This window comes from Pseudomonas sp. JZ134 (assembly GCF_051027695.1).
Classification (GTDB): Bacteria; Pseudomonadota; Gammaproteobacteria; order Pseudomonadales; family Pseudomonadaceae; genus Chryseomonas; species Chryseomonas luteola.
Window position 1 is genome coordinate 2585526 of record NZ_CP069250.1, and the last position, 114215, is coordinate 2699740.

Genomic DNA, 114215 nt, shown 5'->3' on the forward strand with positions numbered 1-114215 from the left:
CTGTAAGGGGCGCAAGCCCAACCTCGAATGAGACAGTTGCAGTACGTGGGGTGGCAAACAGCGGACCGACTGATAAATAGCAGACCGCTGCCAACAGGCCACCGGCTACCCGTCCGATTGGTGAGCTCAGCGCATTCATGGCGCCGCCTACACGAGCTAAGGCAACCACTGTTAGTACAGGCAAGCCTACCGCTGTAATAAGGAAGCCAATAGCCGCAGCCCAAACGTGGGGACCGGCTTGCAAGCCTACAATCGGAGGGAAAATGATGTTACCCGCGCCTACAAAGAGAGCGAAGGTCATAAAGCCAAGCGCCAGGATATCCTGGCCTTTCAGAGATTTCATTTAAGGGAATACCGGATTCAGACAGATTGATCGCGAAGGGTTCCCGTTGCTTATTAGGAACGACGCCCGCTTGGCTAAAGCGGACCACTAATGGCTACCCTACTCTTTTGGAGACGGTGGCTGTGAAGGGTGCACATCCTAACGAAATCTGCAGACAAAGGCAGCAAAAACGTCTTACACCCCGACTAAACGAGCCGAAATCAGGCCCTCTGTAGCAGTATTGTCGATCGATCAGCGATTTACAGAACTAAAAATTTATCAGCCCTATAAAAACAAAGGCCACCTTAAAGGTGGCCTTTGCATCAAGGTAAGGCTTACGCCTTCTTGACTTCCCAACCAGTCAGCTCGGCCAGGGCCTTGCCGATATCAGCCAGGGAACGTACGGTCTTGACGCCTGCGTCTTGCAGCGCAGCGAACTTCTCGTCAGCAGTACCTTTGCCGCCAGAGATGATTGCGCCCGCATGACCCATACGCTTGCCAGGAGGTGCAGTAACACCGGCAATGTAGGACACAACAGGCTTGGTCACATTGGCCTTGATGAAGGCTGCAGCCTCTTCTTCGGCAGAACCACCGATCTCACCGATCATGACGATCGCTTCGGTCTGGGGATCTTCCTGGAACAGCTTCAGAATATCGATGAAGTTGGAACCCGGAATCGGGTCACCGCCGATACCCACACATGTGGATTGGCCGAAACCTGCGTCAGTGGTTTGCTTGACCGCTTCGTACGTCAGCGTACCGGAACGGGAAACAATGCCGACCTTACCTGGCAAATGAATGTGGCCAGGCATGATGCCGATCTTGCATTCGCCGGGTGTGATTACGCCTGGGCAGTTTGGACCAATCAGGCGTACGCCCAACTCATCGCACTTGACCTTGGCATCCAGCATATCCAGCGTAGGAATGCCTTCGGTGATGCAAACGATCAGCTTGATACCACCAAACGCGGCTTCAAGAATGGAGTCCTTACAGAAAGGAGCCGGAACATAGATGACCGAAGCCTCGGCGCCGGTCGCTTCTACTGCTTCCTTAACCGTATTGAATACGGGCAGCCCCAGGTGGGTAGTACCACCTTTGCCTGGCGTTACACCGCCAACCATCTTGGTGCCGTAGGCGATAGCTTGCTCGGAGTGGAAAGTACCTTGGCTACCGGTAAAGCCCTGGCAGATAACTTTGGTGTCTTTATTAATCAGGACGCTCATTACTTACCCTCCGCGGCCTTGACGACCTGCTGGGCAGCGTCGGTCAGGCTAGTTGCCGCGATGATGTTCAGACCGCTTTCGGCCAGGACCTTGGCACCCAACTCAGCGTTGTTGCCTTCCAGGCGCACAACGACGGGAACCTTCACGCCGACTTCTTTCACTGCGCCGATGATGCCTTCAGCAATCATGTCGCAACGAACGATACCGCCGAAGATATTAACCAGTACGGCTTTAACATTGCTGTCGGACAGAATGATCTTGAACGCTTCGGTTACGCGCTCTTTGGTCGCGCCACCGCCTACGTCCAGGAAGTTGGCCGGCTTGCCGCCATGCAGGTTAACGATGTCCATGGTACCCATGGCCAGACCTGCACCATTGACCATGCAGCCAATGTTACCTTCAAGTGCAACGTAGTTCAGTTCCCACTTCTGCGCATGGGCTTCACGAGCATCATCCTGGGATGGATCATGCATTGCACGCAGCTTGGGCTGACGATACATGGCGTTGCTATCGATATTGATCTTGGCATCCAGACAGTGAAGGTCGCCATCTTTCTTGATGACCAGCGGGTTCACTTCCAGCAGCGCCAGGTCATAGTCCTGGAACAGCTTGGCCAGACCAACAAAAATTTGGGTGAACTGCTTGATCTGGTTACCGGTCAGGCCTAGCTGAAAAGCCAGCTCACGGCCTTGATAAGGCTGAGCACCTACCAGAGGATCAACGGTTGCCTTCAGAATTTTCTCAGGCGTGTCGTGCGCAACTTTTTCGATGTCCACGCCACCTTCGGTGGAGGCCATGAAAACGATACGGCGGCTGGAACGGTCAACGACCGCACCGAGGTACAGTTCCTTGTCGATGTCCGTGCAGGACTCAACCAGGATCTTGCTAACCGGCTGACCATTAGCATCAGTCTGGTAGGTCACCAGATTTTTGCCTAGCCAGTTTTGAGCAAACGCCTTGGCGTCTTCACGGCTCTTGACCAGCTTCACACCGCCGGCTTTACCACGGCCACCCGCATGAACTTGTGCTTTAACGACCCACTCGCTGCCGCCGATTTTGTCGCAGGCTTCCGCCGCTTCTTCCGGGGTGTCTACAGCGAAGCCCTTGGATACAGGCAGGCCGTACTCAGCGAACAGCTGCTTACCCTGATACTCGTGGAGATTCATGCTTATCTACCGTCTTCGTTAGGTATTGCGCATTTTCGGCGCTGCGCTCACTGGCGCCGCGCCACCTGTAACTGCCCTCTGGCAGTCCGGTGAGCGTTCCTGCGGCCCTCCCCTGGAGTAGCGGCGGGCTGCTCACCGTTGGTCTACCGTCTTAACGCTTCTTGCGGTTGGCAATATGAATGGCATGGCCATTCACCGCCAGGGCCGCTTCATGCAGCGCTTCAGACAGTGTTGGGTGCGAGAACACCATCATGCCCAGGTCTTCGGCACTGGTGCCGAATTCCATGGCGATGGCGCCTTGCTGAACCAGATCCGCTGCACTTGGGCCAATAATATGAACACCTAGAACGCGATCGGTCTTGGCGTCGGCAATTACCTTGACCAAGCCAGCCGTATCGTTGGCCGCCATGGCTCGGCCACTTGCAGCAAACGGGAAGGTGCCGACATTCACTTCAACGCCTTCAGCCTTCAAAGCCTGCTCGGTTTTGCCGACCCATGCCATTTCCGGATGGGTATAGATAACCGAAGGAATCAGATCATAGTTCATCTGAGCCTTGTGACCTGCGATACGCTCGGCCACCATGACACCTTCTTCGGAAGCTTTGTGAGCCAGCATCAGGCCGCGTACACAGTCACCGATTGCGTAAACGCCGGGTACGCTGGTAGCGCAATAGTCATCAACATAGATGTATCCGCGCTCATCGCTCTCCACGCCGCAATCAGAAGCCAGCAGATCGGTCGTCACGGGACGACGGCCTACGGCTACGATCAGCTTGTCGAACGTCTGCTTCTGCTCACCGGTAGAGTCGGTAAAGGTCACGGTCACTTCGTTTCCGTTGACTTCCGAACCGGTTACACGTGTACCCAGACGAACGTTCAGACCTTGCTTGGTTAGAATCTTCAGGCCTTCCTTCGCAATCTGCTCATCGGCAGCCGGCAGGAATTTGTCCAGCGCTTCCAGAACAGTTACTTCGGCACCCAGACGAGCCCATACCGAGCCCAGTTCCAAACCAATAACGCCTGCACCAATAACGCCCAGACGCTTCGGAACTTCAGTGAAGTCAAGAGCACCCGTGGAGTCAACAACAATGCCTTCAACAAGCGGAGCCGGCGGAATTTCGATCGGACGCGAGCCCGAAGCCAGGATGACATTTGTCGCTTCGACAACTTGAGTCTGACCGTCCAGACCTGTCACTTCAACCTGCTTGTTAGCTAGCAGCTTGCCATGTCCTTCCAACAGCGTTACACCGTTGGCCTTGAATAGCGTGCCGATACCACCTGTCAGGTTCTTAACGATCTGATCCTTACGACCGATCATGGCAGGTACATCGATAGTCACGTTGGGTGCATCGATGCCGTGAACCTTGAAGCCTTCATGCGCTTCATGAAACTTGTAAGAGCTATCCAGCAGCGCCTTGGAAGGAATGCAACCTACGTTCAAGCAGGTACCACCCAGGGAGACCTTGCCTTCCTTACCCTTGTATCGCTCGATACAGGCAGTTTTCAGGCCGAGCTGCGCAGCACGGATGGCAGCCACATAGCCGCCAGGGCCGGCACCGATCACGACTACGTCGAATTTTTCGCTCATAAGTTTCATCCTATTTCGATAAACCGGACGGCTTCTTACGAAGCCGTCTCTATATATGGACCAGATTAGATATCCAGCAGCAGACGGGCCGGGTCTTCCAGCAGATCCTTCATGGTGACCAGGAAGGTTACGGCTTCCTTACCGTCGATCAGACGGTGATCATAGGACAGAGCAAGGTACATCATCGGCAGAATGACAACCTGACCATTCACTGCCATAGGCCGTTCCTGGATCTTGTGCATGCCAAGGATGGCAGTCTGCGGCGGGTTAACGATCGGAGTGGATAGCAACGAGCCAAAAACACCACCGTTGGAGATGGTAAAAGTACCGCCCTGCATGTCTTCCATGGTCAACTTGCCGGCTTTCGCCTTCTTGCCGAAATCAGCAATGGTACCCTCGACTTCAGCCAGGCTCATGAGCTCGGCATTGCGCAGCACCGGAACAACAAGGCCACGATCACTGGAAACCGCAACACCAATGTCCTGATAACCGTGGTAAACGATGTCGCTACCATCGATAGAGGCATTGACGCCTGGCTGACGCTTGAGAGCCTCGGTCGCCGCCTTAACAAAGAAAGACATGAAGCCAAGGCGTACGCCATTGTGCTTCTTCTCAAACATGTCCTTGTACTTGGCGCGTAGCTCCATGATCGGCTTCATGTTGACTTCATTGAATGTAGTCAACATGGCCATGCTTGACTGAGCCTCGACCAGACGCTCGGCGACCTTGGCACGCAGACGTGTCATCGGTACACGCTTCTCGACGCGATCGCCTGCAGCAAAGGTCTGTGCCGGCGCAGCCGCTGCAGCCGGCTTGGCTGCCGGAGCGGAAGGCGCAGCTTTCTTGGCTTCGATAGCGGCTACAACGTCTTCCTTGGTTACGCGACCGCCTTTTCCGGTGCCCTTGATGCTGGCTGGATCCAGACCATTTTCTTCTGCCAGCTTACGAGCGGCTGGCGCCAGAATCGGATCCTCTTCATCCTGAGCTGCAGCAGCAGGCGCAGCAGACGACGCTACGGCCGGAGCACTAGCGGCTGGCGCAGCAGCTGCAGCACCCTCCTCCACGCGTGCAATGACTTCTTCGCTCAGCACGGTGTCGCCTTCGTTTTTCAAGACTTCGGCCAACACACCGTCAGCGGGAGCCACAACTTCCAGGACAACCTTGTCAGTTTCGATATCAACCAGCAGTTCGTCCCGCTTTACGGCTTCACCAGGCTTCTTGTGCCAAGTAGCGACGGTGCCATCTGCAACCGACTCTGGAAATGTTGGGGCTTTGATCTCGATAGCCATTCTATTGGATTCCTTAATTCGTTTTATGCGCGCGCGTTAACCATTAAAAGCATCGTTCAGCAGTTTTTCCTGCTGCTCGGCATGCATCGAAGCGTAACCAACTGCCGGCGCAGCGGAGGCATCACGTCCTGCGTACTTAAGGCCAATCTCAGGCTTGAGCGCTGAAATGACGCGACGCATATGATGCTGACTGCAATACCAGGCACCCTGGTTCATAGGCTCTTCCTGACACCAAACAATATCCGTCAGATTGCTGTAGGCAGACATGACTTCTGTCAGGTCATCCTCAGGGAACGGATAAAGCTGTTCGATGCGTACGATCGCTGTATCTTCACGACCTTCGGTACGGCGCTTCTCAAGAAGGTCGTAATAGACCTTGCCGCTACACATGACCAGACGGGTTACCTTTTGCGGATCGATCGCATCGATTTCCGGTATAACAGTCTGGAACGAGCCTTCAGCCAAATCTTCCAGTGTGGAAATGGCAAGCTTGTGACGCAGAAGCGACTTGGGTGTTAGAACCACAAGTGGCTTACGCAGCGGACGAATAACCTGGCGACGCAACAGATGGTAGATCTGAGCGGGCGTGGTCGGTACGCATACCTGGATGTTCTGCTCGGCACACAGTTGCAGGTAGCGCTCCAGACGAGCAGAGGAATGCTCGGGGCCCTGTCCTTCATAACCATGAGGCAGCAGCATGGTCAGGCCACACAAGCGGCCCCACTTGATTTCGCCACTGGTAATAAACTGATCGATGACAACCTGCGCGCCGTTGGCGAAATCACCAAACTGCGCTTCCCAGATCACCAGAGCATTTGGTGTCGTCGTGGCATAGCCGTACTCAAACGCCAGTACAGCTTCCTCGGACAGCAAGGAATCGTAGATCTCGAAACTTGGCTGATCTTCGCTCAGATGTTGCAGCGGAACATAAGGCACACCATCCTTCTGGTTATGAAGCACAGCATGGCGATGCGAGAACGTACCACGGCCAACATCCTGACCAGTAATACGAACCGGATGGCCCTCATGCAGCAACGTGGCATAGGCCATGGTTTCCGCGTAGCCCCAGTTGATCGGGAGTCCACCAGCACTCATCTTCTGGCGATCTTCGAGGATTTTGCCAACCTGACGCTGTACAACCAGGCCTTCCGGCAGCTGCAGCAACTTGTTGGATAGTTCCTGCAAAGTCTTCAGGTCAAATCGAGTGTCGTGACGTGCGGTCCAGGCATGTCCCAGGTAGGGGCGCCAGTCAACGAACAGGCCTTTGTTCGGCTCCTTGACCAGGCTCGCCACCACATGGCGACCTTCATCCAAGGCACTACGATAGTTTTCGAACTGAGCCTGTACCTGCTCGGCGCTCATCACACCGGCCTGTACCAATGCATCCGCATAAAGGTCACGTGTGGTGCGCTGCTTGGTGATTTGCTGATACATCAGCGGCTGAGTACCACTGGGTTCGTCAGCTTCGTTATGGCCACGACGACGATAGCAAACGAGGTCAATGACTACGTCACGCTTGAAATGCATGCGGTAGTCGACCGCCAGCTGTGTCACGAAGAGAACCGCTTCCGGATCATCACCATTCACGTGGAAGATAGGCGCCTGCACCATTTTGGCAACATCAGTTGCATACTCGGTGGAACGGGCATCTTCCTGGCGGTTTGTGGTAAAGCCGACCTGGTTGTTGATTATGATATGCAGCGTGCCACCGGTTTTGTAAGCCCGGGTCTGGGACATCTGCAGGGTTTCCATCACTACACCCTGCCCTGCAAAGGCCGCATCACCATGAATGGAAATCGGAACGACCTTGTCGCCGGATTTGTCGCTACGACGATCCTGACGTGCGCGTACCGATCCTTCCACCACTGGAGAAACGATTTCCAGGTGTGACGGGTTAAAGGCGAGCGCCAGGTGAACTTCTCCACCTTCAGTCATTACGTTGGAAGAGAAACCCTGGTGGTACTTCACATCACCGGAGCCCAGCTCAACGATTTTCTTGCCTTCGAACTCATCGAAAAGATCGCGAGGATTCTTGCCTAGCGTGTTAACCAGTACGTTCAAGCGGCCACGGTGGGCCATACCGATTACGATCTCTTGGGCGCCATAGGAGCCGGAGCGCTGGATGATTTCGTCGATCAGCGGAATGAGGCTTTCTCCACCCTCCAGGCCAAAGCGCTTGGTGCCTGGATACTTGGTACCCAGATACTTTTCCAAACCCTCTGCGGCCGTTAGGCGTTCGAGCAGATGTGTCTTGGCTTCGGCGGAATACTGAGGACGCCCACGGACACTTTCCAGACGCTGCAGGAACCAGCGGCGCTCCTCGGAATCGACAATATGCATGAACTCCGCACCGACAGTGCGGCAATATGTCTCTTGCAGAGCATCCCGTATTTCCCGCAGAGTTGCCTCTTCTTTGCCGAAGTACAACTCGCCGGTGCGGAAGGTCGTATCGAGATCTGCGTCAGTCAATCCATAGTGATTGAGTGACAGGTCGGCAGGCGCTTGACGCTGCCACAACCCCAGCGGATCCAGACTCGCAGCCTGATGGCCGCGCATACGATAAGCCTGAATAAGGCGCAGAACTTCGACCTGCTTCTTCTCATGCTCACTGCTAACTGTACCTGCTGAGACAGGCTGGGCACGGCGTTGATTTTTTGCCAGGAGAACGAAGTGATCACGGATCGCTGAGTGCGATACGTCAGGGGAGAAATTTCCATCTGCAGGAAGCTTCTGGAAATAAGAGCGCCATTCCTCAGGAACGGCATTGGGATCGTGCAGATAGAGCTCATAGAGCTCTTCGACATAGGAGGCATTCCCACCTGATAGGTGAGCGCTTTCCCACATCCGCTGCATAACGCTTTCGTGCATTTAAGTCACCCCTCGGTCAGGGACAACACCATCGAGTCATACTGCGCGCCAGAAAGCTATACAGCATTCATTGATGTCCGGGCACCAGCCCGGTTGCCCCTAATATGTATTCAATCAACCGGCAGAGCCTACGCCTTGCAGGTCGCTTTAGAGCACCGACAAAGGATTCTGTTCCTTTGTCGGTGCAAATCGCTAATTAAGTACCGCTCTGAAGCAGCATGCTACGCACATGACCAATTGCTTTCGTTGGGTTCAACCCCTTCGGACATACCGTCACGCAGTTCATGATCGAACGGCAACGGAAGACACTGAAGGGATCGTCCATGGCAGCAAGACGCTCCTGAGTATGCGTATCACGGCTGTCAGCCAGGAAACGATAGGCTTGCAGCAGCGCAGCAGGGCCCAGGAACTTGTCAGGGTTCCACCAGAACGACGGGCAAGACGTAGAGCAGCAGGCGCACAGGATGCACTCGTACAAGCCATCAAGCTTTTCGCGCTCTTCAGGTGTTTGCAGCCGCTCGATAGCTGGCGCAGGCGTCTCGTTTTGCAGATAGGGCTGCACCTTCTCGTACTGCTTATAGAAGATGCTCATATCGACCACGAGGTCACGGATGACAGGCAGACCCGGTAAAGGACGAACAACCAGCTTGTTACCTTTTACAACGCTTGAAAGCGGTGTAATACATGCCAAGCCATTCTGGCCATTGATGTTCATACCATCGGAGCCGCAAACACCCTCGCGGCAAGAGCGACGGTAAGAGAACGTAACATCCTGTTCTTTGATCAAGGCCAGGATGTCAAGAACCATCAGATCCTTACCACCGGTCTCGATCTGAAATTCCTGCATGAAAGGAAGTTCATCCTTTTCAGGGTTGTAGCGGTAAACACTGACTTGCAACATAACGGCAAACCTCAGTATGTACGAACTTTAGGTTCGAACGTAGGAACTGTCTTCGGAGAGAAATTGACAGCGCGCTTGGTAACACGCTTGTCTTCTGGGAAGTACAAGGTATGGCAGAGCCAGTTCTCGTCGTCCCGCTCTTCAAAATCTTCGCGAGCATGCGCTCCACGACTTTCCTTGCGGGTTTCCGCTGCAATAGCAGTGGCTTCAGCAACTTCCAAAAGGTTCTGTAGCTCGAGTGCCTCGATACGGGCCGTGTTGAATGCCTGGCTCTTGTCTGCAATCTTCACGTTGGCGATTCGCTCGCGCAGCTCGGAAAGCTGTGCGATACCCTTCTGCATGTACTCGCCCGTACGGAATACACCGAAGTAGTTCTGCATGCAGCTCTGAAGCTCTTTGCGCAGAGGCGCTACGTCTTCTCCAGTGCTGCGTTCGTTGACACCAGAAATGCGAGCCAGGGAGTGCTCGATATCACTGGCGCTGGCGTCGCGATGCTCAACACCTTCCTTCAATGCTTTTTCCAAATGCAGACCCGCTGCGCGACCAAAGACAACAAGGTCAAGCAGAGAGTTGCCACCCAGACGGTTTGCACCATGAACCGACACACAGGCCACCTCGCCCACGGCGAAAAGCCCTTCAATGATCTTATCATTGCCGTCGGTATCCTGAGTGATCGCTTGCCCATGAATATTGGTAGCGATACCACCCATCATGTAATGGCAGGTCGGAATAACAGGAATAGGTGCCTTGACCGGATCAACATGCGCGAATGTTTTGGACAACTCGCAAATGCCTGGCAAACGGCCGTGAAGCACTTCTTCACCCAGGTGATCCAGCTTCAACAATACATGATCGGCGTCTGGGCCACAGCCATTGCCTGCAATGATCTCCTTGATCATGGACCGAGCAACAACGTCTCGTCCAGCCAGGTCTTTGGCATTAGGCGCATAACGCTCCATGAAGCGCTCGCCATGCTTGTTGATGAGGTAACCACCCTCACCACGGCAACCTTCGGTTACCAGCACGCCCGCACCGGCAATACCGGTTGGGTGGAACTGCCACATTTCAATGTCTTGAACAGGCACACCTGCACGCAATGCCATACCGATACCATCGCCGGTATTGATCAGCGCGTTGGTAGTAGAAGCGTAAATACGTCCAGCACCGCCGGTGGCCAGAACAGTGGCTTTCGAACGAATGTAAACGGTCTCACCCGTTTCGATGCAAACTGCAATGATCCCAACGATGGATCCATCCTGGTTTTTTACCAGATCGACTGCATACCACTCATTCAAGAAGACGGTATTGTTCTTCAGGTTGTTTTGATAAAGGGTATGCAACAGCGCATGACCGGTACGGTCAGCCGCAGCACACGTACGCGCCGCCTGGCCGCCCTTACCATAGTCCTTGGACTGCCCACCGAATGGGCGCTGATAGATACGGCCTGTTTCAGTACGGGAGAACGGGAGGCCCATGTGTTCCAGTTCGAAAACCGCTTCGGGACCCACAGAGCACATGTACTCGATGGCATCTTGGTCGCCAATGTAGTCCGACCCCTTTACAGTGTCGTACATGTGCCAGCGCCAATCGTCATTCGGGTCAGCCGATGCGATGGCACAGGTAATACCGCCCTGAGCGGATACGGTATGGGAACGAGTAGGGAAAACCTTAGTAACAACAGCTGTCTTGTGACCTGACTGGGCCAACTGCAGCGCTGCACGCATGCCTGCGCCGCCGCCACCTACGATGATGGCGTCAAAAGAAAGAGTACGAATACTGGACATGACTCACACACCCCAAAGAATCTGTACGCCCCACACAAAGAAGGCGAACATGGCAACACCACATACAGCCTGGAACAGGAAACGCACTGTCGTGGCGCCCTTACCCAAGGCCATAGGGGTCAGATAATCGGTAGAGATGGTCCACATGCCTACCCAAGCATGAACCCCAACCGAAACCAAGGCGAGCAAGCTGAAGATTCGCATCCAGCCGTTGCTATACAGCCCATGCCATTGCTCAAACGACATATCGGGGTGAAGCACGACATATCCAAGTAAGAAAAGCGTATAAATCGCAAGAATTACTGCGGATACGCGCTGAGCCATCCAGTCATAGAGACCTGAGCGCGAGAAGTTAGTGACGCTAGTTACCATATCCAGACCCCCACCAGAACGATCAGCACCGCAGATACAATCAATACGATCTGAGAGCCCAATTTGCCGCCTTGCAATGTTTCACCGGCACCCATGTCCATAATCAAATGGCGCACGCCTGCTACTAGGTGGTACAGCAATGCGGACAACACGGCCCAGATCACGAGCTTGACCAACGGATACGCCAGGAACGCTTTCACACGAGCAAATCCATCCTCAGAACTCAGCGACAGGTCGAGCCCATAAAGCAGCGCAGCAAGGCCGATGAAGAGGATAACGCCGGAAATTCGGTGAAGGATCGAGGTGTAAGCTGTGATAGGGAGTTTTATGGTCCTGAGGTCTAGATTTACAGGTCGTTTACTATTCACGGCTTCTTTCACACTGAGAGCCCAAAGTTGCCGGGCTAGTTATTGGGAATTGCTTTAATAGACATCCATTACTGGATTGACAACCGCGCTGGAGAGGCACACAGCCTGAGGCGGTCGGCCATGAAGTATAGACAGTTAGGCTGCTCATGACAACGCACCAATTCCATACAAATAGACTAATGTCGCTGCCCTAAACGGCGCTCAATAGTGTAAGTTATGAGCACGTTTGAAACCTAAGTAATAATTGGCGCAATATGTTCGTAAATTGACTTTCAAATGATTGCCTCTATAGTGGCCCTGGCCCTGCGTGGGGGTTGTATAAATGATTTCAAGCATAAATAAGGAGGCCTTAATGGCTGACAAGAAAGCGCAGCTAATCATTGAGGGCGCAGACCCGGTACAGCTGCCCGTAATGTCTGGAACCCTCGGACCTGATGTGGTCGATGTTCGTAATCTTACGAATGCTGGCGTTTTCACGTTCGATCCAGGCTTTATGTCGACGGCCTCCTGTGAATCGAAAATCACCTACATCGATGGTGATAATGGGATCCTCTTGCACCGCGGCTATCCCATCGAACAACTGGCAGAAAAGTCCGATTACCTTGAGACTTGTTACCTTTTACTAAAAGGTGAATTGCCTAACGAAGAACAAAAGCAGAACTTTGTAAGCATCATCAAGAACCACACCATGGTTCATGAACAGCTCAAGACGTTCTTCAATGGCTTTCGTCGTGACGCTCACCCAATGGCCATCATGTGTGGCGTAGTGGGCGCACTTTCCGCCTTCTATCATGACTCCCTGGACATCCAGGACCCGCATCATCGTGAAATTTCGGCCATGCGCCTGATTGCCAAGATGCCAACCCTGGCCGCTATGGTTTACAAGTACTCCATGGGTCAGCCAATGATGTATCCCGATAATCGCCTGGGATACGCAGAAAACTTCCTTCACATGATGTTCAATACACCTTGCGAAATTAAGCCGGTCAGCCCGGTTCTCGCAAAGGCAATGGACAAAATCTTTATTCTGCATGCCGACCACGAGCAAAACGCCTCCACCTCGACAGTTCGGCTGGCAGGCTCCTCGGGTGCAAACCCATTCGCCTGCATCGCAGCCGGCATTGCAGCGCTTTGGGGCCCCGCTCACGGCGGAGCAAACGAAGCAGTATTGCGAATGCTGGATGAGATTGGCGATGTCAGCAATATTGATAAGTTCGTCGCCAAGGCCAAGGATAAGAACGATCCATTCAAGCTAATGGGCTTTGGCCATCGTGTTTACAAGAACTTTGACCCTCGCGCCAAAGTTATGAAACAGACATGCGATGAAGTTCTTGCCGAACTTGGCATTAATGATCCTCAGCTTGAACTTGCCATGCAATTGGAAGAACTTGCGCGCAAAGATCCTTACTTCATTGAAAGAAATCTTTACCCCAACGTCGACTTCTATTCAGGCATTATCCTAAAAGCAATCGGCATACCCACCAGTATGTTTACTGTGATCTTCGCCCTGGCCAGAACAGTAGGCTGGATCTCTCACTGGCAAGAAATGCTTTCCGGCCCCTATAAGATTGGTCGTCCTCGCCAACTTTATACCGGCCCAACCAAGCGCGATATTAATCCGATTAATAATCGTTAATAAAAAAAGCCCCTTTCGGGGCTTTTTTATTGCTTCAACAAGCACAAATTAAAAAGCCCGCATCCTAAGATGCAGGCTTTTTACTAGACAGTAACTAATTACTGCTTAGCTTGAGCTTCAACTTCAGCTTCTACGCGACGGTTAACGGCACGGCCAGCTTCAGTGGAGTTGTCAGCTACAGGACGGCTCTCACCGTAACCTACAGCATTCACACGATTGCCAGAAACACCATACTGGTTAACCAGAACGTTACGAACTGCGTTTGCGCGACGCTCAGACAGACGCTGGTTGTAAGCATCAGTACCAACAGAGTCAGTGTGACCTTCTACAGTAGTAGAAGTCTGTGGATACTGCTGCATGAAGTCAGCCAGGTTCTTGATGTCGCCATAGCTTTCCGGCTTCACAACAGCCTTGTCAAAGTCGAACTTCACGTCCAGTTCAACGCGAACAACTTCTGCAACAGCCGGGCAACCGTTGGCATCAACAGTTACGTTAGCTGGAGTGTTCGGGCACTGGTCGACGTTATCGCAAACGCCATCGTTATCGGAATCGGTGCACACATCAGCAACCGGCTCCGGTGCTGGTGCAGCTTCCTGACGACGGGAAGAACCACCGAAGTTCACACCCACACCTACGACCGCAGACCACTCACCCTGGTCATCATCGATGTTGTAGTTGCCTTCCAGGCCACCGCGAGCGTACAGGTTCTCGGTGAAGTAATACTTCAGGCCCGCACCTACATTTGCGAACGTAGTGTGGTTGCGGCCGTGATGGTCAGCATGCGCATCAGTCAGAGACTGGTGAGCGAAACCGCCGGAAACGTAAGGACGCAGACCTACACCAGGAGTACCCCAGTGGTAGTAGGCATCAAGGGCAGCCAGGCTACCGTGAATCTTTTTGTGACCTTCATCGTGGTCGCCACGTACGTCGTGGTACTCACCATAGGACAGCGCCAGCTCGACGTCGTCAGTCAGGAAGTAACCCACCGAACCGCCATACAGGTTGGCATTGCTCATGTCACGCTGGCTGTCGGTGAAGTAGCGCTTGCCAAACAGCTCGCCCTCTACTGCGCCTTGACCCTGAGCCATGGCGCTCAGAGAAGAAGCGGCGACCAGGGAGCCAATGACGACGCCTAAGGTGCTCTTCAATTTCATCCTATGTATCCCCATCTTAATGATATTAGTGTTCCGGCAATCTCCGGAGGCTTTGACAACAAGTTATTCAGAAGTTCATAAAAAACAGTGGACTATGGTGTTACCTAGCCCTCAACTTCTGCTGCGAACTTGTCACGCAGCTTATCCAGTGCCCGCTTATAACGCATCTTGGTCGCACTGAGCCCCATGTGCATGATGTCTGCAATTTCCTGGAACTCGAGCTCCGCCACAAAGCGTAACACCAGAATTTCTCGATCAATCTGATTCACATGGGCTAGCCAGCGATCCAGACCACCCCGCTCTTCCAACTTTGGCGCCTTTTCATCCGAAGCTTCTTCGATCGGCTCCAGACTCAAAGCATCTACCAGACGACGCTTACGACGCTCCTTCCGGTATTGGGTAATGCACTCGTTGTACGTAATGCTATAGAGCCAGGTCTTAAACTTTGACTTGCCCTCAAAGTTCTTAAGTCCATACAGCACCTTCAGCATGACCTCCTGACAGACATCATCTGCATCTCGGTCGTTCCCCAGATAGCGTGCGCATACATTGAACAGCGTACGTTGATACCGCCGCATCAGTTCTTCGTAGGCACGCGTCACATGGAACAACTCGGTATGTGCGCGCTGCACCAGCTCCTCATCAGTGAGCTGGCGGGGGTCATAGGCTGTAGACAAGGTTTCGTTCAAAGCGGACGGTGCCGGACTGCCGTTCAGTGGGCGGCATGATATCCGTCTCACCGCTCGCTGTCGGCAACTTTTTCACTTGTTAGCGAGCCTTTACACGCTGATCAAGAAGGCGCTTGTTTGAAACCGATATCAATTCATCGTCCGCGGTAAGCAGCAACGTTTTCACCGTACCGATCTCTTCGATAACGCCTTCAACCTCATCAATTTGTACGAATTGCCCGACCTCGAAAATTTCTCGCACATAGATTCCAGCCAGGATCTGAGCGACCAGGTCGCGACTGCCCAACCCCAACGCCAATGCGGCTGCCAGACCAAGTGATGCCAACACGATTGCAATAACGGTATTGAGTAGCTCAGTCTTTATTTCAAGCTGCCCGATGGCTACAGAAATGCTGATGATAATGACCAGCGCCTGGGCAACGCGCCCAAGGCCTGCGGAATAATCCAGCCCAACACCTTCAGCCGCGCCATGCACGATTCCATTGACCAGCTGCGCCAGCAGCACGCCTATGACTAGAACCAGAGCAGCGCCAAACACTTTGGGCAAGTACAAGGCCATGACATCAAGCGTAGACGAAACGCGCTGCAGGCCAAGCGACTCTGCAGCCGATACCAGAAAAACCAGCAGAATGAACCAGTAGACGATGCGACCGATCAATGTACTGACAGGAATCTTGATCCCAACCCGGGCCAACATCTTGGTAAGACCAGTCCCGGTCATCAATCTGTCCAGGCCTAGCTTGGCCAAGAGCTTGGAAAGAAGATGATCAAGCAGCTTCGCAAAAAAGAATCCGAGAATAACAACCAGCAAAGCACCCAGAAGATTGGGAATGAAGCCTGCCACCTTGCTCCATAGGGTTGTCATCGCGGACAGGAGGCTTTGCGTCCAGATATCAAATTCCATGATTACTCGGCTTGTTTGTTAGAAGAACGGGAGCTACGAGAAGAGCCACGTACAGGCTTGACGTGCCCCGAGCCATTATTGATAGCCATGAGGACGGCGGATCCCCAACGCCCCATCAGCCCGAACAGATCACCTGCACCCACCTGCCGATTGGCAGTCTTCAGGACGCGATCCAGTCTGTCGTAATCCGTCGGAGCCTCGGCTCCCGACTTGAGCATATCTTTTAATGATTCTTCGAAAGGATCTGGCATAGCGCACCCCTCGCCACTTTCATGCTAGACGGTCGTCCAAAACAGCAAGTCACACTTACAACCACCGCAACCGCCTGAAGAGCCACCACTGAAAGACAGCAATAAGCAGGATGGCACCGCATGCCACAACAAAGCCCATCGAGAATGTCGACCCGGGAATGCCGCCCACATTCATACCAAGCAGACCCGTTACAAAGCTCATGGGCAGGAAGAATCCGGTAATGATGGCAAGCAGATACATGGTCCGATTGGTCCGCTCAGCCACACTGCGCTGCTCGACCTCCTGCAAGAAGCTGACTCGCTCTCGCATAAGCTCAAGCTCCTCCAGATTCCGCGTCAGGCTATTATGAAGCTCACTCCAGTACTCGGCCTCTCCTCCGGCTACCAGCCAGGCTGGTTTCTGGCGCGACAGATCGAAGTAAATGTCGCGCTGAGGAGCCAGATAACGCTTGAGGCTAGCGACGCGCTTGCGCAGACCCAGGATCAGGCTGTGCTCGGGCAGGTTTGTTTCATCTTCTTCTACCCGTTCCTCCATTTCATCGAGCTGTTCAGCAAGCTCAACGACCAGCGTATCGACCCGGCTTGTCATGTAAGTAGCCAGTTGAAGGATAAGCGACCTCGTGTTTTCAGCCCCTATTCCCTCCTCGAGATCCTCTTGGATTTCAGCTGCCGCCTTGAGGGGACGCAAGCGAAGAGAAATAACGCGCTGGGCATCCACATAAACACGCAGCGATACCATATCTTCGGGAACAGCGTTGGGGTTCAGGTTCACGCCGCGTAGAAACAGGAGAAGGCTCTCGCCGATCAAGGGAACGATACGAGGACGGGTGGCCTCTTCCAGAAGAAGATCACAGGCAAACTCATTGAGTCCGCTGGACTGACGAAGCCACTGCTGGGCCTCAGGTACACTTCGGTCCCAATGCAACCACAGGGTTTCGTCGGGCTGCAGGTCAAGAATATCGAGCTCGTTGCGCTGAATCCGGCGAGCACCACCTCGTCCATTCAATACATAGCCATATACGAGGCCGCGTTCGTTACCGCTTTCGTAATCCTGCATTCCAGATTCTCGTTACTCTTTCATTCGCCTGGCATCTCAAGCCGCTGCGAGGAGACGATAATGCCGTTGTTATCAGCATATAGATAATGGCCAACTTCAAAAGTGACCCCGCCAAACACAAGGGGTATATCGCGCTGCCCTACTCCACGCTTTTCGGATTTTCTGGGATGCGAAGCCAGTGCCTGGATACCTAGGTTGGTCTCAGCCAGTACATCCACATCCCGAACGCATCCGTAAATCACGATACCAGCCCATCCATTGGCCGCTGCTTTTTCAGCCAGCATATCGCCCAGAAGCGCACAGCGCACGGACCCACCGCCGTCCACGACCATGACCTTTCCCGAACCGTCTTCCTCGACCCGCTCCTTTACATACGAATTATCTTCAAAACATTTGATGGTGACAATTTGCCCACCAAACGAGTCGCAGCCACCAAAATTACTAAACAATGGCTCTACCACTTGTATCAGGTCGGGATAGGCATCACAGAGATCAGGTGTGACGTAGCGCATATGAGGCCTCTCTCGAGACGTTAAAGGTCGATACCGATACGATCCCGCTCATAGGCAGGATTGAGCAATTTCAACTCAGGACAGTTGGCGTTGACTGCCTTGCCTGTGTGCACATCGAACTCAAAGCCATGCCTGGGACATCGTATCGAGTCCGAGGTTAAGGCGCCCTGAAACAGTGAAGCGCCCTGATGGGGACACCTGTCTTCAAAAAGGATATGTTTGCCCTCGATGACCATCAGTACGATTGGCAACCCCTTGATCAGGAAGCGCTGACGATATCCTTCCTCAAGATTCAATAACCTTTCAAGCGGCACGAACATGGGCTCTCCTAACGATATCGCCCGCTGCGCATTGGACTCCTGAGTGAATCCAGGGCTACTATTCAGTCAGTTCGATACTAGGTGCAACATCCTGCTTTTGTGAAGCTTTTTCGATACTGGTCAGCCATTCTGAAATTAGCCCGCTAAAGTGCCGATGTGCTTCCCGCGCCATGAAAGGCGAGGCATGACTCATACCGTTTTCGCAGGAAAGAAGCTGACCTAGAGAAATGAAATCCTTATACTGCCCTCCGAAACGGTCAAACAGCATTCGGCACGCCTCAGCGCTCACCAGTGGGTCATTGGCAGCTGCCAGTCCCAGTACAGGTATTGAGAGCGAAGACAATCGCGTTAGCAGCCGGTCCCGCTCGGAGCGACTACTGCCCAGTGCACGCTCATCCTGAAGTGCCTTTAGCAGTACCTTTGGCTCATCCTCAGGACCAACGCCTACTCCATGGCCGGAGATAGTCGAGCGCATTTTTTCCCGCCACGACAGCAGCCCCCACAGACGGTCGGACGTGGCAACGCCCAACAAGCCCAGCGACTTGACTGAGCGCTCGGCCAGCCATTCGTTGAGAACGCTCAAAACAACCGCAAGCCCGCCCTGCCCGTGCCCTATCCAGTGACCTGGCAACCCCGATTGCTCCTCTACAAAGGCTGCAATTGCTGGAAGGTCATAGCGTGCATAGTCAGATAATTGATTGCTCACATACTCCAGGTTGCGTGGTGAGCAGCCATGACCGCGCATCTCGGCAATCCAGACGTCGAATCCGGCATCGACAAGCTCGACACCCAGCCCTGTACCGCTCGCGGAATACCACGTAAAACGATTACCAAAGGCACCATGAACGAGGATAACGGGAGGTCTGTAGGGCGCTTGCCGGTTCAGCCGCCCAAGGCGTGTCAGAGACAGTTCAACACTAAGGTCTGAGCTATTGTTGGGCTTGAGAAGGTACACATCTTCGGTTAAGTCCCCGTATAACTCGGCGCGCACGAGCGCAACAGGGAAAAGCTGGCTACTGCTTTGCATAATTACCGTTACATAAAAAGGCGGGGTTACCCCCGCCTGTGAATGACGCGCTATTTTAAGCCTGTCCCTCGGCCAAGAAGAACCATGTATCAAGCACGGAATCCGGATTGAGCGATACGCTTTCGATTCCCTGATCCATCAGCCACTTGGCCAGGTCAGGATGATCGGACGGGCCCTGACCGCAAATACCAATGTATTTACCGGCCTTGTTACAAGCCGCGATGGCCTGAGCCAGGAGCTTCTTGACGGCTGGATTACGCTCATCGAAAAGATGAGCAATGATGCCAGAATCACGATCCAGGCCCAGCGTCAATTGAGTCATGTCATTAGAGCCGATGGAGAAACCATCGAAATACTCAAGGAACTCTTCAGCCAGAAGCGCATTGGAAGGCAACTCGCACATCATGATCACGCGCAGGCCATTTTCGCCACGCTTGAGCCCGTAGGTCCCCAACAGATCAACTACCTGGGAGGCCTCTTCAAGAGTACGAACGAAAGGAACCATAAGCTCGACATTGGTCAGACCCATTTCGTTACGCACTTTTTTCATGGCACGGCATTCAAGCTCGAAGCAGTCGCGGAAAGACTCGCTGATATAGCGAGAAGCACCACGGAACCCAAGCATCGGGTTTTCTTCTTCAGGCTCGTACAGTTTGCCACCAATGAGGTTGGCGTACTCGTTGGATTTGAAGTCGGACAGGCGGACAATGACCTTTTTGGGCCAGAACGCTGCAGCCAGCGTGCTAACACCCTCGACCAGCTTTTCGACGTAAAAGCCTACCGGATCGCTATAGCCAGCCGTACGCTTGTCGACGTTTTCCTTGATATCCAGCGGCAGACTGTCGTAATTGAGTAGCGCCTTGGGATGCACGCCGATCATGCGATTGATGATGAACTCAAGGCGCGCCAGTCCAACGCCTGCATTGGGCAATTGGGCGAAGTCGAATGCTCGATCTGGATTTCCTACATTCATCATGATTTTGAATGGCAGATCAGGCATGGCATCTACCGAGCTTTGACGGACATCGAAGCTCAATTCACCTTCGTAGATCAGGCCCGCGTCACCCTCTGCGCATGAGACGGTTACGACCTGCCCATCACTAAGGCGCTCGGTTGCATTGCCACACCCCACTACAGCTGGAATACCCAGCTCACGAGCGATGATTGCTGCGTGACACGTCCGGCCGCCGCGGTTGGTGACGATAGCGCTGGCGCGCTTCATGACCGGCTCCCAGTCGGGATCGGTCATATCGGAAACCAAGACATCGCCCGGCATGACGCGATCCATTTCGGAAACATCACGGATGACCTTGACCGGGCCTGCACCGATACGCTGGCCGATCGCACGCCCTTCAACAATGACCTGCCCCTTTTCCTTGAGCAGGTAGCGCTCCATTACTGTTGCACTGGCACGGCTCTTGACGGTCTCGGGGCGCGCCTGAACGATATAGAGCTTGCCATCATCTCCATCCTTGGCCCACTCGATATCCATCGGGCGACCATAATGCTTTTCAATGATGAGTGCCTGCTTGGCAAGCTCGGTGACCTCATCATCGGTAATGCTGAAGCGTGCACGCTCGGCAGCCTCAACATCGACGGTTTTGACAGAGCGCCCCGCCTTGGCCTCCTCGCCATAAATCATCTTGATAGCCTTGCTACCCAGATTACGGCGAAGGATTGCAGGCCGCCCCGCCTCCAGCGTGGACTTGTGTACGTAGAATTCATCAGGGTTGACGGCACCCTGGACAACGGTCTCACCCAGGCCATAAGCACCTGTGATAAAGACCACATCCCGGAAACCCGACTCGGTGTCCAGTGTAAACATCACGCCTGCCGCCCCTGTTTCGGAGCGAACCATGCGCTGCACCCCAGCCGATAGCGCGACGAGCTTGTGATCGAAGCCCTGGTGTACGCGGTAAGCAATGGCCCGGTCGTTGAACAGCGATGCAAAGACCTCTTTGGCCGCTCGGATGACGTTGTCTACACCGCGTATATTCAGGAACGTTTCCTGCTGACCGGCAAAGGAGGCATCCGGCAGGTCTTCTGCCGTAGCGGAAGACCGCACGGCAACCGCCAGATTGTCATTTCCTGCCGACAGCTGTGCGAAGGCCGTTCTGATCTCAGTATCCAGACGAGCCGGAAATTCGGCGTCCATGATCCACTGCCGGATTTCGGCGCCTGTTTTAGCCAACGCGGTAACATCGTCGACATCTAACGCGTCCAGAGCGGCATGGATACGGTCATTAAGCCCGCTTTGCTCAAGGAAGTCCCGATAGGCCTGTGCAGTAGTAGCAAAACCGCCAGGAACCGAAACACCCGCACCCGCCAGGTTGCTGATCATTTCGCCAAGGGATGCGTTTTTGCCGCCCACTTGCTCAACATCGTGCACCCCGAGTTTATCCAGGGAAACTACGTACTCGTCCAAGGTGATCTCTCCATATTTGTATTTGTGGGAAAGCTCGTACGCAACTGGCACGTTCACACTGGGTCTTTATTCCAGAATCAGTAGAATTCGTTTTATCGACTGGCTACAGGCGCCAAGTACTTTTAAAAAAGTGCCAGTCTTCCAGCAGCCTTTACGAAGCACCTTACGATAAAATCAAAAACCACTGTCTCGGGAGTTTCACCCTGATGAAACGAACCGCCTTCTTTATTTCCGACGGTACCGGCATTACTGCCGAAACCCTCGGCCAAAGCTTACTCGCTCAATTCGAGAACATCAGCTTTACAAAACTGACCCGGCCCTATATCGACACCGTGGAAAAAGCCCGGGCCATGGTACAGCAAATCAACAACGCCGCCGTGTCAGACGGTGCGCGCCCCATTATTTTCGACACCATCGTCAATCGGGAAATACGCGCGATTCTCGACCAGTCGAATGGGTTCATGATTGACATCTTTTCCACTTTTTTATCCCCGCTTGAGCAGGAGTTGTGTGCTGAATCGTCATATTCGGTCGGTAAATCACACTCCATGATGCATAACGCCAATTATATGCAACGTATCGAGGCCGTGAATTTTGCTCTGGAAAACGACGACGGCGCGCGTACGCAACACTACGACAAGGCTGATTTGATTTTGGTCGGTGTCTCCCGGTGCGGCAAAACGCCCACCTGCCTTTATATGGCGCTCCAGTTTGGAATTCGAGCAGCGAACTATCCTTTAACCGAGGAGGACATGGAGCGCTTGCAACTGCCTGCCTCGCTCAAGGCACAAAAGAACAAACTGTTTGGTCTGACAATCGACCCTGACCGCCTATCGGCGATTCGGCACGAGCGCCGGCCCAATAGCCGATATGCCAGTTTTGCCCAGTGCGAGTTTGAGGTCCGGGAAGTAGAAAGCCTGTTCCGACGTGAAAATCTTCCGTCTATCAATTCAACCCATTTCTCTGTTGAAGAGATCGCCGCCAAGATTCTGGTAGAGAAAGGTGTTGAGCGCCGCCTAAAGTGATACGTCGCAGCAGGCTTCACTGGTTTAGAAAGGGGCCCATGCTAGAATGCGCCCTTTTGACTGACGCACTGTGCCGGAAGCCATCCTCCGCTGGCACATGCCTGGCCTGCACTAGCTTGATGAAATCTTTAATTTATCTACTGTTTAGCGTGCCCCTGCTATGGAGCACCCTGTGCTTTTCAAGCGAGAAGCGAACGTATGGCCTGCATGAAAATGTGTATCTGCCGGAGCTAAATTTACACCTTAAAGCAAAGCTTGATACGGGTGCAGAAACCGCCTCCTTGAGTGCACACCGCATCCATCTATTTACCCGTAGCGGGGAGCGCTGGGTGCGCTTTTCTCTGGCTATTGATCAGGCCCATGACATTACGCTGGAGCGCCCTCTGCTTCGTGTAAGCCATATCAAGCGGCGGCATGCAGACCACACACCAGGGGTCGAACCCAAGATGCATACCAGTCGTCCCGTTATTCCAATGGTTATCTGCATGGGAAATGAGAGGCATACGATTGAGGTCAATCTTACGAACCGTAGCCACTTTGACTTTCCCTTGCTGATTGGCAGCAAGGCACTCAGGCGCTATGACGCCTTGATTGACGTCTCCCGCTCTTATCTGGCCGGTACTCCGGCATGCCCTATTTGAAAGTCGAGTAACCTGCATGCGCTCCATTAATTTGCATCTGAAGATTCTTATCACCGTTCTGGTTCTACTTGGCGTATCCATTACCGCCTACCAGATCTTTGGGCTGGGCATTCCGATCACTCAGGATGAAACGGATGAGTTATGGAGCATCGATGCCAAGGTTACGTTTACTGCCACACCCCACGTGCCCGTCAAAGTACAACTGTTCGTTCCCCCCTTGACGCAAGGCTACGTCAGCCTTAACGAGAGCTTTGTCTCCAATAACTACGGCGTTAACGTCAGCCGTATAGAGGGTAACCGACAGCTGACCTGGTCTGCACGACGCGCCAAAGGCGACCAGACCCTGTATTACCGTCTGGTTATGACCAAGCGTTTTGGAAGTGACAAGCCACGAGAAGAAAAAGGCCCGGTTACTCGAGACCCTATTGTTCTGCCGGAAGGTCCTGAGCGCCTGGCCGCTGAAGCCTTGATCGCGCCTATCCGCCAGCACTCAGCGGATGTGGAAACATTCATCAGCGAAGCCATCAGGCGCGTCAATAACGTCAATGACGACAACGTAAAGCTGTTACTCAATGGTGACACCAGTATCACTAAGCGTGCACAGACCGTCGATCTGCTGGTGTCGCTGGCACGTGTACCCCTGGAAAAGGTTCACACCCTGCGCCTTGTCGCCCACATTCAGCAAAATCCGGAACTCTGGCTGCGCAGCTATAACGGCAAGGACTGGATCTATTTCAATCCTGAAACAGGCGAGCGCGGTCTACCGTCCGATCGCATGATCTGGTGGAGCGGTGACGGTCAACTGCTGAACCTCGATGGCGGTCGTAAAGCGAATGTGACGTTCACGCTGGACAGCAGCCAGATGAATGCCATTCGCCTGGCTCAGCTCACCAATTCGAGTGTGGAGACGGCCTTCATGGATTATTCCCTGTACGGCCTACCCCTCCAGACCCAGCAGACCTACCAGACGATGATCATGATTCCGCTTGGCGTGCTCGTGATTCTCATACTGCGAAATCTTATAGGCCTGCAGACATTGGGAACCTTTACACCGGTTCTGATTGCACTGGCTTTCCGGGAAACCGGCCTGCAGTGGGGCATCGGTCTGTTCACCGTGATCACTGCACTGGGCCTTTCCCTGCGTTCCTACCTGGAACACCTCCGCTTGCAGATGCTGCCTCGACTGTCGGTTGTACTGACGTTCGTCGTACTCATGATTGCCGCCATCAGCCTGTTCAGTCACAAATTGGGATTTGAAAACGGCCTTTCGGTTGCGCTCTTCCCAATGGTTATTCTGACCATGACCATTGAGCGACTCTCGATAACCTGGGAGGAGCGTGGCGCCAACCATGCTCTCAAGGTCGCCATCGGCACGTTGTTCGCAGGCTCGCTGGCTTATCTTCTGATGAAAATCCCACCGCTGGTGTATTTCGTATTTACGTTCCCGGCCGTCCTGTTGATTCTGGTGGGCTTCATGCTGGCAATGGGTCGTTATCGCGGTTATCGCCTGACGGAACTGGTTCGCTTCAAGGCCCTGCTGAAGGAAGACTGACATGTTCGGTTTGATCAAAACATGGAAGGCCCTTTCGGCTCGAGGGATCATGGGTATCAACCGGCGTAATGCCGATTATGTACTCAAGTACAACAAGCGCAGCCTGTACCCGGTCGTGGATGACAAAATCCTGACGAAGCAGCGAGCAATCGAGGCAGGCATCCATGTGCCGGATTTATACGGGATCATCTCGACAGAGCACGACATCGGGAAGATCGATACGATTATTGAGAACCATCAGGATTTCGTCGTTAAACCCGCACAGGGGGCTGGTGGCGACGGCATTCTGGTCATTGCCGACCGCTTTGAGGGGCGATTGAAAACAGTCTCCGGCAAGATGGTTAGCCGTTCGGACATGGAATATCACATCTCCAGCATCCTCTCGGGTCTCTATTCACTCGGTGGCCATAGAGATCGAGTACTCATCGAGTACCGGGTCATCCCTGATGAGCTGTTTCGCAATATCAGCTATGAAGGTGTTCCGGACATTCGAATTATCGTCTTGATGGGCTACCCCGTAATGGCCATGTTACGCCTGCCTACACGCCAGTCCGGCGGCAAGGCCAACCTGCACCAGGGTGCCATTGGTGTCGGAGTGGACCTGGCAACCGGACTTACGCTGCGTGGCACCTGGCTTAACGCCAAGATCGAAAAGCACCCGGATACCGCCCATCCTGTAGACGGCGTACAGTTGCCGGACTGGGACGGCTTCATGCGCCTGGCGGCTTCCTGTTATGAATTATCCGGGCTGGGTTACATTGGTGTTGACATGGTGCTCGACAAAGATAAAGGACCTCTGATTCTTGAACTCAATGCACGGCCTGGCCTGAATATTCAGATTGCCAATGACAGCGGACTTACCTTGCGAGCTCAGGCAGTAGAGGCTCGTCTCGCCGAAATGCAGGCCCAGGGTATCGTTGAAACAGCGGAAGAGCGTGTAGCCTTTTCTCAACGGTTATTCGGGCACGTCTCCTCATCTACCGTAACGCGCTGAACACATGCTCACCTGCACACTTTATCCGCTTGACTACCAAGCAGATCCCGGTGATTTCTTCGAGCGCATCCGTAATGCGGAGGGTGCTATTCTGCTGGACTCTGGCAGACCAACGGCCACACGTGGACGATATGACCTGCTTAGTGCCTGGCCGCTGGAGCAGCTCACCCCTTTAGCGGAGGAATCAGGGCATTCGTTTTTCGCTCGGCTTCGCCACGCACTCGGCAGGCTCGGAGCGGCGCAGCTTCCCACCGAAGTAGATCTGCCCTTTGCAGGTGGCGTGATGGGCTATCTGAGCTATGATTTTGGTCGCCAGCTGGAGCGTCTACCAGCTCAGGCCCAGGATGATCTGAGGTTGCCTGAGGCCAGACTGGGTCTGTATGGCTGGGCATTGATTAGCGATCATGAAAGACAGACCAGCCAGCTAGTATTTCATCCGATACTGAATGCCGCTGAACGCTCGCGCCTGATCGATCTCTTCACGAGTCCGGTTACTCCAAGCCAGGATCAAATTTTTTGCCTGAAAACCCCATTCCAGGCGAATCTGACTAAAGAGCGCTATCGCGAACAAATCGAGCGAACCCAGGCGTATATAAACGCCGGGGACTGTTATCAGATCAACTTCACACAGCGCTTTCAGGCGCCCTGCTCTGGATCGGACTGGCAAGCCTACCGCACCTTGCGAGCCGCCTGCCCTACGCCTTTTTCCGGTTATATGCCCATCCAGGGCGGTGCCATCCTCAGCCACTCACCTGAACGCTTCATTCAGGTGCATGACGGTCGGGTGGAAACACGCCCCATCAAAGGGACGCGACCACGCAGCCTGGACCCCGTACGAGACGCCGCCCTGGCAGATGAATTGCTGGCCAGTCCAAAAGATCGTGCCGAAAATGTAATGATCGTTGATCTTTTGCGTAATGACCTGGGACGCAGCTGCCGAATAGGCTCGGTCAAAGTCCCTGAGCTGTTTACATTGGAGAGCTATCCAAACGTGCATCACTTGGTGAGCAGTGTGACGGGTGAGCTTGCATCCGGTTGCGATGTATTCGATCTGCTGGCCGGAAGCTTTCCAGGCGGCTCAATCACCGGAGCCCCCAAGATTCGGGCAATGGAAATCATCGATGAGCTGGAGCCGACTCGCCGCTCCATCTACTGTGGCTCCCTGCTCTATATCGACGTGCGGGGCGAGATGGACAGCTCCATCGCTATTCGCAGTGTATTGATCAAGGACGGGATGGCCAGCTGCTGGGGCGGCGGTGCAATCGTCAGGGACTCAGAATGGCAAGACGAGTATGAGGAATCCATTGCCAAGGTACGAGTGTTATTGAATACCCTTGAGATGCATAGCCTGACGGATGCCGCTACGTCGTGCAGCCCAGACGGGGCTTTGTTACCATGCTCGTCTTGACTTATTAGCGTTGGAGCCTTGCCATGTCACTTGATCTGGACCGCATCAATGCCGAATTCGCCAATCAGCCTGAGCAGCTTGTTGCCTGGGCATTGGGTCTTGGCAAGCCGGCTATCTGCACGACCAATTTTCGTCCGTTTGAAGCGGTCATTCTTCACATGGTAACGCGCGTAAAGCCCGACATCCCTGTGGTATGGATGGACAATGGCTATAATACCGAGGCGACTTATCGCTTCGCCGATGAGGTCGCCCGCGCACTTAATCTCAACTTGATCACTTATCTACCCAAGCGCTCGCGGGCCCATCGCGAAGCTATTGAAGGTCCTGTGCCTGGATTAGACGATCCACGCCATGAGGCCTTTACCGAAGAAGTCAAACTTGAGCCGTTTACCCGCGCACTGCGGGAAATGGCACCCAGCGTATGGTTTACCGCATTGCGCGCAAGCGATACTGCAGTACGTGCCCAAATGCAGCCGGTCAGCATCAACCAGGATGGCCTGATCAAGGTTGCCCCCCTGCTGAACTGGACCTCTAAAGACCTGTATCAATATCTGGTGGAGCACAATCTGCCAAACAACTTCGATTACTTCGACCCCACCAAGGGCGAAGAAAACCGTGAGTGCGGCTTGCATATCCAGCACTGATAAAGCAAAAAGCCACTCATCAAGAGTGGCTTTTTTATGCAGCCTGCCGCTCAGGAAGATGGGGCAGTCTTGAGCGCAAGGCGCCGCTCCAGCTGGTTATACACGACCCATGTCATCAAAAGACCTATGCAAAGTACTCCTGCCAGGAAGTACAAACCGGACGATAATGTCCCGGTATAGGTTTTAAGTGCGCCAATACCAAACGGTCCGATATAACCTCCCAGGTTCCCCACCGAATTGATCAGCGCAATGGCAGCGGCGGCACTGGCACCCGAGAAAAAGCGGCCTGGTAGCGCCCAGAAGATTGCAGTGCAGGAAAACAGGCTGAAGGCCGCCAGACACAAAGCCCCCAATTGCAGTGCTGGTGCACTTAGGTAAGCACTGAAGAAGAAGCCTATGGCACCTAGCGCATACAGGACCGCCAGATGACCATAACGATCATTCAGGCGATCTGAACTGCGAGGAATAACCAAAAGACCAATAATGCCAAAGAGATAAGGAACGGACGAGACAAAGCCGGTCATGATGTCACTTCCGCCAAACTGATGAATCAGCGTCGGCAGCCACAAGCCCAGGCCGTAAATACTCAAGGTCACCGGCAGATAGAAGAGTGCCAGTAGCAGGACGCGCTTGTCCTTGAGTGCATGCAGTGGATTGCCATGACGTGTCTGGCCATATTCCTGCAAATCCTTTTCAAGTTCGTTTGCCAACCAGCGTTTCTCATCAGCCGATAGCCATTTCACCTTTGCCGGACCATCTGGCAGAAAACGCAAGGTTGGCCATGCGAGCAATACTGCAGGCGTACCGATAAGAATGAACAGCCACTGCCAGCCATGCAGACCCATTATGCCTTCCATGCCTAGCAAGGCGCCCGAGAGCGGACCAGTCACCATCATGGCAATGGGTTGCGACAGGATGAAAAATCCTAGGATCTTGCCGCGGTGACGTATGGGATACCACTGCGTGATGTAGTACAGCACCCCAGGAAAGAATCCCGCCTCCGCAATACCAAGTAGAAACCGCATTACATAGAAGCTGGTTGGCCCCTGGATGAAGGCCATGCCAATCGTAATGGCACCCCAGGTAATGAGGATCCGTGCAAACCAGCGGCGCGCTCCAAAGCGAGTCAGGAACAAATTGCTTGGCACTTCGAACAGGAAATATCCGATAAAGAACAGTCCTGCCCCCATCCCATAAGCCGCATCGCTGATGCCGATATCTGCCCCCATATGCAACTTGGCAAACCCGACAGCGGAACGGTCCACGTAGGCTACAAGGTACAGCAGGATAAGGAAGGGAATAAGTTTGAGTGTGATGAGGCGGATCAGCCGCATTTCTGGGCTCATAGCCAAGTCTCCGATTGTTTTTGTTATGTACGGCTTGAGCATAGCAGCCGCACTGGTGATATGGACTATAAAGTAATACTTTTTACTCAACAACACTTCACATGAAAGCTTATTAAGTCTAAATTCGGATAAATACTTCCGTTTAGTATGACAAATAAGAGTTAACAACATGTCTGAGAAAAAAACCCAGTTGCGCTCGGCCCAGTGGTTTGGCAATGCCGACAAGAACGGCTTCATGTATCGCAGCTGGATGAAGAACCAGGGCATCCCGGACCACGAGTTCCAGGGCAAACCCATCATCGGGATCTGCAACACCTGGTCCGAACTTACCCCTTGCAACGCTCACTTCCGCAAGATTGCCGAGCACGTTAAGCGCGGCGTCTACGAAGCCGGCGGCTTTCCCGTCGAGTTTCCCGTTTTCTCCAATGGCGAGTCCAACCTGCGCCCCACCGCCATGCTGACCCGTAACCTGGCCAGCATGGACGTGGAGGAAGCCATCCGCGGCAACCCGGTCGATGCCGTGGTGCTGCTGACCGGCTGCGACAAGACCACACCAGCGCTGTTGATGGGCGCGGCCAGCTGCGACGTACCCGCCATCGTGGTGACCGGCGGGCCGATGCTTAACGGCAAGCACCACGGTCGCGACATCGGTGCCGGTACCATCGTCTGGCAGATGCACGAGGCCTATAAGGGTGGGCTGATCGACCTGAACGAGTTCCTCTCTGCTGAAGCCGGCATGTCCCGTTCGGCCGGTACCTGTAACACCATGGGTACTGCCTCCACCATGGCCTGCATGGCTGAAGCCCTGGGCACCTCGCTTCCGCATAACGCTGCGATCCCAGCCGTGGATTCGCGTCGCTATGTACTGGCGCACCTCTCCGGCATGCGCATCGTGGACATGGTGCATGAGGACCTTCGCCTGTCGAAGATCCTGACCAAGGAAGCCTTCGAGAATGCCATCCGGGTTAACGCCGCCATCGGCGGTTCGACCAATGCCGTGATTCACCTCAAGGCCATCGCCGGACGTATGGGCGTAAACCTTGAGCTGGACGACTGGACGCGGGTCGGTCGCGGTACGCCCACCATTGTCGACCTGCAGCCGTCCGGTCGCTTCCTAATGGAAGAATTCTACTACTCCGGTGGCTTGCCTGCAGTGATTCGCCGAATGGGCGAGGCAAACCTGCTGCCGCACCCTGATGCCCTGACTGCCAATGGCCAATCGATCTGGCAGAACTGTGCCGAGGCGCCGATCTATGGCAAGGATGAGGTTATTCGTACGCTGGATAATCCCATCCGCAAGGACGGCGGCATCTGCGTGTTACGGGGCAACCTGGCACCCAAGGGAGCAGTGCTCAAACCCTCTGCTGCCACACCGGAGCTGATGCAGCACCGGGGCCGTGCGGTGGTGTTCGAGAACCTGGAGCATTACAAGGAGCGTGTGCTCGACCCGGACCTGGATATCGACGAGACCTGCGTCATGGTGCTCAAGAACTGCGGACCAAAAGGGTATCCGGGCATGGCTGAGGTGGGCAACATGGGTCTGCCACCCAAGCTGCTGGCCAAGGGCATTACCGACATGGTGCGTATTTCCGACGCGCGCATGAGTGGGACGGCCTACGGGACGGTGGTGCTGCACGTAGCGCCGGAGGCTTCGGCAGGTGGTCCGCTGGCGGTGGTGCGTGACGGTGACATGATCGAGCTGGACTGCGAGAACGGCCGCCTGCATCTGGATATCAGCGATGAAGAGCTGCAGGCCCGCTTGGCGGACTGGCAGGACCCGAACGCCAACCTGCTCGGTGGCGGTTACCGCAAGCTGTACGTGGACCACGTGCTGCAGGCCGATGAGGGCTGTGATTTTGACTTCCTCGTCGGCTGCCGTGGCTCCGAGGTGCCGAGACATTCACATTGAGTGAGTTCTCAACGCCCCTTTCCGCATTGGCGAGGGGCGAATGTTATGATGCGCGGCCTCGAAACAGGATCGCCACGTCGCGCCTCATGGAATATCGCAAACCTTCACTTCGCAAAAGCATGCATGCCCGAATCGTTCAGGAGTTGGGCCGGCATATCGTTTCTGGCCACTTTCCTGCAGACTCCAAGCTTCCGCCTGAAGCGTTGCTGTGCGAGGAGTATGCTGTCAGCCGCCCGGTGCTGCGCGAGGCAACCCGGGTCTTGGTAGCCAAAGGGCTTGTCTACTCCAAACCCAAGGTGGGCACGGTTGTCAGGCCTCGTCGCGAATGGCATATGCTTGATCCCGACGTACTGCACTGGCTGATGGAAACGACGCCACAAAACGATTTCTTCAACATGCTTTCAAGCGTGCGCTGCATTATAGAGCCCGCAGCCGCCGCGCTTGCTGCTACGCATGCCACACCTGATGACGTAGCGGCCATTGAGAACGCTTATCAGCGCATGGAAGCAGCCAAGACGCCGGAAGAGTGGTTACAACCGGACTTGGATTTCCACAGTCAGATTGCCGAAGCCACTCACAATGACCTCTTGGCTAACCTCTGCAACATGCTATCGCTGGCATTGCGCGAATCGCTCAAGCAATCAAACAGGCGTCCCAACCTTCATGAGTTCGCCCTTCCCCGCCATAAAGCGATCCTGACGGCTATTCAACATGGCGATGCCCTGGGCGCCAAACATGCCACCCTGGTACAACTAGAAGACGCACGTAAGGCTCTTACTCTGGTATTAGAGGGCGAATAGCCATAAAAAAGCCCCGGCACGCCGGGGCTTTTCATTAACGGAGCGATCAGCTCAGCGCATCGCGTGTCGTAACGCCGTTAACCAGACGGGCAATACCCAGCGGGTTAGCGTTCTTGAGTGGCTCAGGCAGCAATGCATCCGGGTAATTCTGGTAGCAGACCGGGCGCAGGAAGCGATCGATGGCCAACGTACCTACGGAGGTTCCGCGAGCATCGGACGTTGCCGGGTAAGGGCCACCATGAACCATGGAGTCACAGACCTCTACGCCGGTTGGATAACCATTGATCAACAGGCGCCCTGCTTTTTGCTCAAGCACAGCTGTCAGCTCAGCACCGTAGGTTTCCAAGTCACCCGGCTCGGCAATCAGCGTCGCAGTCAGCTGGCCATGCAGGCCATGCAATGCGCGAATCAGCTCGGCCTTATCGGCAACTTCTACCACAATGCTAGTTGGACCAAAAACCTCTTCCTGTAACAACTCATCACCTTCCAGCAGCAAGCTGACATCAGCCTTGAACAACTGTGGCTGAGCCTGATTGTTATTTTGCTGGGTTGCACCGGCAAGATGAGTAATACCGGAGTGAGCATTCAAATGCTCGAGACCTTTGACATAGCTCTTCAGGGTGCCTGCATTGAGCATGGTCTGCGCCGGCTGGTCATTCATGGTCGCGGCGAAACGCTCCAGGAATGCAGAGAACTCCGGCGAGCGAATGCCAATGATCAGGCCCGGGTTGGTACAGAACTGACCACATCCCAACACGACCGAAGCGGCCAGCTCGTTAGCCACATTATCGCCGCGCTGCTTGAGTGCTTCAGGCATCAGCAGAACCGGGTTGATACTGGACATTTCAGCAAAGACCGGGATCGGCTGAGGACGTGCAGCAGCCATATCACATAGTGCGCGACCACCTCGCAGCGAGCCCGTGAAACCGACCGCCTGGATGGCTGGGTGCTTGACGAGCTGCTCGCCGACGCCAGCGCCGTAGATCATATTGAAAACACCAGCCGGCATGCCAGTACGCTCAGCCGCACGAACAATGGCTTCAGCCACATATTCAGCTGTTCCCATGTGACCACTATGGGCCTTGAACACAACCGGGCAACCGGCAGCCAGCGCCGAAGCGGTGTCGCCGCCTGCGGTAGAGAATGCCAGCGGGAAGTTGCTTGCACCGAATACGGCTACTGGACCAAGACCGATACGGTATTGGCGCAGGTCTGGACGAGGCAGCGGCTTGCGGTCAGGCAAGGCACGGTCGATGCGCGCCCCGTAGAAATCACCACGACGCAGGACCTGAGCGAATAGGCGCATCTGTCCACTGGTGCGTCCACGCTCGCCTTGGATACGGCCAGCAGGCAATGCGGTTTCGCGGCAAACCAGCTGCACGAAATCGTCACCCAGCGCGTCCAGTTCGTCTGCAATGGCTTCCAAAAAGCTGGCACGCTTTTCAGCGCTCAGGCTGCGATAGATGGGATAAGCCTCTTGCGCAGCACGTGCAGCAGCATCAACTTCTTCAGGCGTAGCCTGATAGAACTTATACGATAACTGTTCTCCAGAGGTCGCATCCACGCTATAGACGATAGTTTCGCCTTTAGCACTACGCGCTCCGCCAACATAGTTATGTCCTGTGATCTGCATGCTTAACTCCTTGACCATAAAGGGTTTCAGGACACTGCGCGAGCCAATGCTCACGCAGATAAAATGAGAAGAACATCGGTGTCAGGCACTAAAGGTACATCCTGTCGGACTTTAAGTCATCATACAACATAGCAATTTAGTGATTTAACCGGCCTCTTATGAAGGCAGATTTAGCTGACAACCCACGTTTAAAGCACTTGATGTTCAGAAAGTTATAGCGCTTTGATGTTGCCTATTACGAAATCCGGCTTATGGGAAGCGATGCCATTGATCAGAGGTTTACCGAACTCAGGCATGCTGATTTCGAACCGATCTCCCGGCTGCGCCTTGATACCGTCAGCGAAGGACAGTGTAGCCGTTCCGAAAAAATGTACATGTACGTCGCCCGGACGCAAAAACTGGTTGTACTTGAAATGGTGATATTCAAGATTCGCCAGGCTGTGACACATATTCTCTTCGCCTGAAAGAAATTCCTTTTCCCAAAGGACCTCACCGTTACGGCGAATCCGGCTCATACCTGAAAGGTGGCGAGGCAGCTCACCTACTCGTAATTCAGGCCCAAATGCGCAACAGCGCAGTTTAGAGTGCGCTAGATAAAGGTAGTTTTTCCGTTCCATGACATGATCGGAAAACTCATTTCCCAGCGCAAAACCTACCCGATAAGGTTCCCCGTCATCACCGATGACATACAGGCCGGTCAATTCAGGCTCTTCACCGGCATCTTCGGCAAACTCGGGAAGGGAAAAATCCTCGCCCGGACGGACAACAATGCTGCCGTCACCCTTGTAGAACCATTCTGGCTGCGCCCCCACTTTACCGGCCGAAGGTCGTCCGCCTTCAAGTCCCCAGTTGAACATACGCATGCTGTCGGTCAACTTGGCTTCGTCCTGATTGTTATGCTGATGCATCTTGTCTCGCGTAGAAGCACTGCCCAGATGCGTAAGCCCAGTTCCGGTAACCAGGCAGTGGGCCGTATCGTCATGATCCAGCGGAGGTAATACGCGACGGGCTTCAAGCACACTGTCATAACTCGGCCCTGGCTCGGTACCCTGCGCCTGGACCTCAGCAACCAGATCACGTCCGTTTCGGATTGCATTCAGTGCCAGCTCACGTGTCGTGCGAACATTACGTACAATCTGGAGATTCTCGCTTTCAACCACTCCTACATGGCGCTGGCCTTCTGAAGTCTCAAATTGAATCAGTCTCATGGGGTTTGCTCTTATCGTTATGGGCTGAATGGATAGCGTATACTTTACGGCGCGCGCAGAACGCTGCCTAATGAGAGGTACTGATTAAGTGATAACCTTTGGTTATTCCCATGATTCCATCTTTGAATTCCATTTCATCGCGCCTACGCGTACGTCAGCTCAAGCTTCTCATTGCCCTTGAGGAGCATGGCTCACTGCACAAAGCTGCCGAGCAGGTTGCTATTACTCAACCGGGTGCAACGAAAGCCCTCCATGAAATTGAAGCGACACTAGGCGCCACCCTTTTTACACGTACCAGTCAGGGACTGGTGCCTAACGATCTGGGACGCTGCGTGACTCGATATGCGCGCCTCATTCAGTCTGACATTGCCCACCTCAGGGAAGAAATGATTGGCATCCTGCATGGTCAGGGTGGCCGGTTGTCCATTGGCGTTATCATGGGTGCGGTGCCGCTGCTCATGCAGTCGCTCAATCGGCTTCGCCAGAAACAGCCGGAACTGTCGATTCATATCGCGGAGGATACCAGCGCGCGATTGCTTGCCCTTCTCGACCAAGGGCGGGTAGACGTAGTGATTTGCCGAACCAGCGTAAGCACCCGGCCTGATGCGTATGAAAAGCTGATCGAACATCCAGAAAGCCTGGCGCTGGTGGCTCATCCCAACCATCCGCTGGCCGACGCATCACTTTCCAGTCTGGACGAGCTGACAGGCTATCGCTGGGTTGTCTATCCCTCCAACATGCCCATGCGCCTCGCGCTCGAACAGCAGTTTCGCCTTGCAGGGCTCGACTTCCCGCGCTATCCCATCGAAACGGCCTCTACGTTCACGATGCTTAGCCTGTTGCAGGAGGATCCGCATCTTCTGGCTGTGATGCCTAGCGATGTAGCGCTCTTCAGTGAACGCTTTGGCCTGCTCAAGCGGTTTTCCATTGACCTGCAAATCAACAGCGAGCCCTATAGCGTAGTCATTCGCCAAGGCATGGACGTCACCGCACCAGCCAAAATGTTAATTGAGGAATTAAGACAGGATATGGGGCTGACGGCGCAGCCCCATAGACAGGAGATTACTGCTTGAGGGTCGAAAACTTGTAGATGGTAGTCTGCTTGTATGTCTCGCCGGGGTTCAAGCGAGTGCTGGCAAAGTTGGGCTGGTTTGGCGCATCGGGGAAGTGCTGAGCCTCCAGCGTAAACGCTCCCCAGTGCGGATAAACCTTGCCCTGCTTACCTTTAATAGTGCCATCCAGGAAGTTGCTGGTATAAAACTGCACACCCGGCTCGGTTGTATACATCTCCAGGCGCCGCCCGGATGATGGATCAAAAGCCGTAACCGCTACGGCGTCGAGCTGGCCCGGCTTATCAAATGCCCAGTTGAAATCAAAGCCACCCTGTTTGGGCTCGGCATATTTCAGCTGTTGGTCGTTGTCACGAATGTGCGCACCGATAGCAGTCGGATGGACAAAGTCCATAGGCGTACCCTTCACATCAGCCAATTCCCCGGTTGGAATCAGCGTTGAATCAATCGGGGTGAACTTGGACGCATGGATAGTCACCTTTTGGTCAAGAATGGTCCCGTTGCCAGCGCCCGCCAGATTGAAATAACTGTGATTGGTCAGGTTGACTACCGTAGGCTTATCCGTCGTTGCGGTATATTCGATCTGCAACTCGTTATGCTCGTTGAGAGTGTAACGCACAGTAGTTGTGAGCGTGCCTGGAAAGCCCATCTCACCATCAGACGAAACATAGCTAAGCGATACGCCTTTCCAATCCTTGCCCTCGATAGGCTTGGCCTGCCATACCTTGGTATTGAAACCTTCCGGCCCGCCATGCAGGGCGTTTGGATCGTTATTGATCGGCACCTGATACGTCTTGCCATCAAGCTCGAACTTACCCTTGGCCAGGCGATTGCCGAATCGGCCGATCAGCGCACCAAAGTAAACGGTGCCGTTATCCAGATAGCCTTTCACATCATCAAAACCTAGAACGACATCTTCCATATGCCCTTTTGCATCGGGCACTTCAATGGATTGGACGATACCGCCATAAGTAATGATGCCAACTCGCATTCCGTTGCTGTTTTGTAACGTATAGCGCTCAATGGCACGGCCATCAGGAAGTGACCCGAACGGGGCACGATCAACATGCAACGAGCTGGCTTGGGAGAGTCCGGACATAAGAGCGAAACCTATACCTAGCAGAACAGCAGACTTTCGGGACACTTTCATCGTATGAACCTCGTATTGTTTTTCTTGTAAGGGACACCTGTGAGCCGCTGGAAAGCTCACCCCGTCACTCTGACACAAAATGAGACGAAGTGACTCCCTTTCTTTCATACGATGATTAGGAGAATCTAGTAGGTCGGCAATGTGACTTCAGCAAATAGGTCTTCAACTTCCTGGCGGCTATGGCACTGCATCGCCTGCACCAGGACTTCACGCGTCAGATGCGGGGCGAAACGACTAATGAAGTCACACATATATCCCCGCAGGAAGGTCCCCCGACGCAAGCCGATCTTGGTAATGCTGGCCTCGAACAATTCACTGGCGTCCAGCGCAACAAGGTCACTGTCGAGCTTATGGTCAACCGCCATATCCGCCACGATTCCCACCCCCAGACCGAGCCTTACATAGGTCTTGATAACGTCGGCATCGGCTGCGGTGAAAACGACTTTTGGCTCCAATCCTCGCCGGCTAAAGGCCTCATCCAGCTTGGAACGTCCTGTAAAACCGAATACGTAGGTGACGATGGGATGCTCGGCCAGGGCTTCCAGGGTGAGCTTGGGCACTTTGGCCAAGGGGTGACTATGTGGCACGATGACACATCGATTCCATCGATAGCAGGGCAGCATGATCAGATCACCAAAATGCTCAAGGCCTTCCGTTGCAATAGCAAAATCAACTGTGCCATCTGCTGCCATTTCAGCAATCTGCATAGGTGTACCCTGCTGCATGTGCAGGGCGACATCCGGATACTGCTTCATGAAATCACTGATCACATCCGGCAAGGCATAGCGGGCCTGGGTGTGCGTCGTGGAGATTGAAAGCGTGCCTTTCTTCTCGTTGGAGAACTCTTGAGCGATCTGCTTGATGCTTTCGCACTTACGCAGGATCTCACCAGCGGTCTGGATAATCCGCTCACCCGCTGGCGTAATGCGTGTCAGGTGCTTGCCGCTTCGAGCAAACACCTCTACCCCCAACTCATCCTCAAGCAACCGGATCTGCTTACTGATGCCTGGCTGGGAGGTATACAGGCTTTGCGCTGTTGCAGAAACATTGAGATCGTGATGCGCCACTTCCCATATGTACCTCAATTGCTGAAGCTTCATGATGGCTCCTTGCTATAGCTAACAGCACCGTTGTTATAACCTATACTAACGCACTACAAAAATATTTATAGCCATTGGTAATTATCAATGGCTGCGATGCTGCAACATGGGTACAAGATAGACAGGCACATCCGCCATTTGCAGAACTTTGCCTGCAGTACGTCCCAGCGGTGTATCCCAAGTGCTGCCATGACTATGACTGCCCAACACAATCAAATCGACAGCCAGATCATGGGACTGATCAAGAATGACCTGAGCGGGATCTCCCTGAACGACCCGCACCAAGCGGATACGGTCAAACTCCTGCGCAGTCTCCCCCATTTCATCGCGCAGACACTCAATCACGCGCTGCTCAATATTGGCTAAAACGGTATTGAAACCCTGCTTGTTCAATTGTGCCAACGTGGAGGCATCCATATAGGTTTGCAAAATCGAGTCAGCGAACAACCCCAAGGGTTCAACTGCATGTACGACATACAACTTAGCATCATGCGCTCGCGCCAAGGAAAGCGCATGCTGCAAGACAGAGGATGAGTAGATGCCCAGATCAGTTGCATAAAGAATCGATTGGATCAATTGGCCCCCTCAACTACTGACGTGGATGGCCGTCATACGACATGCCGAATTCTTATTCATCATAGGAAAGCGTAGCAGCGTATTGCCACTTCGCCGTGCAAAATGCTGGTAAATGCCTTAATTTGCGAACTTGGTTAGTTAACATCACACTTCTCTCATCAAGGTAAATCATCAGCATCACGGCTCAGACAAGCCAGAATTCCCTGATTCAATTCAGACTCGGTCATCCGCGTTTTCAGCCCGCCATAAAATAGCCCCTGACGTACTACGAACAGAGCAGGCAAGTGAAATACCTCATAGCGCTGCACCATTCCTCCGTTTCGCTCCGCATCGACCCAGGCGATTTGATCGCATGGCAAGTTCATCTCCGGCAAGCGCTCTCGCGCCCACCGGCAACTTGAGCACCCTTCACTGGTGAAGATAAGCAACGTTACTCCCGAAAGCGCCAACAACGCCTGATCCGCATCAAGATCGCTTAATTCCACAAAGCCTCGCTATTTCGTACTGGTCAAGACATTCAAGGACGCAACAGGCCGCTTCGTCTCTCGAACCGGAAAAGGCCATTGTCGCCTCCTATGAAGACACGTTATGGTTAGCCTCTTGTCCACCTTTTACCGCGTAACGCCAGCCGGTTATGCCCAAGCAGGCACCGTGGCCTCCGAGAACACTATGGCCGATTTACCTATAAATGACCTAAACGTCGTATCAAACGACCCCCTGATAACGCCTGAGCGACTCAAACTAGAGATTCCTTTGACCGAAAGCGCCTCCAAGACAGTCGCTCAGGGTCGCCAGGTGGTGCGTGATATCCTTGATGGCAAGGATCATCGGATTTTTGTCGTGATTGGCCCCTGCTCCATTCATGACATCAAGGCAGCCCACGAGTACGCCGACCGCCTGAAGGTTCTGGCCGAAAAAGTTTCCGATACCCTCTTCCTTGTCATGCGGGTGTATTTTGAGAAGCCGCGGACGACAGTCGGCTGGAAAGGGCTTATCAACGATCCCTACCTGGACGACTCCTTCAAGATTCAGGATGGTTTGCACATTGGTCGCCAATTGCTGCTGGAGCTGGCCGAGAAAGGCTTGCCTACTGCCACCGAAGCACTAGATCCCATCTCACCACAGTATCTTCAGGACCTGATCAGCTGGTCTGCAATTGGCGCCCGGACCACGGAGTCCCAAACGCACCGTGAAATGGCTTCCGGCCTTTCATCGGCCGTTGGCTTCAAGAACGGCACCGATGGCAGCCTGACCGTTGCTATCAACGCCTTGCAATCGGTCTCAAACCCACATCGTTTCCTCGGCATCAATCAGCAGGGACAGGTCTCGATCGTGCAAACCAAAGGTAACCCCTACGGTCATGTGGTTCTGCGCGGCGGTAACGGCAAACCGAACTACGACTCGGTCAGCGTTGCGGTATGCGAACGTGAATTAAGCAAAGCCAAGGTCAAGGCTAATATCATGGTGGATTGCAGCCATGCAAACTCTAACAAGGATGCCTCACTGCAGCCGCTGGTAATGGATAACGTTGCCAACCAGATAATCGAAGGCAACCAGTCCATTATCGGATTGATGGTAGAGAGCCATCTGGGCTACGGCAACCAGCCGATTCCTAAGGATCTCAACGAACTGAAATACGGCGTTTCGGTTACAGATGCCTGCATCGATTGGGAAATGACGGAACAGAGCATCATGAGCATGCATAACAAGCTCAAGGACGTACTGCCCAAGCGCAAGCGCGATTGATTGCCAGTCTTCTTATAGCCGGGTTCTTTACCCGGCTTTTTTATGCCTGTCGATTAGTGAGGAGCCGTTAGCTTCTGCTGACGCCGCTCGATATAACGCTCGACATAGGAGCAGGATGGAATGACGCTGTAGCCACGTGACTCCGCGTAAGTCAGTGCGTGTTCGGCTAACGCTGCGGCTATTCCCCTGCCCCGCAGATTATCGGGCACAAAGGTTCTGTAAAAATCCATGGTCTGCTTACCAAGATCCATATAGGCAAGATACGCGCGCTGCCCATCGACGTGGATGACAAACTGGTGAGATGAGAGGTCGTGGTCGATTGAAAACGACTCGTTCATATCTGCTCCTTGGCGGAAAACCGATTACCCGCCTTATCTCTCTTATTGGGAAGCGACATTGCTGCCGAGCCTATTTTCAGACTACAGAAATGGCTGCCCCGTTCGGGCCGGCCATCGTACAACAATCATGACCTTAGGCTTAATACAACGAGCATCTGGCGCAAGACTAAGAGCTTAATAGTGCGTTGAAGTTTGCATTAATACAACCCATTAGCCTTGTAACTGTTTGCCTTAGTCGCGCTCCTTATACCGTCAGAAAACCCGTCATCAGTCACCCTTGGACACTTTTTAAGCAACGCAATGTCAATTTATCGAGCTTATGAAAGGGAAAGTGAAAAAAACTCGCGAACCTTGCATTCGCTCAGTTTACTTACTACACGTTATGAGTAGTATGTAGCGCGCAATTTTCCGCTGGGAAATTTGCACTCTATATGGAAGTCCACCTCAAGGGGATAATGATGAACAACGCTCTGAAATTTGCCGCTCTGGCTCTGGCAGCTGCCCTGGCTACTGGTTGCAGCCACGCTTCCAAAGAAAGCGAAGCCCGTCTGACCGCTACTGAAGACGCTGCTGCTCGCGCTCAGGCTCGTGCTGACGAAGCTTATCGTCATGCTGACGACGCTCTGGCTGCTGCTCAGAAAGCTCAGCAGACTGCTGACGAAGCTAACGAGCGCGCTCTGCGTATGCTGGAAAAAGCCAGCCGCAAATAATAGGTCTCTGACCTGTTAAGCCGACTCTCGGGTCGGCTTTTGCGAGCAACAAAAAGCCCGCCATTTTGGCGGGCTTTTTGTTGCCACACTGTTTTATAACGCTGCAGCAGGCTGATCAGCGGCAGTCGCAGCAGTTTGCGAAGCCTGATTGATGGTAGCAGCCACCTCTACGGGCAGACCATCCTGCGCCGTGACGATGTCCTTTACCAATTCCCAGTTCAGCTCAGCGTGACCACTCAAGTCCTCGCGACGGATCATGGCATTCACCACAGCCGTGTGCTGGTCGATCATGGCCGGCTTGCCATTTTCGCTCGAGAGCGGCTCATGCGCCTCCAGATACAGCTTGCCTTGGCTGATACCAAACTTGTAAGGCTCGTTGATGATGCGTACAGGGGTGTTCACCGGAACCATTCCAACGAACTCCTTGAGATCCTCATTCAGCATCCGGAAACAGCCGTGGCTGACCTGCATGCCGATACCAAATTTCTTGTTGGAACCGTGGATCAGATAACCTGGTAGCGCAAGGTTCAACTTGTAGGGTCCAAGCGGATTGTCCGGCCCCGGCGGAACCACGGCAGGAAGCGGATCACCATCGGCGGCGTGCTCGGCACGAATCGATGCAGGCGGATACCAGCTGGGGTCCTTGGTCTTGGCGGTGATTCGGGTAGTCCCAACAGGCGACCCCCATCCTTCACGTCCAATTCCCAATGGGTAGGTGAAAACCGTATTACCCCCTTTGGGGTAGTAGTACATACGGTACTCAGCCAGATTAATGACAACCCCTTCACGCGGCCCAGGCGGCAGGATGAACCGTGTAGGCAGAACCACTTCGGTACCCGCCCCTGGCAGCCAGGCATCAACACCCGGGTTCGCTGCCACCATCTCCGAATAGCCAAGATCGTACTTCTCACCGAGGTCTGCAAATGTGTCTTCGTAGGCGGCCTTGATAACCTGCACCTCGCCCACGATATCTTCACCAGGCGGTGGAAGCGGCAATTCCAGGGCGCAAGCCGTACCGGCAGTCAGACTAACGGCAAGCGATAAACAGGCGATAGATGATGCGCGAGACAACATCGAAAAATCCTTTGAAAAGAATGCTGTAAATAGTGTCAGTGTAACACTGCGCCTATAAGGCCGTGAGACCTTAGAGGAACGAAACAGTACCCACTTCACCCCGTTTATCTGCTTCCAGACGTTCCATGCACTGGGGGCATAACTGCGAGTGTCTCAGCCAATGCCGAGCCAATGGCTGAAACTTGGGCTCGGCCGGGAGAAGGCTGCCGCACAATGTGCGATCGGCATGTCCACCTAGCTCAAGCTGGCGTGCAACGATGTGCAGCCGTGTTGTCCGGCAGGCGAACAGATCGAGCTGTGAATCAGGCACGATAAGTTGAAAGCCAAACAAGGACCAGGCGTGACGCGACATTTGAGGCTCCAGAAGGGGGGCGCAACCTTAACGGAAAGGCGTTGACCTGAAAAGCAGGTGAACCGGATTTAACCGCCCCAAACTGTAAAATCTTACAAAATGTCAGTGCTTTGCATTCTGCGTCCGTTCAAGCAAGGGCTGTAAGGCTTGCCAGGCATTTTCCAGTAGTCTTGGCTGTCCGGCTGCATTGGGATGAATTCCGTCTGGCTGCATGTACTGCTCTATTCCTCCAACCCCCTCCAGAAAGAAGGGCACCAGTGCGACCTTTTTTTCTTCAGCCAGACTGGAATAAACCGCAGCGAAACGCTCGGTATACTGAATGCCATAGTTGGGCGGCAATCGCATTCCTAGAAGCAGTACCTTGGCACCTGCCTGCTTGGACTGGTCAATCATTGATGCAAGATTCTGTTGCAATTGCGCAGGGGGCTGGCCACGCAAACCATCATTGCCGCCCAGCTCAATCAGCACAACATCAGGCTTGTGCTCATTAAGTAACGGCGATAGCCGGGAAAGCCCGCCGGCACTGGTGTCACCGCTAATCGAGGCATTGATGACCTTGTAGCTGCCCTTCTGTTCGTCCAGCCGTTTTTCAAGCAGCGAAGCCCATCCTTGGCCCGTTTCTATCCCCAAACCGGCACTGATACTATCTCCAACGATCAAAAGCGTCTGTGCTGCGGCGTGTTGCGCAGTTAGAAACAGCGCGAGACAGCCGCCCGATAACCATTTACGCATGCGGAATCCTCATGAGCGCCAGCATTCTAGTTGCCCAGAACCTTAGCAAGGTTGTACCCAGCGCGGAAGGTGAACTCACCATCCTTCATGGCCTCGACCTTGAATTGGCAAAGGGCGACAGCCTGGCCATCGTAGGCAGCTCAGGCTCCGGCAAATCCACTCTGCTAGGCCTGTTGGCCGGGTTAGATCAGCCGAGTGAGGGGGATGTTGTTCTGGCGGGACATGCTCTGGCCGCATTGTCAGAGGATGAGCGTGCGCGAATACGTGCCGAGCATGTCGGATTCGTTTTTCAGTCGTTTCAACTGCTCGACAGCCTGACCGCTTTAGAAAATGTCATGCTGCCCATGGAGCTTGAAGGTTACAAAAATGCGCGTGATCGCGCCGAGTCTCTTCTGGAACGAGTCAATCTGGGGCATCGCCTGAGTCATTATCCGCGCCAGCTTTCTGGAGGTGAGCAGCAACGAGTCGCCATCGCACGGGCGTTCGCTGCTAACCCCAAGGTGTTGTTTGCCGACGAGCCTACCGGGAACCTGGATACCACTACTGGCGCCCGTATCAGTGACCTGCTGTTCGAACTGAACACAGAGCTTGGAACCACCCTGGTGCTGGTGACCCATGATGAGCGACTCGCGCAGCGATGTAATCGTCTGATACGTCTGGAAAGCGGCCGCCTAGTCACATTGGAGGCCTGAATGACTCGCCTCCCCTTCTTCCGATTATTGCGTCAAGCCAGCCGGCAGCTTATGCGAGAAGTTCGAGCCGGAGAGCTGCGAGTGCTCTTCTTTGCACTGGTGATTGCGGTTGCCTCAAGCTGTGCGATCGGTTATTTCACGGCTCGCCTGAACGAAGCCATGGTGTTGAGGGCCACGGAGTTTCTAGGCGGCGACCTGGCACTGCGAGGTACATCGGCAGCTCGTCAGGAGCAGATCGATGCCGGCCTTGCCCAAGGGCTGAAACATGCTCAAACCATAGAGTTTTCCAGCGTCATTGCCGGTGAACAGGCCATTCAACTGTCCAGCGTCAAAGCCGTCAGCGGCTCCTATCCGCTCAGGGGACAGCTCAAGAGCACGCTCACTCCACAAAGTCAGGAAACAGTTGGAGGCCTTCCAGATCCTGGGGAGGCCTGGGTCGAGGCTCGTCTGTTACCGGCACTTGAACTGAAGATAGGTGACACGATCGATGTTGGTCGTAAAACACTACGTATCTCTCGCATCCTGACCTACGAACCCGATCGCGCTGGGGACTTTTACAGTTTGACGCCACGTGTCCTGATGAACAGTGCAGACCTGCCGGCCACTGAAGTCATCCAGCCGGGCAGCCGGGTTCGCTACCGAGACCTCTGGAGTGGAGCGACCGATCAGCTGGAGCGTTACCGGGCAACGCTCGAACGTAGTCTCGATGTCAATCAGCGAATCGAGGACCCACGCGACGGTAATCGTCAGCTCGGCAGCGCCCTGGACCGAGCGCAACGCTACCTGGGATTAGCGAGCCTCGCCGCCGTGTTGTTGGCTGGCGTGGCCGTGGCCATGTCGGCCAATCGCTTCGCAGTCAGGCGCTTCGACGCAAGCGCTCTGCTCCGCTGCCTTGGGCTTTCGCGCCGGGAAGCCTTGATTCTGTATAGCGTGCAACTGGCCATGCTCGGACTGGCGGCCAGCGTACTGGGTGCTGTACTGGGCTGGCTTGCCCAATTTCTGCTCTTCCACCTGATGGCAGGGTTGCTGCCCGCAACAATCCCCAGTGCAGGACTATTTCCAGCACTTGCGGGTATGGGGACGGGCCTGATCGCGCTTGCTGGTTTCGCGTTGCCGCCCCTGGCTGCACTTGGCCGAGTCCCGCCCCTGCGCGTTCTGCGCAGCGACCTTCTTCCTGTTCCTCCTAGAAGCTGGATCGTCTATGGTACTGCCCTGCTGGCCTTAGGGCTGATCATGTGGCGGTTATCGCTGGACCTCAGGCTAACCCTGGCACTGCTAGGTGGCGGACTGGCTGCCACAGTAGTGCTTGGCGGACTAATGCTGCTGGGCTTGAAAGGATTACGCCGCATGCTAGCCTCGGCACCGCTTGCCTGGCGTTTGGGGCTGGGCCAATTGCTTCGTCATCCAGTCGCTGCTGCCGGACAGGCCCTGGCATTTGGGCTGATTTTGTTGGCGATGGCGCTTATCGCCTTGTTGCGCGGAGAAATACTGGACCGCTGGCAGGACCAGCTGCCAGCGGACTCCCCCAATTATTTTGCACTCAATATCCTGCCTGCCGAGAAGGACGCCTTTGCGGCACAGATCAGCCAGCTGTCGCCCAATCCGAAACCGTTATATCCCATCGTGCAGGGTCGTTTGGTGTTGATCAATGGCGAGCCTGCCAGCGAGGTCGTAGAAAGCGAGTCACGCGGAGACCGCGCCACGCGTCGCGACCTTAGTCTTACCTGGGCTGACACACTACCCTCAGGTAATGTCATCACTGCCGGACGGTGGTGGGACGCCACACCTCCAACACGTGATCTGCCGGGCGTATCCGTAGAAGCAGAACTAGCCAAGAGCCTCAAAGTAGGGATAGGCGATCATCTCAGCTTCAATATTGCCGGCAAGATCATAGAGGCGCAGGTGAGTAGTCTGCGAACCGTGGACTGGAATAACTTTCAGCCCAATTTCTTCATGATCTTTCAGACGGGAACGTTTACCAATGTTCCCGTCACCTATCTCACCAGCTTTTACATTCCGCCTGGCCATGACCGGGCCATGGTTGAGTTGGCACGTCAGTTTCCAGCCGCGACGTTATTGCCTATCGATGCGATCCTTGCGCAACTACGCAGCATCCTGGGCCAAGTAACCATTGCGGTAGAATTCGTCTTGCTCTTTGTATTGGCCGCTGGAATGACGGTCTTGTTTGCCGGTCTTCAATCCACACTGGATGAGCGCATACGCCAGGGTGCACTTTTGCGGGCACTGGGATCAGAGCGACGACTCCTGATACGCACCCGCCGGGTTGAATTTGCCTTGCTTGGCGCAACCAGTGGACTTTTGGCAGCATTAGGGTGTGAGATCATTACAGCTTTGCTGTATCGCCTTGTGTTCGATATGCCATGGCAACCACACCCATGGCTTTTGCTGCTTCCCCTGATAGGCGCAGCAATGATTGCTGCAGCCGGTCTTTTGGGAACAAGACGGGCATTGACGGTCAGTCCGCTACGCATTCTGCGGGAAGGTTAATCAGGTTTTTATATGGAATGGATGTATGAGTCGATACCGACCGCCTCGTAGCGCAGGCACCCCTTTGATTACGCCCGAAGGCGAAGCGCGCCTGCGCGCCGAGCTGCATGAGCTCTGGAATGTCCGTCGACCACAAGTCACGCAGTCCGTGAGCGAAGCGGCGGCCCAGGGTGATCGTTCAGAGAATGCCGAGTACACCTACGGCAAGAAAATGCTGCGTGAAATCGATAGCCGTGTACGTTTTTTGCGTAAGCGATTGGAGAATCTCAAGGTTATCAGCGAGCGGCCGGCAGATCCCAACAAGGTGTATTTTGGCGCCTGGGTAACCCTGGAAGATGACGAGGGTGAACAGGCTCGCTATCGCATCGTAGGACCGGATGAGTTCGACATAAAACTCAACCAGATCAGCATCGACGCCCCGCTGGCTCGTGCCATGGTCGGTAAACCGCTGGATGCGGAAATTACCGTGCAGACACCAACCGGCGAGAAGCGCTGGTACATCGTAGAAATTGATTACCCCTGACGCCGGGTAATCACGCCTTGCCGGGCGATCCGTGTCAATTCATGCACGACCGCAGCCGCCTGGTCCCTGGAAGGCGCTTCGATGACGGCGAAGTCAAACATGTCCTTGGCAAATTGGCTCAACTCCTGCGGTTGCTGGGCAAAACGGATCTGGAAGGAGCGAGAAGCAGGCCAACGCCTTGGCCAGCCTTCCAGATACCGGAGCAGTGTGGGCTGGTGCAGTCCGCCAAGCAAAATGGAAGGATGCGAGCTGAGCGATCCGTGAGTAATGGGGGTCAGGCGCAATTGGCAGTGGGAAATGGTCATGGTGATGGTATCCGCCTCATAAGTCCCGCTGGTCAGCGGTGAGGCAATCACCGGCCAGCGCTTTAGCGGTATTTTTTGAGTCTCGATAGACTCGCGCCCCGCAAGTTGCTGTTTAAATCGGCGCATTCGAATCCTAGGCAAGCGGTACTCATGCTGTCAAGCACGGCGGTTTGCCAACCGGATTAACGACTGGTAATACGGATGCTGCGCTTGCCCTCTTCCAGCCGGTCACGCTCGCGGGCATACGCCAGATAGTATTTATTAACGCTGCTGACGTAATTGACGACGCCCATCCCATATTTTTCAGAGGCAATTCGCTCGACCTGAAAGAACCACTTGTTAGGGTTAAGCCCCTGTCGCTTCGCTTCGGTCCGCAGCCGCTGAACCCGCTCTGGTCCCAGGTTGTAAGCTGCGAGAACAAAAGCCCGACGCTCACGCTCATCCAGCGTGCGGCTTGAAAAGAATTGGCGGCGCAGCTTTGCCATGTAGCGAGCAGCAGCCTGCACATTGCCGTCAACCGTGCGAATATTCTTGACCCCAACGCTTCGGGCCGCCGATGGTGTAATTTGCATCAGCCCTGTTGCGCCACCGCTACCTTTGGCAGCGCCATCCAGACCTGATTCCTTGTAAGCCATAGCCGCCAGGGTTAGCCAATCCAGATTGTAAGTGTTCGCGTATCGCTTCAGGACCGGACGAACTTTGGTAAGCCGCTGGTGATCGTCTGCACCTAACGGATTCCGGACCTTGGAACTGCCTTTGTAGGCCTTTTGAAACGCCACATCGCTGCCGGTCGGCATACGATGCTCAGCCAGAAAGCCATTCACCGCTTTACGCAGTTCAGGGGTATCGCGCCGGACAAACCAAGTCATGTCCTGCTGCTTGGCCACTACTAGCCGCCGCTCTACATGAAGCTTGGGCAAGACCTTGGCCCAGCGGTCTGCAATAGGCTGTTCAACGACCGTAAGGGAGAAGATTCCAGCGGAAACCATTTCCAGCACATCCTCAACACCCAGGCTGGAGTCAACCCGCTCAAGCTCGATGGGCTTGAGCTTACGCTTAGCCAGTTGCGCATTCAGCTCGCGCAACGCGGGTTCGGCTGCGCTACCGGCTGGCAGATTGAGCTGGCGACCCGACAGCTGATCCAAACGAGTATAGCGACGCTGCCCTGATCGGCTGACGACTACAAGTGGCGTATTGGTCATCAGTGGATGGCTGCGTACGATCTTGGTCCCGATAGGCCCGGAAAACAGCTCACCCGGAGCAGCAATATCACCCTCACCCCGCTCTAGCGCAGCCAGTAATTCCTCTTTAGGCTTTGGGATGAAAACAACCTTGAGCGGCTGAGCCTTTTTGCCCTTGGCGTTGAGATACTGCTCGAAGGCATCAAGACGACGGTACTCTATGCCGATGGGCCTGCCGTCCAGTTCGCCGGAGCTGTTACGGTTCTGATTGACCAGGACACGCAGCACGCCTGCCGTTCGAATCGCAGACAGGTCACGTACGGTCTTCTCCTGCTTCCAGTGCTCTGTACTTCCGACCCGTGCCTGGGCAGGAAAAGGTGACAACAACAGCAGACAACACACAACAATAAGATGACGCGCCATCCGGTTCTCCATGGTTGGCCAAGCGCAAGACAAGGCGCAACGACGCCCTCCCTTTCCAGGAGGCAATGGAAGCCGAACTACCCATGAACACCGACATAATCCTGTTCATGATCGACTTTTTTATTAAATGGACAGACTGATACTCAGCTGGCCACCGTTTATTAGGTATTTCTCATGCAACTGATCGACATCGGCGTCAATCTGACTCATCCCAGCCTGGCGCGAGAAGCCGAAGCCGTTATTGAGCGAGCGCACACAGCGGGTGTCGTTCAAATGGTACTGACCGGCACAAGCCTTGCTGAAAGCGAGGCTGCGCTCGAACTTTGCCGCACGCTGGATGACTCGAATACGCTGTTTACAACAGCCGGCATTCATCCACACGAAGCAGCAAGCTGGACCGCCACGACAGGTAACAGCCTCAAGGCGCTGGCAAAAGAGCAGAAAGTACGTGCTCTTGGCGAATGCGGACTGGACTTCAACCGCGACATTGCTCCCCGCTCCGTGCAAGAGAAAGCGCTTGAAGAACAACTGGCCATAGCCGTTGAACTACAACTTCCGGTCTTCCTGCATGAACGAGACGCCAGCGAACGTCTGCTGGCCATTATACGCGATTTTCGCGACAAGCTTCCCGCGGCTGTCGTGCACTGCTTTACCGGCGAAAAACAGGCCCTCTATCAATACTTGGATCTGGACCTGCACATCGGTATTACCGGCTGGATTTGTGACGAGCGTCGCGGTACACACCTTCATCCTCTGATGAATGACATTCCCATGGGCCGCCTGATGCTGGAAAGCGACGCGCCTTATCTGCTACCGCGCACGCTACGCCCCAAACCCAAGAGTGGGCATAACGAACCAGCATTCCTGACTGAAGTACTGCATGAAGTGGCTCGCCATCGTCACGAGTCGCCTCAGGCCCTCGCCGCACATACCACAGTCACAGCCCGGCAGTTTTTCAGCCTGCCGGTGATTGAAGCGAGTTTTGAAGATCCGACCTAAAGCTGCTCTTTATTGTGCCGTTAACCTGAGTGGAAAGAAGCGGTCGCCTCTGTAGACCGCTTCGACATTTTGTTCCGGCTCTATGCTGGGAAAAACTCCCGTTACGGACACAACATTCCATGAGTGGTTGGATTCGAGACATTTCCCTGAAGTACAAATTCTGGGCCGTCAACGCCGTTGCTTTCTTTACGACGTTGTTACTGGTCTTGTTTGCCATGCATCTTGAGCAGAATGCCCGCCTTGATGCCGGCCAGAACGCTGCCAGACTGGAAGCCAGCCATCTATCGACGTTAGCGGCTGCTCAATTCCCGGTTACAGAAACAGCGGTGAAACTCAACGATACCGCTGCGCTAGCGCGTCTTGGAGTCGATGCAGTCTCGCTGAGTGGAAAGCGGGACTGGGTGGAACTGGAGCGCAGCGAAGCGCTGGCAGGAGCCTGGGTTGCCCAGACCTTCGATGGTCAGCCGTTTGCCATAACCGTTGAGCGGGTGAGCTTTGGCGAGGTCTTCATGCATCGCGCCTTCGAATACGGTGTGGCCGTTTTCGTGCTAATGCTGGTACTACTGTGCGCCTCTCAGCTTCTGATCCGTTTCATTCTGACCAACCTGCATACACTCAAGGATGTCATGCTGCACGTAGAGCGCAGTGGTGACCTGTCGGCACGAGTACCGCTCAACAGCCGTGACGAAGTCGGCCAGATGGCCAACGCGTTCAATGCAATGCAGGGGGGCTATCAACGTATTGTCATGACGGTGACCGAGACCGCCACTCGACTGGATGAGGGCGCAGCACGTCTGGCCAGTACGATGCGGGAAGTACAGCGCGGCATGTTGAATCAGCAGAGCGAAACGGACCAGACGGCAACAGCCATCAATGAGATGTCTGCAACGGTCCATCACATCGCCCAGCACACCGCCGACACTCGGGATCAATCCAAGGAAGCCGATCGTTTAGCCGGTGCCGGACAGGCCGTAGTCGAGCGCGTCAGCCAGTCGATCTCCGGACTTTCCCAGGGTGTTCAGCAGACGGCTGAAATGATCCAGCATCTGGCTGACAACAGCCAGAAAATCAGCAGCGTCGTCAGTGTCATTCATGGTATTGCCGAACAGACAAACCTGCTGGCACTCAATGCCGCCATTGAAGCAGCTCGCGCGGGCGAAATGGGCCGCGGGTTTGCCGTCGTGGCTGACGAGGTCCGTAATCTGGCACAGCGTGTACAGGATTCAACCAACGAAATCACTCAGATGATTGCAACGCTTCAGGCAGGAACGCGCGATGCGGTTGAATTCATGAACGAAAGTTCGATCAAAGCAGATGGATGTGTTGAAGAAGCTGCCGAAGCCGGACAGGCCTTGGCGGCGATTGCTGGAGCCGTGGCGCAGATGCGCGACAGCAACACGCAGATTGCGGTTGCCGCCGAGCAGCAGTCTCACGTAGCAGAGGAAATGAGCCGCTCAGTGGTCGGTATACGAGACGTTACCGAGCATACCGTACGGCAGACATCCGATGCATCGGCAACCAGTCAGGAGCTGGCCGCATTGGCGGGCGACCTGAACAGGGCCATCCAACAGCTCAAGCTTTAAGCACAAGCAATCTATGGCTTTGATAGTGAGGAACGATTCGCGACCACATTATCAAAGCCCTTACAGTAAGTGTATCAATTAACAGGAGTGCAATCATGCGCCATATGATGAATCGGGCCTCCTCACGCGATACGGCACTGATGCTGTCGGTCCCGCTTGTCAGCCTGTCTGCGCTGACTGTTACCAGCGGCCTGCTGTGCCATAGTCTTACCAGTGTTGCAGTGGGCGTCGTAGGTATCGTAGCGGCAATGGCGATCCAGTTTCACGAGCCGAGCAAGAAGTCCCACTCGCTTTTTGTCAGCTGATCGAGCGCTCTCTCTAGGCCTGATCAGTGCTTTTTGATGTTCTTAGAGCGTTTTTCAAAGCCTTTAGCTGCGCTTTAAGAAGATGTTCATCCACAGTTTCGCGGCTGTAGCGCTGACGTTCGAAGGTCAGGCAGAACGCTTCAATTTCGCCTTGCTGGTGAGGGAGTCGTTGAATAGTACGCTGCATGAAATGACGGACGGTTTCAGCTTTCTCACGAGTCAGCCCGTAGCGCCTTACCACTCGTTCGAACTGATTGAATAGCCGTGTTTGTGGGTCAGTTGCCTGTTTCCAGGGTTTGAGCAGCCATACCGCCAATAGCCCCATCAACAGTCCCCCACCGCCAACAAGCGTCGCAACAAACGTGGCACTATCGACCTTGCCAAACCAATTCCGCAGCAGGTCGCCTTGCGTCTCAGCCTGATAATTTAGAACCCAGCGTTGCCAGCCATAGTTGAGCCTGTCCCACGCCATCCGGGCTTCGTTAAGCCAGGCGAGTTGTCGATAGCGCATCGGTGAGAAGGGTGACGACTCTAGAAAAGCACCTTCACCTCGTGCACTTGACAACGCATCCTCAAGGCCACGCTCTACCCGCTCGGGCGCGACTTGGGCCGTAGGGTCGGCGCTTACCCAGCCTTTTCCGGAAACCCAGTACTCTACCCAGGCGTGTGCATCAAATTGATGGACCGTCAAGTAATTACCTGCCTGGTTGTATTCTCCTCCCTGATAACCCGCCACCATACGTGCAGGGATACCGGCGACACGCAGGAGAAATGTCATCGCACCAGCATAATGGGCGCAAAAGCCACGACGATGCTCAAAGAGAAAGGCATCGATAGCATTCGTCCCTCCGACTGGCGGTTTGAGGGTGTAAATAAAAGGCTCCTCACGAAAATAGCGCAGTATCGCCTCTGCCAATGCCTGAGGCTCGGGATAGCGCTGCTGCAGATCTTTAATCCAGGCACGCGCTTGCAGGTCGTTGTTGGTAGGCAGTTGTAGTGCGCGCCGTGAGTTGGCCGGACTTATAGCCTCCTCGCGTATCACCTGCGGCCATGATGTCGCTTCGTACATCAAAGGTGTATCAACGGGTCTTCGGCGTTGCAGGTGGAAATCTCCGACCAGCCTGACGTCACTCTGATTGGTTTGCGGCACGTCTAGCGCAAACAGCCAAGGCTTCTGGCTCGGCTCCATAACCACCGTGTAGTGAATAGCAACGCCAGCCGGTTGCCATTGTGGGACGGTGCTGTAGGCAGTTTCCTGGCTGACCGACCAGCGCTGGCCATCGAAGCGCTCGAAAGTTACTGCTCTCCAGTAAAGCGTATTGCGTAGCGGAGGCGTCCCTTCGAAGCTGACTCGAAATGCCCGCTCGGCAGATTGGGAAAGTTCGGCAATCTCGCCGGGAGCGATATTGTCCGAAAGCCCCGTTACGGCCTTGTCACCCGATTGTGGCATTGACCACAACGGTCCCACGCGTGGAAAGAAGAGAAACAACACGAGCATGAGTGGCAGTGCCTGAAGCACCAGACTTCCGGCCAGCCTGTAGGTAGGCCATGGCCGATGCGCCATGCCGCTCTGTTGGAGGCCAATGAGCGCCGCTAGCAGCGTAGAGATGGGCAACAGGCTATACAAGGCGGCAAGAAAGCTGTCGTCAAACAGGTAAGCAATGACAACCGCAAAAAAGCCCAGAAAGATCACTACCAAGGCATCCCGCCTTGTGTTCATTTCGACCAGCTTGAGCACAAACATTGAGATGAGCAGCGCGGTTCCGCCGTCCAGCCCGATCACCGTACCTTGGGCGAACCAGACACTAGCGGCAGCTACAATCAGCAAGCCGGCCTTTTCAATCCGGGTAGGCGCCCGAGCCCTCATCCTAAACTGCTGAACACGCCAGAACGCGCACCCCAGCCACAGCCCGACGATCCAGAACGGCAGATGGAACAAGTGGGGCGCAATGACTAATGCTTGGGCAACCAGCAACCAGGTCAGTGCGATACGGGGGATAGGTTGAGCGGCTGTCATGAGGGCTGCCCGAACAGAGCCAGTGCCTTGAGCGATGCCGACTGATGTGCCTCACCGGTATCAGGACCCAGCACGGTTCCTGGTAAGCGCAGCCCAAACCGTTGCTGCTTGGTGGAGCAAACCAGAACCCAGTGGCACAGTTGGGATAGTCGTGCTTCGACATCTCCGTCCAATACAGAAAAGTCGAGCCATAAATCACTGCCTGTCAGCATGGCGAAATCCCGGACCAATAGGCCCTGTCCACGCGAGTACGCTTTCCAGTCCAGCCGGCGACGTGAGTCCCCTGGTTGGTAAGGTCTGAGTCCCAGAAAATCATCAGCACCCTGCCCTTGAGTGCGGGCACCTTCGTCAGCGTCTGCGTCAAGACCCGCCGGCAACAGCAAATCACCCGGTATCGGTTTTGGGTAGATCAAGGCTTTCTGCTCCAGATCAAGCCAGCTCCATGCCACCATCAGCCCCAGCGGAAATCGGCTTTCTACCCGCAGCCTGCCGGGCCTCAACCATCCCCGCCTCACGGGTGTCAGGAAGAGGTCCAACTCACTGGCGCTACCTGCCTCGACATCGGTGTATTGAAGCGTGTCCTTACCCCACCCGATTGCAATGGCCTGATGGGCGCGCCCTTCATCGTCCAGACGCACCCGAAACCGCACGGGCTCGTCGACGAACGCCGGCGCTGACCCAGCTGCCGTCAACCGCAGTCCCGCCAGATTTCGATAGGTATGCAGGATGGTGACGATCCCAACCGAAAACAGCAGAAACGTCAGGCCGTACGCCAAGCTGTTCTGGTAGTTGATGGCTGCAAGCAGCATCAAAATCAACGCAACGCCAAACGCTGTGCCCTGGCGGGTGGGAAGGATAAAAATGCGCTTCTGGTGCAATACCATGGATGGCGCAGCGGGTATGCGTCGATCGAGCCAGGCGCTCCACTGACGACGGAAAGAACCTGCCTTCATAAGCGTCAGAGTGCCGGGACTTCACGGAGCAGCCATTGGACCAGCGCCCCGCCCCCATGACCGGCAGGATCAGCCTGATCCCGCAGACGATGTCCGGCTACGGCAGGCAAGACAACCTGAACATCCTCAGGAATTACATAGTCACGACCGTCCAACAGCGCCCAGGCGCGGGCGGCACCCAGCAGCGCCAGACTGCCTCTTGGTGAGAGACCCAGGGCAAAGTTAGGTTGCGTACGGGTTGCTTCGACCAGACGCAGCACATAGTCCACCACCGCATCGCTGGCATGGATATTGGGCACTTCGTTCTGGATAGCAGCCAGCTGCCGGTGATCCAGCAGGGGCTCCAGCCTGGGAAGCTGGTCTCTACCCGATCCACCCAACAGCAATGCTCGCTCGGCTGCGCGGCCTGGATAGCCCAGCGAAAGCCGCATCAAAAAGCGATCCAGCTGGGACTCGGGCAATGCAAACGTTCCCCCCTGAGAAACAGGGTTCTGGGTCGCGATGACAAAGAACGGCTCCGGTAGTGGGCGAGTCGCACCCTCAATAGTGACCTGCCCCTCCTCCATCGCCTCCAGTAGTGCACTCTGGCTTTTTGGCGTTGCCCGGTTTATTTCGTCGGCCAGTAGCAACTCGGTAAAAACCGGGCCCTGGTGAAAGACGAACTGCCCAGTGTCCTTGTCAAAGACAGAGGTACCCAAAATATCGCCAGGCAACAGATCGGAGGTGAACTGGATACGTTGAAACGAAAGGCCGAGTACCTTGGCCAGGGCATGGCTCAGCGTGGTCTTGCCCATACCGGGCAAGTCTTCAATCAGTAAGTGACCTTTGGCGAGCAGGCAGGTCATGGCCAGGCGGACTTGCTTGTCCTTGCCGAGCAGGACCCTGTCGACTGCTTGGAGACAGGTTTCCAGTTGCGCGTGCATTACGTTCTCCTTTTGAACAGCCCGATGCTACTTGAACCGTACAAGCGAAGAACAGGGCTTGAAATCTTTTGTGACGCTCGCAGGCAACGCTCATGCTAGAGCGAGCCATGCGAGCTTCTCCTGATTTCAGCGTAGATCAGCCAGGATAGCCGTCAATGCCGCCGCGGGTTCACTGGCGCGGCTGATGGGGCGGCCGATCACCAGATAATCGGATCCGGCGTTCAGCGCCTCACGAGGCGTAAGAATACGACGCTGATCATCCAACGCACTGCCTGCCGGGCGAATACCCGGAGTGACCAGCTGCAGGCTGGGGTGAGCAGCCTTGAGCGAAGAGGCTTCCTGAGCCGAACATACCAGCCCGTCCATGCCAGCGCGCTCAGCCAGTCCGGCCAGACGCAGGACTTGCTCCTTGGGGTCGATGTCCAGACCGATACCTGCCAGGTCTTCGCGCTCCATGCTGGTCAGCACCGTCACGCCAATAAGCAGTGGCTTGGGACCGGAAAGGGTGTCGAGCGTCTCCCGGCAGGCTGTCATCATACGCAAACCGCCCGAGCAATGGACGTTCACCATCCAGACGCCCTGCTCGGCAGCAGCCTTGACGGCCATGGCGGTGGTATTGGGAATGTCATGAAATTTGAGATCCAGAAAGACCTCGAAGCCCCTGGCATGCAGCGCTTCGATGACAGGTCTGCCATGGGAAGTAAACAGCTCTTTGCCCACTTTGACGCGGCACTGCGCCGGATCGAGTTGATCCGCCAACGCCAGGGCGCCCTCGGCAGTAGGAAAATCCAGGGCGACAATAATCGGTGTCTGGCAAGCAGGCATGGCACTCTCACATATGAATCCAGGGAAGCCCTATTGTCGCAGAAAGCCATTTCCCGGCAAAAGGATTGCTTGTCTGCTACACCCATGCACCAAAACAAAGAGTCACTTTTTGGCTGGCGCCCTACGTTTGGGCAGCTATGGTGTTAGAAAGCCGCCAAAAAGCCAATAACAGGCTGGCATGCTCGCTGCAATGGTTACCCGTGAACCCACTCGGTGAGAAGACAAGATGACTACACAATTAAAACCCGCCTTGGGCACCTTGCATCTCTGGGGTATCGCTGTAGGCCTGGTCATTTCGGGGGAGTATTTCGGCTGGAGTTACGGCTGGGGCGTAGCCGGAACGCTCGGCTTTTTGGTAACGGCGCTTATTATCGCCGCCATGTATACCGCATTTATTTTCAGCTTTACCGAACTCACCACAGCCATTCCCCATGCAGGAGGCCCTTTTGCCTACAGCAGCCGTGCCTTTGGCGAGAAAGGCGGTCTGATTGCCGGCCTTGCCACGCTGATCGAGTTTGTCTTTGCACCGCCTGCCATCGCCATGGCCATCGGTGCCTACCTGAATGTTCAGTACCCTGCGCTTGATCCCAAACTTGCAGCCGTAGGCGCCTACATCACGTTCATGACACTCAATATTCTGGGCGTAAAGCTGGCAGCCACCTTTGAGCTGGTCGTGACCGTACTGGCCGTTCTGGAGTTGCTGGTCTTCATGGGCGTAGTAGCACCCGGTTTCAGCTTCAGCAATTTTGCTCTTAATGGCTGGGCAGGCTCGGATACCTTTGGTATGCCCGCCATTACTGGAATTTTCGCTGCCATCCCTTTCGCAATCTGGTTCTTTCTTGCCATCGAAGGCGCTGCAATGGCGGCCGAAGAAGCCAAGGATCCCAAGCGCACCATTCCCAAAGCCTACACGACGGGCATTCTGACACTGGTGGTACTGGCCATTGGCGTCATGCTTTTCGCAGGCGGCGTTGGAGACTGGCGTACGCTTTCCAACATCAATGATCCCTTACCGCAGGCCATGAAGATGGTGGTAGGCGAAAATTCCGGTTGGCTACACATGCTCGTATGGATCGGCCTGTTTGGTCTGGTAGCCAGCTTCCACGGAATCATTCTGGGATACTCCCGCCAGTTCTTTGCCTTGGCGCGAGCAGGCTATCTGCCCGTCGGACTCGCCAAACTGTCACGCTTCCAGACGCCCCATCGCGCCATCATTGCAGGTGGGGTCGTGGGCGTTGCGGCTATCTATAGCGACGGGCTCATCAACCTCCAAGGCATGTCGTTGACTGCCGCCATGATTACTATGTCGGTATTTGGTGCTATCGTCATGTACATCATGAGCATGCTGAGCCTGTTCAGGCTGCGCCGCACCGAACCTAACCTGCCGCGCAGTTACCGTGCGCTCGGCTACCCTTTCGTACCCGCGTTGGCATTGGCCATTGCACTGGTCTGCCTGGTCGCCATGGCATGGTTCAACCCAGTCATAGGCCTCGTCTTTCTAACCTTCATGGGCGTCGGCTTCGTCTACTTTCTTTTTACCGCACGCCAGCGTGCCCAGGCGCCCACGGATAGCCTGCTGAAGGTCAACGCCATATGAGCCTGATAGCACGTGTCCTCGGGATGGCCTTCTAAGACATTCACAGAACCGGAGTGTGTATGATCTACCAGACCATCATCGGCCATCAGACCTATCGCTTCGAAGACCTCAAGACACTTCTGGCGAAGGCCAGTCCGGCGCGCTCGGGTGACGAACTGGCCGGGCTTGTGGCCGGCTCGGCAGAGGAGCGTATGGCTGCCAGGATCGCGTTGGCGGATGTCCCGCTCAAACGCTTTCTTGAGGAGGCCTTGATTCCCTACGAGCAGGACGACGTAACACGCCTGATCATCGACAGTCACGACGCGTTTGCATTTGCCCCTATCAGTCATCTCACCGTAGGCGATTTTCGTGATTGGCTCCTGCTCGACAGTACGGACAGCAAAACCCTGACAGCGGTCTCGCCAGGCATCACGCCTGAGATGGCCGCCGCTGTCAGCAAACTGATGCGCAATCAAGATCTGATCCTGGTAGCCAAAAAATGCCAGGTCATAACCCGCTTCCGCAATACGATAGGCTTGCCCGGCCATCTTTCGGTACGCCTGCAGCCCAATCACCCTACTGACGATTTGCAAGGCATTGCGGCCAGCATGCTGGATGGCTTGCTCTACGGTGCAGGCGATGCCGTTGTCGGTATCAATCCGGCCAGTGACTCGCTTTCAACGTTGACGTCGCTGTGGGAGATGATGGATGAGCTGCGTCAGCACTTTGATATTCCCATGCAGACGTGTGTACTGACCCACGTCACCACCCAAATCAAGGCGATCGAAAAAGGCGCCCCGGTTGATCTAGTCTTTCAATCCATTGCCGGCACGCAAAAGACCAACGATAGCTTTGGTGTAACGCTGAGCCTGTTACAGGAAGCCCATGATGCGGCCCGTTCACTCAAGCGGGGCACGCTGGGCGATAACGTCATGTATTTCGAGACAGGTCAAGGTAGTGCCCTCTCTGCCAGCGCACACCATGGTGTTGACCAGCAGACCTGCGAAGCACGTGCTTACGCGGTCGCGCGGACGTTCAAACCGCTACTGACCAATACGGTGGTTGGCTTTATCGGTCCCGAGTACCTCTACGATGGAAAGCAGATCATCCGGGCCGGCCTTGAAGACCATTTCTGCGCCAAGCTGCTGGGCGTCCCGATGGGCTGCGACGTGTGCTACACCAACCATGCCGAAGCGGATCAGGATGACATGGACACACTCATGACGCTTTTGGGCGTCGCCGGGTTGACCTACATCATGGGTATTCCAGGCGCTGACGACATTATGCTCAACTACCAGAGCACTTCCTTTCATGATGGACTTTATCTGCGCAGCGTACTGGATTTAAGGCGTGCCCCCGAATTTGAAGCCTGGCTGACCCGCATGTCCATTACAGAGCCCTCCGGACAGCTACGAGACATCAACCGCGAGCACCAGCTGCTACGTGCCCTGCCCCACCTGCCGGGAGCCGCATGATGACGGCCGCCAAACCTACGCTGGTCCAGACAAACCCCTGGGACGAACTGCGCACCCATACGTCGGCACGTATAGCATTGGGCCGTGTTGGCTCAAGCCTCCCCACGGCGGAAGTACTTCGATTCGGCCTGGCTCATGCGCAAGCAAGAGATGCCGTACACCATCCGCTGGATGTCCATATGCTGAGCGAGCAACTCCAGTCAAAAGGTTTTCATACGATTCATGTACACAGCCAGGCTGCGGATCGGCAGCAGTATTTATTACGCCCGGATCATGGCCGAATGCTGGATATCGCCAGCCGTGAGCAGTTAATGGCTGAAGCGCCTGCCCCGGACATCGCTATCGTCATTGCCGATGGGCTGTCGTCCTTTGCGGCCAGTAGCCATGCAGTTCCCATACTTGAGCTACTAAAGGAGCGTTTCGATACCGACTGGTCCCAAATACCCGTGGTCATTGCCGAGCAAGCCCGCGTGGCCTTGGGTGACGAGATTGGAGAGCGGCTCAATGCCCAGCTGGTAATCGTGATGATCGGAGAGCGACCTGGTCTTACATCGCCTGACAGCCTCGGATTATACGTTACCTACCAGCCCCGCCGCGGACGTATGGATAGCGAGCGTAACTGTATTTCCAATGTACGGCCCGAGGGGCTCCCGTACCGCTTGGCGGTTCATAAACTCGACTACCTGATCAAGCAGGCCTTAAAGCTAAAATTGACCGGGGTCAACTTGAAAGACGATAGCGTTTTACCCTTGCTTAAAAGCACTCCTACTGCCTAGGCGGGTCTAAGCAGCATAGACTGTTTCATTTGCACGGAGGACTGCACCATGCCCTGGTATGCCTGGCTTTTCTTGATTATTGCGGTGGGCTCGATTGTAGGTAGCCTGTTGATGCTTCGCAGCTCGGCCAACAAGGTAGAGCTCACCGATGAGCAGCGTCAGCGGATCCGTCAGCGAAACGCGGAGATGGACGCCAAGGATGCCCGGAATCGCTAGGTATCCTAAGTTGTGACTTAGCGCCTGAACTCAAACTGCAACTCAGCACCTTCGAAATCATCTGAGCGTTCGCGATTTAGTATTCGACCGCTCAGGTTGAATCGATCATCCTCCTCATGCTTGTCGAACAGCGGAGGAAGCATGCCCGTCGGCTCTTTTTGCTCTGCTGTAACAGGCACTGCGCTCTCGATAAGCTCTTTGGGAATACTCAGGTCAACCTTGAGTGGCTCCTCCGGTTCGGGAAGCTTCTGTTTTACAGTCTTGGGCAACGGTTTGGGCTTTGGTTTTTCAATAACCAGCTCAGGCTTTTTGTCCGGCTGAGGAGCCGGCACAGGCTCCTCATCAAAGCTTTCAGGGACACGGGAGGTGAGGATGGGTTCCTGCCGGGCCGAAGTGTCCGGTACTGGCTTGGCATGGGAAGCTGCTGGCGATACTGGTTTTGGCGCGGTCTGCTCTACAGAGGCCGCCTGCGGTTCGGCTGGTTTTTGGGGCGGTTCCTTTTCCGGCTTATCACACCCACTGAGTATCAATACCAGCGCCAGCCAGCACGGCTTATGACCACTCACCATCCAACGTAGAGTCCTCATAAGAAAGCCTCAGGCAGAACGTCGTGAACTCCTTCCTGTGAAGATGGCCCACAGCAATAGCGCATAGCACACTGCGGTTACCAGGTTGCCGACGGCGTTGAGTAACGCATACGCCCACCCTGGCGCCAGTGGGATCTGCCAGAGCGGCAGTAAAACCGGCAATGCCAGCGTAAGCGCGCTATAGGCTGCAAGCCAGACAAGCAGGATGACCATACTCAACAGGCATAACAGGCTCGCCTTGCGGTGCGTTCGCCATTTCAGGCAAGCCACCAGCAGCCCTGTCAGCCAAACAAGCACCAGCGGTACATTGCCTAGCACTCCAATCATCGGCAGCCAGCTTGCGGCCTCGGTCGAGCCCATCGACACTTTTACCTCTTCACGCCTAATGTAAACAGACTCACAAAATGGCGAACGAGTTCACACCGTTAAGCAGCTACCTGAGCCTCTTGGCAGAGCTGATTGGCCAGTATTCCAATCGTCATCAAAGCGCGCTCGGTTTGTCGATTCCACGCCATCCCGCAATTGAGCCGAATACAATTATTGAATTGATCCGTATTGCTGAAAATGATGCCTGGCGCAATGCTAATGCCCTCCTGCAACGCCCGGAGGTGGAGATCCTTCGTATTGACCCTGGCTGGAAGGCTCACCCAGAGAATGAAGCCGCCGATAGGTCGGCTCATTTGGGTTCCCTCCGGAAAGTACTGTTGAACGGCCAGCTGCCAAGCCGTCATATTCTTGCGGTATTCCTGTCTGATGGAGCGTAGATGACGGTCATACCCGCCATTTTCAAGATAAGCCGCTACACCCATTTGCGTGAGACTACAGGCAGAGTGGGTGGTAAAGGTCTGTAAGCGCTGAATGTCCGACTGGTATTGATTGGCAATGACCCAACCGATACGCACACCAGGTGAGATCGTCTTGGAAAAACTTGAACAATAGACAACCCTGCCGTTCCGATCATGGGCTTTCAACGCCTTCGTCGCACCGACCTCATAGAACAATTCACCGTAGATATCGTCCTCAATGATCATGAAGTCCCGCTCATTGGCAAGCCTTAGCAGCTGCTTTTGACGCGCCTCAGGCATTGTACTGCCTAGGGGATTGCTCAGCCGGGAGGTCATGACTAGCGCCTTTACAGGCCACTGCCGCGCGGCCAGCTGCAATGCCTCTACGCTTAGGCCGGTCTGTGGGTCACAGGGAATCTCGACCACCTTGAGACCTAGCACATCAGCCAATTGCAGCAAGCCGTAATAGGTAGGCGATTCGGTAGCGATCAAATCACCCGGTTTGGTCAGCACACGCAGGGACATCTGCAAGGCGTCCACACAGCCATGGGTAATAACAACCTCAGAAGGCGCTACCGAGACCCCGGCATCCCGCATACGGATCGCAACCTGGCGGCGCAAGGGCTCGTAACCCGGGCTGTACATATAACTGAACGCACGCTGACTATGAAAGCGCGTCACCTTGCTGATCTGCTGATGCAGGGCCCGGATAGGTAGAAAATCCACATTAGGAATGGCAGCCCCGAAAGGAACCACATCATCTCGTCGGGACTCCAGAAGCACTTGATTGATAATGTCACCGCGAGTGACCAGGGTCGGCCGCTCTACCCTGCCGATTTCAGGTGTAGGCGCTGTCAAGGCAGGCGTCTGGTGTACGTAAAACCCTGACTGGGGACGAGCCCGGATAAGCCCTTGGTCTTCCAGTGTGGCATAAGCTTGCAAAACACTTGCGTGACTGACGCCCAGCTGCTGACTCATCTTGCGAACAGAGGGAACGCGCTCGCCTGGTTGGTAGACACCCCGGCGAATATCTTCAGCCAACTGATGAGCGATACGTTGATAGAGCAACAGATTCGTCATGGCACGCATTCCCTTGGTCACTGAACCGAAACAGTAGCATCGTCTTACCAGATTGCACCGGTACAGCTTGGTAAATTTAGGACAATACAGCCAGCGCTAACGGATAATCAGTCGGCAATGAAACAAGGGATGCCGCTTTTAAGCATGAGCGCGACAGGCAGGCCGTTTAGGCCTGCCGTTTACGCTCAACGTGCCGGTATGAAATTACCGTTTTCGTCAGAAAATACTGCTTCGACCCGGCGATTCTTGGCGCGGCCTTCGGCCGTCCCGTTGGACGTCACCGGATAATCCTCGCCATATCCAATGACCTGAAGGCGGCCTGCCTCTACACCTAATGCACTCAAGGCCTTGGCGACGGCATGGGCACGCTGTTTGGAAAGGGAAAGATTGCGATCCTCATCACCGGAGTTATCCGTGTAGCCTTCGATTCGGATCTCCCGCTTGGGGTTGATTTGAAGAAACTGGGCAAGCTTGAGAACCGTTTCATTAGCCGTTGGATTGAGTTGTGATCGCCCCGGAGCAAACAACACATCGCCCAGCGTCATGACGAGACCGCGCTCTGTCTGAGTCGTACCCAGGTTAAACAGCTGATCGGTAAGCCATACGTTACGCTCTCGTGCAGAACGGAGTTCTTTTTCCCGCAACTGCAATTGCAGGCGTTCGATCTGCAGTTGTAACTGGGTCGCCTTGTCCTGGCTCAAGCGAAGGCTTGCATGCTCTCGGGCGATATCGCTGTAGCGTTGGCTCAGGTAGGCAAAGTGGCGTACATCTTTGCTGCTTCCCCAATAGCCAGCCAGCTGCTCCGCCTTGTCCAGGGTTTCCTCGGCTCTTTTTACATCCTTGGGTGCGCTACGCAGCACGTCAGAATCAGTCTTGACCGTGGCATACCTGGATTTGGCGTCCTGTAACGCCTGCCGAGTAGTGGTGCTGCTGCTCGTACACCCTGTGATCATTGAAAACGCCAGCGCAAGTCCAGCCACCGACAGTACCGAACGCATCATGGCGTACTCTCCAAACGCTTTTGTAATCGGGCGATCTGCTTGTTGAGTTCACCCACATGTGTCTGGCTCTTGCTATTGAGTACCTTGGCCTCGGCCAGGCGAGCGTCGAGTTCAGCCTGTTCCGCCAATACACGAGCTTTTTTGTAATCTTCAACCCGCATGGCTTTTCGGGCCCGTTCAAGCTTGTCGTTGGCGAGGCTGTATTCAGGAATGGAGTCATCCGCCCCAATGTCATGGGCTTGGTCGAATGCCTGGGTGGTCAGTTTCATTTGCTCGGATGGTGCGGGATCGTTGGCGCACCCGGCAAGCAACAGGACCAAAACAGAAGCTGCCCAACAATAAGATTTTTTCACTATCTGGTTTCCTGCAGAGTCAGGCGACAGCTCTATGACGCTGCCTAAAACCAGAATTTTGTCATGTTGAAAGGCATTTGTCCGTCAACAAAAATCTACCCAATAAAAAACCCGCTCGATCGAGCGGGTTTTTAGGAGGCTATTGCTTATATCGACTTTTCAAGCTCAGGGATTAACTCGAACAGGTCACCTACCAGTCCATAATCAGCCACCTGGAAGATTGGCGCCTCTTCATCCTTGTTGATAGCCACAATGACTTTCGAGTCTTTCATACCGGCCAGGTGCTGAATCGCACCGGAGATGCCTACCGCAATGTACAACTGCGGCGCAACGATCTTGCCTGTTTGACCAACCTGCATGTCATTGGGTACGAAGCCTGCGTCCACCGCTGCGCGAGAAGCGCCTACGGCAGCACCCAGCTTGTCTGCTAGGGAGTACAGAATCTTGAAATTATCACCGTTCTGCAAACCACGACCGCCCGATACCACCACTTTCGCAGCGCCCAAGTCCGGGCGACCTGTAGTGGCCAATTCTTCGTTCACGAAGCGGGAAATACCTGCATCCTGTACGGAAGAAACCGCTTCGATAGCGGCAGAACCACCTTCGGCAGCAACCGGATCAAAACCAGTAGCGCGCACGGTAATAACTTTTACCGGAGCGGATGACTGCACGGTTGCGATCGCATTACCGGCATAGATGGGCCGCTTGAAGGTATCCGGACTTTCTACCGAAATGATCTCGGAAATCTGATCCACGTCTAGTAGCGCAGCAATACGTGGCATGAAATTCTTGCCGTTCGAACCGGCTGGCGATAGTACGTGGGTGTACCCATTGCCTTTAACCAGCCCAACAACCAACGGCGCCACGTTTTCTGGCAGCTGGTAGGCGTAAGCAGCATTATCGGCAACCAGCACCTTGGAAACGCCCTCGGCTTTGGCAGCAGCTTCAGCCGCACCACCGCAGCTCTGACCGGCGATCAGAACATGAATATCACCACCGATGGCTTTGGCTGCAGCCACGGTATTGAGCGTTGCGCCATTGAGCGCAGCATTACTGTGTTCGGCAATGACCAGAATAGCCATCAGATCACCTTCGCTTCGTTCTTGAGTTTTTCGACCAGTTCAGCAACCGACTTCACCTTGATACCTGCCTGACGGCCAGCCGGTGCTTCCACCTTCAGCGTCTTGACAGTCGAAGCCGTGCTAACACCCAGAGCGTCCGGCGTTAAAACATCCAGCGGCTTTTTCTTGGCCTTCATGATGTTTGGCAGCGAGGCATAACGCGGCTCGTTCAAGCGCAGGTCAGTGGTCACGATAGCAGGCAGGTTCAGAGCAACGGTCTGCAGCCCTCCATCGATTTCGCGGGTCACGTTCAATACGTCACCGTCACGCTCGACCTTGGAAGCGAAGGTCCCTTGGGCAAAGCCGGTGAGTGCACCCAGCATCTGACCCGTCTGGTTGTTATCACTGTCAATAGCCTGCTTGCCCATGATAACCAGCTGGGGTTGTTCCTTGTCGACAACCGCCTTGAGCAGCTTCGCAATCGCCAGCGAGCTCAACTCTTCATTGGTCTCGACCAGAACGGCACGGTCCGCTCCCAGAGCCAACGCCGTACGCAGTTGCTCCTGCGCAGCGGTTGGGCCTACAGACACGGCAACGATTTCGGTAGCGATACCTTTCTCCTTCAGGCGCACCGCTTCTTCAACGGCGATCTCACAGAAGGGGTTCATGGACATCTTGACGTTGGCCAGGTCAACACCGGAGTTATCGGGTTTGACGCGGACCTTGACGTTGTAGTCCACCACTCTTTTTACAGCTACAAGAACCTTCATGAGTTCCTCATTATTCTGTAGTGAATAAATAGGGTAGCCAGGCAGGCCTAGCCGATCGAATCGACCAAATAACGGCTCTCGGCTTACAAATAACCATTAACCGCCGTATGTTGACTGCATCAGTCGAGAGGGTCAACGCTCCAAGGCAAGTCGGCGTGCTGCCAGAAGGAAATGCGATAGGCTAAAGGCATCACTGTTAAAGGGTACTTGCCTTTAGCAAAGGCCGTCCGAACGCTTTTTTAACCAAGCCATAATGCAAATAGGCAGTTACCCGACATAACCCTAGCCGCTTCTGGAGGCAGCACAAGCAGAATGTACCAGTCCGAGAGAAAATTCAAACAAACGTTTGTATTGGACCTCTGGAAAGACCCCTATATAATGTTTTTCTTTATTACAGCCGCCAAAATATAACTAGCATCAATGCCTTGAGGAGACTGTCCGTGGAACGCGAATTTATGGAGTTCGACGTTGTTATTGTCGGCGCCGGCCCGGCAGGCCTTTCCGCTGCCTGCCGATTGAAGCAAAAGGCGGCTGAGACCGGTCAGGAAATCAGCGTCTGCGTTGTAGAGAAAGGCTCCGAGGTCGGTGCTCATATTCTCTCTGGCGCCGTGTTCGAGCCGCGCGCACTCGATGAACTGTTCCCCAACTGGAAGGAACTGGATGCCCCGCTGAATACGCCAGTCAAGCGCGACGATATCTACCTGCTCAAGGACGCCGAACGTGCCAGGAAGCTGCCTGACTTTCTTGTCCCCAAGACCATGCACAACCAAGGCAACTACATCATTTCCCTTGGGAACCTGTGCCGCTGGCTAGCCCAGCAGGCTGAAGGGCTGGGTGTAGAAATCTATCCAGGCTTCGCTGCGCAGGAAGCCCTGATTGATGAGAACGGCATCGTGCGAGGTATCGTAACCGGCGACCTGGGCGTAGACCGCGAAGGAAACCCCAAGGAAGGCTACTACACGCCCGGCATGGAACTACGTGCCAAATACACGCTGTTCGCCGAAGGTAGCCGTGGGCATATTGGCAAGCAATTAAGCCAGCGTTTCAACCTGGGCGCCCATGCCGATGTGCAGCACTACGCGATAGGCATCAAGGAAATCTGGGATGTCGACCCTGCCAAGCATGAGCAGGGCCTTGTTGTGCATACAGCAGGCTGGCCGCTAGACGATGATAACCCGGGTGGCTCATTCCTCTATCACCTGGAAAACAACCAGGTCGTAGTGGGCCTGATCGTGGATCTGTCCTACAGCAACCCTTACCTCTCGCCCTTTGATGAATTTCAGCGCTACAAGCATCACCCGGTAATCAAGCAATATCTGGAGGGCGGCAAGCGTGTATCTTATGGCGCTCGCGCCATCACTAAGGGCGGCCTGAACTCACTTCCCAAACTGACGTTCCCAGGCGGTGCATTGATCGGTTGTGACGGCGGTACGCTCAACTTCTCGAAGATCAAGGGCAGCCACACGGCGATGAAAACCGGTATGCTGGCCGCTGAAGCCATTGCCGAAGCCTTGGTAGCCGGGCGTGAAGCCGATGAGCTGACCCGTTATCTGGATACGTTTAAGAACAGTTGGGTGTACGAGGAGCTCTACAAGAGCCGCAACTTCGGCGCTGCCATCCATAAATATGGAGCAATAAAGGGCAACGCCTTTAATTTTATCGAGCAGAACCTGTTTGGCGGCAAGCTGCCCATTACGCTGCATGACACAACGCCTGATTATGCCTGCCTGAAAAAGGCGTCTGAATCCAAACGGATCGATTATCCCAAGCCTGATGGCAAAATCAGCTTCGACAAACTGTCTTCGGTGTTTCTCTCCAATACTAACCATGAAGAGGACCAACCTGTTCATCTGAGGCTCAAGGACCCGTCCATTCCTATCGATCGCAATCTTCCGCTCTACGACGAGCCTGCGCAGCGTTATTGCCCCGCTGGTGTATACGAAGTTGTGACGCAGGAAGACGGCGAGAAACGCTTCCAGATCAATGCCCAAAACTGTGTGCATTGTAAGACATGTGATATCAAGGATCCTTCCCAAAACATCACTTGGATACCGCCAGAAGGCACTGGCGGCCCCAACTACCCTAACATGTAACAAAAAGGGCTCCCCAGGGAGCCCTTTCTTATTTCAGTCCTGCCGAGCCACCGGGAAAAACGCCCCGCCACTCCATAGGCCCTGCCACATCGCCCCCTCATAATGTTCCAGCGACATACATTCGACGAGCCGATAGAAGACATTGCGATGAATCAAGGCTTCGAGGCTATCCCTTACAAGCACGTATGGCGAAGGCTCTTGCGTACTAGGATCAATGACCACGCGCAGGGGATGATCAGCATTGGCTTCCACCGTATCGCCTACTTGGGTTGTAAAGCACAAAACCTGATTTTGCCTTTGACCTTGTACATCACAATCAATGGCCACAAAGGGAGCATCCTCAACCTGAATACCTACCTTCTCAACAGGCGTCACTAACACATAGCCTTGCTCATCCTTACGCAGGATGGTTGAAAACAGCCGGACCATGGCAGGTCGATTTATAGCAGAGCCTTGGTAAAACCAAGTGCCATCGCGCGCGATACGCATGTCGATATCGCCGCAGAAGGGGGGATTCCATGAATGAACCGGCGGCAATGCCTTATCCTCCCCGTTCGGTAACTGGGCGATCAGGTCATCAACCTTATGCGACTCACTCATGAACACTCCTTATCGCGTCAAACCCAACAGATGCTGAGCATACTCCGCAAGCGGAGGCGCTAGCAGGTCTTCGGGTTTCTCATTGTAAAATGTCAGGAAACCGCCCCGGCTGCGAATACGGGCCGTATCGACCAGATAATAAGTTGCCGTTTCGATCAGCATGACCTGAACCACACTGCGGTCCCGACCTACTCGATCCAACGCTTCCTGATCTTCCCACTCCTGCCAGTTGCCAATGGCATCATCAGCGGCTGCAAAGCGGGTATACAGCAGATAGTGAGCCCCCAGGTTACGTGCCTCGAGTATGGCTTCGTCCAATCCAATGGGCCCTTTGGCACGACGTACCCGTGGAAAATATTCCACGAAACCATTGAAGGCCTGTTCCGCTACGACATTGGGCCTGGTATAGGGATGCCCTGGCGGCACGAACGCACCTTGTGCGATATAGATATAAGAGTCCGGCTGCAACCGGAAGTTGTTCAATCGCTGTGTATGGCTGTAGTCAAGAAACCCAGCATCCCGTAGGTGATAAGTAGTACCAGCAGCCATATCGCTGACATTCATACAACCGGACAACAATACAATCGCACAAATGGCGAGGAAACGACGCATCTCTTTCTCCTGAACCGGCGACGAAAAACCGGCGCTGACACGCGTCTAGCAGTTTCCAGGCCAATCTATACGCTAGCCCCCGATGATCTTCATCACCGTTACACCACCAGAGAACGCAACGTCCTGCTTATCGCCCAAGGCCTTGACCAGCAACCGCTGTAGCGCCGGAAGCGCTAGATGACGGGGCTTATCCAGCAAATCACCAACAAAGTGGCGATTACTGGATGACAAGCAGCCATGCAGCCAACCTGTTGAAGACAAGCGTAGACGCGAACAGCTACGGCAGAAAGGTACGCTTTCATTCGCAATAACGCCGAAGTAGCCCCCACCCTCTACCTGATAACGCAAGGCAGTGGCGTCTACAGGCGCATCAGCCTGTACAAAGGAATGGACCGCACCGATGATCTCTAAAAGCTCTGCCAACCGTACGAACTGCTGCTGGAAGCCGTTGGGATCACGCGCGAGATGCCCCATCCTCATCAGCTCGATAAACCGTAACTCGAAGCCGCGCTCGAGACAGTATTCGAGCAGCGGCAATACCTGATCAAGATTCTGGCCACGCAATGGGACCATATTGACCTTGATTTTAAGTCCTGCCTGACGGGCTTCTTCAAGACCTGCAAGCACCGTCTTCAGGTCGCCTCCCCGCGCGAGTACAGGGAAGGCTTCCGCATCGAGCGTATCCAGAGAGACGTTCAGACGGCGAACCCCATTGTCGATGATAATGGGCAGCTTTTTAGCCAGCAGCTGGCCGTTAGTGGTAAGACTAATGTCTTTGAGCTTTAAGGCGGAAACCGCCTGCAAGAAAGGCTCGAACTTGGGAGTGACCAGTGGCTCACCACCAGTAATACGCAGACGCTCGATGCCTGCAGCCTCAATAAGGTATTCAACACCACGAGCCATGGCATCAGCCGATAACTCATCTTGAGCCGCTACGAGGCGTTTCCCATTGGGAACACAATATGTACATGCATAATTGCATGCAGCGGTTAAGCTGATCCGTAGGTTGCGAAAGGCTCGACCCTGACGGTCAACGATCATGCTTGAACTCCAACTGCTTAACAGAAAAAAAAGATATCTGGGTCGAGAACGATTTATTCAAGCTCAGACTTTCGGACCTCACCGGGAAGCCGGTATTTCCGTGTCTCGCTTACGGCGGTTACCCATACGCACGCCGATGTCCATGAGAAACTGAAAAAATCCGTCCTGATCTTCAATGACATCTCGCCAGAAGGGAGAGTGGTACAAGGCTACCGCCCCGTGCACCAGCGCCCAGGCAGCGCAATAGTGAAAATAAGGAGGAACATCTTCCAGCTTCCCTTCAGCGATTCGTCCCTTGATCAGCTGAGTCAAACGATCGAAGTTTGACGCTCTGATCTTATGCAATTGTTCGACCAACTCAGGAACTTGATTAGCTTTGACCACCTTTTCTTCCAGCCGGTCAAAAAGCCTGTAGCGCTGAGGGTCGCGCATACGAAACTCAAAGTAGTCCCGGGACAGCGCTTCCCGATCACGTGCCACGTCTTCCGAGTGAAACAGCGAAGCCAGGTCTCGCTCGTAATCCAGCATCAGGCGAAGATAGATCTCGGCTTTGGATCGGAAATGTTTATAAATCGTTCCTTTTCCAATCCCGACCGCGTCAGCGATCATCTCTACAGTAACACTGTCCTCCCCTTCTTCCAGGAAAAGCTTGAGGGCTGTGTCTAGAATCTCCTGCTCACGGCGGCGAAATTCACGGACCTTTCGAGGTTCTTTCTGCATAGAAATAAGTTTCTTTTTAGAGTCTGAATGCGGAAGGTATCGGTAGGGGAAGCTATTACCATCGGCTGGCACAACGCGAGATGGACGATACGCATCTGACAGGCGATGTCACATTGATTACGGCATTATGCCTAAAAATACATATTTTTGTATGGATGAGCCTTTTATGAACACCTGGATGAACGAGTTTCCGCATCATGAAACCCTGCGCTACCTCAACCATGCCGCAGTAGCGCCTTGGCCAGCGCGTGCATCGCAGGCCGTAGCGGCGTTTGCACAGGAAAACGTTATCCAGGGAGCCAAGGATTACCCCGCCTGGCTTGAAATCGAGCAGCAATTGAGAGCGCTTCTGATGAAGCTGCTTAACGCGCCCAGCACGGCAGATATAGCCTTGGTCAAGAATACGTCAGAGGCTCTGTCATTTGTTGCGTTTGGTCTGGACTGGCGGGCCGGCGATCAAGTGGTCATCAGCAATGAAGAATTCCCATCGAACCGAATCGTTTGGGAGGCACTGTCCCGCTTTGGAGTCGAAGTCATTGAGGTCAATCTGGCTGGGACAGATCCTGAACAGGCGCTGCTAGAGGCCTGTACGTCCCGGACACGCCTGCTGGCGATCAGCGCAGTGCAATATGCAAGCGGCCTACGCCTGGATTTAGTCAAATTAGGCCAGGGCTGTCGCCAGAAAGGCGTACTGTTGTGTGTTGATGCAATTCAACAGCTAGGCGCACTTCCTCTGGACGTACAAGCCTGCGAGTGCGCCTTTGCCATGGCAGACGGGCATAAATGGATGCTAGGCCCAGAGGGGCTTGGCGTTTTTTATTGTCGGAGTGATCTTAGAGAGCAGCTGACGCTAAATGAATATGGCTGGCATATGCTCGATAATGCTGGTGATTATAATAGTCGAGAATGGAAACCTGCACGCACCGCCCGCCGCTTCGAATGCGGTAGCCCCAACATGCTCGGCGCTGTCGCCTTGAAGGCCAGTCTCTCATTGCTCGATGAGGTAGGCATGGTGCAAGTTGCGCAGGAATTACATACCAGAATGCACATGTTGATTGAAAAACTGAAAGCACTTCCCGGCGCTCATGTCCACAGTGCGATAGATCCCAATCGCAGAGCTGGCATTCTAACGTTTACGCTGGATGGCAAAGACAATACGACTCTTTTTGAAGGCCTGAAGCGCGAGAACATTATCTGCGCTCAACGCGGTGCAGGCATCCGCCTTTCGCCACACTTTTACACACCGCAACAGGTATTGGATGAGACGCTGGATATCATCCGGAAGCTGTCGCGATAAGTGCTCAATGAAAGGTTGCCTATTCCAAATCTGTTTAAAAAATGATCAATCCCGACTGGATGTTCCCCATGGCTGATCAATACTTCTACTTACCGGCAGCGCCACTCCCCCGAGGCGTTATCGGTGGGATACATCGCTATTGGTGCATCCCGTTAAACTCCTAATGGTCTTGGCCCGGTTAGCAAAAACCGGGTTTTTTTTGACTATTGGTTTTATACAGCTTTTGCCAGAGGAAAGAGCCGGTAGAAATTTTCTGTAGTTTGCTCGGCCAGTGCTTCCAGCTCGACACCACGAACCGAAGCTAAAAACTCAGCCACTTCACGCACATATTGAGGGAGGTTCGGTTTGCCACGATAAGGAATAGGCGCCAGATAAGGCGAATCGGTTTCCACAAGAAGCCGATTGGCTGGCACCTGACGAGCCACTTCACGCAATGCCTCGGCATTTCGGAACGTCACGATTCCTGAAAGAGAGATATAAAAACCCAGGTCCAGGGCAGCCTTGGCCATTTCCCAGTCCTCGGTAAAACAGTGCAATACTCCTGCCGCAGTCAGATCAGCCTCTCTGAGCAAGGCCAACGTGTCAGCTCTGGCTTCACGGGTATGCACAATGACAGGTTTACCGGTAATCCGCCCCGCCTCAAGATGCAACCGAAAGGACTGCTTCTGCAGCTCAGCGCTTTCAGGCTCGTAATGATAGTCCAGCCCGGTTTCTCCGATGGCGACCACACGAGGATGATCCAGCTCGCGCAACAGCCACTCCAGCGCAGGCTCCTTTTCAGCAGAAACATCCAATGGATGAATTCCAACAGAGCAATGCACGTCCGGGTAACGCTCGGCAACAGTCTTCACATCGGCAGCATTTTCGGCGCTTACACCAATGCATAGAAAGTGCCCTACGCCTCTCTCCCTTGCCGCCTCAAGCGCCGCGTCCAGCGATCCATTATGAGCCGTTAGATCAAGGCGATCTAGATGACAATGGGAGTCGATCAGTTTCATGGGTTTTCCTGGTAAAAACGTGCGCTTTCAGCAAGGCCATGCTTGCACGAAAGAAAGAATTACATGGTATGCGTAGGGCGGTCCGACTTGAGCGTACCCGCCAGATAGGTCTCGATCTTGTTTCGAGCCGTGTTATCGCCGTCATTGAATTGAACGCCAACCCCTGCAGCACGATTTCCCTGTGCGCCCCGGGGCGTTATCCAGACGACCTTTCCGGCAACAGGGATTTTTTCAGGCTCATCCATCAGGTTGAGCAGCATGAATACTTCATCCCCTAGCTTGTATGACTTGTTTGTTGGAATAAACAGGCCACCATTACGGATGAAAGGCATATAGGCGGCATACAGTACTGATTTGTCCTTGATCGTAAGGGACAAAATTCCGTTTCGAGGACCCAGATTCGGAGGCAAACTCATACGACAGCACTCAACCATTATTAAGTGAATTCTAGCCCTGCTGCGGTAGGCTTGCCCACCGTATCAACAGCGCTTCAAGTAGCAGCACGCGGTTCAGATTAGCCTTACCCATTACTTTCTGCCGCTGCTCGAGCAGCCAGTTCTGCAGGTTTATGACCTGAGTGGAATCGGCCTTATCACCCAGATACTGGATTACTTTGCTCATATCGGCCAAACCGGTCACCGCTTGATCCCGAGTCATTTGATAGCGCAGGATCAACAATGCCCACTCACAGAACCAGTCCATCAATAGCAGTAACGGAATGCTGTTCCAGCTTTCGGCTAATGGACTTGGCGCGATCTGCCGCTTCAAGAGCCTTTTCAAGCCGTCTACAACATGTGACCGGTAAGCCTGAACGCCCATCGCATGCAAACGAGCAGCCGTTAAAGGCGAACCACCAGCCAGCGTCAGCACATCATTGAGATCTTCCGAGGAGAGATCGGGCAAGGCCTGCGCTAGCCAAGCCAGGCTTTCTTCTGGACGAGGTACGGGGCAGGCCTGCTGCACACAACGACTTTTGATGGTAGGCAATAGTCGACTCGGCTGATGACTGATCAACACCAGGACCGTGTCACCGGAAGGTTCTTCCAGGCTTTTCAGTAAAGCATTTGAGGCATTGAGGTTCATCGCCTCAGCTGGTTCCAGCAGAATGACCTTGCGGCCGCCCAACTGTGCGGTTTGGGCAACGAAGTCAACCAGGCTCCTGATTTGATCAACGCGGATAGGCTTTTCCACCTCTTCCGGCTCTACAAGAAAATAGTCAGGATGCGTTCCAGCCCTTAACAAAAGACAAGCCTTACACTGGCCGCATGCCTCCCCTGCTGCTACGCTCTGGCAAAGCAAACGCCCTATAAGCCGCTCGGCCAGCGCCCGCTTGCCAATACCCGCTGGCCCATGAAATAGATAAGCATGGGCATGCCGTTCACGATGAGTCAGCCGCTCCCATAGTTCCGATTGCCACGGGTACCGCTCAACCACGGGCGCGCTCCAACAACTCAGGCACAAGCTGATCAAGTTGTTGCTGTACATCGGCAAGCGACTGGGCTGCGTCAACCACCCGATAGCGGTCGGTACCAGCCGCGGCACGGGAGAGATAAGTCTGCCTTACGGCCTCGAAAAAGCTGTGTTGTTCCCGCTCAAACCGGTCGAGGCGACCTCGTTTGGCTGCTCTTTCAAGACCTATTTCGATAGGTAAATCGAACACCAAGGTAAGATCAGGCTGCAGGCCTGACTGAACAAAGTGCTCCAGGGTGGCAATGCGTGCTTCCGAAAGCCCACGTCCCCCGCCCTGATACGCGTAGGTCGCATCAGTGAATCGATCACACAGGACAACCGCACCACGATCAAGCGCAGGCTTAATTACAGTGTTTAAATGCTGTGCACGTGCAGCAAACACAAGCAGCAGCTCAGTATCCGCATGCATGCCCTCATCGCAGGGGTCAAGCAAAAGTCCGCGGATGCGCTCGGCCAATGGCGTTCCACCAGGCTCACGTGTCAGCACCACTTCAAGGCCATGCGATTGTAATTGCCTTGCCAGATAGTCACGGTTAGTGCTTTTACCTGCCCCTTCCGGCCCCTCCAACGTAATAAACAACCCGCTCACTCAGACTCCTTGTTAATAGGTGCCGGACTCGAACGGTAATCGGCTCGGCGTTTAAGTTGATACTCACGAACAGCGCGGTTATGTGCATCGATGTCATCAGAAAACACATGCGTCCCGTCTCCACGCGCTACAAAGTAAAGACTTTTACCTGGCTCAGGATGCAGCGCGGCATGAATCGCTTCCCGCCCTACCATGGAGATAGGCGTAGGAGGTAAACCAGGGTTCACGTAGGTATTGTAAGGCGTAGGTTGGCGGAGATATTCTCGGGTCAACTTGCCCTTGTAATTGTCACCCAGCCCGTAGATAACCGTAGGATCTGTCTGCAAGAGCATATTCAACGCTAGACGGCGAACAAAAACGCCTGCTATTTGAGGCCGCTCTTGCGGAACCCCTGTTTCCTTCTCCACTAAAGAGGCCATGATCAGAGCCTGATACGGCTCCTGATAGGGCACATCCGCGGCGCGCGCCTCCCACTCCTCGGCAAGAACCTGCTCCAAACGTTGACTGGCCTGCTTCAGAATTTCGACGTCGCGCATTCCTTTTACATAACGATAGGTGTCGGGAAAGAAACGCCCCTCAGGATGCATACCAGGCTTGCCTAAACGCGCCATGACGTCTTCGTCACTCAGTCCAGCCAATGTTTGCTCCAGCTTTTCCTGACGAGCCAAGGCATCCCGAACCTGATGGAAGTTCCAGCCTTCAACGAGCGTAACGTTGTATTGGACCACCTCGCCTTTTTGCCAGAGGGCAAGTAATTCACGAACACTCATCCCTGGCGTTACTCGGTACTCACCGCTGTGCAGAGCCTGTCCGGAAAGATTGAAACGCCAATACAAACGCAACCAGAAGGATCCGCTCAGTAACTTCTCCTCCTCAAGATGCCGGAGCATACCGCCCGGCGTAGCGCCCTTGGGTATTTCGACAAGCTGTTCCTGACCAACCGCCACAGGCTGCTCGAGTGCCTTGTGTTGCAACCAGCCCATTCCGGCTAGCGCCAGCCCCATCAAGAGCAAGCCGCCCTCGAGCAGAACCAATAATTTTCGCATTACGAATCCAGAGCCTTCGAGGCAATCTGTTGAAGTTGACGTGTCAACGGGCCTATTGGCCATTCATGCTCAGCATACGTACATACTGGCCAAACACCATACTGACTGTTGCACATAAATACCTCATCAGCGGCCATGAACTCACTCAACGTCACCGGCCTGATTTCGGTCATGACGCCAAGCCCATCTGCGCAACGAAGAAGATAGGAGCGCATCACACCAGCAACACCACACCTATCAAGCACGGGCGTTATCAATGTGTTCCTGGACACGATGAAAAGGTTACTGAAAACGCCTTCTACAACATGCCCAAATGCATCACACATAAGGCCTTCAGCATAGTTTGCTCCCTGCCACTCTCCCCGCGCTAATACCTGCTCAAGACGGTTCAGGTGCTTGAGTCCAGCCAATAGCGGTTGGCAAGCCAGACGTGTCTGGCAGGGAAACAGACGGATCCCCTGCTCAGCATTCTCAGATGGATAGCGAGGCACAGAAGAGGCCAGCAGAAGACGTTGCGGAAGTGGATTCGACGGAGCCGCATAACCCCGTTCACCGAGGCCGGCCGTAATGATCAGCTTGGCTACACCGTTGCGTAGCAACGCAGCATACTCAAGAATTTCAAGCCTGACTGCATCAAGCTCCAAGGGAATTGCCAGACGACGACATCCATCAAGCAGCCGCATCAGGTGATCATCAAGGAATCGTGGTTGGCCGTTATGGACGCCTATCGTTTCGAAAAGCCCATGGCCATATGCCAAACCACGATCCCGGAAGGAAAGGCCAGCCTCATCCGGCTGACCATTAACCCAGTCTTTCATCACTCAGAAAAGCGACGGAAGATCAAACTACCATTAGTACCACCGAAGCCGAAGGAGTTGGACAGGCTGATCTCGATAGGCATTGCCTTTGGCTTATGCGGCACAAAGTCCAGATCACAGCCATCATCCGGATCATCCAGGTTGATGGTAGGTGGCGCCAGTTGGTCACGAATGGCCAGGATGCTGAAAATGGCTTCAACAGCCCCGGCAGCCCCTAACAGATGCCCAGTCATTGACTTGGTAGAGCTCACCGACAATTTGTAGGCATGCTCACCAAAGATCCGCTTGACCGCAGAAGCCTCTGCCATATCACCAGCAGGCGTGGACGTACCGTGCGCATTGATGTAATCGACCTGGGATGGATCGATTCGCGCATCTTTCAATGCATTGCTCATGCACTGTGCTGCGCCAGCGCCATCTTCAGGGGGGGCCGTCATATGAAACGCATCAGCGCTCATGCCAAACCCAATAAGCTCAGCATAAATATGGGCGCCACGCGCTTGAGCATGCTCTAGCTCTTCCAGAATCAATGCACCCGCGCCATCAGACAGCACAAAGCCGTCTCGCTGACGATCCCAAGGTCTGCTGGCCTTAGTAGGCTCTTCATTTCGGGTAGAAAGTGCCCGTGCAGCACCAAAACCACCCAACCCTAGCCCGCAGGTAGCCATTTCGGCACCGCCAGCCACCATGACATCAGCATCACCATAGGCAATGTTACGTGCAGCCATACCTACACAATGCGTGGAGGTTGTACATGCTGTAGCAATTGCATAATTAGGCCCCTTCAATCCCAAGTGGATGGAAAGGAAGCCGGAGACCATGTTAATGATCGAGCCAGGGACAAAAAATGGCGAAATACGGCGGGGACCTTGATCAAACAAGGCCTTGCAGTTGTTCTCGATATTGGAGAGACCACCAATACCAGACCCCATGGCGACACCAATTCGATCCCGATTGGCATCTGTCACTTCAAGTCCAGAATCACGCATAGCCTGGAAGCTAGCCGCCAGGCCATATTGAATAAAGAGGTCGAGTTTCCGAGCTTCTTTCGCAGAGAGATAATCTTCTACGTTGAATCCTTTGACTGATCCCCCAAAGCGGGTAGCAAAGGCAGAAACGTCCATGTGTTCAATCGGGGCAATACCGCTGCGACCAGCAAGAATGCCTTCCCAGCTGCTTTGCACGTCCCCGCCCAGCGGCGATACCATGCCCATGCCCGTGATCACGACGCGTCTACGTGACACAACGATTTCCTCATAGCTCGTTTGTTCGATCATCTAAAGTTATTACATTGATGACCGTTATATAGAAAAGCCGCACGCCTGGACAGGCGTGCGGCTTTCGTGTTCTACAGAAGAACCGACTTATTGCTGGTGAGCAACGATGTAGTCGATAGCTTCCTGAACAGTGGTGATCTTTTCGGCTTGTTCGTCCGGGATTTCAGTTTCGAATTCCTCTTCCAGAGCCATCACCAGCTCAACGGTGTCAAGGGAGTCGGCGCCCAGATCCTCGACGAAGGAAGCGCTGTTGGTTACTTCCTCTTCTTTCACGCCGAGTTGTTCAGCGACGATCTTCTTAACGCGTTCTTCGATGGTGCTCATACCGTGTTTTCACTCCTATGGAATAATCCGTGCAGCCGGACTGCGCGTAAGTGTATAGAAAGGGTTTTCAATATTTCAAGCTGACGCGACATCCTGACCTCTGAACTGACTTTTTGCTAGTCTTGAAAATTCACAAAAAGTCGTTCAACCCGTCAAAAATCGCTTAACTCATATACATTCCGCCGTTAACTGGAACAGTAGCACCTGTAACGTACGCAGCACTGTCCGTTGCTAAAAAGGCGACAACTTTTGCAATTTCTTCAGCTTGCCCTAATCGACCCAGTGGAATTTGAGTCAAAAGCGCTTCACGCTGAGCGTCTGGCAGCTCACGCGTCATATCAGTATCAATAAACCCTGGAGCCACGGCATTTACCGTGATCGCTCTGGAACCTACTTCACGAGCCAACGCCCGAGTAAACCCCTCAAGACCGGCCTTGGCGGCAGCATAATTGGCTTGGCCAACATTACCCATAGCCCCGACAACAGAGCCTATGCTGATGATGCGCCCCCAACGAGCTTTGGTCATCCCACGCAATACGGCTTTCGACAAACGGAACAGGCTGTTCAGGTTGGTATCGATTACATCGAACCACTCGTCGTCTTTCATGCGCAGCATCAGATTATCTCGCGTGATGCCCGCATTATTGACCAGAATAGCAGGCGCACCATATTGCTGCTGAATCTGTTCCAACGCCGCCGTCACCGAAGCGTTGTCTGCAACGTTCAGCACCAGTCCGGTGCCCTCTATACCATTGGCCTTCAGGCTTTCGCTGATACGGAAGGCACCGCTTTCGCTGGTAGCCGTACCGATCACGGTAGCCCCGAGGCGTCCGAGCTCAAGAGCAATGGCCTGTCCGATGCCACGTGTTGCACCGGTTACCAATGCGACTTTACCTTGGAGGCTCATGTTTTCTCCTTAAATCAAGCCAATGCTGCTTGGGTAGCAGCAAAAGCATCAGGCGCGTCAAGACTATAGGTCTCTATACCTTTGACACACCGCTTGTTCAAACCTGCCAGGACTTTTCCGGGCCCGCACTCTACCAGTTGAGTAACCCCTTTGTCCGCAAGCAGTTGAACGGACTCGACCCAGCGCACCGGACTGTACAGTTGCGCCAGCAGGTTCTGCTTCAGCGCTGTAAGATCTGCACTGACTCCGGCGTTTACATTCTGAACGACCGGAATGGAGGGCTGCTGCCATTGGATCGCGTTAACAGCCTCGGCAAAGCGCTCCGCTGCCGGACGCATCAACTCACAATGGGAGGGCACACTTACCGGAAGCGGAACCGCACGTTTTGCGCCACGCGCCTTGCATAGCTCGACAGCTCGCATCACTGCAGCTGCGTTACCTGCAATGACTACCTGCCCAGGCGCATTATAATTCACTGCGCTCACAACATCACCTTGGGCCGCTTCAGCACAGGCGTTAACGATATCTGCATCTTCTAGCCCCAGGATAGCGGCCATTGCGCCCTCGCCCGCTGGCACAGCTTCCTGCATCAGCTGTCCACGGCGCTCAACGAGCCTTACAGCGTCAGTAAAGGCCAGAGCACTTGCAGCAACCAGAGCGGAATATTCGCCAAGACTATGACCTGCCACATAAGAAGGACGTACGCCTCCCCTTGCCTCCCACAGTCGCCACAAGGCAATAGACGCCGTCAGAATGGCGGGCTGAGTCTTGTCCGTTTGATTCAACCGCTCTTCCGGACCTTGCTGAACCAGTGACCAGATATCGTAGCCAAGCGCATCAGAAGCCTCAGCAAACGTATCGCGTATCTGCGAATGTTGAGCTCCAATATCGGCCAGCATCCCCAAGGACTGTGAGCCTTGGCCTGGAAATACGAAAGCGAAAGAAGCAGACATAGTCGATCTCTTTTTAGTCTCATCAAAAGCCACAGCCTAACAGCATGCCGCAGCAGGTTCTTGGTTTGATGTCAGGCAACCGAGGTCAGTCACACTTAGGCACTGAATCCTCATAAAGGTCCAGAAAATTCGCCTTTATCAAGGCATCCAGGCGAAGTTCTACTGCCTGCACCGCTTGCTCTATCGCACGCTGAAAGCCGAACTCATCAGCACTGCCATGACTTTTAATAACCAGTCCACGCAACCCGAGAAAACCGGCACCGTTATGGCGGGCAGGCATCATCTCTTTTCGCAGACGATATAACAGGGGAGCAGCCAGGAGCCTTAGAAAAACAGGCGCCCCTTCCAACTGCTTGAAAAGCATGGAAATAAGCCCCTCGCTTCCTTTAAGCAGGACATTGCCAACAAATCCGTCACACACCACCACATCCGCTTCAGACCGGAACACTGCGTTCGCCTCGATGAAGCCGACATAGTTAAGGCGCCTGCACTTCTCCAGCAGAATTGATGCTTGCTGGACGACACTATTACCCTTGGTCGGCTCAACACCTACATTCAAAAGAGCGACTCGAGGTTCATGTATCCCTGTTGCTTTAGCAGCAGCGGCCCCCAGGCATGCAAACTGGTAAAGATTGAGAGCGGAACAGTCCAGATTAGCGCCAAGATCCACCAATACACATTGACGACCCATCACAGGCAGATGGGTATAGATGGCCGGCCTCTCTATCCAAGGAAGCGTATCCAGCGTCTGTCGAGCAAAGGCCATCAGGGCGCCAGTATTACCTGCACTAACGCATGCGTCAGCCTCGCCACTGGCAACCAGCCCCAGCGCAACCTTCATGGAAGAGTCAGGCTTGTTACGAAGGGCATAGGAAGGCTTTTCCGCCATATCAACGGCCTGAGTGGCTACATGGATACGCAGACGAGAATCATCAAATGAGAACTGACCGACATGGCCTTGGATGACATCAGGATCACCAACAAGGATCAACGTAACGGCAGGATGACTAGCGAGGAAGGAAATACAGGCAGGCACAATGCAGCGGGGACCGAAGTCCCCGCCCATTGCATCGATAGCGATGACAGGTGACGACAAGGATTACTCGTCGGAACCCTTGTCGATCACTTTACGACCACGGTAAAAACCGTCCGGAGACACATGGTGACGCAGGTGAACTTCACCAGTGCTCTTTTCTACAGACAATGCATTCGGCTCGAGCGCATCGTGGGAGCGACGCATATCACGGGCGGAACGGGATTTTTTGTTCTGCTGAACAGCCATAACTCATTAACTCCTAAACGTTTGGGTCACGCTTCAACTGCGCCAGTACGCTGAACGGGTTGGCTCGCTTTTCCTCGTCCGCGCTTTCTTCGGGCGCTTCAGGCGCTTCGAATCCTGCTGGATGATGGCAGATGCCGGGCTCATGAGTTGGAATGATTGGCAAGGCAAGCAAAAGCTCATCCTCAATCAAACCAATCAGATCCAAAGGCTCTTCACCGACTTCCAGTGCGTCATAACCTTTTGGCAACGCATCCGCCGACTGCCCTTCCCATAGCACTGCGTAATCGTACTCGCCGTGTACAGGAAACGCGCCCGGCTCCAGGCATCGCTGACATACCATTTGCACTTCAGTATCCAGTGCGCCATGAATGACGACAAGCCTTTGCTCATCACGGAAGAACTCGAGGACGGCCTTCACCGTTCCCTCAGTGCTCGACAGCTGCTCGCAAAGACGTGGCAAACTAGATACCGGCAGTTCACCCCGAAGCGTGACACCGCGATCAGCCAGTTTGCGTGGATCTACGTGAGGTGGAAGTGGCCCATTCAACATAAGCGCGCCATTATAGAGACGACCTCAGGCCTGTCAAAGGAAATTAGGCAAAGGATAGTATCCTTTGCTGACTTTTGGTCGGTTAGACCGACGATTCTGCGTTCACAGAGACTCATTATAATGCTTCCGTTACTGCTCGCTTCAAGCTCACCCTATCGACGCGAACTGCTGGCTCGCCTGAAACTAAACTTTACATACGCTTCACCTAATATAGACGAAAGCTCTCATCCAGGCGAAAGCGCTCGTCATTTGGCTATGCGACTGGCTGAAGCCAAGGCCCGCGCGCTGGCGCCTAATTACCCCAACCATCTTATTATTGGCTCCGATCAAACCGCCTCGCTTGACGGCCAGATACTTGGCAAGTCTCTGACATACGAGCGCGCCCATAAGCAACTGTCGAATGCCAGCGGAAAAAGCGTGACGTTCATGACCGGGCTCGCGCTGCTCAATACTCAAACCGGAACCTGCCAGCTGGATTGCGTACCGTTTACCGTTCATTTCCGTACGCTGGAAAGCGATCAAATCGAGCGTTACCTCAATATTGAACAACCCTATGACTGCGCTGGAAGTTTTAAAGTCGAGGGACTGGGAATTACCCTTTTTCGCTCTACCGAAGGAGAGGACGTGACCAGCTTGATCGGCCTGCCGCTTATTCGGCTGACCGATCTCCTACTCAATGAGGGCGTGGTAGTACCCTAGCATCAGCCTCTCAACTTATCGCAACACAGGTCCCTGCCACCCCACCAGCAATGCCAGGCGCTCCGCCACACTGGTCCCCAGGCGCTTGGCAAAGCGGTCGAATGGGCTCTCCTGAACGGTGTAATCCACAATCTTTTCTTCACCAACCACCTCCCGAGCCACAAAGCTGGCACTGCCCAGGCCATCGATTAGCCCCAGCCCAAGCGCTTGCTCTCCAGACCATACGAGCCCGGAAAACAACTCAGGATGACCCTCGACCTTCAAGCGATCACCACGCCCCTTTTTCACGCTATCGATAAACTGCTGATGTGTAGTATCGAGCACCTGTTGCCAGAAGCGGGTCTCCTCTTCTTTAGCAGGCTGGAAGGGGTCCAAAAAGGCCTTGTGCTCACCGGATGTGTAAACGCGACGCTCAACGCCTAGCTTATCCATGGTTCCGACAAAGCCAAAGGATGCTGCCGTTACGCCGATTGAGCCCACAAGACTGGCCTTGTCAGCATAGATGGCATCGGCAGCACTGGCGATGTAATAGGCGCCCGAAGCTCCCAGATCAGAAATCACGGCATAAAGCTTGATGTCAGGATGCAATCCACGCAGACGCTTGATCTCGTCATAGACATAACCTGACTGCACAGGACTGCCTCCTGGGCTATTGATACGAAGGATAACGGCTTTGGTACCTTCGTCTTTAAAGGCATCGCGCAGTGCTCCAACAATATTGTCGGCACTCGCCTTCTCATCAGCCGCAATGGTTCCCTTCACCTCAATAAGCGCCGTATGGGAACCCTCACGCGAGGCTTCTCCCTTGAGCCCGGAAAAAGGAACAAAGAGCGCCAGCATGATAAAAAGATAAGTAAACGTTAGGAATTTAAAAAAGATTCCCCAACGACGTGCCCTTCTTTGCTCATGCACGCTGGCCAGCATCGCCTTTTCGATGAGCTTCCAGCTTTTTTCATCCGCCGGGCGATCCGACGCTTTCCAATCATCTGCCATTGGTAGTCCTGCTTGGTTCAATTAATCGTTACGCATCCAACCAGACACGCAACTCCTCAAAACGATCAACCACAAGCGTTGGCTCGTAATTACGCAGCACCTCAACTGGCTGAGCACCGTAACTGACTGCAACCGAGGCCATTTGCGCTCTGCGAGCCATTTCAAGGTCGAATGGTGCATCCCCGATCATCAGCGCCTTTGACGGATGCACCTGACAATGCGCCAAGATCTCGTTAAGCATTAACGGATCCGGCTTGCTGGCCGTTTCATCAGCGCAACGCGTTACGTCAAAGAAGTCAGCCAGCCCCTTGGCTGCAAGCACCCTATCCAGCCCTCTTCGGCTTTTACCGGTAGCAACAGCCAAACGATAGCCTTTGCGCCGAAACGCTGCCAAGCCTTCAGCCACACCCTCGAAAAACGGAGAAGGCTCTTGCTCACGCATAACGAAATGATCGCTATAACACTGACGAAAACGCTCCACAGCTCCTGGCGTCATCTCCGGGTAAAGCGTCTGGATGGCCTCTGGCAAGCCCAGCCCGATAATGGACTTAATCGATCGATCGCTTCGAACGGGGAGCCGAAGGTCGGCGGCAGCTGCCTGCATAACGTCCACGATGCGACCAACCGAGTCAGAGAGCGTCCCGTCCCAGTCAAATACCAGCAAGTCGTAATTAGGCATCCAATCGACTCAATGTAGCCGCCCAGGTCTCATCAACAGGAGCAGTCAGTTGCAATGTTTCCCCATCGGGGAGCGGTACATTAAGACTGGCAGCATGAAGAAACAGCCGCTTCCCGCCCAAATCCCGAATCTCCCTGGAAAACGCCTCATCACCGTACTTAGGATCCCCTGCAATGGAATGACCTGCGTGCTTGGCATGAACACGAATCTGGTGAGTACGTCCTGTGACCGGCTTTGCCTCTACTAGAGTAGCGAAATCACCGTAGCGTCTGAGCACTCGAAATTCCGTGAGAGCGTCCTTACCCTCTAAATTGACTTCAACCATCCGCTCACCGGAACGCAAGTTATTTTTCATCAAAGGCGCTCGAATCTGTTTTTTTGCTGCAGGCCAGTGACCACGAACCAGCGCATGGTAGCGTTTGTCGACTCCATCTCCACGCAAGGCCTCATGCAAATGACGCAGCATGCTGCGCCTCTTGGCAATCATGAGCAGACCCGAGGTATCCCGATCCAGGCGATGAACCAGCTCAAGGTCTTTGGCATCTGGACGAATCTGACGAAAGACCTCTATAACGCCTAGGCTGACACCACTCCCTCCGTGAACGGCAATACCTGCAGGCTTATTGATAACGATCAGTGTCTTGTCTTCATAGACAATCGCAGCCTCCATCAACTCGGCAAGCGCCTGGGAGACAGGTGCAGGTCCATCTTTTTCAGGCAAACGCATAGGAGGGACACGAATGATATCGCCGGCTTGCAACCGATAATCCGGCTTTATACGCCCCTTATTAACACGTACTTCACCCTTGCGAAGTATTCTATAAATGAAGGTTTTCGGCGCACCTTTGAGCAAAGTACGCAGATAGTTATCGATACGCTGGCCAGCCAGCTCTGAAGAAACTTCGAAGAGCTGTACACCATTGTTGGAAGAAGTAGGATTAGTCATTGCTACATAATAGCAATTTCCACTTAATTGAAGCACTTAATGGTTGCTGTTATAGTCCCGGAAGCCAATAACCCTGGCATGACACAGCGATTGTAAATAAGCTCCCTGTCATAAACATGTTCAGTGGACGTCAGGCCGTCCTTCGAGTGGTTCGTATGGCTATAAGCAGTACACGTGCCACTTAAAACAAAAGCCTTATAAAAACACCGTGCCCACTGTTGAAGGTGAGTACAAAAAACAACCGCTCCGGATTCTGCGAGCGGCACCAGGATTCCTGAAGGATACGTGAAGGGTGGAGATGTACCGCTGTTGAACTGTGTAGCCGGTAATGCCTGGCTTAGACGCTTATTCGTCCGCTTTTGACAGCTTATTCCTCCTCCTGACTGTTTGACGTTGCTGCTGTTACGACAGCAAGCAGGAGACGTAGTCGCGGCTCGGCATACAACCGAGTACTGCTGGACACGAAGGCGGATGGCTCCGCCTTTGATACGACCCCAAGCACCGACCCTCGGCGAGTCGTGTGTGCCGAACGCCGTTTCCGGTAGCCCGGAAACCGACGGTATTACATGAAAAGAATGCTCATCAATGCCACGCAGCCTGAAGAGCTACGTGTTGCGTTAGTAGATGGCCAAAAACTATTTGATCTGGATATCGAGTCAGGGGCTCGTGAACAGAAAAAGGCCAATATCTATAAAGGCCGCATCACTCGTATCGAGCCCAGCCTCGAGGCCGCATTTGTCGACTTCGGTTCAGAGCGTCACGGCTTTCTCCCTCTCAAAGAAATCTCTCGCGAATACTTCAAGAAAGCGCCAGAAGGTCGCATCAACATCAAGGAAGTTCTGTCCGAAGGGCAGGAAGTCATTGTTCAGGTTGAAAAAGAAGAGCGTGGCAACAAGGGCGCTGCGTTAACTACCTTTATCAGCCTGGCTGGTCGCTATCTGGTTCTGATGCCAAACAACCCACGTGCAGGTGGCATTTCCCGCCGTATCGAGGGTGAAGAGCGCAACGAGCTGCGCGAAGCCCTGAATGGACTGGATGCCCCAGCCGACATGGGACTGATTGTCCGCACAGCAGGCCTTGGCCGCAGCACCGAAGAGCTGCAGTGGGATCTGGACTACCTACTGCAGCTCTGGTCCGCTATCAAGGAAGCCTCTGTCGAGCGTAGTGCGCCTTTCCTGATCTATCAGGAAAGCAACGTCATCATTCGAGCCATTCGTGATTATCTTCGCCAGGATATCGGCGAAGTGCTTATTGATAGCGTAGAGGCTCAGGAAGAAGCACTAAGCTTCATTCGTCAGGTCATGCCTCAGTACCAGAGCAAGATCAAGCTCTATCAGGACAGCGTACCGCTGTTCAATCGATTCCAGATCGAAAGTCAGATCGAAACTGCCTTTCAACGTGAAGTAAAGCTGCCCTCTGGCGGCTCGATTGTTATCGACCCTACTGAAGCGCTTGTTTCGATCGATATCAACTCTGCACGCGCTACCAAAGGTGGCGATATTGAAGAGACAGCCCTGCAAACGAACCTAGAAGCGGCCGAGGAAATCGCTCGCCAGTTGCGTTTACGGGATATCGGCGGCTTGATCGTTATTGATTTCATCGACATGACACCGGTGAAAAACCAGCGCGCCGTTGAGGATCGCATGCGGGAAGCGCTTGAGGCTGATCGTGCTCGAGTACAGATCGGTCGCATTTCTCGATTTGGCCTTCTAGAGATGTCCCGCCAGCGGCTACGCCCCTCTTTACGCGAGACGAGCGGCATCGTCTGCCCACGTTGTAACGGTCAGGGCATTATCCGAGATGTCGAGTCCTTGTCGCTTGCCATTCTGCGTCTGATTGAAGAGGAAGCACTCAAGGATCGGACAGCAGAGGTTCGAGCACGCGTACCCTTACAGGTCGCCTCGTTCCTATTGAATGAAAAGCGCAACAGCATCACCAAAATTGAACTACGTACACGGGTTCGCATCATCATCCTACCGGATGATCACATCGAAACCCCGCATTTCGAAGTGATACGCCTGCGTGATGACAACCCGGATCTTCTGAACGGCCAGTCCAGCTATGAAATGACTCACAGCGAGGCCGAAGAGATCCAGCCCGCAAGCGCTACACGAACCCTTGTTCGCCAAGAAGCTGCAGTCAAGGTCGCACCCGAGCGCACTCCGGCACCTCAGGTCGAAGCACCCAGCAAACCTGCTCATCAGCCGGAGCCAAGCCTCTTTAAGGGCTTAGTGCGCTCCCTGGTCAGTCTGTTTGCTGGCAAGACGGAAGAACCTGCCGCTGTAGCCGAAACTGCCCAGCCCAATGGCGAAGCACGTCGTACTGATGAGCGCCGCAATGGTCGTCAGCAGAATCGTCGCCGTGACAACCGTCGCGATGAAGAACGCAAGCCTCGCGAAGAACGTCAGTCGCAGGCCCGTGACAATCGCGAAGAGCGTCCGACCCGTGAAGAGCGCCAACCGCGTACCGAGCGCCCTCCACGCGAAGAGCGTCAGGCCGCTCGAGAAGAACGTCCTACCCGTGAAGAACGCCAACCACGTGAAGAGCGTCAGCCACGAGCAGAGCGTCAGAGCCGTGAAGAACGCCCTGCCCGCGAGGAACGTCAGCCACGCGAAGAGCGTCCCGCCCGTGAGGAACGCCAACCACGCGAAGAGCGTCCTGCCCGTGAAGAGCGTGCAAACAAGGACGAGCGCCCTGCCCGCGAGGAACAACCCAGCCGCAGCGAACGTCCTTCCCGCGCCGAACGCCGTCAGACCAGAGAAGAGGCCGAAACACGTCAGGATGCAACAGTTGACGCCGAGCAACTGAACGACGAAGAGCTGAACGATCAGAATGATGATCAAGACAGCGATGAGCGTCCACGCCGTCGCTCCCGCGGCCAGCGTCGTCGCAGCAATCGCCGTGAACGTCAGCGTGACACTCATGGCGAGTCAAACGACAACGAATCTGTTGCCTTGACGGGAGAATCCAACACTGAATCTCTTGCCAACGCCGCTGTGGTTGCCGAAGTGGTCAATGCCCAAGCAGCTGAAGCCACAACCGTAACGGAAAGAAACGGGCCCAAACAGGAAAATCAGACCCAGGCGGAAGCAGAAGCAATCGTTGCCCAGGATGTTTCTGCACCTAACCACACTGAAGAGCAGCCTGTCGTTGCGGTAGTCTCGCACGAGACTACTTTGAAAACTCATCAGACGGTAGCGGTAGTAGGGGTTGAAGCTCCTCAAGCCGAGGAGCCTACCCAGGCAGTCAATGAAACGGCGCCTGTGCAGAAAGAGAAAGCCGCATCCCCCGTGGAGGTCTCTTCCGAGGCTCAGCCCCTCGTTCAGGCAAGCGAAGACACGCCTGACATTGGAGCACAGCCTAAGTTAACCCCACCGGCCGTTGGACGTGCGCCTAACGATCCCCGTGAGCGTCGCCGCCGTCAGCGTGAGGCTGAGCGCTTGGCGCGTGAACAGGAGGAAGCTGCAGCAGCACAGGCCGCAACATCTGTCAGCCTGACTACTCCTCCGGCAGCTTCCTTGCCAACTGAAACCCCAGCGCCTGTAGAGCACGCCTCTCCGGTCCTGGCTGCCGACTCAGAACCCGTTGTTGAAGCCGCCCTCCCCTCTGGCATTACTCAGGCACAAGAGCGCTTGGAGAATGTACATGTGGAAAAACCACTGGATGAGCCCTCGAAAGAAAGCCAGCCTGCCATGACGGCCGAGATTGTTATGCCAAGCTCGGAAAGCTTGAATCAACTGCCAGCACAAAGGGTTGAGTCTGCCGAAATTCCTGCAGAGCTTGCCCTGCCAAAGCCAACAGTAGAGCAGCAACAACCTCAGCAGGATGCTGTGGAAGAGCAAAAGCCATCTGAAAGCGAAGAGGAAAAGCAGGCGCCTAAACCGCAGCCCTGATACCTCAACAAATAAAAAGGGATGCATATGCATCCCTTTTTATTATGCCGTTACCGCTAATTCAGCGCTCCGGGCTCCATCTCCAACAGGACAGAAAACCGACTCTCGATATCAGTGCGAATTTGCTGAGCAAGATCAAGAATATCCTTACCCGACGCTGTACCGTAATTAACCAGGACAAGCGCCTGCTGCGCATGAACGCCTGCGTCCCCTTCCCGAAAGCCCTTCCAGCCAGCCTTATCAATTAACCAACCCGCTGCAAGCTTTACCTGGTCATCCGTGACTGGGTAAACGACCAGATCGCTATAGCACTCCTTAAGTCTTGTAGCCAATTGATTTGAAACCACAGGATTTTTGAAGAAACTGCCCGCATTGCCCAACATGGCAGGGTCAGGCAGTTTTTCCCGTCGAATACTAATAATGGCCTTGCTTACTGCCTGGGGAGACGGATCATCAACGCCCTGTTCCACCAAGCGCTGGCGAACAGGACCGTAATCCAGACGCAAAGTACCGTGTCGATTTAGATTGAAACGAACCCGCAATATGACCCAACGGCCAGGCTCCTGCTTGAATCGGCTTTCTCGATACCCAAAACAGCACTCTTCAAGGGTAAACTCGCAAGTCTGGCCAGTTTTGCGATCCAATGCCGTTAAGCCATGAAACACATCCTTTAGCTCAACACCATAGGCACCGATATTCTGCATGGGAGAGGCGCCCACAGTACCCGGTATGAGACTCAGGTTCTCCAGCCCGCTCAGCCCCATACTCAATGAAGTCTCGACTAGCCCATGCCATGACTCGCCTGCCTCAGCCTCAACGATCACACGGCCTGAGGAGCCCTCCTCAAGAAGTCGGATCCCCTGACTACGCATGTGCAGCACCAGAGCCTGAACATCTTCCGTAAGCACCAGATTGCTGCCTCCGCCCAAGATATAGAGCGGCACATCCTGCTTGTCGGCAAACGCCATAGCCTCACGAACATCATTATCCGTGTAAGCCTCTGCATAGAAGCGTGCCCGCACATCGAAACCAAATGTATTAAAAGGTTTAAGACAAACCCACTCACGTACAGTAAGGCTCAAGTGGCCCCCTTACCTCATGCACAAGCGCTTCACATGCCTTTTCAAGCAAGTCAATAACATGCTTGAAGCCAGCAACTCCGCCAAAATAGGGATCCGGCACTTCATCCTGCTCAAGACCATAACGGCGAAGCAAAAGATCCACTTCAGCTGAAGCGTTGGAAGGACGAAGCCTGGACAAAAAGGCCATGTTCTCATGGTCCATCGCCAAGATAAGGTCAAATGAGCGAAAATCTTCAGCCGTAATCTGTCGAGCCCGCAGACCTGAAAGATCATATCCTCGCTTAGCACCTTCCTGGATCGAGCGAGGATCGGGGGCTTTACCGACATGCCAGTCGCCTGTTCCCGCCGAGTCGACAACAATACGGTCAAATAGGCCAGCCTTGACAAGCTTGTCGCGAAAGATGGCCTCGGCCGTAGGGGAGCGGCAAATGTTGCCCATGCAGACAAACAGAACACGCATTATTCGCCTCCCAAGACTCGGCGAACCCGCTCCAGATCTTCAGCTGTATCTACTCCGGCCTCTGGTGACTCAATGGCATCTGCTACATGGATACGCACGCCATGCCAAAGTGCACGTAGCTGCTCCAAGGCTTCAGCATTTTCAAGCCAGCATGCACCCCAGCGCACAAAGTCCTTCAGAAATGCTACTCGATAGGCATAGATACCGATATGACGTCGGTACGGCACGCTTGAGGGCAAGATATCGCGGCTTGTGACAAACGCATCACGCGCCCAAGGCATAGGCGCTCGACTAAATGACAAGGCCAGACCATTCTTGTCGCTGACAACCTTAACAACATTCGGGTTGAATAACGCGGCGATATCATGAATGGGCTCAGCCAATGTGGCTATGCCCGCCTCGGAATGAGCGGCAAGATTCTGAGCAACCTGATCGATAATGGCAGGCGGAACAAGCGGCTCATCCCCCTGAACATTCACGATAATGGCATCGTCCGGGAGGCCAATAAGTTCGGCTACCTCTGCCAGCCTGTCCGTACCTGAAGCGTGATCAGTACGCGTCAGCAGCGCATGTGCACCGAAACGCTCGCAGGCTGCCATGATGTCGGAATGATCTGTAGCCACAACCACCTGACCGGCTGCGCTCTTACTGGCCTGTTCCCATACATGCTGAACCATGGGCTTGCCTGCAATATCCTGCAACGGCTTGCCGGGCAAACGGCTCGAAGCAAAACGCGCAGGAATGACTACGGTATAGGAGACAGTCATTTATCCAGACGCTCATCAACGCTGAGGACACGGGCTTCGCTTTCCAGCATGACCGGGATGCCATCCCGGATAGGATACGCAAGCCCTGCGGCCTTGCTAATCAACTCAGTCTTGTCTTCGCTTAGCTTGAGCGGACTTTTGGTAATAGGACAAGCCAGGATGTCGAGAAGCTTGAGATCCATAAGGAATCCTTGTTGGGTAAATAAGTTATTGAGCCTGTAACAGGTCTAGCCGTCTGTCCAGCCACGAAACAAAAGCTGCTGAAGGCTGAGCATCAACCGCAAGATACCACCAATCAGGAGCGGCAAAGGCTCTGCATTTGACGGCATCTTTCTCAGTCATTATCAATGGTAAAGCCGGCTGAAAGCGTAGTCGCTCAGAGGTATAAACTGCATGGTCGGCGAATGGGTGGGCAATGGGTCGCCACTGCAATGCTTCGAGCGTCTTGAAGAAGCGATCAGGATTACCAATCCCAGCCAGTGCGTGAACCTCCTGGCCAGGAGAAAAATAATTGAGAGGCCGGCGCTCACCTGATACTAGATTGATCAAGGCCGTTGGTTTCAATTGAACCGAGTAGCCATCTTCCGTATCGCTGGTGCCACCATTATAAAGAATGGCGTCAACGCTTAGCAGTCGCTCAATAGGCTCTCTAAGTGGCCCCGCCGGAAGACAGCGCTTGTTGCCAAAGCCCCTTGCCGCGTCAACCATGACAAGTTCAAGGTCACGTGCAAGCGCATAGTGTTGTAGACCGTCATCACTGAGGATGAGATCCAGCGACTCGGTTCGCAGCAACTCCTGAACCGCAGCAGGACGATTCGGAGCGATGACAAGCGGAACCCGGGTCCGTTGAACAATAAGCAAAGGCTCATCACCCGTTACCGCAGGCAGCTGCTCCGGCATTACCCGCCAGGGAAAATGTGGAGGTTTTGCACCATAGCCCCGGCTTACCACACCGACTCGCAATCCACGACCGCGGCAGTGCTCGATGAGCCAAAGGATCATCGGAGTTTTGCCCGTTCCACCTATTGTGAGGTTTCCCACGACTAGCACAGGAACAGGTGAAACGAAAACACCCTTGTCGCTCTCCAGAAAGCGCCTACGCTTTCGTCGAGCAACGTGACAATACAGGGCCTCCAAGGGTTTCAGTACATTCAGGGCCGGATGACCACGATACCAAGCCCTGAGAAGCCGTGAGGAAATACTCACTGTTTGTCTGCCTGAGCCTCAACCGTTGTGATGCGGATTCGTGAAAAGCCCAGCTTTCCAGCGGCATCCATTGCCGTCACCACTGATTGATGAGGCGTGCGGCCATCAGCAGAGATGATCAGTGGCACGCTGTTATCCCCACCCGACTCACGCTGCAATGCAGTCATGAGCGAAGTCAGATCACCTTTAGCCAACGTTTGATCGTTCAGTGAAAAGACGCCGTCTGCTGAAATGCTGATTTCCAAGTCCTTGGCAGCTGCTTCGGCAGGTTCTGCACTTTGCGCCTCAGGCAGCTCCAGTTTCAACTGGCTCGGCTTGTTGAAGGTGGTGGTTACGACAAAGAACAGCAACAACACGAATACAACATCGATCAGTGATGTCAGGTTGACGTAGGCCTCGTCTCTAGCTGCCCCGCCTGATCTACGCCGAAACTTCACGCTTTGGTACCTTCCGTGACGAAGTCTACTTCACGATCACCCTGAACGACTTCAACCAGCTTGATGGACTCTTGTTCCATGGAGACAATCAGTTCATCGACACGACGCAGCAGGAAGCGATGGAAGAATACGGCAGGAATAGCCACGATCAGACCAGCCGCCGTGGTCAGCAAGGCCTTGGAAATACCGCCAGCCAGAACCGGAGCGTTGGCCAGACCGCTTTCCATGAAAGAGCTGAAGATCTCGATCATGCCAAACACCGTGCCTAGCAGTCCCATCAAGGGTGCCATGGCAGCAATCGTACCCAGGGTATTCAGATAGCGCTCCAGATCATGCACGATGCGGCTACCAGCCTCTTCAATGGCCTCTTTCATGACTTCACGGCCATGACGGGAATTGGCAAGCCCTGCAGCCATTACCTCACCCAAAGGCGAATTGGCGCGCAACTCCTTAAGCTTCTCGCTTGTGAGCGAATTATCTTGCAGCCACTTCCATACCTGAGCCAACAGTTGCGGCGGAACGACACGTGCACGGCGCAGTGTCCATAACCGCTCGGCTACGATAGCCATGCCTACAATAGAACTCAGAATAATTGGCAGCATCATCCAGCCGCCTGCTTTGACCAGTTCGAACACGCCCTGAACCCTTTCCTTAAAAGTGCGCAACTCTATCATGAAGCGCCAATTATTTTTCTTGCCAGAAATAACGCTTCTGACGAGCGCCTTGCGGCAAATCATGCTTACCGAGGGTAAATGATATTGCACCGTTCAAGGCTGTATCGTAAATCCGGACGCCATGACGTTCATAACGACTGATCACTTGTGCATGTGGATGGCCAAAGTTGTTGTGAATTCCCCTCGAGATCAAGGCATATTCAGGTTTTACCAGACTGACGAAACGCTCGCTCGAAGCCGTTCGACTGCCATGATGAGGTGCCAATAACCATTGAGCCCGTATATCCCGCCCAGATTCAACGAGGCGACGCTCGGCCTTTTCGTCTATATCACCGGTTAGCAAAAGGCGCTCGCCTGCTGCTTCTACCATCAGCACGCACGATGCAGCGTTTCCCTTCATCAAGGGGCTAGGCTGCCAGACAGTAAATAAGACTCCCTCCCACACCCAGCGCTGATTATCTTCGCAGGGTGTCGGATGCAAGCCAGGAGGAAGCCGCTTCACTTCCCCGCTCACCACCTTGTCCACCTTCAAGGCGCTGAAAACAGCAGCGGCGCCTCCTGCATGATCTGCATCCCCATGACTGATCAACATCATGTCTAGATGACTGACGCCTGTAGCTTTCAGGTTGGGGACTACCACCCTTTCGCCAGCATCATAGCTTCCGCTAAGCGGCCCAGCGTCGTATAGCATGGCGTGGCCTTTGGTCTGTATGAATACAGACAACCCCTGTCCGACGTCGAGCACGGTTACCTTTGCCAGTCCTGACGCTGGTCGGGTCACTGGCGGCCAGAACAACGGAATCAGCAGAAATACTGCCAAAGGCCTGACCGGCACCCCATCGGGAGCCAGCCATAGCAACACACCCAGCATGCCTAAAGCGACAGCCCACGCAGGCACCCATGCTCCCTGCCACGCAGGAACCAGTGCCGACACGTACCCGAGAAATGCGAATAAACCATCAAGGGTCGCGCCTGAACACCACAGTAGCAACTCGCCTAGGGGAGGAATGATCAGAAGAAACACGGTACCCAGCAAGGCGGCTGGCACCACTAAAAAGTCTACCCAAGGCACGGCAACAAGGTTAGCGATCGGCCCCGACAGACTGACAGGCAGATCCAGAGCCAGTAAAACCGGCGCTAGCCCGACTGCCATCATCCATTGGGCCCGCCCCCAACTGCGCCAAGGATTCCATTGACCCAAACGGCCGCCAAAGATCCATATCAAGAGACCTACAGCGATAAAAGACAACCAAAAGCCTGCCGTAAGGCTTGCCAGCGGCTCAGCCACCAGCACAGCCGCCAAGGCAATACCTACCGGTACCCATGCCCCCAGGTGACGAAACCGTAATCGCCATAGTGTAATCAGCGCGATCATGACGCAGGCTCGTCTTACAGGAACGTCAAAGCCTGCCAGAAATCCGTATCCTACCGCCGATACAAGCGCAGACAGGCAAGCAACAGGAAACCACGGTATCCGGACAGGCCAGTAGCCCAGACGCGCCAATCCGGCGATCAGCGCAAATACAAATCCCGAAAGCAGCGTAATGTGCTGACCGGAAATAACCATCAGATGCGTAGTGCCTGTGGCCTGTAAAAGCTGCCAATCCCGAGTCGAAACGCCTGAGCTGTCGCCCAGAACCAATGCAGCCAGCCCACCGTTTCGCTGAAAGGCGTCAAGATGCAATAGCCGCTGCCTTAATGCGTCTCGCCAGGCATCCAAGGTGGCCTGACGGGAAAGTCGTTGCCCTGCCTTAACGACACCGCTTGCACCGATTCGATGAGCCAGCATCCAGGCTTCGCCATCCATTCCCCGGAGATTGTGGAGCCCGCCCGGCTTTTGCAACTCTACAGCGAGACGCCATTGCTCACCTGATCGTACGGCAGGCGCATTTGACCAGGAGACCCGGATACGGCTTGGTAAAGCCCCTCGACGGCTCTGCGCATCTTCCACAAGAAAACGCGTCGAACCTTCGCGCAATTCAGGAAGCCCTACAACTGTTCCCTCAAGCCAGACTATTCTTCCGTCCAGACCATCATCCAGTCGCTCATCCAGCGCCCAATGAGCCGACAGACAGGCCCAGCCAAAGCCTATCAAGAAGGCACCTGCCACGTAGACACGGGGCAGGAACATCAGACCGAATGCCACTATCAAGCAGGCAACAAGAGCCTCTCGATCAGGCAATTCGGGTAGAAAGCGCAGCACCAATAGGCCTGCAATGAACGCAACGATCCCTGTGCGCATGACTCCGCTCCATCGAAGCCCAAGAACAACAACCCGGCATCCTGCCGGATTCAACCTTATACGTCAGCCAATTGTCCGTCAGCTAATTTCAAACACCGATCCATCTGCGCTGCGAGCGCCAAATCATGCGTCACTATGAGGAAGGCTGTGCTCAGCGAGTCACTCAACTCAAGCATCAACTCTTGGATACTGTGTGCAGTATGCTGATCCAGATTGCCTGTAGGCTCGTCCAGCAAAACAACCTTGGGCTGATTGATAAGGGCCCTGGCTATCGCGACCCGCTGCCTTTCACCACCCGATAATTCAGCAGGCTTGTGACTCAACCGATGCCCCAGCCCCACCCGCTTAAGCAGTTGAGCGGCACGCTCCCGCGCCTCCGAGATTGGCGTAGCGCCAATAAGCAGCGGCATGCAGACGTTTTCCAATGCACTGAATTCCGGGAGCAAGTGATGAAACTGATAGACGAAGCCCATGGCACGATTGCGCAATAGACCGCGCGCTTTCTCACCCAGTCGGGAAAGCTCTTCGCCTGCCAACCAAACACCGCCCTGAGACGGTGTATCCAGGCCACCCAATAGGTTCAGTAATGTGGTTTTGCCTGAACCAGAGCTGCCTACAATGGAAATGCGCTCACCTGGCTGAAGATCCAGATTGACCCCTGAAAGAACCTCGACGATCTCAGGGCCTTCGACATAGCGTTTGCCCAGATCAACGCAACGCAGCACGGCCTCGTTAATCATATCGCAAGGCCTCGGCAGGCTCTGTGCGCGACGCACGCCAGGCAGGGTAAAGCGTAGCCAAAAAACTCATGCACAACGCGGCGCAACAGATTAGCGCTACATCTTCTAGCTGGAGCTCAGACGGCAGGTTACTGATGAAGTACATGTCAGAGCCAAATATCTTATGCCCGACAATACGTTCAAGGGCTGAAATCCACTGGCTTACATTAAGCGCAGCAATAACACCCAGGACACCGCCAACAAGCGTGCCGATAACTCCAATCACCGTCCCCTGCACCATGAAAACAAACATGATCTGGCGAGGCGTAGCGCCCAATGTACGCAAGATCGCAATATCTGCCTTCTTGTCGGCAACAACCATGATCAGCGTGGCGATGATGTTAAAGGCCGCTACCGCTACGATCAGTAGAAGCAGCAGACCAATCATGGTCTTTTCCATGTTCATTGCCTGGAACAGACTTCCCTGAGTACTGGTCCAGTCCTGCGCCTGATAACCCGGCCCCATGGCATTAGCTACTTGACGGGAATACTGTGGCGCCTTGAACAGATCATCGAATGCCAGACGAACGCTCTGAACGAGCCCTGGCTCCCATCCTTTCAATGGAGCGGCGTCCGCTACATTGATAATCCCTAGGGAACCATCAAGCTCTGCACCGACCTTGAAGATACCTACCACAGTAAAGCGACGCATCCGTGGCGTGATGTTGCCTGCCGCAGAGGTTACCTCAGGGACGATAACGGTGACCTTGTCACCCATACCCAGCTGGAAGCGATGAGCCGTGATCTCGCCAATAACGATGCCAAACTCACCCGCTCTCAGGTTATCCAGCTGCCCTTGAACCATGCGATCACCGATGATCGAGACCTTGGGCTCCAGCTCAGGATCAACGCCATCCACCAACAGCGGCTGCATGCGTCCGCGCTGGGATAGCATGCCCTGCAGCTGGGTATAGGGAACCGCAGCCAATACATGGGGCTGCTGCACCGCCTTGTCCGCTACGCTTTTCCAGTCCGAGAATGGCTGCTCTGCACTAATGGTTGCATGAGGCACCATTCCCAGGATTCGGGTACGCATCTCCCGCTGGAAGCCGTTCATGACTGATAGCACCAGAATCATGGCTAATACGCCCAGCGTCAGCCCGATCATGGAGACCAGCGAGAAAAATGAGATAAACGATTTACGGCGCTTTGCCCGTGTATATCGCAATCCAATGAAAAGAGATAAAGGTCTGAACATTTCGCCTTACACTGTTTCAGGAGGAGAACGGCCGTCAGGCCGGAACCAGGCGGCCATCTTCCAGGCGCAGCGTACGATCCATCTGAGCGGCCAGCGCCTGGTCGTGGGTTACTACAAGAAAGGACGTACGCAAAGACGTTGAAAGTTCAAGCATCATTTGCTGAATTCCATGGGCCGTATGCTGATCCAAATTGCCTGTAGGCTCGTCCAGTAAAACCAGCTTGGGTTCATTGACCAATGCACGTGCGATGGCTACCCGCTGACGCTCGCCTCCGGATAACTCAGCCGGCTTATGGCTTAGTCGATGTCCCAGCCCCACCCGCTCCAGCAATGCAGAAGCTTTACTGCGGGCTTCAGCTATCGACATTCGACCGATAAGCAATGGCATGCAGACGTTTTCCAGTGCGCTGAACTCAGGGAGCAAGTGATGAAACTGATAAACGAAGCCCATGGCACGGTTACGCAACAGGCCGCGTGCCTTCTCATTGAGCGCCGAAAGCTCCTCCCCATCCAGCCATACACTGCCCTGACTTGGGGTGTCCAGTCCGCCCAACAGGTTCAGCAACGTAGTTTTTCCTGAACCGGAACTGCCTACGATCGAAACACGCTCTCCTGGAAGCAGCTCCAACTCTACGCCGGTCAGGACGTCGACCGTTTGCGGTCCCTCTTCGTAGCGCTTGCCCAGGTTCTGGCAACGCAGTACGGCTTTATCACTCATAACGCAACGCCTCGGCAGGCTGGGTGCGAGCAGCACTCCAGGAAGGGTACAGGGTGGCAAGGAAACTCAGCAGCAGCGAGGCACCACACACCCACAAGACATCATTGAGCTGCAACTGGGACGGCAAATAATTGATGAAATACACCTGAGCGTTCAGGAACTGATGTCCTGTCGTACGTTCCAGCCAAGCAATGAAGCCGCTAACATTAAGCGCAGCGACAACTCCCAAGGCGCAGCCAAGCAGGGTTCCGATTACGCCGATGAAAGTACCCTGAACCATGAAAACAAACATGATCTGGCGAGGCGTGGCACCCAACGTCCGTAAAATGGCAATGTCGGACGTCTTGTCAGTTACCACCATGACCAATGTCGAGATGATATTGAAGGCAGCTACCGCCACGATCAGAAGAAGGAGAAGGCCAATCATGGTCTTCTCCATACCGATGGCTTGATACAGGTTGCCATGGGTGCGAGTCCAATCACGTGCATAGAAGTCTTCGTTGTCACTTGCCAGCGACCGGACAATATCCCATGAGACCTGGGGTGCCTTGAACAGATCGTGCAGTTTCAGGCGGATGCCCTGGACCTGACTGGGCTGCCACCGCTGCAGGCGCGCCGCATCCTCAACATGGATCAGACCCACCGAACCATCCAGCTCTCCGGCCCCGACGCTAAAAATACCTACGACGGTAAGCCGCTTCATCCGGGGAAACATACCGGCAGGCGTCACGGCTACTTCCGGGGCGATATAGGTAACCTTATCACCCACTTTAACGCCCAGTTTCTGCGCAGCCAGCGTTCCGATAATAACGCCGAAACCGCCCGGTTTGAGATCCGTCAGCTTACCTTCACGCATGAAGTCACTGATGATCGAAACCTTCGGCTCCTCATTCGGATCAATGGCGTTGAGAAGTACGGTCTGAACGGCCTTGTCCTGGGTTAGCATGCCTTGCAGCTGGGTAAACGGCGCAACCGTGGCAACTTGAGGATTTTTTCTGGCCTGATCGGCAATAGTCCGCCAATCATTAATCGGCTGGTAGGACTCTACAGTGGCATGGGGAATCATCCCCAGGACGCGGTCGCGCATTTCACGGTCGAATCCATTCATGACCGAAAGCACTACGATCATGACCAGCACACCCAGCGCCAGCCCAACCATGGAGGTCAGGGAAATAAATGAAACGAAGTGATTTCTTCGCTTGGCACGCACATAACGCATGCCGATGTAGATAGGTAGTGGTCTAAACATATCCAGGCTTAAGCAGGAATGGGACGCAAGCGAGTCCTTATGGACAAGGGAAACGGCAAACAATACAGAACTGGCCGTTATAGTCCCAAGCTCGACTACACTCATATATGTAGCGTTCGCCACTTCAGGCGGAGCGAATCCCTGTTGCTTCACAGCCCTGACGAAGCGCCAGCTTACAGACTGGCAAGCCCCCATCAGCAGGCATTACACTCAACGCTTCGATCATCGCCGTGGGTTTACCATGACCGCACCAGACGCGGATGAACGCCGCGAATACTATCGCATCACAGACTCGATCGCACTGGAAATCACCCCACTTGCCGGGACAGAACAATCCGCCACGCCTAATGTGTCACCTTTGTTCGATCTGCTAAGTGAAATGCATCTTCTGGAGTTCGAATCACAGCACCTTCTGCGTAGCGTCAATGAGCGCGACCGCCCAATTGCCGCCTGTATAAAGCTGCTCAACAAGCGAATCGATTTACTGGGTCAGGCACTGACCTGGAATTTGATTCATGAAGTCGGAGAACCCAGACCTGTCGTGCTGTCCGAGGGTGGCATCAGCTTTCAACATTCAGAGGCGTTTTCACTGGGTAGCCAGCTAAGCCTGCGCATGATACTGATGCCTCAGGCACTGGGCCTTGAATTGAAAGCTGAAGTGATTCACTGCCAGCCGGCTACGCCAGACAGTTATGAGATAGGCACCAGCTTCGTAGACATCAGCGATGCACAACGCCAGCTGCTTGCTCGGCATATCTTCAAGAAGCAGGCCCATGAGCGCCGTACGCTCAGAGCACAGCCCAAGGGTGAGCAATAGTGAACTACTGGCTGAGTTTTTTACTGTTGCTCGGCCCAACAGCTGTTTTCGCCGATACGCTCTCGATCCCTATTAGTCGTCAAGGTGACACCCACACGGCCCTGCCCCAACCTGGGCAACTTCGCACCGAGGTGCTGAATCGATTTGGTTTGCCGGACGAAGAACATCCAGCCGTAGGTAAGCCGCCCATTACTCGCTGGGACTATCGCGACTTCAGCGTCTATTTTGAGAATAACCGTGTCATTGATGCGGTTCGTGACCATCAGCCACTTAATCGCAGGGAAACGCCATGACAGTCATCTACGGCCATCGAGGAGCCAAAGGCGAGGCCCCGGAAAACACGCTAGCCAGCTTTGAGCAGTGCCTGCAGGTGGGCGTAACCCGCTGCGAGCTGGACCTCCACCTGTCCAGTGATGGAGAATTGATGGTCATTCACGACCCTACCCTCAAGCGTACTACGGGACGTCGAGGTAAGGTTGTCGAGTTGCCTGCCGATACGCTGGTTACCTACGACGCACGCTTGGCAGGTCCCTCATGGCCTCGACCCTGCCCTATTCCACGCCTTGAGGATCTTTTCAAGCAAGTGGATTTCGAGCATTGGCAGCTTGAAGTCAAAAGCGCTTCACGCGTCCGGGCTGCACGCACCATCAAAGCCATCGATGAGCTGGCGAAACGTTTCAATCTCAGCGATCGCATTACGGTAACGTCCAGCTCACGGGAAGTATTAAGGGCGCTTAACCGTGATACTCCCTGGCTTCAACGTGGGCTGGTGGCAGAATATGCCTGGCTGGATCCGCTGAAAGTGGCTGCTAACTACGGCTGCCATTTACTTGCGCTCAATTGGACGCTGTGCACCCCTGAGCGACTCTTGAAGGCCCAGCGCCAAGGCCTGCATGTATCGGTATGGACGGTAAATGAGCCTTCCTTGATGCGACGCCTAATCGACTTCGGTGCAGACAGTTTAATTACGGATTATCCAGCACTGGCCAGAACCGTGCTGGATGATCACAAACCACAGGCTAAGCCGGCTTAGAAAAGCCGGTTCAACCCATCAAAGGCAGCTACGCGGTACGCCTCAGCCATGGTGGGATAATTAAACGTCGTATTGATGAAGTACTTGATGTTATTGCCAGGACCTTTCTGGTTCATGATGGCTTGTCCGATGTGAAGAATCTCGGACGCCTGATCGCCAAAGCAGTGAACACCAAGGACTTCCAGAGTCTCGCGATGGAACAGGATTTTGAGCATGCCTACCGGCTCGCCTGAAATCTGCGCTCGCGCCATGCTTTTGAAGAACGCTTTGCCAACTTCGTAGGGTACTCTAGCCTGCGTCAAATCGCGCTCGTTTTTACCCAAAGAACTGATTTCGGGAATGGTATAAATTCCAGTAGGAATATCATCGACATAGCGCGCTGAATCATCATCCAGAATATTACCGGCAGCTGAACGACCTTGGTCAAACGCTGCACTGGCAAGGCTAGGCCAACCAATGACATCTCCAGCCGCCAGGATATTGGGGCAACTGGTGCGGTAATTCTCATCCACGTTAATTTGGCCGCGGCTGTTCACCTCGATACCAACATTCTCCAACGCCAGCTGGTCGGTATTGCCGGTGCGCCCGTTACACCACAGAAGCGCGTCAGCTCGCAGCTTCTTGCCGGACTTAAGGTGAAGAACGACCCCATGCTCCAGGCCTTCAATACGCTCATACTCTTCATTGTGACGAATGAGCACATTATTGGTACGCAAGTGGTAGCTAAGCGCATCGGAGATTTCATCATCCAAGAAGCTCAGCAGCTGATCGCGCGTATCGATCAGATCGACGAGCACACCCAGGCCACTGAAGATGGAGGCGTATTCACACCCAATGACACCTGCTCCATAAATGATCAGGCGCCGTGGTGTATGGCTCAAGGTCAGGATGGTATCGCTGTCATAGACACGCGGGTGAGAGAAATCAACATCAGCTGGGCGATAAGGACGCGAGCCCGTTGCAATAACCACCTGCTTGCCAACCAGTTGTTCGGTACCGCCATTGGGATTTATGACGTTGATCGTGTGCTCGTCGATAAAGCTTGCGGTTCCGAAGTACACATCGACCCGGTTACGAGCAAAATAGGATGTGTGTGAATTAACCTGCTTTCCAATGACGCGCTCAGCACTCTTGAGCACGTCAGGAAAGGAAAACCAGCGAGGCTCGCCAATCGTGCGGAACATCGGATTATTGTTGAAATGGATGATCTGCTTGACTGAGTTACGCAGAGCCTTTGACGGAATGGTGCCAAGGTGAATGCAATTTCCACCGATGACCTGGCGACTGTCTACGACCGCCACCTTGCGTCCGTGCTTGGCTGCATTGATTGCAGCCCCTTCGCCTGCCGGGCCCGATCCCAGCACCACTACGTCATAGTTATAGACAGCCATGATTACTCCTCGAAAAAACGAACCGATCGCTCATGAGCGTCGAGCACATCATCACCGGCTCTACGGCAACCCGATTTAAGCGATGATCTCTATATAGGTTACACCTATCCTCTCGTTGCGACCTTTCGTCACACTAGAAAATCTTTTCAATTTAAAGCGATAAATAAAAACGGGAGCCTAAGCTCCCGTCTTCATATGAACAATGCTTAAACCGCTGGATAAGCCGGCGGGTTTACACCAGCCATTTCCTCAAGCACACGAACAACCTGGCAGCTATAGCCGAACTCGTTGTCGTACCACACATAGAGAACGACACGGTTATCGCTGCAAATGGTAGCACCTGCGTCTACTATGCCAGCATGACGAGAGCCAACGAAGTCGCTGGATACCACTTCAGGCGAGTTGACGAAATCGATCTGCTTGTGAAGATCAGAGTGCAGCGCCATATAACGCAGATAATCGTTGATCTCTTCCTTATTGGTGCCTTTTTCAAGGTTCAGGTTCAGGATAGCCATCGACACGTTGGGCGTTGGAACGCGAATGGCATTACCTGTCAGCTTGCCAGCCAATTCAGGCAGCGCCTTGGCGACCGCTTTGGCGGCGCCCGTCTCGGTAATCACCATGTTCAACGGTGCACTACGACCGCGACGATCACCTTTGTGGAAGTTGTCGATCAGGTTTTGATCATTGGTGAAGGAGTGAACCGTTTCTACATGACCGCTGATGATGCCGTACTTGTCATTGACGGCCTTCAGCACGGGCACGATAGCATTGGTGGTGCAGGAAGCCGCCGTAACAATGCTGTCTTCCGGGCTGATAGTGTTGTGGTTGATACCGTGAACGATGTTCTTGAGCGAACCCTTGCCAGGCGCAGTCAGCACGACACGTGCAGCACCCGGGCACTTCAGATGTTGCGACAGGCCTTCTGCATCACGCCATTTACCGGTGTTATCAACAATGATCGCATTATTGATACCGTACTGGGTGTAGTCGACTGTGGTCGGATCGTTGGAATAGATCACCTGAATCAAGGTGCCATTTGCACAAATCGTATTGTTGGTCTCGTCAACGGTGATGGTGCCTTCAAAGGAGCCATGTACCGAGTCGCGACGCAACAGGCTGGCGCGCTTGACCAGATCGTTTTCAGCGCCTTTACGCACCACAATGGCACGTAGACGCAGGCCATCGCCGCTTCCAGAGTGCTCGATAAGGATACGTGCAAGCAAACGTCCGATACGGCCAAAGCCATACAGAACCACATCGGTTCCCTGGCGCTTTTCGGTGCCCTGCTTACCTACAACGGCAGCCAGTTCTTCGCGCAGGAACTCTTTTAGATCACGCCCTGCCCCCGCCTGCTTGAATTTCAAGCTCAGACGCGCCAAATCAATGGAAGCGGCACCTAGCTCAAGTTCACTAATAGCCTTAAGCAGCGGATAGGTATCGTGTACAGACAATGCGACATCATCGACCTGACGTGCAAAGCGATGCGCCTTGAGAATGGCGATCACTGAACGATTAACCAAACCACGCCCATATATAGAGGTCACAACATTATTATTACGGTAGAGCTGACCGATCAGCGGAATCATTGCCTCCGCAATCGCCTCACGATCGATCCATTCACCAAGACACTGGTCGGAGTTCTGACTCACGGTGATACCTTCCATATGTAGGGGCTAACAAAAGGAACTACATTATGACCGCACCTGCCTGAACCGGCAATCTTCGCGCGTCGATGCACTGACAGCGAGACGAGACCGTCGTTACAATCCCAACTCAGATTTTTTTCAACGGAGCCTAACCAGCGTGCCCGTTTTGCGCATTCCATCAATTCCTGATACCGCCGGACGACAGCATTGGGGAAATCTCCCCGGAGCCGCGCTAAGTCTGGCTATTGCCGAGGCTGCAAGCGCTGCCAGCCAACGCTTCACCCTACTTTTAACGCCGGACAGCCAGAGCGCCGAACGCCTGGAGCAAGAACTGCGCTTCTTTGCCCCGAGGCTTCCCGTACTGCATTTCCCTGATTGGGAAACGTTGCCTTACGATATTTTCTCGCCGCATCAAGACATTATTTCCCAACGTGTAGCGGCGCTCTATCGTCTACCAGAGCTTGATCACGGCATTTTGGTAGTGCCTATCGCAACAGCCCTACATCGTATGGCACCTACACGCTTCCTGTTAGGCAGCAGTCTTGTGCTGGATGTGGGACAACGTCTGGATGTAGAGGCTACGCGGGCTCGCCTGGAGGCAGCCGGATACCGCTATGTCGATACCGTCTACGAGCATGGCGAATTTACAGTCCGTGGAGCACTGATTGATCTCTTCCCGATGGGCAGTAGTCTCCCGTACCGAATCGACTTATTCGATGACGAAATTGAGACATTACGCACATTCGATCCAGAGACGCAGCGATCAATCGACAAGGTGGACTCGATCCGACTGCTTCCTGCTCGAGAATTTCCGCTGCATAAAGAAGCCGTCACAGGGTTCAGGGCGCGCTTTCGAGAGCGTTTTGATGTGGATTATCGCCGCAGCCCTCTTTATCAGGATCTGGCCAGTGGCCTGACGCCCGCAGGCATCGAGTATTACCTGCCGCTGTTCTTTGATGAGACGTCAACGCTGTTTGACTACCTGCCTCAGAGCGCACAGGTTTTTTCGTTACCAGGCATCGAGCAGGCATCTGAACAGTTCTGGACGGACGTACGGACCCGTTACGAGGACCGTCGCGTTGACCCGGAGCGTCCTCTATTACCACCGGCTGAAGTTTTCCTCCCGGTAGAAGAGTGCTTCGCTCGTCTCAAGCAATGGCCACGCATTGTTATCAGTGGCGATGATATCGAGCCGGGTGTGGGTCGTGAGCGTTTTTCAGCGCGGCCTCTGCCCAATCTTGCCATTGAGGCCAAGGCTAATCAGCCATTGGCGGCCTTGCAAAATTTCCTGGCTGAGTTTGATGGGCGCATCCTGTTTACAGCAGAATCCGCCGGCCGTCGGGAGGTGCTGCTTGAGTTGCTGGCACGTATCAACCTGCGTCCTACATCGGTCGAGGGATGGGAAGATTTTCAGGAAACTGACGAGCGCCTGTCGATTACAGTCGCGCCGCTCGACGAAGGCTTGCTACTCGAAAAACCCGATGTAGCCCTCATTGCCGAAAGTCCGTTGTTTGGTCAGCGTATCATGCAGCGTCGTCGCCGGGAAAAGCGCAACGAGCATGGTGACAACGTCGTCAAGAACCTGACCGAGCTACGCGAGGGCGCGCCGGTCGTGCATATCGATCACGGCGTTGGGCGTTATATGGGTCTGGTAACGCTTGAGTTGGAGGGCCAGGCGCAAGAATTTCTATTATTGGAATATGCAGACGAAGCGAAGCTCTATGTTCCGGTTGCCAACCTGCACCTGATTGCCCGTTATTCAGGCGCTGACGACGCGCTTGCTCCACTGCACAAACTAGGTTCTGAAACCTGGCAGAAAGCCAAACGCAAGGCAGCTGAGCAGGTGCGCGATGTTGCAGCCGAGCTGCTGGATGTATATGCCCGTCGAGCCGCTCGGGAAGGATTTGCGTTTACTGATCCCAAGGCGGATTACGAAACCTTCGCAGCAGGCTTTCCGTTTGAAGAAACACCTGACCAGCAAGTTACTATCGATGCTGTACTCAAGGATATGCTGTCAGGCAAGCCCATGGATCGTCTGGTCTGCGGCGATGTAGGCTTTGGCAAGACCGAAGTCGCCATGCGGGCGGCGTTTGTAGCGGTACACAGCGGCAAGCAGGTGGCCGTCCTGGTTCCTACAACACTGTTGGCGCAGCAGCATTACAACAGCTTTCGCGACCGCTTTGCCGACTGGCCTGTGCGCGTCGAGGTGATGTCTCGCTTCAAGTCTGCCAAGGATGTTGAAAAGGCCGTACAGGAACTGGCTGACGGTAATATCGACATTATTATCGGCACACACAAACTGTTGCAGGACGACGTGAAGCTCAAGAATCTGGGACTCGTCATCATTGATGAGGAGCACCGATTCGGCGTGCGTCAGAAGGAGCAATTCAAAGCGCTACGCAGCGAAGTCGATATTCTGACCCTTACGGCCACACCGATTCCGCGCACGCTCAATATGGCTGTTGCAGGTATGCGCGATCTGTCCATCATCGCCACTCCGCCGGCTCGACGTTTGTCGGTCCGGACGTTCGTCATGGAGCAGCAGAACGCGGTTATCAAGGAAGCCCTTCTTCGCGAGCTGCTACGCGGCGGACAGGTCTACTACCTTCACAACGAAGTAAAGACCATTGAAAAGTGCGCCCGGGATCTTGCGGAGCTGGTGCCGGAGGCCCGTATTGGCATTGGTCATGGACAGATGCGCGAACGGGAACTGGAACAGGTCATGAGCGACTTCTACCACAAGCGCTTCAACGTGCTGGTAGCGTCAACTATTATCGAGACCGGTATTGACGTTCCCAGCGCCAATACCATCATTATCGAGCGTGCAGATAAGTTTGGCCTGGCGCAGCTGCATCAGCTGCGTGGACGTGTGGGACGAAGTCACCACCAGGCGTATGCCTACCTGCTAACACCGCCACGAAAAAGCATGACGCCTGATGCTGAAAAACGTCTTGAGGCGATTGCTGGTGCGCAGGACCTGGGCGCAGGCTTCATTCTGGCCACCCATGACCTTGAAATACGGGGCGCCGGCGAACTCCTGGGCGAAGGTCAAAGCGGCCAGATCCAGGCTGTAGGCTTTACGCTGTACATGGAAATGCTGGAACGGGCGGTCAAGGCTATTCGCAAAGGTGAACAACCGAACCTGGAACAGCCCCTTGGGGGTGGTCCGGACATCAATCTGCGGGTACCTGCGCTCATTCCAGAGGACTATCTACCAGACGTCCATACTCGCCTGATTCTGTACAAGCGTATTGCTTCTGCAGCCGATGAAGATGCACTCAAGGAGCTACAGGTCGAGATGATTGACCGCTTTGGCCTTTTGCCCAATGCCGTCAAAAACCTGGTCCGCCTGACACTTATGAAGATCAAGGCAGAAGCCCTAGGTGTTGTGAAGGTTGATGCCGGCCCGCAAGGCGGTCGCATCGAGTTCACTCATGATACGAAGGTTGATCCGTTGGTACTGGTCAAAATGATACAAAGCCAGCCCAACAAGTATCGCCTTGAGGGTGCAACCATCTTTAAATTCCAGGTACCGATGGAGCGTCCTGAAGAGCGTTTCAATATCATTGAGGCACTTTTCGAGCGCTTGACCCCGGAAAACGTCTAGTCCAGGTAACCGGCCGGGCACTCAGGAGGTGCCCGGCCAGTCGGGCTTAACCTGCCAGTACTGTTGCCAGTACAGCTTTAACCCTGCCTATACCCTCATGTAGCGCCTGCTCTATTTCAGCCATGGTGATAACGCCAGTTACCTTACCTGCAGCTGGATTAACAACCAACGCCAGACAGGCATAAGCCAAATCCTGCTCCCGAGCCAGTGCGGCTTCTGGCATGGCTGTCATCCCCACGATGTCACATCCATCACGCTCCAGGCGAACGATCTCTCCTGCCGTTTCCAGGCGCGGCCCTTGTGTACAGGCATAGACGCCCTGATCACTGTGGGCATAGCCGTGTTGACGCAGCGCACTGATCAATTGCTGGCGAAGCGCCTCATCATAGGGGTAGCTGAAATCGATATGGGTTACCGCTTCCAGAGACCCTTCAAAAAAGGTGTGTTCACGACCCCATGTATAGTCGACGATCTGGTGAGGCACACATAGATGCCCGCTACCCATTGCTGAATGGATACCGCCTACCGCATTAACGGCCAGGATTGCTTCTGCACCGGCATGCTTGAGCGCCCATATATTGGCCCGATAATTAACCTGATGAGGCGGGATGCGATGTGGATGACCGTGGCGTGCCAGGAACAATACTTCGCGCCCTGCATAATGGCCCTTGAGAATGTCCGCCGAAGGCGCGCCATAGGGCGTGTTTATTCTGAGGGACTCATCCAGCGTCAGACCTTCCAGCTGCGTCAGGCCAGTCCCGCCAATAATGGCGTAAACGGTCATATAAACTCCTTAATCAATCAAACCTGCTTGGCGCAGAGTAGATAAAGCCGCAAGCCAGCGAGGATGCTGACGGTATTCAATGGGCGGAAATGCTTTTGCACTCATGCGTTTCAACCGCTGCGAAGGGTTGGCTTTCAAGCGCTGCAGCGCGGTTAGCGCCAGCTCAGCCGCGGCACGGTCATTACAAACGAGCCCCATGTCACAGCCAGCACTCAAGGCAGCCTCTATGCGTCCTGCCGCGTCACCGGCAACATGCGCACCGGCCATGGATAGATCGTCGCTAAAAATAACACCCTTGAAACCCAACTCGCCGCGAAGCACGTCCTGCAGCCACCGCCGCGAAAACCCGGCTGGCTGCTCATCTACGCAGGGATAGATCACATGAGCAGGCATGATCGCTTCCAGCTGCCCACTCAGACGCTTGAAAGGTACAAGATCAACGGCCTTGATGTCTTCCAGGCTACGCTCGTCACGGGGAATAGCCACATGCGAGTCGGCTTCTGCCCATCCATGCCCCGGGAAATGCTTGCCGGTTGCAGCCATGCCAGCAGCATGCATGCCGCGAACGAAGGCGCCCGCCAGATCGGTCGCCCTGTCCGGCGCCCCCTCGAAGGCTCGCTGACCGATTACCGCGCTACGGCCATGATCAAGATCCAGAACCGGAGCAAAGCTGAAGTCGAGCCCGACGGCCAGCACTTCGGTTGCCATTATCCACCCGCATGCCTCGGCAAGGCGGTCGGCCTCTGGATGATCGGCAAATCGCCGCATGGCAGGCAGACGTACAAAGCCCTGTCGAAGTCGCTGGACGCGGCCGCCCTCCTGGTCGACAGCCAATAGCAACTCCGGCCGCTCGGCGCGTATGGCTTCACATAGCTCACGCACTTGGCGAGGATGCTCGATATTGCGAGCAAAAAGAATGAGCCCACCCACTTCGGGCTGGCGCAGGAGATGTCGGTCTTCAGCGGTCAGCCATGTGCCGCCAATGTCCACCATTAATGAGCCTTGCATAGGCATTCCTGAGGCACAGAAAACAAGTGAGGCATGGTGCCCTTTCAACTCGTTTCAATCAATGTGTCAGTAATGCCTTTGCTGAAAGCGCTGGCATATCCTCACTCAGAAGCGCTGAGCATCCTGACTGACAGGCTTGCGGGGCTTGAATTGCGCAGATGCCAGAGCCTGATCCGTCATTGCACTCTCCGCCAGCATGCCACTGGCCATGAAAGGCACCATCAAACGCAATACCTGCTCCGTTGACGTATGTACACCAAAATCATTATCAGCCATGGCCTTCAAAGCCTTGATACCTGACATGCTGAATGCAGCCACCCCTATCATGAAGTGGGCGCGCCAGAACAGCTCCAGCGGAGGAATGTCAGGCGCGGCCACGGCAACCAGCTCCATGTAGCGACGAAAAACGCGTCCGTATGCCTCTTCGAGGTATTTCTTCAGATGCCCCTGGCTCTCACTGAATGCCAGCCCTAAAAGCCGCATGAAAATGGAAAGATCATTACCGTGACGCGGTTTGATGGCTAACGCCTGATCTACCAGCAGATAAAGAAGCTCCTCAAGGTCTGCCTTGGTCCCGGACTTGCCGTACCGTCGGTCCAGCTCATTTTCCAAACACGCGCAATAAGGGTCCAGAAAACGAGAGAATACCGCCTGGATAAGGGATTTCTTCGAGCCGAAGTGATAATTCACTGCTGCAAGGTTTACATTCGCCTTGCTGGTTATCAGGCGGAGCGATGTTTCAGCAAAGCCACGCTCAGCAAAAAGTTGTTCAGCGGCATCCAATATCCGCTCGACCGTTTCAGATTGAGCCATCGCTTAACTACCTGATCATAAAATGTTTTAAACATATGTTTAAAACGCTCCTGAGTCAATGCCTGGGATAGCTAAGTGCCTTAATGGCATTTGGCTGATAAAAAGTCGGTTGCCCTTAAACCAATACTGTATATAATCCCAGGAACTGTATATAAAGCCAGACACCTATCATGCTAAAACTAACTCCGAGACAGTCTGAAATCCTGAGCTTCATCAAGCGCTGCCTTGAAGAAAATGGATTCCCGCCCACCCGTGCGGAAATCGCTCAGGAGCTTGGCTTCAAATCCCCGAATGCGGCAGAGGAGCACCTCAAGGCGCTTGCACGTAAAGGCGCTATTGAAATGACGCCTGGTGCCTCTCGCGGAATCCGTATTCCTGGACTGGAAACACAGAAACCTTCTGACAGTGAGCTTCCTGTCATTGGTCGTGTCGCTGCAGGCGCGCCAATCCTGGCCCAGCAGCACGTGGAAGAAAATTGCAATATTAACCCTGACTTCTTCCAACCACGTGCGGATTACCTTCTCAAGGTAGAAGGCATGAGCATGAAGAACATTGGTATTCTTGATGGTGACCTTCTGGCGGTTCACGTCACTCGTGAGGCACGCAACGGGCAAGTCGTGGTTGCTCGTGTCGGAGAAGAAGTTACGGTCAAGCGGTTCAAACGTGAGGGCAACAAGGTTTGGCTGATTGCTGAAAACCCTGATTTCCAGCCTATTGAGGTGGACCTCAATAAGCAGGATCTAGTAATCGAAGGCCTGAGCGTAGGTGTCATCAGGCGTTAACGAGTCAACGTATCTATAAGGAGGTGTTCAGTGCAATCTTTATTGCCGCCGGATCATGGACAGTTGCCGTTGTTTCACGACGCACTGGTTCAACCGTCGCTCAATCCTTTTTTGGCTGGACCTATTCAGGCGGCGACTCTGCCTGATTGCTTTAGTGAAGTGACTCTAAACGGCGCTCAAGACCATTGCCTGCATTTGCTAGCACCCATGCTGCGGGAGTTGAGTGACGAACAGGATCCCCGGTGGCTGACACTGATAGCACCTCCGACGCTGCTAACGACAAAGTGGCTGCGCTCAAGGGATTTGAATCTAAATAGAATCCTGCTGCTGCAACCGCGTCAGAGCATGCAGACACTAGAGCTTGCTTGTGAAGCCTTACGTTCAGGAAGAAGCCATACCGTGGTGAGCTGGCTCCACGGCATGAAGACTTCCGAGAAGAAAAAGCTGGCTTTGGCCGCTCAGACAGGCAACGCCCAAAGCCTTAACATTCGCTTGGGCTGATCAATGAAGAACGCGGGGAGTATCTTCGCGTTCTATCATATCCCCTTCGGCTAGACGCCCCGCCATCTGCACACCCAAATTGAACATGGCTTTAGCCACTTCAACTTGCTGGCCATGCAGAAAATCCTTTGCATCGGAAGAAAACTCCAATGTCACCAGTGCCTCTTCACCATCGGCACGGCGAAGAACGATACGGCCATCAGCCAGTTCGACAATTTCAAGATAAGACGTAGACATATGTGCATCTCCAGCAGGCGCTGGCATTGTAGCAGTCGCACCTGCCCTTCCCTAGGCTCTATCGATTAACGTAATGCAATAAAGACTAAAATGTTGCAAAACAGCTCTTCAATCAAGAAGATCTACACATTTTTGGCGTCTGTGCCTCACCATTCGGTCAATGAACCACGAAAGCGCAGCGCCAACTCCTTGATGTTTTTTCTCCAGGCCTCG

Annotated in this window: 114 protein-coding genes (2 of these 114 cut by a window edge); 32 read left to right on the forward strand and 82 right to left on the reverse strand. The window is 54.3% G+C overall.

Annotated elements, in window-relative coordinates; genetic code table 11:
* From brnQ to sdhC, 10 genes are all read right to left on the reverse strand, one after another.
* Positions 1-343: the 5' portion of a branched-chain amino acid transport system II carrier protein gene (gene brnQ / locus JQR86_RS12030; RefSeq protein WP_219653200.1), read on the reverse strand. The gene continues 977 nt to the left of window position 1, outside the view; only the first 343 of its 1320 coding nucleotides appear in the window; its start codon is at positions 341-343; its stop codon lies off the left edge, out of view.
* 314 nt (positions 344-657) lie between these two features.
* Positions 658-1545, reverse strand: coding sequence for a succinate--CoA ligase subunit alpha (gene sucD, locus JQR86_RS12035; protein ID WP_003087428.1), 888 nt, complete (start codon positions 1543-1545; stop codon positions 658-660).
* Positions 1545-2711, reverse strand: a complete 1167-nt coding sequence (gene sucC / locus JQR86_RS12040) for an ADP-forming succinate--CoA ligase subunit beta (protein WP_019365384.1) — start codon at positions 2709-2711, stop codon at positions 1545-1547. Before sucC ends, sucD begins: the two co-directional genes overlap by 1 nt.
* Before the next feature lie 151 nt (positions 2712-2862).
* Positions 2863-4299: a dihydrolipoyl dehydrogenase gene (gene lpdA / locus JQR86_RS12045; RefSeq protein ID WP_010797807.1), complete on the reverse strand. Its 1437-nt coding sequence runs from the start codon at positions 4297-4299 to the stop codon at positions 2863-2865.
* 65 nt (positions 4300-4364) lie between these two features.
* On the reverse strand, positions 4365-5588 hold the full coding sequence (gene odhB, locus JQR86_RS12050) for a 2-oxoglutarate dehydrogenase complex dihydrolipoyllysine-residue succinyltransferase (protein ID WP_074827373.1): 1224 nt from the start codon (positions 5586-5588) through the stop codon (positions 4365-4367).
* A gap of 36 nt (positions 5589-5624) precedes the next feature.
* Positions 5625-8456, reverse strand: coding sequence for a 2-oxoglutarate dehydrogenase E1 component (locus JQR86_RS12055; protein WP_026003888.1), 2832 nt, complete (start codon positions 8454-8456; stop codon positions 5625-5627).
* Between the two features lie 196 nt (positions 8457-8652).
* Positions 8653-9357, reverse strand: a complete 705-nt coding sequence (locus tag JQR86_RS12060; RefSeq protein WP_010797804.1) for a succinate dehydrogenase iron-sulfur subunit — start codon at positions 9355-9357, stop codon at positions 8653-8655.
* A gap of 11 nt (positions 9358-9368) precedes the next feature.
* Positions 9369-11141, reverse strand: a complete 1773-nt coding sequence (gene sdhA, locus JQR86_RS12065; protein ID WP_074827374.1) for a succinate dehydrogenase flavoprotein subunit — start codon at positions 11139-11141, stop codon at positions 9369-9371.
* A 3-nt stretch (positions 11142-11144) separates the two neighbouring features.
* Positions 11145-11513, reverse strand: coding sequence for a succinate dehydrogenase, hydrophobic membrane anchor protein (sdhD, locus tag JQR86_RS12070; RefSeq protein WP_010797802.1), 369 nt, complete (start codon positions 11511-11513; stop codon positions 11145-11147).
* Complete coding sequence (gene sdhC, locus JQR86_RS12075; RefSeq protein WP_010797801.1) at positions 11507-11893, reverse strand: succinate dehydrogenase, cytochrome b556 subunit; 387 nt, start codon at positions 11891-11893, stop codon at positions 11507-11509. The genes sdhD and sdhC overlap by 7 nt, the downstream gene beginning before the upstream one ends.
* A gap of 340 nt (positions 11894-12233) precedes the next feature.
* Here sdhC and gltA point away from each other — a divergent pair, with 340 nt between their 5' ends.
* Positions 12234-13517 (forward strand): citrate synthase, encoded by a 1284-nt coding sequence (gene gltA, locus JQR86_RS12080; protein ID WP_010797800.1) that lies wholly within the window; start codon positions 12234-12236, stop codon positions 13515-13517.
* Between the two features lie 98 nt (positions 13518-13615).
* Here the strand turns inward: gltA and JQR86_RS12085 are convergent, their stop codons facing one another.
* The 9 genes from JQR86_RS12085 to ppsA form a co-directional block, all read right to left on the reverse strand.
* Positions 13616-14671 (reverse strand): OmpA family protein, encoded by a 1056-nt coding sequence (locus tag JQR86_RS12085; RefSeq protein WP_074827376.1) that lies wholly within the window; start codon positions 14669-14671, stop codon positions 13616-13618.
* 104 nt (positions 14672-14775) lie between these two features.
* Positions 14776-15360: an RNA polymerase sigma factor SigX gene (sigX, locus tag JQR86_RS12090; protein WP_019365377.1), complete on the reverse strand. Its 585-nt coding sequence runs from the start codon at positions 15358-15360 to the stop codon at positions 14776-14778.
* 79 nt (positions 15361-15439) lie between these two features.
* Complete coding sequence (locus JQR86_RS12095; protein WP_286788200.1) at positions 15440-16264, reverse strand: mechanosensitive ion channel family protein; 825 nt, start codon at positions 16262-16264, stop codon at positions 15440-15442.
* Between the two features lie 2 nt (positions 16265-16266).
* The gene (locus JQR86_RS12100; RefSeq protein ID WP_010797796.1) at positions 16267-16515 is read right to left on the reverse strand and encodes a hypothetical protein; all 249 of its coding nucleotides are present in this window, start codon (positions 16513-16515) and stop codon (positions 16267-16269) included.
* A gap of 55 nt (positions 16516-16570) precedes the next feature.
* Positions 16571-17572: a zinc transporter ZntB gene (locus tag JQR86_RS12105; protein ID WP_125887833.1), complete on the reverse strand. Its 1002-nt coding sequence runs from the start codon at positions 17570-17572 to the stop codon at positions 16571-16573.
* A 20-nt stretch (positions 17573-17592) separates the two neighbouring features.
* Positions 17593-18084, reverse strand: coding sequence for a ribonuclease E activity regulator RraA (rraA, locus tag JQR86_RS12110; RefSeq protein WP_407363133.1), 492 nt, complete (start codon positions 18082-18084; stop codon positions 17593-17595).
* A gap of 20 nt (positions 18085-18104) precedes the next feature.
* Positions 18105-18404 carry a Rieske (2Fe-2S) protein gene (locus tag JQR86_RS12115; protein ID WP_010797793.1) on the reverse strand — a complete coding sequence of 100 codons (300 nt, stop codon included), beginning with the start codon at positions 18402-18404 and terminating at the stop codon, positions 18105-18107.
* A gap of 58 nt (positions 18405-18462) precedes the next feature.
* Positions 18463-19431, reverse strand: coding sequence for an alpha/beta fold hydrolase (locus JQR86_RS12120; protein WP_407363132.1), 969 nt, complete (start codon positions 19429-19431; stop codon positions 18463-18465).
* A gap of 55 nt (positions 19432-19486) precedes the next feature.
* Positions 19487-21856 carry a phosphoenolpyruvate synthase gene (gene ppsA / locus JQR86_RS12125; RefSeq protein ID WP_074827387.1) on the reverse strand — a complete coding sequence of 790 codons (2370 nt, stop codon included), beginning with the start codon at positions 21854-21856 and terminating at the stop codon, positions 19487-19489.
* Between the two features lie 206 nt (positions 21857-22062).
* On the opposite strand from ppsA, the gene ppsR reads away from it, so the two are divergent.
* From ppsR to JQR86_RS12155, 6 genes are all read left to right on the forward strand, one after another.
* Positions 22063-22881 (forward strand): posphoenolpyruvate synthetase regulatory kinase/phosphorylase PpsR, encoded by an 819-nt coding sequence (ppsR, locus tag JQR86_RS12130; protein ID WP_010797790.1) that lies wholly within the window; start codon positions 22063-22065, stop codon positions 22879-22881.
* A 119-nt stretch (positions 22882-23000) separates the two neighbouring features.
* Positions 23001-23522: an ATP-dependent zinc protease family protein gene (locus JQR86_RS12135; protein ID WP_051370192.1), complete on the forward strand. Its 522-nt coding sequence runs from the start codon at positions 23001-23003 to the stop codon at positions 23520-23522.
* Between the two features lie 16 nt (positions 23523-23538).
* The gene (locus JQR86_RS12140; protein ID WP_074827389.1) at positions 23539-25074 is read left to right on the forward strand and encodes an inactive transglutaminase family protein; all 1536 of its coding nucleotides are present in this window, start codon (positions 23539-23541) and stop codon (positions 25072-25074) included.
* Position 25075: 1 nt separating this feature from the next.
* Positions 25076-26068 (forward strand): alpha-L-glutamate ligase-like protein, encoded by a 993-nt coding sequence (locus JQR86_RS12145; protein ID WP_239380403.1) that lies wholly within the window; start codon positions 25076-25078, stop codon positions 26066-26068.
* Between the two features lie 4 nt (positions 26069-26072).
* Positions 26073-27476 (forward strand): aminodeoxychorismate synthase component I, encoded by a 1404-nt coding sequence (pabB, locus tag JQR86_RS12150; RefSeq protein ID WP_286788194.1) that lies wholly within the window; start codon positions 26073-26075, stop codon positions 27474-27476.
* Positions 27477-27499: 23 nt separating this feature from the next.
* Positions 27500-28120, forward strand: a complete 621-nt coding sequence (locus JQR86_RS12155) for a phosphoadenosine phosphosulfate reductase family protein (RefSeq protein WP_010797785.1) — start codon at positions 27500-27502, stop codon at positions 28118-28120.
* Positions 28121-28170: 50 nt separating this feature from the next.
* On the opposite strand, the gene JQR86_RS12160 is transcribed toward JQR86_RS12155, so the two are convergent.
* Positions 28171-29466 carry an MFS transporter gene (locus tag JQR86_RS12160; protein ID WP_150347701.1) on the reverse strand — a complete coding sequence of 432 codons (1296 nt, stop codon included), beginning with the start codon at positions 29464-29466 and terminating at the stop codon, positions 28171-28173.
* A 169-nt stretch (positions 29467-29635) separates the two neighbouring features.
* Between JQR86_RS12160 and JQR86_RS12165 the strand changes: the two genes are divergently transcribed.
* Both JQR86_RS12165 and JQR86_RS12170 read left to right on the forward strand, forming a co-directional pair.
* Entirely contained in the window at positions 29636-31375 is a 1740-nt protein-coding gene (locus tag JQR86_RS12165) for an IlvD/Edd family dehydratase (RefSeq protein ID WP_434153641.1), read from the forward strand.
* Between the two features lie 86 nt (positions 31376-31461).
* On the forward strand, positions 31462-32175 hold the full coding sequence (locus tag JQR86_RS12170; RefSeq protein ID WP_074827402.1) for a FadR/GntR family transcriptional regulator: 714 nt from the start codon (positions 31462-31464) through the stop codon (positions 32173-32175).
* Between the two features lie 46 nt (positions 32176-32221).
* Here the strand turns inward: JQR86_RS12170 and JQR86_RS12175 are convergent, their stop codons facing one another.
* Together JQR86_RS12175 and araD1 are read right to left on the reverse strand one after the other, a co-directional pair.
* Complete coding sequence (locus tag JQR86_RS12175) at positions 32222-33808, reverse strand: aldehyde dehydrogenase (NADP(+)) (RefSeq protein ID WP_125888922.1); 1587 nt, start codon at positions 33806-33808, stop codon at positions 32222-32224.
* A 212-nt stretch (positions 33809-34020) separates the two neighbouring features.
* A complete protein-coding gene (araD1, locus tag JQR86_RS12180) occupies positions 34021-35016 on the reverse strand; it encodes an AraD1 family protein (protein WP_434153642.1) in 996 nt (331 codons plus the stop codon).
* Positions 35017-35126: 110 nt separating this feature from the next.
* Here araD1 and JQR86_RS12185 point away from each other — a divergent pair, with 110 nt between their 5' ends.
* Entirely contained in the window at positions 35127-36089 is a 963-nt protein-coding gene (locus tag JQR86_RS12185; protein ID WP_312271415.1) for a LysR family transcriptional regulator, read from the forward strand.
* Here the strand turns inward: JQR86_RS12185 and JQR86_RS12190 are convergent.
* The 4 genes from JQR86_RS12190 to JQR86_RS12205 all read right to left on the reverse strand — a co-directional run bounded on the left by JQR86_RS12190 (position 36079) and on the right by JQR86_RS12205 (position 39397).
* Positions 36079-37236, reverse strand: coding sequence for an aldose epimerase family protein (locus JQR86_RS12190; RefSeq protein ID WP_125888924.1), 1158 nt, complete (start codon positions 37234-37236; stop codon positions 36079-36081). The genes JQR86_RS12185 and JQR86_RS12190 overlap by 11 nt on opposite strands.
* A 125-nt stretch (positions 37237-37361) precedes the next feature.
* On the reverse strand, positions 37362-38336 hold the full coding sequence (gene cysB, locus JQR86_RS12195) for an HTH-type transcriptional regulator CysB (RefSeq protein ID WP_074827412.1): 975 nt from the start codon (positions 38334-38336) through the stop codon (positions 37362-37364).
* 84 nt (positions 38337-38420) lie between these two features.
* Positions 38421-38912, reverse strand: coding sequence for a universal stress protein (locus JQR86_RS12200; RefSeq protein WP_019365963.1), 492 nt, complete (start codon positions 38910-38912; stop codon positions 38421-38423).
* Positions 38913-39070: 158 nt separating this feature from the next.
* Positions 39071-39397 (reverse strand): thioredoxin family protein, encoded by a 327-nt coding sequence (locus JQR86_RS12205; RefSeq protein WP_074827414.1) that lies wholly within the window; start codon positions 39395-39397, stop codon positions 39071-39073.
* A 184-nt stretch (positions 39398-39581) separates the two neighbouring features.
* Here JQR86_RS12205 and JQR86_RS12210 point away from each other — a divergent pair, with 184 nt between their 5' ends.
* Positions 39582-40658 carry a 3-deoxy-7-phosphoheptulonate synthase gene (locus tag JQR86_RS12210; RefSeq protein ID WP_026003971.1) on the forward strand — a complete coding sequence of 359 codons (1077 nt, stop codon included), beginning with the start codon at positions 39582-39584 and terminating at the stop codon, positions 40656-40658.
* A 53-nt stretch (positions 40659-40711) separates the two neighbouring features.
* Here JQR86_RS12210 and JQR86_RS12215 read toward each other — a convergent pair whose 3' ends face one another.
* A complete protein-coding gene (locus tag JQR86_RS12215; protein ID WP_010797773.1) occupies positions 40712-40996 on the reverse strand; it encodes a GNAT family N-acetyltransferase in 285 nt (94 codons plus the stop codon).
* A gap of 458 nt (positions 40997-41454) precedes the next feature.
* Here JQR86_RS12215 and JQR86_RS12220 point away from each other — a divergent pair, with 458 nt between their 5' ends.
* Positions 41455-41706: an Lpp/OprI family alanine-zipper lipoprotein gene (locus JQR86_RS12220; protein ID WP_026003970.1), complete on the forward strand. Its 252-nt coding sequence runs from the start codon at positions 41455-41457 to the stop codon at positions 41704-41706.
* Between the two features lie 93 nt (positions 41707-41799).
* Here the strand turns inward: JQR86_RS12220 and JQR86_RS12225 are convergent, their stop codons facing one another.
* From JQR86_RS12225 to JQR86_RS12235, 3 genes are all read right to left on the reverse strand, one after another.
* The gene (locus tag JQR86_RS12225; protein ID WP_010797771.1) at positions 41800-42780 is read right to left on the reverse strand and encodes a L,D-transpeptidase family protein; all 981 of its coding nucleotides are present in this window, start codon (positions 42778-42780) and stop codon (positions 41800-41802) included.
* 70 nt (positions 42781-42850) lie between these two features.
* Positions 42851-43132: a hypothetical protein gene (locus JQR86_RS12230; RefSeq protein WP_010797770.1), complete on the reverse strand. Its 282-nt coding sequence runs from the start codon at positions 43130-43132 to the stop codon at positions 42851-42853.
* Between the two features lie 102 nt (positions 43133-43234).
* On the reverse strand, positions 43235-43864 hold the full coding sequence (locus JQR86_RS12235; protein WP_434153643.1) for an arylesterase: 630 nt from the start codon (positions 43862-43864) through the stop codon (positions 43235-43237).
* Between the two features lie 11 nt (positions 43865-43875).
* Between JQR86_RS12235 and JQR86_RS12240 the strand changes: the two genes are divergently transcribed.
* The 3 genes from JQR86_RS12240 to greB are packed head-to-tail and all read left to right on the forward strand — an operon-like array spanning position 43876 to position 47587.
* Complete coding sequence (locus tag JQR86_RS12240) at positions 43876-44556, forward strand: ABC transporter ATP-binding protein (protein WP_010797768.1); 681 nt, start codon at positions 43876-43878, stop codon at positions 44554-44556.
* Positions 44557-47064 (forward strand): ABC transporter permease, encoded by a 2508-nt coding sequence (locus JQR86_RS12245; RefSeq protein ID WP_434153644.1) that lies wholly within the window; start codon positions 44557-44559, stop codon positions 47062-47064.
* Between the two features lie 25 nt (positions 47065-47089).
* On the forward strand, positions 47090-47587 hold the full coding sequence (gene greB / locus JQR86_RS12250; RefSeq protein WP_010797766.1) for a transcription elongation factor GreB: 498 nt from the start codon (positions 47090-47092) through the stop codon (positions 47585-47587).
* Here the strand turns inward: greB and JQR86_RS12255 are convergent.
* Both JQR86_RS12255 and JQR86_RS12260 read right to left on the reverse strand, forming a co-directional pair.
* Positions 47578-47892 carry a hypothetical protein gene (locus JQR86_RS12255; protein WP_037030853.1) on the reverse strand — a complete coding sequence of 105 codons (315 nt, stop codon included), beginning with the start codon at positions 47890-47892 and terminating at the stop codon, positions 47578-47580. The genes greB and JQR86_RS12255 overlap by 10 nt on opposite strands.
* Before the next feature lie 182 nt (positions 47893-48074).
* Positions 48075-49496: a transglycosylase SLT domain-containing protein gene (locus tag JQR86_RS12260; RefSeq protein WP_434153645.1), complete on the reverse strand. Its 1422-nt coding sequence runs from the start codon at positions 49494-49496 to the stop codon at positions 48075-48077.
* A gap of 174 nt (positions 49497-49670) precedes the next feature.
* On the opposite strand from JQR86_RS12260, the gene JQR86_RS12265 reads away from it, so the two are divergent.
* The 3 genes from JQR86_RS12265 (at position 49671) to JQR86_RS12275 (ending at position 52383) form a co-directional block, all read left to right on the forward strand.
* Entirely contained in the window at positions 49671-50495 is an 825-nt protein-coding gene (locus JQR86_RS12265; RefSeq protein WP_312271409.1) for a TatD family hydrolase, read from the forward strand.
* A gap of 509 nt (positions 50496-51004) precedes the next feature.
* On the forward strand, positions 51005-52078 hold the full coding sequence (locus JQR86_RS12270) for a methyl-accepting chemotaxis protein (protein ID WP_434154906.1): 1074 nt from the start codon (positions 51005-51007) through the stop codon (positions 52076-52078).
* Positions 52079-52173: 95 nt separating this feature from the next.
* Entirely contained in the window at positions 52174-52383 is a 210-nt protein-coding gene (locus JQR86_RS12275; RefSeq protein WP_125888931.1) for a hypothetical protein, read from the forward strand.
* Between the two features lie 13 nt (positions 52384-52396).
* Here the strand turns inward: JQR86_RS12275 and JQR86_RS12280 are convergent, their stop codons facing one another.
* From JQR86_RS12280 to pyrF, 4 genes are all read right to left on the reverse strand, one after another.
* Positions 52397-54400 (reverse strand): transglutaminase TgpA family protein, encoded by a 2004-nt coding sequence (locus tag JQR86_RS12280; RefSeq protein ID WP_407363122.1) that lies wholly within the window; start codon positions 54398-54400, stop codon positions 52397-52399.
* Positions 54397-55353, reverse strand: coding sequence for a DUF58 domain-containing protein (locus JQR86_RS12285; protein WP_407363121.1), 957 nt, complete (start codon positions 55351-55353; stop codon positions 54397-54399). The genes JQR86_RS12280 and JQR86_RS12285 overlap by 4 nt, the downstream gene beginning before the upstream one ends.
* 5 nt (positions 55354-55358) lie before the next feature.
* On the reverse strand, positions 55359-56276 hold the full coding sequence (locus JQR86_RS12290) for an AAA family ATPase (RefSeq protein ID WP_010797758.1): 918 nt from the start codon (positions 56274-56276) through the stop codon (positions 55359-55361).
* Between the two features lie 126 nt (positions 56277-56402).
* Positions 56403-57101 (reverse strand): orotidine-5'-phosphate decarboxylase, encoded by a 699-nt coding sequence (pyrF, locus tag JQR86_RS12295; RefSeq protein WP_407363120.1) that lies wholly within the window; start codon positions 57099-57101, stop codon positions 56403-56405.
* A 226-nt stretch (positions 57102-57327) separates the two neighbouring features.
* Between pyrF and eat the strand changes: the two genes are divergently transcribed.
* From eat to JQR86_RS12315, 4 genes are read left to right on the forward strand one after another with little or no spacing between them, the layout of a single operon-like run.
* A complete protein-coding gene (gene eat / locus JQR86_RS12300) occupies positions 57328-58698 on the forward strand; it encodes an ethanolamine permease (RefSeq protein WP_407363119.1) in 1371 nt (456 codons plus the stop codon).
* Positions 58699-58757: 59 nt separating this feature from the next.
* Positions 58758-60152, forward strand: coding sequence for an ethanolamine ammonia-lyase subunit EutB (locus JQR86_RS12305; RefSeq protein WP_434153646.1), 1395 nt, complete (start codon positions 58758-58760; stop codon positions 60150-60152).
* A complete protein-coding gene (gene eutC / locus JQR86_RS12310) occupies positions 60152-60928 on the forward strand; it encodes an ethanolamine ammonia-lyase subunit EutC (RefSeq protein WP_407363361.1) in 777 nt (258 codons plus the stop codon). The genes JQR86_RS12305 and eutC overlap by 1 nt, the downstream gene beginning before the upstream one ends.
* Positions 60929-60976: 48 nt before the next feature.
* Positions 60977-61144: a DUF2897 family protein gene (locus tag JQR86_RS12315; RefSeq protein ID WP_010797753.1), complete on the forward strand. Its 168-nt coding sequence runs from the start codon at positions 60977-60979 to the stop codon at positions 61142-61144.
* Between the two features lie 17 nt (positions 61145-61161).
* Here JQR86_RS12315 and JQR86_RS12320 read toward each other — a convergent pair whose 3' ends face one another.
* From JQR86_RS12320 to JQR86_RS12350, 7 genes are all read right to left on the reverse strand, one after another.
* The gene (locus JQR86_RS12320) at positions 61162-61731 is read right to left on the reverse strand and encodes a hypothetical protein (protein ID WP_407363117.1); all 570 of its coding nucleotides are present in this window, start codon (positions 61729-61731) and stop codon (positions 61162-61164) included.
* Between the two features lie 9 nt (positions 61732-61740).
* Positions 61741-62097, reverse strand: coding sequence for a hypothetical protein (locus JQR86_RS12325; RefSeq protein WP_125912962.1), 357 nt, complete (start codon positions 62095-62097; stop codon positions 61741-61743).
* 59 nt (positions 62098-62156) lie between these two features.
* Positions 62157-63596, reverse strand: coding sequence for a PLP-dependent aminotransferase family protein (locus tag JQR86_RS12330; protein ID WP_010797750.1), 1440 nt, complete (start codon positions 63594-63596; stop codon positions 62157-62159).
* A 185-nt stretch (positions 63597-63781) separates the two neighbouring features.
* Entirely contained in the window at positions 63782-64597 is an 816-nt protein-coding gene (locus tag JQR86_RS12335; protein ID WP_407363116.1) for an OmpA family protein, read from the reverse strand.
* Complete coding sequence (locus tag JQR86_RS12340; protein WP_434153647.1) at positions 64594-64950, reverse strand: DUF4398 domain-containing protein; 357 nt, start codon at positions 64948-64950, stop codon at positions 64594-64596. The genes JQR86_RS12335 and JQR86_RS12340 overlap by 4 nt, the downstream gene beginning before the upstream one ends.
* Before the next feature lie 146 nt (positions 64951-65096).
* The gene (locus tag JQR86_RS12345) at positions 65097-66032 is read right to left on the reverse strand and encodes an electron transfer flavoprotein subunit alpha/FixB family protein (RefSeq protein WP_407363114.1); all 936 of its coding nucleotides are present in this window, start codon (positions 66030-66032) and stop codon (positions 65097-65099) included.
* Positions 66032-66781 carry an electron transfer flavoprotein subunit beta/FixA family protein gene (locus JQR86_RS12350; RefSeq protein ID WP_010797746.1) on the reverse strand — a complete coding sequence of 250 codons (750 nt, stop codon included), beginning with the start codon at positions 66779-66781 and terminating at the stop codon, positions 66032-66034. Before JQR86_RS12350 ends, JQR86_RS12345 begins: the two co-directional genes overlap by 1 nt.
* A gap of 440 nt (positions 66782-67221) precedes the next feature.
* Between JQR86_RS12350 and JQR86_RS12355 the strand changes: the two genes are divergently transcribed.
* Positions 67222-68874 (forward strand): electron transfer flavoprotein-ubiquinone oxidoreductase, encoded by a 1653-nt coding sequence (locus tag JQR86_RS12355; protein ID WP_434153648.1) that lies wholly within the window; start codon positions 67222-67224, stop codon positions 68872-68874.
* A 33-nt stretch (positions 68875-68907) separates the two neighbouring features.
* Here JQR86_RS12355 and JQR86_RS12360 read toward each other — a convergent pair whose 3' ends face one another.
* The 4 genes from JQR86_RS12360 to JQR86_RS12375 form a co-directional block, all read right to left on the reverse strand.
* Entirely contained in the window at positions 68908-69474 is a 567-nt protein-coding gene (locus JQR86_RS12360) for a DUF1285 domain-containing protein (RefSeq protein ID WP_434153649.1), read from the reverse strand.
* 9 nt (positions 69475-69483) lie between these two features.
* Positions 69484-70086 carry a DUF4823 domain-containing protein gene (locus tag JQR86_RS12365; protein WP_125888942.1) on the reverse strand — a complete coding sequence of 201 codons (603 nt, stop codon included), beginning with the start codon at positions 70084-70086 and terminating at the stop codon, positions 69484-69486.
* Positions 70087-70158: 72 nt separating this feature from the next.
* Positions 70159-71127 (reverse strand): GTP 3',8-cyclase MoaA, encoded by a 969-nt coding sequence (locus JQR86_RS12370; RefSeq protein ID WP_434153650.1) that lies wholly within the window; start codon positions 71125-71127, stop codon positions 70159-70161.
* Positions 71128-71205: 78 nt separating this feature from the next.
* Positions 71206-71847, reverse strand: a complete 642-nt coding sequence (locus JQR86_RS12375) for a TetR/AcrR family transcriptional regulator (RefSeq protein ID WP_010797741.1) — start codon at positions 71845-71847, stop codon at positions 71206-71208.
* A gap of 166 nt (positions 71848-72013) precedes the next feature.
* Between JQR86_RS12375 and JQR86_RS12380 the strand changes: the two genes are divergently transcribed.
* A complete protein-coding gene (locus JQR86_RS12380; RefSeq protein ID WP_407363112.1) occupies positions 72014-73144 on the forward strand; it encodes an aminotransferase class V-fold PLP-dependent enzyme in 1131 nt (376 codons plus the stop codon).
* Positions 73145-73356: 212 nt separating this feature from the next.
* Here the strand turns inward: JQR86_RS12380 and JQR86_RS12385 are convergent, their stop codons facing one another.
* The 13 genes from JQR86_RS12385 to JQR86_RS12445 form a co-directional block, all read right to left on the reverse strand.
* Positions 73357-74142 carry a TatD family hydrolase gene (locus tag JQR86_RS12385; RefSeq protein ID WP_074827453.1) on the reverse strand — a complete coding sequence of 262 codons (786 nt, stop codon included), beginning with the start codon at positions 74140-74142 and terminating at the stop codon, positions 73357-73359.
* A gap of 59 nt (positions 74143-74201) precedes the next feature.
* The gene (locus JQR86_RS12390) at positions 74202-74558 is read right to left on the reverse strand and encodes a PilZ domain-containing protein (protein ID WP_010797738.1); all 357 of its coding nucleotides are present in this window, start codon (positions 74556-74558) and stop codon (positions 74202-74204) included.
* A 31-nt stretch (positions 74559-74589) separates the two neighbouring features.
* Positions 74590-75576 carry a DNA polymerase III subunit delta' gene (locus tag JQR86_RS12395; protein ID WP_407363111.1) on the reverse strand — a complete coding sequence of 329 codons (987 nt, stop codon included), beginning with the start codon at positions 75574-75576 and terminating at the stop codon, positions 74590-74592.
* Entirely contained in the window at positions 75569-76201 is a 633-nt protein-coding gene (gene tmk, locus JQR86_RS12400; protein ID WP_407363110.1) for a dTMP kinase, read from the reverse strand. The genes JQR86_RS12395 and tmk overlap by 8 nt, the downstream gene beginning before the upstream one ends.
* The gene (gene mltG / locus JQR86_RS12405; protein WP_219653006.1) at positions 76198-77247 is read right to left on the reverse strand and encodes an endolytic transglycosylase MltG; all 1050 of its coding nucleotides are present in this window, start codon (positions 77245-77247) and stop codon (positions 76198-76200) included. The genes tmk and mltG overlap by 4 nt, the downstream gene beginning before the upstream one ends.
* Positions 77247-78065, reverse strand: a complete 819-nt coding sequence (gene pabC / locus JQR86_RS12410; protein ID WP_407363109.1) for an aminodeoxychorismate lyase — start codon at positions 78063-78065, stop codon at positions 77247-77249. The genes mltG and pabC overlap by 1 nt, the downstream gene beginning before the upstream one ends.
* The gene (fabF, locus tag JQR86_RS12415) at positions 78065-79309 is read right to left on the reverse strand and encodes a beta-ketoacyl-ACP synthase II (protein ID WP_074827562.1); all 1245 of its coding nucleotides are present in this window, start codon (positions 79307-79309) and stop codon (positions 78065-78067) included. The genes pabC and fabF overlap by 1 nt, the downstream gene beginning before the upstream one ends.
* A 120-nt stretch (positions 79310-79429) precedes the next feature.
* Positions 79430-79666 (reverse strand): acyl carrier protein, encoded by a 237-nt coding sequence (gene acpP, locus JQR86_RS12420; protein WP_007160597.1) that lies wholly within the window; start codon positions 79664-79666, stop codon positions 79430-79432.
* A 163-nt stretch (positions 79667-79829) separates the two neighbouring features.
* Entirely contained in the window at positions 79830-80573 is a 744-nt protein-coding gene (gene fabG, locus JQR86_RS12425; protein ID WP_074827461.1) for a 3-oxoacyl-ACP reductase FabG, read from the reverse strand.
* 14 nt (positions 80574-80587) lie between these two features.
* The gene (fabD, locus tag JQR86_RS12430; RefSeq protein WP_407363108.1) at positions 80588-81526 is read right to left on the reverse strand and encodes an ACP S-malonyltransferase; all 939 of its coding nucleotides are present in this window, start codon (positions 81524-81526) and stop codon (positions 80588-80590) included.
* Positions 81527-81611: 85 nt separating this feature from the next.
* Positions 81612-82622, reverse strand: coding sequence for a phosphate acyltransferase PlsX (gene plsX / locus JQR86_RS12435; protein ID WP_150347729.1), 1011 nt, complete (start codon positions 82620-82622; stop codon positions 81612-81614).
* Positions 82623-82625: 3 nt separating this feature from the next.
* A complete protein-coding gene (gene rpmF, locus JQR86_RS12440; protein ID WP_010797729.1) occupies positions 82626-82808 on the reverse strand; it encodes a 50S ribosomal protein L32 in 183 nt (60 codons plus the stop codon).
* Between the two features lie 13 nt (positions 82809-82821).
* Positions 82822-83358 carry a YceD family protein gene (locus tag JQR86_RS12445; protein ID WP_010797728.1) on the reverse strand — a complete coding sequence of 179 codons (537 nt, stop codon included), beginning with the start codon at positions 83356-83358 and terminating at the stop codon, positions 82822-82824.
* 120 nt (positions 83359-83478) lie between these two features.
* On the opposite strand from JQR86_RS12445, the gene JQR86_RS12450 reads away from it, so the two are divergent.
* Positions 83479-84057, forward strand: a complete 579-nt coding sequence (locus JQR86_RS12450; RefSeq protein WP_010797727.1) for a Maf family protein — start codon at positions 83479-83481, stop codon at positions 84055-84057.
* Between the two features lie 15 nt (positions 84058-84072).
* Here the strand turns inward: JQR86_RS12450 and JQR86_RS12455 are convergent, their stop codons facing one another.
* From JQR86_RS12455 to rluC, 3 genes are read right to left on the reverse strand one after another with little or no spacing between them, the layout of a single operon-like run.
* A complete protein-coding gene (locus tag JQR86_RS12455) occupies positions 84073-85050 on the reverse strand; it encodes a S49 family peptidase (protein WP_010797726.1) in 978 nt (325 codons plus the stop codon).
* A gap of 28 nt (positions 85051-85078) precedes the next feature.
* Positions 85079-85729 (reverse strand): HAD-IA family hydrolase, encoded by a 651-nt coding sequence (locus JQR86_RS12460; RefSeq protein WP_010797725.1) that lies wholly within the window; start codon positions 85727-85729, stop codon positions 85079-85081.
* The gene (gene rluC, locus JQR86_RS12465; protein WP_312271395.1) at positions 85722-86675 is read right to left on the reverse strand and encodes a 23S rRNA pseudouridine(955/2504/2580) synthase RluC; all 954 of its coding nucleotides are present in this window, start codon (positions 86673-86675) and stop codon (positions 85722-85724) included. The genes JQR86_RS12460 and rluC overlap by 8 nt, the downstream gene beginning before the upstream one ends.
* Positions 86676-87241: 566 nt before the next feature.
* Between rluC and rne the strand changes: the two genes are divergently transcribed.
* The gene (gene rne, locus JQR86_RS12470; RefSeq protein WP_434153651.1) at positions 87242-90568 is read left to right on the forward strand and encodes a ribonuclease E; all 3327 of its coding nucleotides are present in this window, start codon (positions 87242-87244) and stop codon (positions 90566-90568) included.
* A 56-nt stretch (positions 90569-90624) separates the two neighbouring features.
* Here rne and murB read toward each other — a convergent pair whose 3' ends face one another.
* The 12 genes from murB to JQR86_RS12530 are packed head-to-tail and all read right to left on the reverse strand — an operon-like array spanning position 90625 to position 101380.
* Positions 90625-91650, reverse strand: a complete 1026-nt coding sequence (gene murB / locus JQR86_RS12475; RefSeq protein WP_219652998.1) for a UDP-N-acetylmuramate dehydrogenase — start codon at positions 91648-91650, stop codon at positions 90625-90627.
* A complete protein-coding gene (locus JQR86_RS12480) occupies positions 91631-92110 on the reverse strand; it encodes a low molecular weight protein-tyrosine-phosphatase (protein WP_010797721.1) in 480 nt (159 codons plus the stop codon). Before JQR86_RS12480 ends, murB begins: the two co-directional genes overlap by 20 nt.
* Positions 92110-92877 (reverse strand): 3-deoxy-manno-octulosonate cytidylyltransferase, encoded by a 768-nt coding sequence (kdsB, locus tag JQR86_RS12485; RefSeq protein ID WP_407363104.1) that lies wholly within the window; start codon positions 92875-92877, stop codon positions 92110-92112. The genes JQR86_RS12480 and kdsB overlap by 1 nt, the downstream gene beginning before the upstream one ends.
* Positions 92874-93059 carry a Trm112 family protein gene (locus tag JQR86_RS12490; protein WP_010797719.1) on the reverse strand — a complete coding sequence of 62 codons (186 nt, stop codon included), beginning with the start codon at positions 93057-93059 and terminating at the stop codon, positions 92874-92876. The genes kdsB and JQR86_RS12490 overlap by 4 nt, the downstream gene beginning before the upstream one ends.
* A gap of 25 nt (positions 93060-93084) precedes the next feature.
* Complete coding sequence (gene lpxK / locus JQR86_RS12495) at positions 93085-94083, reverse strand: tetraacyldisaccharide 4'-kinase (protein WP_010797718.1); 999 nt, start codon at positions 94081-94083, stop codon at positions 93085-93087.
* Positions 94080-94520 carry an ExbD/TolR family protein gene (locus JQR86_RS12500; protein WP_010797717.1) on the reverse strand — a complete coding sequence of 147 codons (441 nt, stop codon included), beginning with the start codon at positions 94518-94520 and terminating at the stop codon, positions 94080-94082. Before JQR86_RS12500 ends, lpxK begins: the two co-directional genes overlap by 4 nt.
* The gene (locus tag JQR86_RS12505; protein ID WP_019365918.1) at positions 94517-95155 is read right to left on the reverse strand and encodes a MotA/TolQ/ExbB proton channel family protein; all 639 of its coding nucleotides are present in this window, start codon (positions 95153-95155) and stop codon (positions 94517-94519) included. Before JQR86_RS12505 ends, JQR86_RS12500 begins: the two co-directional genes overlap by 4 nt.
* A gap of 49 nt (positions 95156-95204) precedes the next feature.
* Positions 95205-97436 (reverse strand): DNA internalization-related competence protein ComEC/Rec2, encoded by a 2232-nt coding sequence (locus JQR86_RS12510; protein ID WP_407363103.1) that lies wholly within the window; start codon positions 97434-97436, stop codon positions 95205-95207.
* Between the two features lie 56 nt (positions 97437-97492).
* Entirely contained in the window at positions 97493-98176 is a 684-nt protein-coding gene (lolD, locus tag JQR86_RS12515) for a lipoprotein-releasing ABC transporter ATP-binding protein LolD (RefSeq protein ID WP_219652995.1), read from the reverse strand.
* On the reverse strand, positions 98169-99413 hold the full coding sequence (locus JQR86_RS12520; protein WP_407363102.1) for a lipoprotein-releasing ABC transporter permease subunit: 1245 nt from the start codon (positions 99411-99413) through the stop codon (positions 98169-98171). Before JQR86_RS12520 ends, lolD (JQR86_RS12515) begins: the two co-directional genes overlap by 8 nt.
* A 34-nt stretch (positions 99414-99447) precedes the next feature.
* Positions 99448-100131, reverse strand: coding sequence for a lipoprotein-releasing ABC transporter ATP-binding protein LolD (lolD, locus tag JQR86_RS12525; protein WP_239380289.1), 684 nt, complete (start codon positions 100129-100131; stop codon positions 99448-99450).
* Entirely contained in the window at positions 100124-101380 is a 1257-nt protein-coding gene (locus tag JQR86_RS12530) for a lipoprotein-releasing ABC transporter permease subunit (RefSeq protein ID WP_312271388.1), read from the reverse strand. The genes lolD (JQR86_RS12525) and JQR86_RS12530 overlap by 8 nt, the downstream gene beginning before the upstream one ends.
* Before the next feature lie 241 nt (positions 101381-101621).
* On the opposite strand from JQR86_RS12530, the gene JQR86_RS12535 reads away from it, so the two are divergent.
* The 3 genes from JQR86_RS12535 to JQR86_RS12545 are packed head-to-tail and all read left to right on the forward strand — an operon-like array spanning position 101622 to position 103230.
* The gene (locus JQR86_RS12535; protein WP_010797710.1) at positions 101622-102197 is read left to right on the forward strand and encodes a PilZ domain-containing protein; all 576 of its coding nucleotides are present in this window, start codon (positions 101622-101624) and stop codon (positions 102195-102197) included.
* Positions 102197-102490 (forward strand): hypothetical protein, encoded by a 294-nt coding sequence (locus tag JQR86_RS12540; protein ID WP_010797709.1) that lies wholly within the window; start codon positions 102197-102199, stop codon positions 102488-102490. Before JQR86_RS12535 ends, JQR86_RS12540 begins: the two co-directional genes overlap by 1 nt.
* Positions 102487-103230, forward strand: coding sequence for a glycerophosphodiester phosphodiesterase (locus JQR86_RS12545; protein WP_286789177.1), 744 nt, complete (start codon positions 102487-102489; stop codon positions 103228-103230). The genes JQR86_RS12540 and JQR86_RS12545 overlap by 4 nt, the downstream gene beginning before the upstream one ends.
* Here JQR86_RS12545 and sthA read toward each other — a convergent pair.
* Together sthA and JQR86_RS12555 are read right to left on the reverse strand one after the other, a co-directional pair.
* Entirely contained in the window at positions 103227-104621 is a 1395-nt protein-coding gene (sthA, locus tag JQR86_RS12550) for a Si-specific NAD(P)(+) transhydrogenase (RefSeq protein WP_010797707.1), read from the reverse strand. The two genes, JQR86_RS12545 and sthA, sit on opposite strands and share 4 nt — an antisense overlap.
* 206 nt (positions 104622-104827) lie before the next feature.
* A complete protein-coding gene (locus JQR86_RS12555; RefSeq protein ID WP_174588319.1) occupies positions 104828-106288 on the reverse strand; it encodes a glyceraldehyde-3-phosphate dehydrogenase in 1461 nt (486 codons plus the stop codon).
* A gap of 139 nt (positions 106289-106427) precedes the next feature.
* Here JQR86_RS12555 and mfd point away from each other — a divergent pair, with 139 nt between their 5' ends.
* Positions 106428-109877, forward strand: a complete 3450-nt coding sequence (gene mfd / locus JQR86_RS12560; RefSeq protein WP_434153652.1) for a transcription-repair coupling factor — start codon at positions 106428-106430, stop codon at positions 109875-109877.
* Between the two features lie 46 nt (positions 109878-109923).
* Here mfd and JQR86_RS12565 read toward each other — a convergent pair whose 3' ends face one another.
* The 3 genes from JQR86_RS12565 to JQR86_RS12575 all read right to left on the reverse strand — a co-directional run bounded on the left by JQR86_RS12565 (position 109924) and on the right by JQR86_RS12575 (position 112482).
* On the reverse strand, positions 109924-110661 hold the full coding sequence (locus JQR86_RS12565) for an S-methyl-5'-thioinosine phosphorylase (protein ID WP_010797704.1): 738 nt from the start codon (positions 110659-110661) through the stop codon (positions 109924-109926).
* A 9-nt stretch (positions 110662-110670) separates the two neighbouring features.
* Complete coding sequence (gene nagZ / locus JQR86_RS12570; RefSeq protein ID WP_407363100.1) at positions 110671-111669, reverse strand: beta-N-acetylhexosaminidase; 999 nt, start codon at positions 111667-111669, stop codon at positions 110671-110673.
* A 105-nt stretch (positions 111670-111774) separates the two neighbouring features.
* Positions 111775-112482, reverse strand: coding sequence for a TetR/AcrR family transcriptional regulator (locus JQR86_RS12575; protein ID WP_150347740.1), 708 nt, complete (start codon positions 112480-112482; stop codon positions 111775-111777).
* Between the two features lie 170 nt (positions 112483-112652).
* Here JQR86_RS12575 and lexA point away from each other — a divergent pair, with 170 nt between their 5' ends.
* Together lexA and sulA are read left to right on the forward strand one after the other, a co-directional pair.
* Positions 112653-113264, forward strand: a complete 612-nt coding sequence (gene lexA, locus JQR86_RS12580; protein WP_010797701.1) for a transcriptional repressor LexA — start codon at positions 112653-112655, stop codon at positions 113262-113264.
* A gap of 30 nt (positions 113265-113294) precedes the next feature.
* Complete coding sequence (gene sulA / locus JQR86_RS12585) at positions 113295-113765, forward strand: SOS-induced cell division inhibitor SulA (protein ID WP_010797700.1); 471 nt, start codon at positions 113295-113297, stop codon at positions 113763-113765.
* Here the strand turns inward: sulA and JQR86_RS12590 are convergent, their stop codons facing one another.
* Both JQR86_RS12590 and JQR86_RS12595 read right to left on the reverse strand, forming a co-directional pair.
* Positions 113766-114002: a hypothetical protein gene (locus JQR86_RS12590; protein ID WP_010797699.1), complete on the reverse strand. Its 237-nt coding sequence runs from the start codon at positions 114000-114002 to the stop codon at positions 113766-113768.
* A 146-nt stretch (positions 114003-114148) separates the two neighbouring features.
* A protein-coding gene (locus JQR86_RS12595; protein WP_125888970.1) for a DUF6586 family protein crosses the window boundary here: on the reverse strand, positions 114149-114215 show its final stretch. It continues 452 nt past the right edge of the window; only the last 67 of its 519 coding nucleotides appear in the window; the start codon falls outside the window, past its right edge; the stop codon is at positions 114149-114151.

What these genes read in the sequence shown, in the direction of transcription:
- JQR86_RS12175 (WP_125888922.1), bottom strand. Translation starts at nt 33,808, where the DNA reads ATGCAGATCACAGGACATAACTATGTTGGCGGAGCGCGTAGTGCTAAA.
- lolD (WP_219652995.1), bottom strand. Translation starts at nt 98,176, where the DNA reads ATGATTAACGAGGCCGTGCTGCGTTGCGTTGATCTGGGCAAACGCTAT.
- rne (WP_434153651.1), top strand. Translation starts at nt 87,242, where the DNA reads ATGAAAAGAATGCTCATCAATGCCACGCAGCCTGAAGAGCTACGTGTT.
- JQR86_RS12270 (WP_434154906.1), top strand. Translation starts at nt 51,005, where the DNA reads ATGCATCGCGCCTTCGAATACGGTGTGGCCGTTTTCGTGCTAATGCTG.
- JQR86_RS12215 (WP_010797773.1), bottom strand. Translation starts at nt 40,996, where the DNA reads ATGAACGAGTCGTTTTCAATCGACCACGACCTCTCATCTCACCAGTTT.
- gltA (WP_010797800.1), top strand. Translation starts at nt 12,234, where the DNA reads ATGGCTGACAAGAAAGCGCAGCTAATCATTGAGGGCGCAGACCCGGTA.
- JQR86_RS12255 (WP_037030853.1), bottom strand. Translation starts at nt 47,892, where the DNA reads ATGACCATTTCCCACTGCCAATTGCGCCTGACCCCCATTACTCACGGA.
- JQR86_RS12445 (WP_010797728.1), bottom strand. Translation starts at nt 83,358, where the DNA reads ATGTTGAATGGGCCACTTCCACCTCACGTAGATCCACGCAAACTGGCT.
- rraA (WP_407363133.1), bottom strand. Translation starts at nt 18,084, where the DNA reads ATGCGCTACGTCACACCTGATCTCTGTGATGCCTATCCCGACCTGATA.
- pabB (WP_286788194.1), top strand. Translation starts at nt 26,073, where the DNA reads ATGCTCACCTGCACACTTTATCCGCTTGACTACCAAGCAGATCCCGGT.
- JQR86_RS12105 (WP_125887833.1), bottom strand. Translation starts at nt 17,572, where the DNA reads ATGCAGGATTACGAAAGCGGTAACGAACGCGGCCTCGTATATGGCTAT.
- fabD (WP_407363108.1), bottom strand. Translation starts at nt 81,526, where the DNA reads ATGTCTGCTTCTTTCGCTTTCGTATTTCCAGGCCAAGGCTCACAGTCC.
- JQR86_RS12320 (WP_407363117.1), bottom strand. Translation starts at nt 61,731, where the DNA reads ATGAGGACTCTACGTTGGATGGTGAGTGGTCATAAGCCGTGCTGGCTG.
- JQR86_RS12455 (WP_010797726.1), bottom strand. Translation starts at nt 85,050, where the DNA reads ATGGCAGATGATTGGAAAGCGTCGGATCGCCCGGCGGATGAAAAAAGC.
- JQR86_RS12335 (WP_407363116.1), bottom strand. Translation starts at nt 64,597, where the DNA reads ATGATGCGTTCGGTACTGTCGGTGGCTGGACTTGCGCTGGCGTTTTCA.
- rluC (WP_312271395.1), bottom strand. Translation starts at nt 86,675, where the DNA reads ATGACTAATCCTACTTCTTCCAACAATGGTGTACAGCTCTTCGAAGTT.
- JQR86_RS12535 (WP_010797710.1), top strand. Translation starts at nt 101,622, where the DNA reads ATGACCGCACCAGACGCGGATGAACGCCGCGAATACTATCGCATCACA.
- mltG (WP_219653006.1), bottom strand. Translation starts at nt 77,247, where the DNA reads ATGCGAAAATTATTGGTTCTGCTCGAGGGCGGCTTGCTCTTGATGGGG.
- eat (WP_407363119.1), top strand. Translation starts at nt 57,328, where the DNA reads ATGACTACACAATTAAAACCCGCCTTGGGCACCTTGCATCTCTGGGGT.
- JQR86_RS12240 (WP_010797768.1), top strand. Translation starts at nt 43,876, where the DNA reads ATGAGCGCCAGCATTCTAGTTGCCCAGAACCTTAGCAAGGTTGTACCC.
- fabG (WP_074827461.1), bottom strand. Translation starts at nt 80,573, where the DNA reads ATGAGCCTCCAAGGTAAAGTCGCATTGGTAACCGGTGCAACACGTGGC.
- pyrF (WP_407363120.1), bottom strand. Translation starts at nt 57,101, where the DNA reads ATGCCTGCTTGCCAGACACCGATTATTGTCGCCCTGGATTTTCCTACT.
- JQR86_RS12245 (WP_434153644.1), top strand. Translation starts at nt 44,557, where the DNA reads ATGACTCGCCTCCCCTTCTTCCGATTATTGCGTCAAGCCAGCCGGCAG.
- sthA (WP_010797707.1), bottom strand. Translation starts at nt 104,621, where the DNA reads ATGGCTGTCTATAACTATGACGTAGTGGTGCTGGGATCGGGCCCGGCA.
- JQR86_RS12305 (WP_434153646.1), top strand. Translation starts at nt 58,758, where the DNA reads ATGATCTACCAGACCATCATCGGCCATCAGACCTATCGCTTCGAAGAC.
- JQR86_RS12520 (WP_407363102.1), bottom strand. Translation starts at nt 99,413, where the DNA reads ATGTTCAGACCTTTATCTCTTTTCATTGGATTGCGATATACACGGGCA.
- lpdA (WP_010797807.1), bottom strand. Translation starts at nt 4,299, where the DNA reads ATGAGCGAAAAATTCGACGTAGTCGTGATCGGTGCCGGCCCTGGCGGC.
- JQR86_RS12565 (WP_010797704.1), bottom strand. Translation starts at nt 110,661, where the DNA reads ATGACCGTTTACGCCATTATTGGCGGGACTGGCCTGACGCAGCTGGAA.
- lexA (WP_010797701.1), top strand. Translation starts at nt 112,653, where the DNA reads ATGCTAAAACTAACTCCGAGACAGTCTGAAATCCTGAGCTTCATCAAG.
- odhB (WP_074827373.1), bottom strand. Translation starts at nt 5,588, where the DNA reads ATGGCTATCGAGATCAAAGCCCCAACATTTCCAGAGTCGGTTGCAGAT.
- JQR86_RS12315 (WP_010797753.1), top strand. Translation starts at nt 60,977, where the DNA reads ATGCCCTGGTATGCCTGGCTTTTCTTGATTATTGCGGTGGGCTCGATT.
- lolD (WP_239380289.1), bottom strand. Translation starts at nt 100,131, where the DNA reads ATGAGTGATAAAGCCGTACTGCGTTGCCAGAACCTGGGCAAGCGCTAC.
- sdhA (WP_074827374.1), bottom strand. Translation starts at nt 11,141, where the DNA reads ATGTCCAGTATTCGTACTCTTTCTTTTGACGCCATCATCGTAGGTGGC.
- JQR86_RS12265 (WP_312271409.1), top strand. Translation starts at nt 49,671, where the DNA reads ATGCAACTGATCGACATCGGCGTCAATCTGACTCATCCCAGCCTGGCG.
- JQR86_RS12345 (WP_407363114.1), bottom strand. Translation starts at nt 66,032, where the DNA reads ATGGCTATTCTGGTCATTGCCGAACACAGTAATGCTGCGCTCAATGGC.
- JQR86_RS12230 (WP_010797770.1), bottom strand. Translation starts at nt 43,132, where the DNA reads ATGTCGCGTCACGCCTGGTCCTTGTTTGGCTTTCAACTTATCGTGCCT.
- JQR86_RS12140 (WP_074827389.1), top strand. Translation starts at nt 23,539, where the DNA reads ATGCGCTCCATTAATTTGCATCTGAAGATTCTTATCACCGTTCTGGTT.
- JQR86_RS12145 (WP_239380403.1), top strand. Translation starts at nt 25,076, where the DNA reads ATGTTCGGTTTGATCAAAACATGGAAGGCCCTTTCGGCTCGAGGGATC.
- cysB (WP_074827412.1), bottom strand. Translation starts at nt 38,336, where the DNA reads ATGAAGCTTCAGCAATTGAGGTACATATGGGAAGTGGCGCATCACGAT.
- JQR86_RS12450 (WP_010797727.1), top strand. Translation starts at nt 83,479, where the DNA reads ATGCTTCCGTTACTGCTCGCTTCAAGCTCACCCTATCGACGCGAACTG.
- sdhD (WP_010797802.1), bottom strand. Translation starts at nt 11,513, where the DNA reads ATGGTAACTAGCGTCACTAACTTCTCGCGCTCAGGTCTCTATGACTGG.
- kdsB (WP_407363104.1), bottom strand. Translation starts at nt 92,877, where the DNA reads ATGACTGTCTCCTATACCGTAGTCATTCCTGCGCGTTTTGCTTCGAGC.
- JQR86_RS12280 (WP_407363122.1), bottom strand. Translation starts at nt 54,400, where the DNA reads ATGACAGCCGCTCAACCTATCCCCCGTATCGCACTGACCTGGTTGCTG.
- JQR86_RS12095 (WP_286788200.1), bottom strand. Translation starts at nt 16,264, where the DNA reads ATGGAATTTGATATCTGGACGCAAAGCCTCCTGTCCGCGATGACAACC.
- JQR86_RS12210 (WP_026003971.1), top strand. Translation starts at nt 39,582, where the DNA reads ATGGCCGATTTACCTATAAATGACCTAAACGTCGTATCAAACGACCCC.
- JQR86_RS12360 (WP_434153649.1), bottom strand. Translation starts at nt 69,474, where the DNA reads ATGAGTGAGTCGCATAAGGTTGATGACCTGATCGCCCAGTTACCGAAC.
- JQR86_RS12160 (WP_150347701.1), bottom strand. Translation starts at nt 29,466, where the DNA reads ATGAGCCCAGAAATGCGGCTGATCCGCCTCATCACACTCAAACTTATT.
- JQR86_RS12275 (WP_125888931.1), top strand. Translation starts at nt 52,174, where the DNA reads ATGCGCCATATGATGAATCGGGCCTCCTCACGCGATACGGCACTGATG.
- JQR86_RS12060 (WP_010797804.1), bottom strand. Translation starts at nt 9,357, where the DNA reads ATGTTGCAAGTCAGTGTTTACCGCTACAACCCTGAAAAGGATGAACTT.
- JQR86_RS12290 (WP_010797758.1), bottom strand. Translation starts at nt 56,276, where the DNA reads ATGCACGCGCAACTGGAAACCTGTCTCCAAGCAGTCGACAGGGTCCTG.
- rpmF (WP_010797729.1), bottom strand. Translation starts at nt 82,808, where the DNA reads ATGGCTGTTCAGCAGAACAAAAAATCCCGTTCCGCCCGTGATATGCGT.
- JQR86_RS12390 (WP_010797738.1), bottom strand. Translation starts at nt 74,558, where the DNA reads ATGAGTTTGCCTCCGAATCTGGGTCCTCGAAACGGAATTTTGTCCCTT.
- JQR86_RS12235 (WP_434153643.1), bottom strand. Translation starts at nt 43,864, where the DNA reads ATGCGTAAATGGTTATCGGGCGGCTGTCTCGCGCTGTTTCTAACTGCG.
- JQR86_RS12375 (WP_010797741.1), bottom strand. Translation starts at nt 71,847, where the DNA reads ATGCAGAAAGAACCTCGAAAGGTCCGTGAATTTCGCCGCCGTGAGCAG.
- JQR86_RS12385 (WP_074827453.1), bottom strand. Translation starts at nt 74,142, where the DNA reads ATGAAACTGATCGACTCCCATTGTCATCTAGATCGCCTTGATCTAACG.
- JQR86_RS12185 (WP_312271415.1), top strand. Translation starts at nt 35,127, where the DNA reads ATGATTCCATCTTTGAATTCCATTTCATCGCGCCTACGCGTACGTCAG.
- JQR86_RS12115 (WP_010797793.1), bottom strand. Translation starts at nt 18,404, where the DNA reads ATGTTCGTGCCGCTTGAAAGGTTATTGAATCTTGAGGAAGGATATCGT.
- JQR86_RS12545 (WP_286789177.1), top strand. Translation starts at nt 102,487, where the DNA reads ATGACAGTCATCTACGGCCATCGAGGAGCCAAAGGCGAGGCCCCGGAA.
- sucD (WP_003087428.1), bottom strand. Translation starts at nt 1,545, where the DNA reads ATGAGCGTCCTGATTAATAAAGACACCAAAGTTATCTGCCAGGGCTTT.
- JQR86_RS12220 (WP_026003970.1), top strand. Translation starts at nt 41,455, where the DNA reads ATGAACAACGCTCTGAAATTTGCCGCTCTGGCTCTGGCAGCTGCCCTG.
- JQR86_RS12590 (WP_010797699.1), bottom strand. Translation starts at nt 114,002, where the DNA reads ATGTCTACGTCTTATCTTGAAATTGTCGAACTGGCTGATGGCCGTATC.
- JQR86_RS12170 (WP_074827402.1), top strand. Translation starts at nt 31,462, where the DNA reads ATGGAATATCGCAAACCTTCACTTCGCAAAAGCATGCATGCCCGAATC.
- JQR86_RS12490 (WP_010797719.1), bottom strand. Translation starts at nt 93,059, where the DNA reads ATGGATCTCAAGCTTCTCGACATCCTGGCTTGTCCTATTACCAAAAGT.
- ppsR (WP_010797790.1), top strand. Translation starts at nt 22,063, where the DNA reads ATGAAACGAACCGCCTTCTTTATTTCCGACGGTACCGGCATTACTGCC.
- JQR86_RS12100 (WP_010797796.1), bottom strand. Translation starts at nt 16,515, where the DNA reads ATGCCAGATCCTTTCGAAGAATCATTAAAAGATATGCTCAAGTCGGGA.
- greB (WP_010797766.1), top strand. Translation starts at nt 47,090, where the DNA reads ATGAGTCGATACCGACCGCCTCGTAGCGCAGGCACCCCTTTGATTACG.
- JQR86_RS12120 (WP_407363132.1), bottom strand. Translation starts at nt 19,431, where the DNA reads ATGCAAAGCAGTAGCCAGCTTTTCCCTGTTGCGCTCGTGCGCGCCGAG.
- pabC (WP_407363109.1), bottom strand. Translation starts at nt 78,065, where the DNA reads ATGAAAGACTGGGTTAATGGTCAGCCGGATGAGGCTGGCCTTTCCTTC.
- JQR86_RS12350 (WP_010797746.1), bottom strand. Translation starts at nt 66,781, where the DNA reads ATGAAGGTTCTTGTAGCTGTAAAAAGAGTGGTGGACTACAACGTCAAG.
- JQR86_RS12085 (WP_074827376.1), bottom strand. Translation starts at nt 14,671, where the DNA reads ATGAAATTGAAGAGCACCTTAGGCGTCGTCATTGGCTCCCTGGTCGCC.
- JQR86_RS12480 (WP_010797721.1), bottom strand. Translation starts at nt 92,110, where the DNA reads ATGCGTGTTCTGTTTGTCTGCATGGGCAACATTTGCCGCTCCCCTACG.
- JQR86_RS12135 (WP_051370192.1), top strand. Translation starts at nt 23,001, where the DNA reads ATGAAATCTTTAATTTATCTACTGTTTAGCGTGCCCCTGCTATGGAGC.
- acpP (WP_007160597.1), bottom strand. Translation starts at nt 79,666, where the DNA reads ATGAGCACCATCGAAGAACGCGTTAAGAAGATCGTCGCTGAACAACTC.
- JQR86_RS12575 (WP_150347740.1), bottom strand. Translation starts at nt 112,482, where the DNA reads ATGGCTCAATCTGAAACGGTCGAGCGGATATTGGATGCCGCTGAACAA.
- JQR86_RS12555 (WP_174588319.1), bottom strand. Translation starts at nt 106,288, where the DNA reads ATGGAAGGTATCACCGTGAGTCAGAACTCCGACCAGTGTCTTGGTGAA.
- JQR86_RS12285 (WP_407363121.1), bottom strand. Translation starts at nt 55,353, where the DNA reads ATGAAGGCAGGTTCTTTCCGTCGTCAGTGGAGCGCCTGGCTCGATCGA.
- JQR86_RS12510 (WP_407363103.1), bottom strand. Translation starts at nt 97,436, where the DNA reads ATGCGCACAGGGATCGTTGCGTTCATTGCAGGCCTATTGGTGCTGCGC.
- JQR86_RS12260 (WP_434153645.1), bottom strand. Translation starts at nt 49,496, where the DNA reads ATGGCGCGTCATCTTATTGTTGTGTGTTGTCTGCTGTTGTTGTCACCT.
- JQR86_RS12165 (WP_434153641.1), top strand. Translation starts at nt 29,636, where the DNA reads ATGTCTGAGAAAAAAACCCAGTTGCGCTCGGCCCAGTGGTTTGGCAAT.
- nagZ (WP_407363100.1), bottom strand. Translation starts at nt 111,669, where the DNA reads ATGCAAGGCTCATTAATGGTGGACATTGGCGGCACATGGCTGACCGCT.
- JQR86_RS12530 (WP_312271388.1), bottom strand. Translation starts at nt 101,380, where the DNA reads ATGTTTAGACCACTACCTATCTACATCGGCATGCGTTATGTGCGTGCC.
- JQR86_RS12225 (WP_010797771.1), bottom strand. Translation starts at nt 42,780, where the DNA reads ATGTTGTCTCGCGCATCATCTATCGCCTGTTTATCGCTTGCCGTTAGT.
- JQR86_RS12380 (WP_407363112.1), top strand. Translation starts at nt 72,014, where the DNA reads ATGAACACCTGGATGAACGAGTTTCCGCATCATGAAACCCTGCGCTAC.
- JQR86_RS12365 (WP_125888942.1), bottom strand. Translation starts at nt 70,086, where the DNA reads ATGCGTCGTTTCCTCGCCATTTGTGCGATTGTATTGTTGTCCGGTTGT.
- JQR86_RS12155 (WP_010797785.1), top strand. Translation starts at nt 27,500, where the DNA reads ATGTCACTTGATCTGGACCGCATCAATGCCGAATTCGCCAATCAGCCT.
- sucC (WP_019365384.1), bottom strand. Translation starts at nt 2,711, where the DNA reads ATGAATCTCCACGAGTATCAGGGTAAGCAGCTGTTCGCTGAGTACGGC.
- JQR86_RS12190 (WP_125888924.1), bottom strand. Translation starts at nt 37,236, where the DNA reads ATGAAAGTGTCCCGAAAGTCTGCTGTTCTGCTAGGTATAGGTTTCGCT.
- JQR86_RS12330 (WP_010797750.1), bottom strand. Translation starts at nt 63,596, where the DNA reads ATGACGAATCTGTTGCTCTATCAACGTATCGCTCATCAGTTGGCTGAA.
- JQR86_RS12370 (WP_434153650.1), bottom strand. Translation starts at nt 71,127, where the DNA reads ATGATCGTTGACCGTCAGGGTCGAGCCTTTCGCAACCTACGGATCAGC.
- JQR86_RS12460 (WP_010797725.1), bottom strand. Translation starts at nt 85,729, where the DNA reads ATGCCTAATTACGACTTGCTGGTATTTGACTGGGACGGGACGCTCTCT.
- eutC (WP_407363361.1), top strand. Translation starts at nt 60,152, where the DNA reads ATGACGGCCGCCAAACCTACGCTGGTCCAGACAAACCCCTGGGACGAA.
- araD1 (WP_434153642.1), bottom strand. Translation starts at nt 35,016, where the DNA reads ATGAGACTGATTCAATTTGAGACTTCAGAAGGCCAGCGCCATGTAGGA.
- JQR86_RS12055 (WP_026003888.1), bottom strand. Translation starts at nt 8,456, where the DNA reads ATGCACGAAAGCGTTATGCAGCGGATGTGGGAAAGCGCTCACCTATCA.